Source organism: Rahnella sp. RFA10(1/100), from assembly GCF_004195115.1.
Taxonomy (GTDB): domain Bacteria; phylum Pseudomonadota; class Gammaproteobacteria; order Enterobacterales; family Enterobacteriaceae; genus Rahnella; species Rahnella perminowiae.
In genome coordinates, this window is sequence record NZ_SEWR01000001.1 from 57,672 (window position 1) to 173,014 (window position 115,343).

Here is a 115,343-nt window from a genome sequence, read left to right on the forward strand (position 1 = left end):
GAGGCTTTCTTTAGCGAAGGTCTGGTGTTCGAGCCACATCTGCAAAATGTGTTGCTGGCGATGGAAAACCATCTGCCAACAGCTGTCTGGGTACGGGATCTGGAAGGCACTAAGCTGACAAGTGAACACTGGGCGGCCAGCGATCTGGCGATGATGTCAGAACGGGCACGCCAGTCGGTCTGGTACAGCCGTGAACAGGGCTGGCGGCGTGTGGCGTATTGCCTGTTGATCAACCATCTTTCCGAAGTCTTATTCCGTCTGGCTGACGGTGATCGTCAGTTGGAGCAGGTGCTGTGGGATCTGTTGGCCGGGCAACTGGCACGCTGGCAACTGCAGCCGGAGATCGCCGACATCCTGTCGGGCGGTGCGATTCCGTCGAAAAACAACCTGAAAACCCGCCTGTTGCAGAAAGCCGATAAGCATGCAGATTACACCATGATGCAACACCCGATGAGGAGCGCCCAGTGACGCCGTTAGTGTTAAAGACGTTGCAGCAATTGCAGCAACAGCGTGCAGAACCCTTCTGTGCCTACGTTTACGATCTTGATGCATTGTCTCAGCACATCAGTGCGATGCGCAGTGCACTCCCTGCGGGCTGCGAGTTATTTTATGCTGCTAAAGCGAATCCGGAAGCCCCCGTGCTACACACGCTGCATGAGTATGTTGATGGTTATGAAGCAGCCTCAGGGGGAGAGCTCAACTGGCTGCGTGAGCAGGTGCCGGACAAACCGCTGATTTTCGGCGGACCAGGCAAGCTGGAGAGCGAATTGCAACAGGCAGTGCAGTTGGGCGTAGAGGTATTGCACGTTGAAAGCCTGACTGAGTTGCATCGACTGCAGGCGATTGCGCTGCGCGAGAATCAAACCGTTTCGGTGCTGCTGCGGATGAATATCGTGCTGGATGGTATCGGCGGCACACGCCTGATGATGGGAGGAAAACCGACGCCATTTGGCCTCGACGAGCAGGAGTTGCCTGCTGCGCTGCACGAGATAGCTGCATCCCCCTTGATTAAACTGCGCGGCTTCCACTTCCATCTGATGTCGCACCAGTCGGATGTCGATAACCATCTGGCGCTGATTCGCCTCTATCTGGAGAAAGTGCGCAACTGGTGTGATGAATGGCAATTAGACGTGGATCTGATTAACGTGGGCGGTGGGATGGGTATCAACTATCTTGATCCTGAACAGCATTTTGACTGGGCGAACTTTTGCCAGCGTCTGCCGGATGTCATGCAGATCAGTCAGGCCCTGGGCTGGACGCTACGTTTTGAATGCGGACGTTACATCGCCGCAGATTGCGGTTATTACGTGATGGAAGTGCTTGATGTGAAGAAAAACCTCGGTGAATGGTTTGCTATCGGGCGCGGCGGCACACATCACTTTCGCACACCTGCGGCACAGAACCATAACCATCCGTTTAGTGTGCTGCGCCGTGAACAGCATGCGGCGTGGATTACGGATCAACACGTGACCGTAGTGGGTCAGCTATGTACGCCAAAAGATGTGCTGGCGCGCCAGCAACCGATTGCCGCCCTGGCTGTAGGTGACTGGCTGGTGTTCAGCCTGGCAGGGGCATATGCCTGGAATATTTCCCACCAAAACTTCCTGATGCACAACCCGCCGGAGGTATTTTGGCTGAGCAAGTAAATTCTTTGAATCTGAATCATATGGCTTATGGTGAAGAAGTCTGAAAAGCAAAAAGCCTGCTTAGCTTCCTATGCAGGTTTTTCTAAAAATGGATCTCTGACTAGGATAACCTTTATCAGTGGCTGGCTCATAAATAAGCTAAATATAAAAATCACCTCCTGTCAAAACCATCACTTGTTGCGGATAACATAAATCTAGTTTGAGCGAGCCTTGCCATATGTGGATTTGCCGACATTCATTGCCGTTGCAGCGGCGGCAACGGTGTAGTGCTGATCGAGTACAAGCTGGGCAGCTTCGAGGCGAAACTCGGGGCTAAAATTGCGTCTGTTACGTCCGGTCATAATGTCACCTGTTTTGACTGTGAGGTGATGATATCACCTCTATTCAGGTGGCCAAATTCAGTGTGCCACTACAAACAGACCTAATCCGTTTCCGTGAATAGTTTTGTATAAGAAGAGGACCTCACACTTTCGATTCACGCAGGTTAATTCGGTTGAAGATGCTCATAAACGGCTTAACAATTTCTCCGAGTTGAAGCCAGAAAAATGCCGTACCAGTACAGACTGATACGGCTATTTCTGTGGTTTATTTTGTCAGAGGGGTTATCCCATTGCGCAACTGATTTCCTTCCCACAAATATAAGGTGGAGCATACGCTTTCCGGCACATATCCAGATAATCCGACCACCATTGCATCATCGCTTTACGGGCATCGAGATATTCTGCTTTATGGATGTAAGCCGCTCGAACGCTGTTACGCTCCTGGTGACTCATCTGCCGTTCAACCGCATCCTGTGCCCATAGGCCAGACTCCATCAGGGCACTACAGGCCATTGCCCGAAATCCGTGGCCGCAGATTTCATCTTTTGTGTCATAGCCCATCAGGCGTAGCGCCTTGTTGACCGTGTTTTCACACATCGGTTTATACGGATTGTGATCGCCGGGGAATACCAGCACCTGATGACCGGATATTTCCCGTATCTGTTTCAGAATAGCGATGGACTGACGGGAGAGTGGAACGATATGTGGAGTACGCATTTTTGCACCACGCCCAGAGTAGCGGACACCGGGGATGGACTCGCGAGTGGCAGGAATGGTCCAGATTCTATTTTGGAAATCGATCTCAGACCAACGGGCGAAGCGCAGCTCGCTGGAGCGGATGAATAGGTGAAGGGTGAGTGATACGGCCAGGCGGGTTAACTCTCGTCCTTGCTTGTAGTCCTCAATGCGTGCCAACAGTTCCGGCAGTCGCTCCAGCGGAAGGGCGGGGTAGTGGCGTTTAACGGGAGGGGCGATGATACCCTCCAGATTTGCCGCCGGATTGTTCTCTATCAACTCCTGATGTACGGCATGACGCATGATGTTGCACATATGCTGCCGGGTACGTGCTGCGACTTCCAGCAGACCTTTTTGCTCAATGCCTTTCAGCACGTCGATAAAATGGCGAGGTTTCAGTTCAGTTACCGGCAGGTGTCCAATCACAGGAAATATATGATTGTTCATGCTGGCAAGCAGACGGGTTGCATGGTTCTCTGACCATGTACGGTTCACTCCAGTGCCACATACTTGAAAGTTTTTTCTGGCGAGGAAGTGGCTCTTTCAGCAGAGCGCTGTTGTGCTGGATTGATATTATGCGCCAGCAATTTACGGATACCATCACGTTGTTGACGGGCATCAGCCAAAGATACATCAGGGTAGGCACCCAAGCCGAGGCGTGATTCTTTTCTATTGATACGATATTTGAGATACCAGAGACGTGAACCGCCGGGATTGATCAAAAGGTACAGGCCGTGAGAATCGGAAACTTTGAAGGGTTTAGCGGATGGCTTTAAGCTGCGGATTTTTGTGTCGTTAAGAGACATTTGGGGGTCACTCCGTCATCGAACCAACATGACCCCAAATCTGACCACCAAATTCTCCCGATGCAGAGGAAAAACTAAAAATGCATCGGGAAGATTTTTCGCGCTAACTTATTGAATCTAAATCACATAAGGATTCGCAAAGAGGCATGAAAACAAGAATTTGGCTCCTCTGACTGGACTCGAACCAGTGACATACGGATTAACAGTCCGCCGTTCTACCGACTGAACTACAGAGGAATCGTGTGAACGGGGCGCATAATATCCAGAGGGCTCCGGAGTGTCAACGCTAAATTCGTTAAAAACATCCGACTGCTCAGCAACTAATCAATATGGATGCAAAAGGGCAGGTTAGTGCGAAAAAATGTCCTTCAAAACGAGATTTAACAATCGCAACGCTGACCGCGCAGCTGCCTTGCCAGCGGGTCTTGTTGGTAAAAACGGGTAAAATGGCCGTATACCAGCGGAAAACGTTCTGAAAGTAATTCTGGTGCACTGAAGAAATATTCGGATAGCACGGCAAAACATTCGGCAGCATCGGTCGCAGCATAGGCGTCCATGCTGGCAGCGTCTTCACCGACTGTATCGATTTCATCCTGCAGGTTTTGCATCGCGGCGTGTAAATCGTGCTCCCACGACACTACTTCACGCAGCGGAATAGGCGGAATACCACTGACTTCACCGCCGTTGCGCATATCCAGTTTATGCGCCGCTTCGTGGATGATCAGGTTAAAACCCGAGTTGTCGAATGAGTCCTCGATGTCCTGCCAGTTGAGGACAATCGGCCCCTGATCCCAGCTTTGTCCGGCGTGAATTTGTGAACCAGCATGTACCAGCCCGTTTTCATCCTGCCAGGGAGCATCAACCACAAAAGGGGAAGGGTAGAGCAGGATCTCGTGAAAACCGTCGAGCCAGGCGGCGCCCAGTTCCATGACAGGCAGCGCAAACAGCAGCGCGATACGCGCCTGCATCAGCTCCGTCAGGTCAACGCCTTGCAAAGGAACCAGCCGTTTTTGTTGCAACAACTGGCTGGCAACCTGAATCAGACGCAATTTTTCATCTTCGTTCAGGCAAGACAAAAGTGGGATATTCAGCGCATCGTTCCATACGTCTGATTTCTCAATTTTCAGTTCATTCGCTTTCCACGGCCACTTAATCATCATCTTGCTCGCAAAGTGATCAATCGGATTGTCAGCAGTGTTCTCCGCCAGAGTACTCCAATACAAGTAACTTCAACAAGTTAGCTTTGTCACAGGACTGAATCTGTATGGATGTTACACACCAGTGGATTTTTAGCAAAAAGCGCACGCATCTTATAAGACGTAGCTCACGTTATTAGTCTAGTCACAGAGTCACGAAAGTGCCCGCTGCCTGAAGAGGATAGCACCTGCCGCAGGCGGTCTGAGAATCAAAGCCATTTCCCGATAAAAATCTCCGGTGGTACGGGCTTGCCGAAAAAGTAGCCTTGCAGGAATTCCAGCTGGTAGGGCGCGAGATAATTCACCTGCGTCTGGGTTTCAATTCCTTCCGCCACGATGATCATTTGCAGGCGTTTAGCCAGATCAATCACATTATCGACGATATGTTCGGCCAGCGCATCGGTGCCAATCCGGCCGATGAAGCTCTGATCGATTTTCAGAATATCGATATGGAATTTTTGCAGGTACGCCAGACTGGAATGCCCGGTGCCAAAGTCATCCATTGCGATCAGTACGCCCATCTGGCGCAGCGTGCGAAACAGGCTGTAGGTGATTTCACCCGGTTCGATTAATTCACGCTCGGTCAGTTCGAGTACCAGATTGATCGGGTTCACCTTAAAAGCATCAATAAAAGCTTTGCAGTCTTCAGCCAGTGAGTGGTCTTTGAAATGACTGGCGCAGATATTGAAACCGAAATGGAAATTTTTAGGCAACTGTGCCGCCAGCGGGCCGAACTGCTCACGCACCTGTGCCATGATGAGGCGAGTCATGGGCACAATCAGGCCGCTCTCTTCAGCCAGCGGAATGAACTGATAAGGCGGGATCAGACCTGACTGCGGATGTTGCCAGCGCATCAGGACTTCAGCCCCCGTCACCTGATGGGTAGTGCCGTCCACGACGGGTTGCAAATACGCGATGAACTGTTTTTTCTCCAGCGCCTCTTTCAGGGCAGCTGTCGGGCCGCCCACGCGACCGAGCAGAATATAAGTCATGAACGCGATAAATAAGCTGAGCAGCGGAAATAGCACCAGACTGACGGTTGCGTAATCGAAGACATAACCCCAGTGATCACTTTGGCGGATCACTAAACGTATAGCGTAAGGATAGTGCTGAGAAGTCAGCTCCATGCGTTCGCCGGCCGGCCAGTCTTCACCGCGGTGAATGATGCCGTTACTGTCCATCCACTGGTCGCCAACCTGTAACGCCAGATAAGCATGGGTACTGAGCAATGACAGAATGTTATGCAGAAAATAGCCATCGACACCGACCAGCACACCGCTGCTGTTAACATTATGACGATAGGCAATAAGGGGGTGATTAGGCGTGACGCTGTTACCGCTCATCAGCATCAGTCTGCCACCCACGAATTTGTCGGTCGAGATAGTGTCAGAGCGCGGGCCAAACAGGGAAGTGCAGTAAATCGTATCCTGGTGATAAAGATTGACCGTACGGACATTGGGCACTTTCGCCACCTGCCAGCGCAGCGCTTGCAGAATCCTGGCATCACAGGGCATGCCAATCAGATTTTCAACGGCACTGGTTGCAATGGCGGCATTATCCAGCGTCATATCCACCAGCCTCACGGATTGTTGCAAATTTGCAGCGGTATCACGTCGTAATCCCTGAGATGTTTGCCATGAGATTGCCCATGTTCCGAGTGCAGCGACAACAACGAAGGCGAGCAGTGAAACGCATATCCGGACAGAGCGTCGGTTTAACCAATTTAAGGTCAAGGGTAACCACCAGTGAGAGCCTGAGAGCGACGATTCGCCCCGTCAATATAACCTATAACGGTGTTATTCACTGCCACAAGGCAAATAACAAGGCCAATCTGAGAGTGCTGATAATCTCATTTTTAATTCATATTATGAATAGTTATGGATTCAACTGTAATAAGTTTAAATCAAAACCGGCCCCCGGCGGCCAGGATGAGTATTTACCGGACATACCGTTACATTTTGCAAACGAAAGACTGAATCAGCCGGTCTTAAGTGGTTTTTCTGAAGGCGTAAATTTTGTAGCATAGTGTTTTACGCCGTCTGTTCAGTGAACGCCACCAGGACAACCCGATGCTTCCCCGTTTTAAAGTGCTCTTTTATGCGGCTGTTTTATCCTTTTCTTTCTCCGGCTCAATAATGGCGGCAGACGCTCCCGCTTACGGCCCGCAATTGCAGGGATTTGATTATCCGTTCCCGCTGAAGCAATTTTCCTTTAGTTCCCAGGGTGCACCGCTGCAAATGGGCTATCTAGACGTTGCCCCTGCCGGGCATAAAAACGGCCAGACTGTGGTGCTGATGCATGGCAAGAATTTCTGTGCCGCAACCTGGGGTGACACTATTTCGGCTCTGGTAAGTCATGGCTATCGGGTTATCGCGCCTGATCAGGTCGGGTTCTGTTCATCGACCAAGCCTTCCCATTACCAGTACAGTTTCCAGCAGTTGGCGACCAACACGCATGAGTTGTTGAAAAACCTTAAAATCAGCAAAGCCGTTATTGTCGGGCATTCGACTGGCGGCATGCTGGCGACACGTTACAGCCTGATGTATGCGCCGGAAGTGACGAAACTGGTGCTGGTGAACCCGATTGGTCTGGAAGACTGGAAAGCCAAAGGCGTTCCCTATCGTACGGTCGATCAGTGGTATGATCGCGAACTGAAAACCTCAGCGGACAGCATTAAACAGTACGAATTAAAAACGTATTACGTGAATAAATGGAAACCGGAATATGACCGCTGGGTCGATATGCTGGCAGGCCTGAATAACGGTCCGGGGCACAAGCTGGTAGCATGGAACTCAGCGCTGATTTACGACATGATTTTCACTCAGCCGGTCTTTTACGAATTCAAAAATCTCCGCGTACCCACCACCCTGATAATTGGCACGGCTGACACCACAGCCATTGGCAGCGATATTGCCCCGCCTGCGGTGAAAGCCAAAATCGGCCATTACAACGTGCTGGGCAAACAGGTTGCGAAGCTTATTCCGCACGCGAAACTGATCGAGTTTAAAGGCCTTGGACACGCACCGCAGATGGAAGAACCGGAAAAATTCAATGCGACGCTGCTGAAAACGCTGGCACGCTGACGGCCTGTATCTCTGACCCCTGTTCATAAAAAACCACAGCCATTACGGACTGTGGTTTTTTATGTCTGTGGTTTAGTGATTAACGCAGATTGTCCGGGAAGTTAGCCGGTAACTCGCTGGCCGGGCAGTCGATCACCGCGTTATTGTCGGCGCCGCAGTCGCGGACGAAAGTTATGGTCGCGAATTCATCAATGACTTCCGTCGGATAAGCCGGGCCGGCATCGCGATATGAATTCATCAGCGGAATATGTTCGTTCTGGAAGCAAACGGTTTTTTCCGGATTGTTCATGATCCAGCGTGGAAAGAAAATCGTGCCGTGGAACACGTTGTCACCCAGGTTGACTATCAGGCTGACATCGGTACCGGTCGGCTCTGTCCAGGAAATTTTGTACACATCAGAAGCCACACGCACGATATAAGCTTGCTGATCTTTCACCCAGCGGTTGCCAACCAGCCCGCTATGAATGCGGTAATCCAGCGTTCCGGCATTTTTCACATAGATTTCATAATTCCAGCCATTGTCATAGGTGTAAACCACGTGTTTGCCGATGAAATTGCTCAGGTCGTGTTTATCAAAGCTGCTCATAATAATTCTCCTTATTAGTGCGCCGTATGTCAGTGCTGTTTCGATAGAGAGTACACGCTAAAAAATTGATAAAAAAACGCTCTTTTCTGATAAAAAGCATCTAAAATTCCGATAAATTTCTCCGAAGGAAAAAGCATGGCACTTCCACGAACCACTCTTGAGCAGTGGGTGGTGTTGCAGACGGTCATTGAACAGGGGAGTTACGCGCAGGCAGCGCGGGTGCTGAACCGCAGCCAGTCTTCCGTCAGTTATGCGCTGAGCGGATTGCAGGAGCGGCTTGGCCTGCCGTTGCTGGAAATTCAGGGTCGTAAAGCGACCCTGACCGGGCAGGGACGGGCGTTGCTGACGCAGGCAATGCCGCTTATTTCAGCCTTTTTGCAGCTTGAGCACCGCGCTGCCGGGCTGAAAGGCGGAACACGCACCGAACTGAGCCTGGTGGTCGACAGCGTCTTTCCGAAATACCGGTTGTTTCGCGCGCTTAAAAGTTTTCAACAACAATTTCCCGATACCCGGGTGCACCTGACGGAAATTTTGCGCGGAGAAAGCCTGGAGCAATTAAACGAACGGTCTGCTGATTTATACATCACCACGCTGGCACCGGAAAATGCCATACAGGGACGCTTTCTGCTGGACGTGGATTTTGTCCCGGTGGCGAAAAACGATCATCCGCTGATGAGCCTCGCCGTTCCGCTGACCGCAGAGGACCTGGCACGCTTCCCGCTGATCAGCGTGGCCGACCGGCACTCGCCGCGTAATGAAAATGCACCATCCGGCACCCGTGCCAGCTGGACCTTCACTACTGTCGGGGCCGCGATGGAAGCGATTATGGTGGGCGTAGGATACGGCTGGCTGCCGCTGGAAAGTGTGGAGAAAACGCTGGAGAGCGGTTTGCTTCGCCGTCTTGAATTAACAACCAGAACGGTGCGGCAAACGGCACTGTATATGGTGATGGATAATCAATCTGAGCAGTTCGATAAAACGGTCAGCGCACTGGCAACAAGCATTCTGACAGAGTGCGGTTTGCTGCCATAACATTCTGGCAGCAAACCCTTTCAGCTGCGGGCGTGACTACTTCTGAGATGGGCGGCAGGCCGCCAGAATATCCAGTTGTGGGTCACGTTCTGAAGTCTGTACGTTCATCGCGCTCAGCACGGTGTGGAACAGGTTATCCTGCGAAACGTCTTTGTTCGCAGCATTGGATTTCAGGCATTGCATATCTATTCCCTGCGCTTTGACATAGCCATCAGACAGCCAGAATAGCATCGGCACATGGGTCTGTTGCGCCGGTGCCACGCTGTAAGGCGTACCGTGCAGATACAGGCCATTTTCACCCAAGGATTCACCATGGTCGGAAAGATAAATGACGGCCACATTGTACTTATCCTGATACTGCTTCGCTTTTTCAATCACCTGCGACACCATGTAATCCGTGTAAAGCAGCGTATTATCGTAGGTATTCACCAGTTGTTCTTGTGAACAGTTTTCAATGTCGCTGCGCGGGCAGTCAGGCATGAACTTGCGGAATTCCTGAGGATAGCGTTTGTAATATGTCGGGCCGTGGCTGCCGATCAGATGTAAGCTAATCAGCGTATTTTTGCCATCAGCCTTGATGTCATCATCAATATTCTGCATCAGTGCCATGTCGTAGCAGGTATCACCATCACAATATTTACCGTCTTTTTGGGTATTAATGGTGACATTCGGCACACGGTCGCAGACCCCTTTACAGCCTTCGTCATTGTCTTTCCAGAATACTGAAACGCCGGCCTTATGCAGAATATCCAGCAAACCTTCACTGTTACGGGCGCGGTTGGCGTCGTAACTGGTGCGTTTCATGTTTGAGAACATGCACGGCACAGAAATTGCCGTTGCCGTACCGCATGACGTCATCTTCGTAAAGTACACCACGTCCGGAATGGCTTGCGTGTACTGATTGGTTGGTTTGGCGTATCCCTCATACGACTGATTTTGCGCCCGTGCTGTTTCCCCGATCACCAGAAACACCAGATTGGGTTTTTGCCCCGGTTGTTGTACCAGTTTTGCATCATTACCAAGAGTCCGGAACGGCATTTTCGGTGTGAAGTAACGGTGATTCATGTACTGGAACGCACTGTAAAGATAGTTGGTCGGTACGATTTCCAGATTCAGAGTGCGGTTGTTACGGCCAACGGAAGCATAATCTTTGTAAAAAACGCCGGCAATGGAAGCAACGACCAGCAATGAAATCACCATTGACACCAGGCGTACTCCCAGACGGCGCAGCGGTGTTTTTTCATAGCTGACCGGTGTCAGGAAAAGCAAAATCGCGGGCAAAACGCCGGTGAAGACAAACCACAGCACCACTTTCAGATTCAGGTATGAAGATGCTTCAGCAGATTGCGTCTCGAGGATATTCTCGATCATGCCGCGATCGAAAACGACCTGGAAGGTCATCATCGCGAAACTGGCGAGGGCACTGACCGGGAGCACGATAATGAAGAATGGCTTAAGCAACGGGCGAAAACTGAAAGGGGTGAACACAAAGTTCAGTGCGGCAAACAGCGCGACCGGAATGCTCAGGGCGAAAGCCAGATTGTATGCGGGCAGTGCATTTAAGATGCGGTAAAAATGCAACAAAATAGGTAAGTTAACCACAAAGGTAAAATACAGGGTCAGCAATAAAGTCAGCGTAAAGTAGCTGATCTTCGGAAATATATAGCGCAATGAAAACTCCCAACAAAATGACGGTAGCAGGGTTAATGTGAGGGAAAGATAACGTACGGAAATGAATATTCATAAGAATATTCATCCAAGCTTAAGAAAGCCTTAATCTACCCGTCATAAATCCTTCATCCTGCAGCGTTTCTGAAAAAGTTCAGAAAATATATAAAATATAAGAGACCGCCTTTTCTTGCATGAAGCCTTATGCTCACCGGCGTAGCGATGTGGATGTTCAATGAAACACCCCTTGTTTAAACCTCTCTGAGCGCGTTTCCCTCCGCTCATTTTGTCTTTCCCTGATTATGCCTGACCGGTTTAATTCATCACTGACTGTCTGCGGGCTGTCAGAAGGATATTCGTGTTGATCTCATCTTCGGCCATCATTGCGGCCAGCAGCATTATTGAACCCGGTGTGATTATTGGGCCGCGAGTGGTTATCGGGCCTTTTTGTGTTATTTCAGCGGGTGTGCAAATTGGCGAAGGAACATGCATTTCTTCGCATGTCATCATCAACGGCAATACCAAAATCGGTAGGGATAATCAGATTGGCAGAGGCTCGTCCATTGGCGAAATCAGTCAGGATTTGAAATACGCCGGAGAACCTACCGGGCTGGAAATCGGCAATGGAAACCAGATTGGCTGCCATGCCACATTACATCGAGGCACTGTACAGGGCGGCGGTATGACCCGGATAGGGCATCTGAATATTTTTGAGCGGGGTGTCCATCTCGGCCATGACTGCCAGGTGGGAAATGCCACGTTCATTGGCGAACATAGTGCTCTGGCAGGGCATGTTTTATTAGGTAATGATGCGCGGATTGATGCCCTGAGCGCAGTGCATCAGTTTTGTATTATTGGTGCGGGAGCCCGTTTGCTTGCCAATACGTGTGTGGTGCAGGATGTGCCGCCGTTTGTGATGGCAGGCGGAAACCGCGCGGTACCTAAAGGGATAAACGAGCAGACAGCAGAATTTTGCCGGGCTGGCAGTACGCAGCAAAATATCATCCGCTATCTGTACGATTTGCTTTATCACCGGCAGGAAACGATTGAACGGGTAAAGTCAGAAATTGAGCGGCTCAGCACGGAATATCCGTTACTGTGCCACTTCAATGCTTTTTTCCTTCATTCAGCGCGCGGGATCATTCGTTAACGGGTTTACGGTAATCCTGCGGCTGAACAGAGGTGACGGGCTGTCAGGCTTCGAGTGCTAACAGGGCAAAGGTTGCCAGCCAGTGCTCGCCCATATAGGTGCTGTCGAGATGGTTCAGCGCGCTGTGCAGATGGGCTTCTGCCGTCTGACGTAGCAAGACCGCACGCGGATCACCCGCTGGCAGCGCAGAGGCCAGCGAACGCTGACACCAGGCACGGCTGAGATTCAGCCCGTCCAGATGGCCAATTTTACCGTCGCTGCGGTCAGTGACCGTGGCGGGTATAAACAGTGTCGCAGGCTGGCTGTGCGCCAGATCCGGTAAAAAACGGCCAAACCAGGTCACAAATGCTTCGGGCGGTAAAACGCGGCGCATCAGTTCAGCTTCCATCAGGGAAGGTGAAAGGAATTCATCACCGCCCGGTTCCCATGCCTGACAATGCACATCTTCAAGATGCCAGCGCAATGCCGTTTCTTCGATCAATTCTGCCAGTTTGTGATGCTTAACACAGCGGGCATAATCCAGTGTTAACGCCAGAGCAAAAGCTGTGTTGAAATGGCTGCCGACCCGCAGGGGATAGGTTGCCTTTGGCAGAAACGTGCTAAAACTCTTTTCGAAGAACCGGCTCATGGGCGCGAGCGTTTTCGCCCATTCCGCAGCCTGTGGCAGGGTCATTTCATGCAATTGCTGGCTCAGCGCCAGACACCACGCCCAGCCATACGGCCGTTCAAATCCGGCATGTTGCGTCTGTTGCAGATAGGCCATTTCACCGGCGACATTTTCTGCCGTGAAATGCCGGCCGGCCACCTCAATGATTTTTTCTGCTTCCGGCAGTTGTGGAAAACGATCCAGCAGTCGCAGCAATAACCAGTATCCGTGCACACAGGAATGCCAGTCATAGCTGCCGTAAAAGATCGGATGCAACTGGCGTGGCGTTTGCGCATCCGCTGCGCTGCTCATGGCATGCATGAGTTTATTCGGGTATTCGCGTGTTAAGTGATTCAGTGCCAGTGAAGCAAAACGGGATGCCATCTCTGCCGTCAGTACACTATGTTGTTGCGTCGTCATCGTCTTTCCTTATCAGAAACGGAACACAAAGAAATACATAAACGCGGTATTGACCAGCAACAGTAATACACCGGTTTTCCACTGCGCTTTAATCACGCCATTCTTATCCTGCAATTCCAGCAGCGCCGCGGGGACGATATTAAAATTGGCTGCCATCGGGGTCATCAGGGTGCCGCAGAAACCGGATAACATGCCGATCGCGCCCATAATCGCCGGATTTCCGCCCAGCTGGTTGACGATAAGTGGCAGCCCGATCCCCGCCGTCATGACCGGGAAGGCGGCAAAACCGTTTCCCATGATCATCGTGAAAAGCGCCATGCCGAAGGTATAGGCAATCACAATCGCCAGCGGTGAACCGAGCGGAATGATATTTTTGACCAGGTCCGACACCACGCCGCCGACTCCCGCCAGTGCAAACAGCGCGCCAAGAGCGGCCAGCATTTGTGGCAAAATAGCTGCCCAGCCAACGGTATCCATTGTCTGTCCCCCCGCTTTCACTGCTTTGACCGGCGAATCACGCAGCATAATCAGCGCCACGATGAAGGCCACCAGCGTGCCGATTACCAGCGAAATCAGCGTGACGTTTTTGGCTTCCACCAGCGGCGTGTATTTCAGCGTCAGGGTGCCAGCCAGGGTCACCAGGGGGATCAACAGGGCAGGAATAAACAGTTTATTGCCAAAACGTTTTGAGCCAGCTTCACGCTTTTCAACCTGATCAGGCTGTCCGCTTTCAGATTTGCCTTTCCCCAGTTTTCCGCTCCCGGCGATGATCGCCAGCAGAATCGCCATACAACCGGTAATGAAGTGTGGCAATTGCGCACCAAACAGGAAAGTTATGCCGTAAATCCCCCAGAACAGCGCATTGACATAACGGCGTGAGTGGCTTTTGTCGCGTACGTTGAAAAATGCATAAGCACAGAACATCAGTCCCGCAAGAATATAAACAGTCTGCAAGGTGATCATTTCGCCGCGCTCCCGTGTTGCACGTCAAAGCGCTTAGCCAGCGAACGGTCAAGTAACCACAGACGAATAAAATGGATAATCAGCGCAGCAATAGCCGTCGGGATCGCCCAGACAGACAGGTGCAACGGTTCAACGTTAATGCCGTACTGTTCCAGAAAGCCTTTAATCAGGAGGATAGATTGCACCGCAATGAAAATGTCCTCGCCGAAGAAAACGGCCACATTATCGGTTGCGGCGGCATGAGCCCGGATCTTCTGACGGATATCATTGGGCAAATCGCCGTATCTGGTGGTGGCTGCGGCTTCAGCCATCGGCGCGATCAGCGGGCGTACCATCTGCGCATGACCACCGAGCGAGTTAAGCCCCAGTGCGGCGGTCATCTGGCGCAGGAAAAAGTACAGCATCAGCACGCGACCGGTGGTGGCAGCATGTACTTTGGAAATTAAATGACGCGCCTGTTCTTTCAGGCCGCTGCGCTCGAGGATGGCAATCACCGGCAGTGTCAGCCATATCAACCCCATATAGCGATTATCGGTGAACGCTTTGCCAAATGCGCTGATGATATCAACGGTATGCATTCCGCCCGCCAGGCCGGTAGAAATACCGGCGACCGTCACCACCAGTAAAGAGTTAAACCGCAGTGCAAAACCCAGCACAACGATCGGAATACCTATTAATACCCACATATTTTGTCCCTCAATAATGACGTGTTTGCTTTATATTTTTAATGAACCTGAATAATGTTGATACACCTGTAATAACCGGGTGTTATTGCTTATGTTAAATACATATATATAAAAATATGAGACGGAAAGTAACAAGCAACAGCGGTGAATACAAGGCACAAAGGCGGGGCAGGTCATAGGAAATTATTCTAGAAAACTCAGGCTTAAGGGGCTGGCAAAATAAATAACTAACGTGTCAATTATGACTGGCGAATCTGACAAGAGGCGGGCGAAATAACAGAATAATTAACCCGGCCTGTTGACCGGATATAACAAAAAGAGAGGGTTCAGGCAGTTTTATTCGTTGTCTTCGTCGCCGTAATATTTGACGCCGAGTTTGATCAGCCCACGGCCTTGTGCTTTGCGGTGTAAGTTACTGTCGCGCAAGGAATAAACACAGCCGCAGTATTCCTGTTGGTAAAAGCGTTCGCGCTTGCTGATTTCAATCATGCGCGCCGATCCGCCTTTTTTACGCCAGTTATAATCCCAGTAAATCATGCCCGGGTAAGGTGCCGCGGCACGTTCGCCGCTGCCGGTGATTTGCTTCATGTCTTTCCAGCGGGAGATACCCAGACAACTGGTGATGGCGCTGAAACCATGTTCAAAGGCATATAATGCCGTGCGTTCAAAACGCATATCAAAACACATGGTGCAGCGCACACCACGCTCAGGTTCATTTTCCATTCCCTTTGCCCGCGCAAACCAGTTATCGGTGTCATAATCGGCATCGATAAAAGGAATGCCATGCAGTTCGGCAAAACGCATATTTTCTTCTTTACGTAGCAGATATTCTTTCTGCGGGTGAATATTAGGATTGTAGAAGAAAATCGTATAGTCGATCCCCGATGCCTGAATGGCTTCCATCACTTCGCCTGAGCAGGGCGCACAGCAGGAATGCAGTAATAATTTATCGTGTCCGGCAGGCAGGGCCAGTTTCTCGCGAATTACTTCAGACATATTATTCTCCAGACTCTCGGATTTTCTTTACGATCTTTTCAGGGGGAGATGATAGAAGAACCTCTCTGTCTGTCAAAATTTTCTTAACGGGTTAAGTTGTCAGAGGATTGTGCGCCGGACTTCAGTGCTATGATATGACCCGATCCGGGGGAAGCCCGGTACACAGAGATCTAAGGATACAGGCAATGCAAATTATGAGATCGAATCAAATTCGCTGGCTCAGTGTGGTGATTGTGACGGGCGGGTTGTTACTGATTCTTCCTCTTCATTTACTGGCATGTTTTATTGCCGGTTTTTTAGTGTTTGAACTCATCAATGCGCTTACTCCGTACTTTCAAAAAATTATCAGTGGCGAACGTGCACGTTGGCTAGTGGTGGCCATTATTGCGACCCTGGTTATCAGTTGTCTGACGCTGGCGATTGCGGGCATTGCCGATTTTCTGATGGAAGATATGCGTAATCCCGTGGCATTTAACGCCATGGTATCGCGTCTGCTGACAGACGCGCAAAGCCGCTTATCGCCCGTGTTACTGCATTATTTACCGGCGAATATTGAAGAGTTGCAGCGTAGTTTCCTGCTGTGGTTGCGTGAGCATATTGTGATGATTCAGGCCGTTGGCAAGAACGCCGCCCATGTTTTCCTGACCATGATTATCGGTATGATCCTCGGGGCGATTATCTCGCTTCAGCAGCCGCGTAAGGGGGAACTGCACGCGCCACTGAAAAAAGAGTTATTGCAACGGATGCATTTATTGGGCGAAGCCTTCCGTAACGTAGTCTTTGCGCAGTTCCAGATTTCCCTGATCAATACCGTACTGTCCGGCATTTTCCTGTTCGGTATTTTACCGTTGTTCGGCATTCATCTGCCGCTGGCGAAAACACTGGTTGTCGTGACATTCGTCTGCGGACTGCTGCCGGTTATCGGTAATCTGATTTCGAATACACTGATTTTCATTGTCGGCCTGTCGCTGTCATTGTGGGTCGGTGCGCTGGTGCTGGCATATCTGATTATCATTCATAAAGTGGAATACTTTCTTAATGCCCGTATTGTGGGCAGCCGTATCAAGGCGAAATCCTGGGAAGTTTTACTGGCGATGCTTATCTTCGAGGCGGCGTTCGGTATACCCGGCGTCGTCGCGGCGCCTATCTATTACGCTTACCTGAAAAGCGAACTGAAAGAAGCGGGTCTGATTTAATCCTTTCTGAAAGCATGGCGCTTTGCGGGCAGAGCGCCATTGTTTAGTCTCTGTACAATCCATGCTAAAAATCCTGAAAAAAACAGATTCAGGCAAGTAATGGCGAGGATCGTTATATCAGTGAGTCACCTTAAGCCGTCATAATTTTACGGTGCCTGCCTTTTCTGCGGGTATGCAGTATTCCGTAATCCAATCAGGAGATAAAAATGACGCTTAACGTTCGTGGTTTCGCTGCACTTTCAGCGGATGCGCCTCTTGCGCCTCATAATTTTGTTCGCCGTGACCCGCGTGATACCGACGTTGTGATCGACATTCTGTACTGCGGTGTTTGTCACTCCGACATCCACCAGGCGCGTAATGAATGGCATCAAAGCATTTATCCGATGGTTCCGGGGCATGAAATTATCGGACGCGTGAAACAGATTGGTGCGAAAGTCGCGGGTTTCAAAGTGGGCGATACCGTCGGTGTCGGTTGTATGGTCGATTCTTGTCAGCATTGTGAATCCTGTGCAGAAAGCCTGGAACAGTACTGTGAAGAAGGCGCTACCATGACTTATAACAGCCATGATCGTCATGACAACATGATGACCTATGGTGGTTATTCTGAACAAATTGTGGTTTCAGAAAAATTTGTTCTGCGCGTTTCTGAAAAGCTGGACATCAAATCTGCGGCACCGCTGCTGTGTGCGGGTATTACCACTTACTCTCCGCTGAAACACTGGAAAGTCGGTAAAGGTCACAAAGTGGCTGTGGTGGGGCTGGGCGGTCTGGGCCATATGGGTCTGAAGTTTGCCAAAGCACTGGGCGCAGACGTTACGCTGTTCACCCGTTCCAAAGGTAAAGAGCAGGAAGCTTACCGTCTGGGCGCTGACCACGTCGTGTTGTCAACCGATGAAGCGCAAATGGCGGCAGTTAAAAGCCACTTCGATTTCATTCTGGACACCGTACCTAACCCACATGATCTGAACCCGTACCTGGATACGCTTAAACGTGACGGCACCCATATCTTGGTCGGTCTGATCGAACCAATCGAACCTGCGCTGCACAGCGGCAAACTGATTATGGGGCGTAAAACGGTTGCCGGTTCCCTGATCGGTGGTATCGCTGAAACCCAGGAAATGCTGGATTTCTGTGCCGCCCATGATATTTCCTGTGATGTGGAAATGATCGACATGCAGGATATCAACGGCGCGTATGAACGTATGCTGAAAAGCGACGTGAAATACCGCTTTGTTGTTGATATGGCGTCACTGAAAAACGCCTGAAGGCCGTATTGAATCACATGGATTAAATAGCGACCTGATGCGCCTGCCCGGTTTATCACTCTTTGAGTGAAAGAACACGGCAGGGCGGGCGCATTGTGGCGAAATTTACTCTTTACACGTTTCTGTGACTTCTCGGCTTGAAAGCGCGGTGGTATCCTGCTGCCTTTCGCCGGGCGAAGGAAAACCAGTGGCTAAGAGTTTTGACGAACTCATCAGAGATATGGATCTGATGATTGAACATGTGGACAGGCTGAAAAACTTGCCCCCACGGGCTGCTCAACCAGCGGCCTCTGACAAACCTGCGTACGATTCTTTCGGTGAGATTTTCGCGCTGAAGGCTGTCATGCGGGCTTTCATCTCTTCAGTCGACACCATCGTAAAAGTGCAGATTGCGAAGAAAGTTGAGCAGGATATCGGCCATCTCGAGAATACCGTGCGGTCGATTGGCGGCGGCAGTGCGGACGCAGAAGACGTCGCGCAAATTACGGCGTATGTTCGCCACGCGGTATCTGAATTAATGGATTAATGCGTCGTTCCGCCAGCAGACCCGCCATTAAAAGCCGGTCACACAGTGTATTGCACCAATACTTTGTGTGACCGGCTTTTTTATGGGCTGTTTGTCCGTAGGCGCGGCAATGAAAAGCGTCTATTCTTGCCATAATTCCTTTTTGCCGGTGCCGGTTATGTCTCAGGATTATCGTTTTTTCGCGTCAGCCCGACGCCGTTGTTATGCCCTTTTATTTGAACACCGCACCCGCACTGGACGACGGATGGAAATATTTTGGATCCTGTTGTCACTGCTCAGCGTGCTGGTGTTGTTTATCGAATCCAGTGCACGTGACTTATTTCCGGCGACACCTGAGATCATCCCGTTGTTCGGCCTGGTCGAAATGGGGTTTACCGCGCTTTTTACGCTGGAATACGTTTTACGGGTGATCTGTTCGCCGCGCAAAACCCGCTATCCGGTGAGTTTTTTTGGCATTATTGATCTCTGCACCATTCTGCCCATGTACATCCTGTGGATGCTGCCTTCTTTTGCGGGGGCGGGGAATCTGGAGATCCTGATCCGCCTGCTGAGAATTTTACGTGTGCTGCGGGTGCTGAAGCTGCTGCGCTATATGAGCGACGCCGGGGTTTTATGGCGCAGCGTGATGCGCGCGAAACGTAAGCTCAGCATCTTCTTTGGGTTTGTCGCCATCATTCTTTGTCTTTTCGGCGGGCTGATGTTTGCAGTCGAAGGCGGCGGTGACGGATTCACCTCGCTGGGCGCATCTGTTTACTGGGCCGTGGTGACACTGACGACAGTCGGATACGGTGACATTACGCCGCATACCGCGCTGGGAAGAATGCTTGCGTCGGTGCTGATCCTGCTGGGGTACTCTATCATCGCCGTGCCGACCGGGATTTTAACGGCTTATATGTCACAAGAATTGGAAAAAGGGCGTGCTGCCCGTTCCTGTCAGACTTGTCTGCATTCCGGCCACGAAATTGATGCAAAATTTTGCGCGCACTGTGGAGCGGTTTTGGCAGCAGATAATTCACAACCCGTTGAAAAGTAGCCTGATAATTGTACGCCAATTGTACTGTCTGGTACAAAAAATGACTAATTTCACGCTTTACCGCCCCATTGCATTAAAAAGAGTTGCTATTAAGGGGCAGTCATGAGTAAATACATACCGGCCTGTGGTACAGACCTATTTATGCACGACATCCTGAGTAAAGTTGTTCCAATTTAAAGCGTTATCCATGATAACCCTGCTCTGACGAATTTCCTTCTTAGTGCCTCCATAAGTAACGACTGAAATCCGGCTATAACATGCCCATGGTGGCGAAATTTATTTTTAAAAGGTAATTCCTATGTCAATGATGAAAGGTCAGGTTAAGTGGTTTAACGAGTCTAAAGGCTTTGGCTTCATCACTCCTGCTGACGGCAGCAAAGATGTGTTCGTACACTTCTCCGCTATCCAGGATCAAGGTTTCAAGACCCTGGCTGAAGGCCAGAACGTACAGTTCACTATCGAGAACGGTGCTAAAGGTCCGTCTGCGGCTAACGTTACCGCTATCTAATCTTACTTTACCGCTGTTTCAGCGATAAAAGTACAGATGACAAAAACCCGCATGCGCGGGTTTTTTTACGCCTGTTGTTTGCCCATTCACTCTTTGCTGATAGGTCTTTTGTCATTTTCGCGAGCGTCTGCTGTCTTAACCGGCGGTCACTGGCTAAAAGATAAAAAAAAGCCCGCACAGAGGCGGGCAAAATATTTCTTATGACATTCATTCTGCACTCCCTCGGGGGTGAGCACGCAGCCAGTATAGAAGAAATGAAACTCAGGATTCTTGCCCGAATTCGTTAAGAAAGTGCAAATGATTTCCACCGGGTTATTTTACCGTTTCGCATCATCTTTCCTGTCAGGCATGCCTTTGTGCGATGGTCTGTACTACAATAATCATAATTGAAAACCATGGGATAACCTGATGAAAGTTAATGATCTTGTGACAGTAAAAACTGACGGCGGACCGCGCCGTGAAGGTAAGGTATTAGCCGTAGAAGAGTTTTATGAAGGCGTCATGTATCTGGTTTCGCTGGAAGATTATCCGGCAGGTATCTGGTTCTTCAATGAAGGCGATACTAAAGATGGCACATTCGTTGAACCCCGCGAAGGTTCTGAATAATATTTATGCGATGTCTGTCGTGAATAAAAAAAACCGGGGCAAGATTTTTGCCGCCGGTTTTTTTTACTTATTGCCTGCCGGTAATGACGCTGAGGCCGCTATCAGAACGTTTCCCAGTTCGGTTCATCGTTTCCCCCTTTAGGCGAACGGGAAGCCTGGCCGGGCAGGGAGCGGGATGATGCAGGGGGTTGTGGTTGCGCACTGCGGATGCTGCCATCGAGACGGAACACTGCCACAGCCTGTGTCAGGCGGGCGGCTTGCTCTTCAAGTGACGCGGCGGCGGCAGATGCTTCCTGCACCAGCGAGGCGTTTTGCTGCGTGACACCATCCATTTCTGACACTGCCTGGCTGACCTGACTGATCCCGCGACTTTGTTCATCCGATGCGGAAGCGATTTCGCCCATAATGTCCGTCACATGGCTGACAGCGGTAACAATTTCTGACATTGTGTCTCCCGCGTCACCCACCAGAATGCTGCCTTCACCAACGTAATCGACAGATTCTTCAATCAGTGCTTCAATTTCTTTCGCTGCCTGTGCGCTTCGTTGCGCCAGATTGCGCACTTCGCTGGCCACCACCGCAAATCCACGTCCCTGCTCACCGGCGCGTGCTGCTTCCACAGCAGCATTGAGTGCCAGAATGTTTGTCTGAAAAGCGATACTGTTGATCACATTAGTGATTTCGGCGATTTTGGTCGAACTCCGGGAAATCTTATCCATGGTACTGACCACGTCCGCCACAATATTCCCGCCTTTTTGCGCTTTGTTTGAAGCGTCTGCAGCCAGTTTACTGGCGTGATGGGCATTTTCGGAGTTCTGTTTCACCGTAGCCGTTAGCTGTTCCATACTGGCAGCCGTTTCTTCCAGTGCCGCGGCCTGTTGTTCGGTCCGCGAAGACAAATCGGTATTACCTGAAGCAATTTCCGTCGAGCCCTGATAAATAGACACCGCGCCTTCACGAACAGTCAGAACCGTTGATGCCAGCGAGCGTTGCATTTGATCCACATTATTACTCAGTACGCCGATTTCATTGCGGCCCTGCACTTGTGCGGGTTGCGTCAGGTCTCCCTCAGCAATTTTCTGAATGCGCATCACCAGTCTGTTCAGCGGATGAATAATGACTTTACGCATCACCAGGTAAGTGATGAAGGTCAGCACCAGTGCCAGCAGGAAACCGCCACCCATCAGGGTATAACCGAGCACGGCATTATGCTGCGCTTTATCATTGATGGCATTAGCCGTTTCGGTACGATAAGCAATTGCCGCCAGCAGAGGGATATTATTGGCGAGATCCAGACTACGTACCGTTTCTGCTTCCTGAGAAATGACTTCCTCGAAATGTGCCTGTCTGGCCGATTCTAGCATCGGTGCCATGCCTTTGGTCAGATAATCGTCATAGGCTTTTTTCAGCGGTTCATCAATTTCCCGATCTTTATCGGTTTTATTCGGCCGGTTGATATAAGCCTCAAACGAAGTTTGTGACTGTTTAATTCGGCTGGCAGCGTCTTTCAGGTTTTGGTTAAACACATCCTGGTCACCAATACGCGCCGCTGCGGCGGCCTGAATCAGCAACAAACGTGCGGTACGCAGATGGTTTGAACTGTTGGAAAGAGCCAGACGGATTTGCAGCTCCTGGGTAGCATTTGCCAGCGCGGCATTACTTTGCTTTAGAAAGAAACCGGAGGTGCCGACGGCAACAGCAAAAAGGAAAAGTATCCCGGTAAGAATCAGGCTAATCAGGGTGATAAGGCGAATATTGCTGATAAAAGAGGTTCTGGTCGTTGAAAATGTAGGAGTATCCATTTTATTTTGTTCCGCTCAATTGATCCTGTATACCGCCTGTTCCGGGCGGTCAGTGACAGCGATAAAGGCATTGCCAGCGGGCAAGTCCGGCCGTGACGAAAAAGACGCCATAAGGAGTCATCGGCATTCCGGCGGAGGGATTCAGTTTATATTTGTGGCGGAGATCTCATTTTCAGAGATTAACGAAGATTTCTACAGGCTGCGCCGTTGCGTAACCTGTAGCCGAAAGAGAAGAGAGGTGATTAATTCACATAAATACCATTGGTGAGCTGATCACATAAACGAACGACGTGATAAATAATATGTTTATTCGGTGATTTTATTTTCCTTTTAATATTTCCCTTATAGGAAGACACCGTTTTGGTTTTAATTTGTAACTTGTCGGATATTTCAATGGTGCCGTTACCGGACATCCACATTCTGAGCATCGCTGATTCAGAACGACTGAGCATCACAGGCCGGGTATCGAGCATTCCACTGCCGGCGGGATCCTTCGCCTGAGGTAATAACGGATGATTTATTAATTGCTTCAGTGTGTCGGCTTTAATGGATTTGGAGGTAATAATCACGTTTTTACGAACAAAAATATACTCTTCGAAATGAATACGTGTACGGGACATAAAAATAAAAAACAGCGTATCAGGGGAGCCGGTGATCAGTTCTCCGAGACGTTCTTTATTACCTGAATGAGGTGATATGCAATCCTCGTTAATAAAAACAATCGAAGGATTCAGTTTGTTGCAACCATTAAGAAACTGCTCAAAATGGCTGACGTAACTGACATCTTGTTCACTGGTGAGAAATTGTTGCAATCCGAGACGCGTATACCGGCATGGATCCAAGATTATCGTATGCATAGTAAGTCCTCATAGGACGTCCCTGTTCTGCATAATGATTGGATTTTTTAGTGTCAGCACAGCAGGCACAAACTGCGTGCTGACTCTACTTTTTGCATGAAAATCGGACAGTTGGAAGTGATTTTTTTACCCCTTAAGGGGCAGGGAAGGATTTGATAAATTTGCTTTATGTCACAATTAAATTTGTAACTGTACAAAAAGTGGTCCGCATTAAGACTATTCTTAATGGATGTAATGACATAGAAAAAAAACTAATTGATTAGGATGTTACGGTAACACGCCGGTACCTCTGTCAATACAATGAAGACCCTGCTTATGCTTAAAAACAATTCACGAATGAAAAAGGGCAGAAAAGCAGACGCAGTGCGTAAACACTGCGTCCCGGTCATCACCAGTAGGATTGCCAGCACTGCGTCACACGGGTCAGGGCTTCGACATAAAAGTAGTCACCCCAGCTGCAACACTCATCAACACCTTTACCGCTGGCCATATGATAGACAGAATGCTTAAGTAAACCGTCACAATCTTCGTCCTCACGGGTAAGATAATTCTCGGTCAGTGAATCCATAATGCGCAGCGCCATTTCTTCATAGCACACCCGTTTGTCATCGGTGGCTGGCAGCGTGGTCGCAAGCGTCAGCAGACCGCAGACCCCAATCGCCGCAGCCGAACTGTCGCGAACGGCATCGGTGCCGAGCAACGCCAAATCCCAGTGGCAGACATCGTCTTCCGGTAAGCGGTTAAGGAAATAATGTGCCAGACGCCGTGACAGCTCCACCTGATCTTCATCGCCGGTATAACGATAACTGAGCAAAAAGCCGTAGATACCCCAGGCCTGGCCGCGCGACCAGCATGAGTCATCGGCATATCCCTGATGCGTATTACCAAAACGCGGTTCGCCGGTCACAGTATCCATGTAATACGTGTGATAGGTGGAGGCGTCCGGGCGCACAATATATTTCGCCGCCTGTTCTGCATGCGCGCGGGCAGCATCGGCGAAGCGCGGTTCACCGGTTTGTTCACTCGCCCAGTACAACAAGGGCAAATTCATATTGCAGTCGATAATCATGCGGCCGGCCTGTTCCGGGTCATGCAAATCGCCCCACGCCTGTATGATTTTCGCCCGGCTATTAAAACGTTCCATCAGGGCTTCTGCTGCCAGCAGTGCAAAACCACGAGCCTGCTGGTTGCCGGTCAGTTTGTAGGCGCTGACGCACGAGAGGCTGTAGAGAAAACCGAGGTCATGCGTCGCGGTATCAATGCGGTTGGCGATACGGTTACCAAACGATGTCACTTGTTTTTCTGCTGCCAGACGGTAACGGTCATCGCCGGTCATTTCCCACGCCAGCCAGAGCTGGCCGGTCCAGAAACTGGTGGTCCATTCCACATTCTCTGTCAGCGGGTAATGGCCGTTTTCGCAGGTTTCTGCCGGGAATTTATCGCCGAACTTTTCCAGATTACGGGAAATTTTGCTGAGTACCGTCTGGCGCGCCCGTTGCATCTTTTGTGCAAAAGCGATTTTATCCAGCTGATTCAGTTCCACGGGTAGCAACTTCTCTTTCGCGATGGTGATCGTCATACTTTCTCCCTTTCCATTCCAATTGTTTCAACTTCAACCTGCACCGCAGGCACGGGGGTGCCTGAGCGCAGGCTGTGACAGGCGGATAATGTGAAGGCGGAAATCAACGTAAAGCACAGCGCGATACCGCCCATAATCAGATAAGTGTGTTCAAAACCAATACGGTCGTAGAAGTAACCGGCAGGCGGGGCGACCACAATGGAGCCGACGTATATCATGGCCTGATAACCCAACAGATACATGGTGGCGTTGACGCGTTTGCTGAAATGCTCGGCGATGTACTTGAACACTGACACCAGCAGCAACGCGATTTCCAGCCCGTAGAACGGTTTGATAATTGAAATCAGCAGCGGGTCGTGGGTCAGCCCGGAGGCAATCAGGCGTAATCCCACCAGTGCGCCGACCAGCAGCAGGCTCTTCTTGGCACCGAAGTAGTTCACCAGGAAAGGGATAACCATCATCATCAGAAATTCGAGACCGGACTGCACCGTGCTCAGATAGCCGTACCAGGCGTTGCCTTGCTCTTTGGTATCGAAGAAGGTGACGAAATAGCGTGAGAATTGTTGTTCGGCGACAAACATCATCCACGCGACACCAGCGACATACAGCGAGAACATCCAGAACTTGCGGTTTTTGAGCAGTAAAATCACATCGCTGAACACGATCTTTTGCTGTGAAATGACGTCGTTATTTTTAAGTTCTTCATCACCAATTTTCAGTGAAAGCAGCACCATCAGCATGACCAGCGAGGTCGCGCTGCTCAGGCCAAAGTTCCAGGCAGGGGAGAGGTTAAACAGCACGCCGGAAAACGACGCGGCCAGCGCCCAGCCCAGTGACCCCCACATGCGAACCTGGCCAAATTCCATATGATACAAGCGACTGAAACGGTCAGCATACGATTCGGATGCTGCCACACCGGCGTACCAGCCGAGGCTCAGATACAGCGCACCGACGATAATCCCGACCATCAGGTGGCTGTTCAGCAGTGGCTGGTAAACGAAAATAAAGAACGGTGCCATCAGGGCGGAAACCAGCACCACAAAATACAGCAGAGATTTGCTCATGCCGATTTTGTCCATGATATAGCCGTAAACCGGCTTCATGACCACCGCGAAAACGCCGTTAATGGCAAACACGGTGCCGATACTGACACTGTCGAGCCCGGCTTTTTGCCCCAGCCATAAGGCATATAGCCCGAAGCTCGAAGACCAGGTGAAGAAATACAGGAATATAAAGCTGCTCATTTTGTAATAAGCCGTTTTACTGGCTGTTTTTATGGCTTTCATCGTGACTCCTGAAACGGCTATTGCGGTTAAGCTAAAATGATTTGTCCGTTATGACCCGGATATTGCCAACGTAGCTGCTGCCCTTCGCGGGAGACTTCAGGTAAAGGGAGGCTGCGGATATCCGTGCTGGCCGAGGCCGACACGGCAGTGATCAGCCAGTGAGATCCCACCGGCAGGGCATTTTTCAATACGGGTATGGCGGCGGTTTCGGCGAACATAATGCTGCTATTGGGCGGGGTGATAACGGTGGACGCTTCGCGCGACGTATTATCTTCCAGCGCGACAATCCGGCTGATGCCGTTACCGGCTGTGACTGTCACCGCCTGTTTTTCTGCCGGATGCAGTATTTGCGTTGAAGGTGTCTGCATCACTGCAAAACCGCCTTCGGCCGTCTCCAGCGGACGCTGATTCTCAATGTGATGGACCCGCAAATGCCAGTCACCGCAGGGGATCAGCCAGGTGCGTACTGCTACGTCGTGCCACGGCAGCCAGCGGGAATAAATCATCCCGACGGTGATGCGGGTGTCGGCACAGTCGCGGCGTCCGCGATAATAGCCGTCGCCCTCAGAGAACATCAGCATCGAATCGCAACCGGCATGATTCAGACCGTACCGGCCGCGGTCCAGGGTGAATCCGAACTGACTGGAATAGGCGAATTTGGTGTATTTGGCTTCGGTATTCACAAAATTATTCAGCTCAAGCTGACCGGACGTGAGCATCACAACATGCTGACCTCCGGCATCGCGGGTCAGGATCTGACTGGCATGAGGAATGCAATGAGTGTCGGGCAGTGCCGGAAGGGGCGCTTCTTCTGCCGCCCAGAAGGCATCGTCCGGCGGCAGTGCCAGCACCAGGAACAGTTTGCATGCCCAGTAAGGTGAGCCCGGTGCGTTATAGTCTTCCGCCATCACCAGGTTCGGTGTGTGATAACCGATACTGAGCACGCCGTCGCGGTCGAAAATCGGCTCTTTCAGCCAGTGACGCAGATGGCGCAAAATCAGCCCCTTGATGATGCCCGGAGTGAACACGTCCAGTTGGCTGTACGCTGCCGCACTCCAGAACGCTGCTTCGGCAAAACGGTAGGTCAGGCTGCGTCCGAAAGGCACCGCTGCGCCACCCGCGGAAAACATCGTAATGAAATCCTGTGCGAAACGTTGTGCCCGTTCACGCAGCATGGCTGCACGTGATGCATCCACATCAGCCATATTCTGAGCGTACAGCAGGCCGTAATAATGAAACGCCATCGAAATGTAGTAATCACGCGGCCTGCCGGGACCGTCGGAGTACCAGCCATCGCCCAGATAATAATCTTCCATCAGCGCAAAACGGGCTGCCACGGCTTCCTGATCCCAGGGTAATCCGGATGTTTTAAAGCCCATCTGCACCATAACCGGGAAGAAATTCCAGTTGTTATTCGGGATGGTGGCATCACGCCCCTGATTCAGCCAGTCCGCCAGATTTTGTTGTTCCTGAACGCTGAAATGCTGCAACAGTTTTGTGTCAAGCAGCGTCAGCCCGACACCAAACGCCGCCATTTCCACACAGCGCTGATCAAAATCGCGGATATCTCCCCAGTATTGCGGATGCTGCGGATCAGTGCCGAAACGAATGGCATCCAGATAAAAAGATAAATCCTCACATTCACCCCCACCGGCCAGGAGCGGGAAAATGCCCCACAACATGCGCGACAGTGCTTCCATTTCGGCAATTTTTTTTCCGTAATGGGTGGTGGAATTTCCGAGGTTGATTCCGCTTTTGCCTTCTTCCGTATAAGGCGACACCGCCGAGAGCAACTCTTTCAGCAAATGCTGCACATCATCGCGGGTCTGTAACGGATTATTAATGTTCACTTTTTTCAGCGTCATAAAAATTCTCCCGGTGACGTAAGGGAAGCAAAAAATAAGGGTTTATTAATTTGAAATATTATTTCAATTCTCTGTGCTGCGAGTGAAATATAGAGAAATGAAAAACACTGATTGTTACGTGCTTCACAAAATGAGGTGATTTTTGAAATTGTGATTATTAAATCGCGACTAAAAGGGCTTAAATTATAAAAAACTGACTGAAAATTGTGTTTTGTTGTCCTTGTCGTTTTACGGTGCCAAATGAAAATGAGGAAAACAGGTATGCCCGTATCTGATTATCTGGAGCGTATTGCCCTTAATGAACGTCAGGTTTCCTTTAACCGGATGAACCGCGGGAGTGCCAATTATTTTCACTGGCATCAGTGTCTGGAATTACTTTTTGTCAGTCAGGGCTACGGGATTGTCATTGTGGATAATCAGCAATACACACTGCGTCCGGGGCGCTTGTTCGTTTTTCCGCCTTTTAAACTGCACAAAGTGTTTGTCGAATCCGGTGAAAAGAACCTGTATTTACGCACCACCATCCATCTGGATCATCAGTTGCTGGATGGTTGCCTGCAATCATTCCCGCAACGCCGGGCGAGGTTCGCAAATTTGTGGGATGCTGATCGTGCAGCACATATTTATGATCTCAGCGAACATGCCAGCCATATAGAAGTCATTCTCGAGCAGTTCAATCAGTTGTCCGAACCGCAGGCCGATCAGTGGGAAGAAATTACCCTGCTGATCTTGCAACTGATGGCATTTATGCCAGCGGAAGACGTGTTGCCAAAAACTGTCAGCCGGACAACAGCTTCTAAAGTCATGCAATGGATTGAAGAAAATTACGTGCAAAAATTTTCGCTGGCGGAACTCTCTGTGGCCCTCGGATTGTCAGAAAGTTATATCTCGCGGGTATTCGGGCAGGAAACCGGTGGCTCAATTCAGGATTATCTCGCCACCCGGCGGGTTAAACGGGCATGTGAATTGCTGCGTTCCACAGACCGTTCGGTCGAAGCGATCGGGCTGCAATGCGGATTTACTGACGCGCCGTATTTCATTACCCGTTTTAAAAAGATGATCGGCAAAACGCCGTTGCAGTATCGCAAGGCGGCGTTTTCCCTGACGACTTAACGCCAGCTGGCGGGTGCAGAACCGAGCGGGGAAGCGGGGAGGCGCCACCTTAAGGTTGTGTTTTCCAGGTGAACGGGAGGAAGCAGCCGCCGGGCATTGCCCCAGACCGTGCGTTCGGGCTCGGATGAAAAATCGTCCTGTTCTGCAGATTCAATCAGCGGTTCGTGACATGCTGTTGCTGATGCGCCATTTTTCATCAGTTCACAGGCAGTGCGTGCCAGTGAAAGTCTGCATTCACTGCCCTGACCGGTTTGCATACGTTGCGCCAACCCGTGGAGCACAGCGGCAGCCATCAGATAACCGGTCGTGTGATCCAGCCCCTGAACCGGCAACGGCACCGGTTTGTGACTACCGGAAAGCCGCATTCCCTGTGCTGCAATCCCGCAGCTCATTTGTACCAGACTGTCATATCCGCGCCGTTCGCGCCATGGCCCGCTCCAGCCATACGCATTCAGACACACATCCACCAGCCCCGGCGCAATCGCACGACGCTTTTCACTGCCATATCCCAGTCTGTGCAGCGCGCCCGCGCGATAACCATGAACCATCACATCCGCGTCCCGCAGCAATTCTTCGAAACGGTGCCGGTCCTGCGGGTTATGCAGATTCAGCCGTGCGCAATGTTTGCCGAGTGTGATATCCGCTTCCTGACTGGCTTCATCCCAGCCGAAAGGATCAATACGCAATACCTCGGCGCCCAGTCCGGCGAGAAAACGCGTGGCCACCGGACCGGCGAGAATTCTTGTCAGGTCGAGCACTTTCACGCCTGCCAGCGGCTGTAGCGGGGACAATTCCCATTGCGGCAGTGCAGCCTTAGCTGACACCGAATGTTGAAAAAGAGGTTCCGAAATCAGCGACTTTCCCTGTACATGCTGCTGCCATTCTTCCGGGCTGAACATCTGCGCGGCACATCCACCCGCCCGCACAACGGCTTGTTCAAGTTCTGCTTTTTTCCACATCTTCACCCGCAGCGCCAGCGCCTCATGGTTTTCCGCTTTGCCGAGCAGTGTCTCTACGACCTTGCGGTGGACGGGGGCATTAGTATGCAAACGGATCCAGCCGTCCGCAGTGGCGTAATCCCCCGCCAGGCTGTCCCAGGCGGGTGGTATATCCCAGCCTTCAGGCCGGATACTGGTTTTGCACCACAGCGAGGCCAGGCGACGATCCACAGTCACCGTATCGTGTTTATCGTTTTTAAGAGCAACAAGCTGTGAAACGGCAATACCTGCCAGCGCCACAGAGGCGGCAATCAGTGGCGTGACCGGATAATAAGACGGAAGATTGCCGGTACCACTGACATGGAGCGTACAGGGAAGTGAAATTTTGCCGCTTAACTGTGCGTATAGCTCACGCGCTTTCTCCTGAATCTGTTCATCGGACATGCGGGAATCTCCATGCAATAAACAAAAAAATCATCAAACTATAAGCATTCAGCATAGCAGGACGGGCAAAAGGCGCGCTATCTGGCGAGAATGACTCGATGAGGGAGAAATAACAGTAACCTTCCGGTAACAGAATGCTCCTAAAGTCAGCCGTGATTTGCGCGCCAAAACAGGGCAGGAATAGCGGCTCAAATCCGGGTTTCTGAAAACCGGCTCAGCCCCTGTCATACGGGGAACGGGCGCGGTAAGAACTGATGACTTTTACAAGCAAAATATTAGCTGAATGCATTCAATTTCTTGTACGCGGCTTGTGAATTTTACGTTAGCCTTAGGGTCGAAAAATTCTGAATACGCGGGGACGGCGTCACAGCACGATGTCTCCAGATTTTTGCCCAGTACAGGAAACGATTCTGGCATGGAACGAAGAGCATTTATTAAAGCATCTATGGCACTCGCCGCCTGGTGTGGTGTGCCGGCTATGTCCACACTGTTTACCCGTTCCGCTGAGGCGGCAGAGGCGAATGTAGCGGACGGCGGCGAACTGCCATTTGATTTCAATGCGCTGAAAAAGATGGCGAAAGATTTAGCGGATAAGCCTTATGGTGGCGCGCCGCAGCCGTTACCGAAAACGCTGGCTGAACTCACGCCGCAGGCCTACAACGCGATTCAGTATGATCATGCACATTCCCTGTGGAATGGTCTGCCTGACCGCCAGCTTGATGTGGAACTGTTCCACGTTGGTATGGGTTTCAAACGCCGCGTGCGCATGTATTCCGTGGATCCGGTGAAACATCTGGCGCGCGAAATCCATTTCCGCCCTGAATTGTTTAACTATCACGATGCCGGTGTTGATACCAAACAACTGGAAGGTTTCTCCAACCTTGGTTTCGCCGGTTTTAAAGTCAATAAAGCCCCTGAGTTGACGCGCCGCGACGTGGTGTCTTTCCTCGGTGCCAGCTATTTCCGCGCGGTCGATGATACTTATCAGTATGGCCTGTCAGCGCGCGGCGTGGCGGTTGATACCTTTACCGATCAGCCGGAAGAATTCCCTGATTTCACCGCGTTCTGGTTTGATACACCCAAACCTGGTGACACAACGTTTACGGTTTACGCTTTGCTGGACGGCATGAGCATCACCGGCGCGTATAAATTCGTGATCCACTGCGAACCGACCCGCGTGGTGATGGAAATTGAAAACCATCTGCATGCCCGCGAAGACATCAAACAATTGGGCATTTCCCCAATGACCAGTATGTTCAGTTGCGGCAGCAGTGAACGGGGCCGTTGCGACACAATCCATCCGCAAATCCACGACTCAGACCGTCTGGAGATGTGGACCGGCAGCGGCGAATGGATTTGTCGCCCGCTGAACAATCCGCAGCGATTGCAGTTCAACGCTTTCAGCGACAACAGCCCGAAAGGTTTTGGTCTGTTGCAGCTCGACCATGACTTTGACAATTATCAGGATGTGATCGGCTGGTACAACAAGCGTCCGAGCCTGTGGGTGGAACCGGTCGGAGACTGGGGAAAGGGGGCCGTTAATCTGATGGAAATCCCGACCACGGGTGAAACGCTGGATAACGTTGTGTGCTTCTGGCAGCCGGAAAAACCGGTGAAATCCGGCGCGGAATTCAGTTTCAGCTACAAATTGTACTGGAGTTCTGAACCTCCTCACCGCAGCCCGATGGCGAATGTGCTGGCGACCCGTACCGGTATGGGCGGTTTCCCGGAAGGCTGGGCACCGGGTGAGAATTATCCGCAAGTCTGGGCGCGCCGTTTTGCTATCGATTTTATTGGCGGTGAGCTGAAAGCCTTTGCTGATAAAGGCATTGAACCGGTGATCAATGTCTCGGCAGGTAAAATTAAAAACATCGAAATTTTGTATGTGCAGCCGTTCGACGGTTACCGCATCTTATTTGACTGGTATCCTGACAGCGATTCAGTCGCACCGGTCGAGCTGCGTATGTTCCTGCGCAACGGCCAGACTGCGCTGTCTGAAACCTGGCTGTATCAGTATTTCCCGCCAGCGCCGGACAAACGCAAATATATCGATGACCGGCAGATGACCCAATAATCCCGTCATCCCTCAATACAAAAAGCCCCGAATATTCGGGGCTTTTGCTTTTTTACATTATTTTTTGCAGATGAACCGGACACAGGAACATGCAAGATACTTCAAAGGTAACGCAAGGGTAACGCACGGCACTCAACTGATGAAGGCCAAGATGGCAATCAAAACGCCTTCACCAGCATTCCGTTTTGCGGCTGTTGCTGAGGATGTCTCAGCGCCGCGTCGAAAGATTTTTCAACCTCTTTCAACTGTTGTAAAAATTCGTTCGGCGAAAACTCATGTGGTTTGCTGCTCATATAGGCAAGCGCCAGTTCTTTGGCGTTGTAGCGCTGAAAGTTATACATGCTGTTCCTTATTAATCTCAGAAATATTAACGGAATGGCTAACAGCGAGCTGGCTAATGACCACTGCTTACGACGTGCTGCCAATGCAATGAATTCTACGGGTTTCCTTATTAAGCGAAAGTCGCTTTTATTGATGTATTCAATAGCTAAAAGCTAACAATCTGCCTATACGCTATCGGTAATGAATTATGTGGATTTTAATAATCCTTATGGGGTATCAGAACAGGCGAAAGGAATTTCCCCGATTATTTTAAACATCCGCACCTTTTGGAAAAATTCTTTGCGAGTCATGTTGTTAAAGTGAATCAAATCAGTTGGGCTCGCTGTTGCACTGCGGTACGCTCGGGCAGTTATTCACATCCACATTATCCACGAAAAGAGGTTTTTATCATGAGTAAATTTATCTTTTCTTCGCCAAGAAAATACGTCCAGGGCAGCGGTGTGCTGGATGAGTTAGGAGATTATCTGCCCGCACTGGGAGGGAAATCATTCCTGATTGCTGATGATGTTGTTTGGGGAATTATCGGCGAGCGCGTTCAGCATTCATTAAAAAAAGCTGACGTGGCATTTCATTATGAGCGCTTTAACGGCGAAGCCTCTGCCAGCGAAATTACCCGTCTGGCCGGCATTGCCCGTCATGCGGGAACCCAGGTCGTGGTCGGCCTCGGTGGCGGTAAAACACTGGATACCGTGAAAGCGATTGCCGATGAACTGAAACAAAACGTCGTGATCGTGCCGACCGTGGCCTCAACCGATGCACCGTGCAGCGCGTTGTCGGTTATCTACACCGATGAAGGTGTTTTCGAATCTTACCGTTTCTACAATAAAAATCCGGATCTGGTGCTGGTAGATACCCATGTGTGTGCTCAGGCACCGGTACGCCTGTTTGCCTCCGGGATCGCTGACGGCCTGGCCACCTTTGTCGAAGCACAGGCGGTATTGCGTTCGCATTCTCAGTCAATGGTCGGGGGTGACCCGACTATCGCCGGGATGGCGATTGCCGAAGCTTGCGAGAAAACGTTGCTGACCTATGGTTACAGTGCCTATACGGCGGTTGAGCAGAAACTGGTGACGCCAGCCGTTGAAGCCGTAGTGGAAGCCAACACGCTGCTTTCCGGTCTGGGTTTTGAAAATGCCGGTCTGGCAGGTGCGCACGCGATCCACAATGGTTTTACGGCGATTTCAGGTGATATTCATCATCTGACCCACGGTGAAAAAGTGGCCTACGGTACACTGACGCAGATGGTGCTGGAACAGCGCCCGGACGAAGAAATCGCGAAATACGTCCGTTTCTACCGTGCCATTAAAATGCCAACCACGCTGAAAGAAATGCATCTGGAAAACGAATCTTTTGCCAGTCTGGTGAAAATCGGTGCGCTGGCAGGCGGCGAGGGCGATACGCTGGGTAACCTTAACCACAATCTTTCCGCCGAAGACGTGGCGAACGCTATTCTGGCGGTGGATGCATTCAGTAAAACGGTGAAGTAATTGCTGTAACGGCTCCCCCGTGTGCAGGGGGAGCATTAACACTTAACCAAACATCGCATGGTATAAATTGCGCTTTTTCAGATGGCCGAAATAATGCATTGTGCGAATAATTTTCTGTTGTGTATATTAATTATGTATGTGCTTGTCTGTTTTTTAATAATAAATGCCATTTCAAAATGAAGTCTTTGTTTATTGCTGAGGAAAAGATAAAAATATATTTCCCGTGATTCAGGATGAAAGGAAATGAACAAACACTTCCAGAATAAAGATTCATTAAACCGGTATTTGTTATGCTTTCTATTTAACGAAAAAATTAATGCAGATGTCTTATCGTTTACCGCGACCGAACACCTGAGTAAACCCTACAAATACATGATTAAATTCACGTGCCAGGATAAGAGTATCCCTATAGAACAGGTTCTTAACACGAACGCCTCTTTCCTTTTTCGTGCCCCCAATATTCATGCATTTCTTGAATCTGACCAGAAGTGGCTGGAAATGAAGCAGGTAAACGGTGTAATTACATCATTCTCACGTATTGATTCTTCATCAGATGAAGCTCTTTATGAATGTGTTTTAGAAAACGAATTAGCGCTTCTTGATAAAACCCGTAAGTCTGCTGTCTACCTCGGCATCAGCGTTCCTGAGCTGGTAAAAAAAGTGATGCTGGAACACAAGCAGATCCAGAGTTACAAAATTGACTTTGAAACACTCCAGTCAACTTACCCGTCACGCGCAATGGTCATTCAGTGGCAGGAAACAGACTTACAATTTATTCTGCGATTGCTCTGCGAAGTTGGGATTTGGTTTCATTTTGAAAATCATCCCAAAATAACCACTGAAACCCTCATTATATTCAGTGACAGTGGTACGGGTTATCAGTTTTCTGACAAGAAAATTCCCTTTGTCAGGAACTCTGGTATGACCAATGAGAAAGAATACATTACCGATCTCAGGGAGTTCTACAACGTCGTTTCTGATGCCGTTAAAACCCGTAATTATAATTACCGTGACCCGTCTTCCCCTCAGGCTGATAAATCTGTCTACGTACACAATGTTTCAGAAAGCGTCCGTGCAGGTCAGGAATATCGTTATGGCGATAATCAGCTTACTTCCGGCGATTACTATGGGACTGAGGGCGAATCGGCGTCATTTTATGCCCGTGTGCGCCACGAATATTTGCTGAATCACCAAAGTATTTTTACCGCAGTGACCAATGATCCTCAAATTTCACCGGGTGTGATGTTCTACCCCACAGGGAATGTCCCTGAGGGTTTTAAGCGCGGTTTTGTCGTCTGTCAGATTGAAATCAGCGGCAGTCGCGCAGAGCATTTTACTTCGACACTCAGCGGCATCCCTTACAGTGAGGTGTATTGTTTTCGCCCTGAACGTCTTCCCCGTCCGGTCATTTCCGGCACAGTACCCGCGAGGGTATCAGCCAGAACACGTAATGCCCTTTATGCAGAGACGGATGTGCAAGGCCGTTACATCGTTAAATTCGATTTTGATGTCGATGAGAAAAAGAAAGGTTACGAAAGTGCTTTTGTCAGGCTTGGCAGACCTTACGCTGGCGATACCTTCGGTTTTCACTTCCCCTTACTGGATAATACCGAGGTCGCGGTTGCCTTTGAGCTGGGCGACCCTGACAGACCGTTTATTTCCCATGTGCTCCATGATGGCGCAAATCCTGATCTGGTCACCATCAAAAACGACACACGCAACATTATCCGCACGGCCTCTTTCAACAAGATAAGACTCGAAGATAAGCGCGGGCAAGAGCATATCAAGCTGTCCACCGAGTACGGCAAAACACAACTCAATACCGGTCATCTGGTCGATGCCGAACGCCAAAAGCGCGGAGAAGGTTTTGAGCTACGCACTGATAAGTGGGGGACGATACGTTCCGCTAAAGGGCTGATGCTCACCACGGAGCCACAGCCAGGCGCACAGGGAAAACAGCTTGATATGACGGCTGCCATCAGTGCATTGCAAAGCGCCTTAGCACTCGCCCGGACATTACAGCAAACCGCCACCACAGCCGGTGCCGGTGCGGTTGATACAGGCGCACAGCAGCAGTTGAGTAAGGCGCTTAACCAGCTCACGTCATCCTCACTTTTAGCCTATTCAGGCCAGGGACAGGCATTCATCACTCCCTCGGCGCTTCAGCTTTCAGCGGGTGAAGATCTGATTGCCACCGCAGGCAGCAATGCCAGCCTGAACATTGTTAAAAAATTCTCATTAGCCGTCGGCGAAAAGTTGTCTTTATTTGCTCAGAGACTGGGGATCCAGCTGATTGCCGCAGCGGGCAATGTCGAAGCCCAGGCACAGCGTGGCGAAATGCATTTACTGTCACAGCAGGATTTCACGCTGTCATCCACAGACGGCAAGATGACCGCCAGTGCCAAAAAAGGCATCCAATTTTCCTGTGGCGGCGGTGGTATCCGCATTAACGCCGACGGCTCTGTTGAAATATTCTCTCCGACCGGTATTGAACTGAAAGGACCGAATCTGGCTTTTATGGGGCCGGAACGTGTTACGACGACAGCCCCCGTTTTTGAAAAAGGCACCTTTAAGCGGCGATTCAAACTCCATTCTTCTGATGATCCTGATCAGCCTGTCTCTCATCAAAAATTCCGCTTAACCGGCACAGACGGAACGGTTACCGAGGGGATGACGGATGGTGAAGGACATTCATCCCTGCTTGATGCTGATGATATTCACATGTTCAAAATGGAGATTTTACATGACTGATCAGAAGGGTAGCCCTTATCAACCCCGCGTCATTGCCACCCATGAAATTGGTGTACATCACTCACTGGGTTTAGCGGCACAGACCTGTAACATCGGGATTAAACGGCCTATGCCGTGCATTGTCATTCTGGTACACGGTGTGAATGACGTCGGCGAGGCGTACCAGAATCAGGAAAAAGGCATCATTGCCGGTTTGAATAAGCGTCTTGACCGCGCCGATTTATACGCGCACGAATGGCGGGATTTTATGCTGATGCATAATGAAAGTGCGCAGCAAAAAATCAAAGCTCCCGGCCGCTCACCGGTAATTCCTTTCTACTGGGGCTATAAGCCCGTTACCCATGACGACTACATTCAAGATCAACAAAAGTATCGTGATGAACTGAAGACTTTACACGACGACGCCAGACTCCCCTATGACGCTTACCAGGAAGATGATCCTAAAAAAATGGCGGCTCAGGGGAATGACGGCGGCAATTCTGTCAAATTTCAGAACGACAGTTTTAAAAATGCGCTGGATGCCAATTTTGCAAAAAATGGTGGTACGTTTGCCAACGCGACCACCAGCATACCGGATATGTTAGGGCCGGGTTCAGGGGGCGCGGTACTGGCGCCGGTAGGCTTCGCCACGCTGTATATGAACGGCGGCGATTACACTCACCCGATTTACCCAAACCCGCACCGCATCTATCAGTTTTTTGCCGCACAAAGGCTGGCGGATTTAATTATGCAGATCCGAAGCAACCAGGCCACAAGAAATGATGTGATAAACGTCGTCGCCCACAGCCAGGGAACCATTATTACCATGCTGGCGAACATGCTGGTTAAACAGGCAGGCGGAGAACCGGCAAACTGCGTGATCATGAACCACTCTCCGTATTCTCTGGAAAGCCGGATAAGTGAAAACATTCAGGAAGGAAATCAGCAAACCACCGAGGCCAGACAGAAGACTTTTAGAAACTTCTGCAACCTGATGGCGACGCAATACCAGGGAACACAACACACGGAGGAGGAAATAACGGCCATTGAGACATTATGTGCGCTGCCGTCGGCCAGGAAAAACCAGTGGCACACTGACCCGCGCTACAGCCGGAATAATAACGGCAGAGTGTTTAATTATTTCTGTGTCGATGATGACATTGTGTCATTACAAAACGTTCAGGGGATCGGCTGGCGGGGAGTGCCACAGGCGATTGCTCAGGATATCCCTAATCTTTATCAGCGCGTCTTTGTCCAGCATGGTGAGGTAGGCAAAGCTCCGGACGGACAACCTTTTGTTTATCCCATCAAGAAATCCGGCGATTTCAGCACCGCATCAGGCATCAATGCCGCTTATTATTTCCGCGACGTGATACCCAATGCTGAGGAGTTGCCGGAACCCTTTAAATTTGTATTGCAGGGACAGAACACAAATTACGAACACGCCGTTGATCCGGACAGCCCCGATCAGACGATTTCCTATTCTGCCAAAGCGGGCGCGATAAGCCGGACAGGCAAGGCCATCTATCAGCTGGATAAATATGATTACCGCGACCTTATGCCGGGTTCGGTGCTCAGTGAACAACAACTGATTATCGAAAGTATCTACCGTGAAAAGAAAATCATCAAAGGGGTGATCACAGGAACGCCTGAATATCGCGGTATTCAGTTTACCTGGCTGAAATCACGCGAGGAACTGGAAAAGGAATGGCTGAAAACGGATCCGGTGGGTTACAGCCAGCATTCCTCCATCGTGATGAGTGAATTTGCGCCCTCACATGCCATGGCATTTGATCTGGCCATTGGTCAGTGCAAGTCATTCGATTATCAGGAAGGCAAATTCTGGGAAAGTTTGCTCCATAGGGCCGACTGGCGGGATCCGTTGAATCCATTCTTTGATGCAAAGGAATACTACAGGAGTGGAAAGCTTCCCTATGACAATACGAAGATACATATGAGTAAACCCGAGCAGGTGCTTCCGAAAGGTGATTTTGGTGTGGACAATGGTTATGGCCCACGTGAAAAACCTTATGTGCGCAGCCGTATTGAAATCGAAATGGAGCTTTTCCTGGCGGGAAGTTCAGGAATGGTAGCAATCAAACAATGGGAAATGCCGCAACCATTAAGTGACAGCCAGTTGAAGTCATGAAGTCATAAAGGAGACGTGATGAACGGAATGAAATTATTAACAGGCTTACTACTGATTGCTGCAGCCAACACCGTACAGGCCAAAAAAGTGCCGACGCAGGTGGTTTATCGCTTTGACGATCACCGGTATCTGGAACTTAAAGGCTGGAATTGCGAAGGGGAACTTTGGTACATCGATACCAAATTAGGGATACGCTCGGAAGTGGCCAGCCAGTTTTATCGTATTTTTACCCATAAATATGTCCATCCCTCTGAACGTTATATTGCTATCCCCTGGTGGGGAGCAGGGATAAGTGGCTTTACAGTGTCGAAAGACTATGGGCAAACCTGGGAGAGCGGCGGTGGACGGATGTCTCCTGGCCCAAATGAGCCTAATGGGGATAACGCCCCCCCTTATGGCGATGCAATTTCTTTCACCGTCGTTAACGATCAGGGTTTTTTACTGACTAAAAAAAGCCTCTATATGTCGTCCAGAGGATTTGATGATCCGCGCATCCTCCCTGGCGGGCCAGGTATCACTTTTACAGCACCAGATGGCACCCTCGATACAATAAAACCAAGGTCCCCGGGATGGTCCTGGGGAATGGTTTATATGACCAAAAGAGGGCTGGCAGATGCAACTAATCAATATAGAACTGAATGGATGAACTTGCCGGATAACGTCCCGGAAGTGAAGAACTATCAGGGATGGGATCATATGCGCTGCGATATGGATGCAGGGAAATAAAAGGGAGCAAGTAATGAAAGGGCTAAAAGTTTTAGGCGGATTATTGATGACGCTGGTGGTGGTCGCAGCGCAGGCAAAAGAGCCTCCGACGCAGGTGGTTTATCGCTTTGACGATCACCGGTATCTGGAACTTAAAGGCTGGAATTGCGAAGGCGAACTTTGGTACATCGATACTAAAAGGGGGGTTCGTTCAAATCCTGTGGGTCAGTTTTATCGCATATTCACCCGAAAACTTGTACATCCCTCTGAGCGATATATTGCCCTAACAGGATGGAGTGCAGGAGGTTTTAGAGTGTCTAAAGATTATGGGCAAACATGGAGTACAGCTATGTTTTCTCCAGGTCCTAATGAACCTGACGAAATGAATCAACCCCCGTCAGAAGATGTCATTTCTTTCACCGTCGTTAACGATCAGGGTTTTTTACTGACTAAAAAAAGCCTCTATATGTCGTCCAGAGGATTTGACGATCCGCGCATCCTTCCTGGCGGGCCAGGTATTCCTTATACGGCGTCTGATGGCACATTTCACAAAATCGAACCGCGTGCTCCAGGATGGGCATGGGGCATGGTGTATATGACCAAAAGAGGGCTGGAGGAATCAAAAAGTCAATTCAGGTCTGAATGGATGAACTTGCCGGATAACGTCCCGGAAGTGAAGAACTATCAGGGATGGGATCATATGCGCTGCGATATGGATACAGGGAAATAAAAGGGAGCAAGTAATGAAAGGGCTAAAAGTTTTAGGCGGATTATTGATGACGCTGGTGGTGGTCGCAGCGCAGGCAAAAGAGCCTCCGGCGCAGGTGGTTTATCGCTTTGACGATCACCGGTATCTGGAATTAAAAGGGTGGGATTGTGTCGGAGCGCTTTGGTATACCGATACTCAAAAAACGATTCATACTGAAGTTGTTAAGCAATTTTACCAGATTTTTACCCAACCATTTATTCATCCATCAGAAAAATACATCGCCATTCCCGGATTGAATGTTTCTGAATTTGTTGTATCGAAAGACTATGGAAAAACCTGGCAAATAGCGGTATTTGCGCCTGAGAATTTAGAGTGGCGCCTTAAGCAATGGTCAAATCAACCCGTGCATCCTGACAGGGAAAATACGATATCTTTTACCGTCGTTAATCAACGGGGTTATTTACTGACCAGACCCTATAACAATCCTCGCGAGAAGCAAAAGAAGTGGATATTTATGTCGTCACAACCTTTTGACGCACCAGAAATGAATACAGATAAGCCAATCAATATTGACGTAGGTCCTGATTATAAACCCGTCGCGATGCCGGGTGGTTTTCGTGGCTGGTCCTGGGGGACATTATATATTACCGCAGATGAGCTGCGGCAAACGTCACTCAGGGGGCAAACCAACTGGCAGGACTTACCCGATAAGGTCCCTGAAGTGAAGAACTACCTGGGATGGGAACACATGCGCTGCGATATGGATGCGGGGAAATAATATGAAAGGCGTTATTCGTTTGAACGATCCTCTGGTCAACGGGGGATATGTTAATCAGGCCTCCGGATCGCAGTTTATGGGCATCGCCGTTGCTCTCAAAGGTGATACGGTCATTTGTCTGGCACACAAAGGGACATTTCCCATTACAGAGTGTTGCGAAACCTGGACGATGAACGGGCGTGGCGTTGTTGTCGATGATTGCAGGGCAGCCTGTGGTTGCGCAATTAAAACCACGCTGCAAATTGCCGGAGCCTGTCAATGAGTCAGTGGAAACTATACCCACCCCTTAAAAAGAGAGAAAAGTTTCGTTTCCCCTGGCTCCCTATCTTACTGATATATATTGTGGTCATTGTTGTAGCGGTATTGATAAGGGCTTTGTCCTGGCCTGACAATAAACCCGTTGAGGACATATTTTTTCTCCAGTCTGTGGTGGTGCCTTTTGTCATTATTACAACATGCTTATGCTATGCGGGTATGTTTCTCTCTGTTGAGGGATACTATTATGATGTTAAAAGGCAGTGCGTGGAGTGGGATTTATATTATCTGAAAAAGTTTTCTCAGAGACGCCTGGTGATTGTTGGATCCACTTCCGTCGCTCCTGTAGATAACCTTGCGGTGCAATTGCTTAAATTAGAGGGGCAATTCCCCCTTGCGCCGAAAACCCCGCTAAGGATAAAAATGGCGGAAAGATTTGAGGTGACGAAATCACAGTATATTTTTAATCAGCTTATTGAGACTCTGGCGGATAAAATAATTAAATATCCTGAGGTAGAGGTATTCTATTGGTTGCGTGAAGGTGATAATACAACAACCGAAGAATTACGCAGAGTATTAGATGAACATGGTCTCAAATTTAAAAATGAAATAACGCAGCTCTGTGAATGTCCGGATTACAGCGTGCTGGCAGCAATGATCGAAGAGTCAGGTAATCAATGGCAATATAGCCGTTTAATTATTATTGCCGATCTCTACAATGATGAAACGGTGAACAGCATGGAAAGTGCCACAGCCTTATTTATTTGCAAAGAATATCCGGTGAATGAAAAGCCCAAACCTGTTTATCTTTACCAGCCTTTAACCGGCGACGCTGATCTTGCTGATTCGGTACCTGTGTATCTGGCAGGTGAACAAACAACTGCCCCCAAAATACTTTGGCATACCGGATTAGCACAGACAGAAAAATATCCACTTCTGAATGCATTGAACGAATGCAAAGTGGCAGCGGAAAGAATCGATCTTGAACTGGCTTTTGGTGAATATACCGCAGGTTACAGGTGGCTTGCACTGGCAGTGGCTTCTGATGCTGCGAGGTATGGGCAAGGAGCACAGCTTATTGCTGCATCAGAAAAGGGTAAAGCTGCTTTAACGGTATTATCGGCGACACAGCCTTCAGCGTTAAAACTCCCCGAAGGGGATTATGTTGCTATGCCGCTTTTGTGGTCTTTTCCGGCCCTTGTGATGTCAATAGTCGCTTTTGTTTTTAGCTGGGGGGTTTATTTCGGCGTGCCAGAGGGATGGTCAGTCATCATATTTATCGCGATAATGTTTTTAATTACCCCGGTATTGGGCGTTTTACTTACCCGATTTGCAGTGAGATCTGCTGAAAATGATGTGCAATATCCGCAAGAATAATATAAACGGGTCTGAAAAAAGGACCCGTTTGCTCTCCGGAGGGTAAATTTTTAAATCCGCGCCATCACCCAGGGAATAGCCACCGGCAGTTGTGACAACAGATACAGCATAAGCCCGATAAATGCGCCGACCAGCGTGCCGTTGATGCGAATAAACTGTAAATCCTTGCCGATGTTTAACTCAATCTGGCGCGACATATCACGCGCATCCCAGCCTTTAACCGTGTCACTGATATGGCGTGTCAGGAATTGCGCGAACTCCGGCGCGACTTTCTCTGCAATACTTTCCATCTGCTGATTCAGCGAGAGGCGCAGCTTTTCATCCTGCGCCAGCGCATTGCCCAGCCATTGCCCGGATTCGGTGACTTTAGCGAATACCCGCGAATCCTCGCTTTCCAGATCTTCTTTCAGCCAGTTGCGCATATCGCCCCATAACTGCAATACGTAGATATTCAGTTTCTCGTCATCTTTCAGATATTGCTTGATCTCTTCCGCTTTCTGCGCGGTGGCCGGGTCATTTTGTAACTTCCAGATAAAGCGCTGAACGGACTGATCAAAGCCTTTGCGGAAGGCATGGGTTTTGTCGTTGCCCATATCATCGAGCACCGAATTTACCGCATTGGACACCATATCCGCGCCGTTGCGTCCCAGCCAGCCGGTGGGCAGCAATTTGGCGGTCAGCGGATGTTCGCGTTTCATCCAGCCAACAATCTGCGCGGAAATAAACTGTCGCGTACTGTCTTTGGCCAGCAGAATTTCCAGCTGATCCATCGCCTGATCCAGCAGTTCCTGATGGCGGCCATTTTTGGTCAGACTTTCCAGCAAGGTGGCAACCGAGGCTGACAAGTCAATTTTGTCGATCACACGGTACAGCGCACGGCGGATAAGTTGTGCGATGAGCTGATCGTCCGTGACATCGAGAAATCCGCGGATCATCTTCACGGCATATTTCGCAAACCGCTGCGCGTTGTCCGGCGCGTTCAGCCAGTCGGTCAGCATGCGTGCCGGGTCATGCTGGCGAATGAGCGTAATAAGCGTGGCGGGCGCAAGGAATTTCTCCTGCACGAACACTGCCAGATTATCGGCAATTTTGTCTTTGTTTTTAGGGATGATCGCCGTATGCGAGGCGACGAAGGGCACCGGTACGCGACGAAACAGCGCCACGACGGCAAACCAGTCGGCCATGGCACCGACCATCGCAGCCTCAGAAATGGCTTTCAGCCCGGACACCCAAAAGTTGGGCGGCAGGAAAAGGGTGATGATAAACAGGGCAGCGGCCACCAGCAGCAGCCCCAGCGCGTTACGTTTACTTCGGTGAAGTTCTTGTTCTTTATCCATTACCTCAGTTTAGGAAGCGTGCGTCGGACTGTCAGCTTTTTTCTTGCGCCGGTGAGTAACGGAAACGGCGTTCTAAAATTTCGTAAAGGGTCAGCCCGTTCTCCAATGCAGATCACAAAATGAACGATAACACTTTGCGGAGACCTGAATGTTTCTATAAAAGAAACACTGAAAGATAAGTGAACGTCATCCTGCCGCAGCCTGGCGGGTCGTGAGAATAAATATGAGAGAACATTCTTATGTCAGAACAACCACTTACCCGCGTTAAGGCAAAAAGCACCGGGCGCGTACGCTTTATGGTGCTCGGTCTGGTGTTTATCAACATCATTATCAATTACATGGACAGAACCAATCTGTCGGTGGCGGCCACGCAAATGGCCGGTGAATTACAATTTACACCATTGCAGATGGGGCTGATATTTTCAGCATTTGGCTGGATTTATGCCGCATTGCAAATCCCCGGCGGCTTTATCATTGACCGCTTTGGCGCCCGCGTAGTGTATGGCGTGGGATTGTTTCTCTGGTCACTGATCACCGCGCTGCATGCCGTGGCCAGCAGTTTTGGCGCACTGATTGGTCTGCGTCTCGGCGTCGGGGCATTTGAGGCACCGGTGATGCCTTCCAATAACCGGGTGATTTCCAGCTGGTTTCCTGAAGAAGAAAGGGCCAGCGCCATCGGCATCTATTCTTCCGCGCAATTTGTCGGACTGGCCTGCATGACGCCGGTGTTATTTCATGTGCAGGATCTTTACGGCTGGCGAGGGTTGTTTCTGATCACCGGTGTGGCGGGCATGGTCTGGGCGCTGGTGTGGTATTGCCTTTACCGTGAACCGCTGGAGCATAAAGGCGTTTCTCAGGCAGAGCTTGACCATATTCGTGACGGCGGCGCGATCCTTGAAAGCCGGCAGGAAGCGGCGAAGCGCAAATTTGTCTGGAGTGACCTCGCGCTGATGTTCCGCAGCCGCAAGCTGGCCGGCATTTATTTCGGTCAGTTCACCATTTCAGCCACCTTCTGGTTTTTCCTCACCTGGTTCCCCACCTATCTGGTGCAGTACCGGCATATGGATTTCATCAAATCAGGCTATATCGCCTCGGTACCTTATCTGGCCGCTTTTGTGGGCGTGTTGCTGGCGGGATTTGTCTCTGACCGGTTAATCAAACGTGGCGTCAGCGCCAGTTTTGCCCGTAAAGCACCGGTGATTTTGGGTATGGCGCTGACCCTGTTCATTCTGGGTGCGAATTACACCAATGATCCGACGCTTATTATCGTCTTTATGTCGGTGGCGTTTTTTGGCAACGGCCTGGCGACCATCACCTGGGTATTCGTCACGGCACTCGCGCCGCGTCACCTGATCGGGCTGGCGGGTGGGGTGTTTAATTTTACCGGCGCGTTGTCATCGATTGTGGTGCCGATTGCCATCGGTGCGTTGATAAGCGGAGACAACTTCGCCCCGGCGCTGGCGTTTATTGCTGTACTGGCGGGGCTTGGGATCTGTTCTTACCTGTTTGTGGTGGGGCGGATCAGTCTTGACCCCCCGGAACACCCTACACAGGATGAGGAACGAGCTGCGCGGTGAGCTGGCGTAAGCCGGTCAGGCGCGTTGCGATGTCAGCTTCACCGGTATTCCACATGCCGGCGAAGGCCAGCGCGGCGTTATGTGCACCCAGCGGTTGTGCCATCGACACCTCGCCGTCGTCATGCTGCCAGACGACATAACCCTGCTCACGCTGCTGCGCCAGATAAGGGGCCATCGTCTGCCACTGTTCCTGTGTGAACCGTGCCTGCAATGCGTCATCACTTTCAGCCGCAAGCAGAGACATGCCAATCACAGATTGCCATGCGGGCAGCATATGAAAACCGGCCAGTGCCTGACTGACCTGAAGACCCGGTTCAGAGTGATAAATATAAGTGACCTGATCCTCCCACAGCACGCCCATTGCCACCACGATGTCTTTAGGGGCGTGGCGCTCAAGCAGTGGCAGAGCCTGCGAAAACAGTGCGGAGCCGCGGATAGATTGCGCGGCAAGGGCGTGGATGCCCGGACCGGGAAGATAGCGCCGCTGATCATCCTGCTGGGTCAGCCCCATGGCCGCCATGGTCATCAGCAGCCGGTTCACCCGGGTCGCGTTGATATCCATCAGGCGTGCCAGTTCGCGACAGCCAATGGCACGGTCACTGGAAACCAGATATTGCAGACAGCGTATGCCGTCGATAAGGCTTTGATTCGGTTGTGATGACATGGCGCGCTTCAAATGAAAATACGTAAAACGATTTTATCGTCAGTTTTAGAGGAAACAAACTTTATGCAAATTTTTCCGCAAACCGGTGCCCGTGAATTTCCGCAACAACAGATGCACACTGATTTTCTGGTCGCCGGTGGCGGTCTGGCCGGGCTGTGTGCTGCACTGGCCGCTGCACGTGACGGGCTGAAAGTCGTGCTGGTTCAGGACCGGCCGGTGCTGGGCGGCAATGCCTCGAGCGAAGTCCGCTTATGGGCGAATGGCGCCACCTCGCATATGGGCAACAACAACCGCTGGGCACGCGAGGGCGGTATCATGGGCGAAATCATGGAGGAAAACCTTTACCGCAACAAAGAAGGCAATCCGGTGATGTTTGATCTGGTGTTACTGGATATGGCCAGAAGCGAGCCGAACCTGACATTGTTGCTCAATACCGCCCTGTTTGAGGTGGAAACCGAAGGGAGAAAAATCATACGGGTGAAAGGTTTTAACGCCATCAACGAAACCTTCTACAACATCAGCGCCACACAGTTTTGCGATGCGACCGGTGACGGCGTACTCGGGCATCTGGCCGGAGCGGAATACCGTGTTGGTGCGGAAGATCCTGGCGAATTCGGTGAAAAAATGGCACCGGGTGATAACTTCGGTCATAAGCTCGGGCACTCGATCTATTTCTACACCAAAAAAGGCGGGGCGCCGGTGGATTTCGTTCCGCCGTCTTTTGCCCTGCAAAATATTGAAGAGATCCCGCGCTATACCCGTCTGACCTCCACGCTCAACGGTTGTGATTTGTGGTGGCTGGAATGGGGCGGGCGGCTGGATACCGTCCACGACAGCGAAGAGATCAAATGGGAGCTGTGGAAAATAGTTTGGGGCGTGTGGGATCACATTAAAAACTCCGGCCAGTTTCCGGAAGCCGCCTGCATGACCATCGAATGGGTCGGCGCCATTCCCGGCAAACGCGAAAGCCGCCGGTTTGTCGGCGACCATATCCTTTGCCAGCAGGACATTATTGAACAGCGCGACCACTATGACGCGGTGGCTTACGGTGGCTGGTCGATCGATTTGCATCCCGCTGATGGCGTTTACAGCAAACATGACGGCTGTCGCCAGTTTCACAGCAAAGGCACTTACACCATCCCTTACCGCAGCCTGTACAGCCGCTCGCTGGAAAACCTGTTTCTCACCGGACGGCTGATCTCGGCTTCCCATGTGGCGTTTGGCAGTGCGCGGGTGATGTGTACCTGCGGTTTACTGGGCGAAGTGGCCGGTCGCGCCGCTGCACTGTGCCATCGCGGGCAGTTGAATGCGCCGCAACTGGCGGAGAAAAACCGCATCGGCGTGCTGCAACAGCATCTGCAACAGACCGGTTGTTATATTCCGCGCCAGTGGCTGGAAGACCCGGCACAGGGCGCGCATGTCTCGGTCAGCAGCGAACTGTTACTGCGTGAACTTGCCGCCAGCGGGGAATGGACGTCCCTTGACGCGCGGATGGCACTGCTTCTGCCGCTGAAAGCCGGGGAAACGCTGCCGGTAATGCATTTTACGTTGCGTTCCACATCGCCGCAGCCGCTGAAAGTCAGCCTGCTGGGATCAGCGCGTGTGGGGAATTTCACGGCGGATACCCCGCTGGATGCGTGCGAAATTCAGGTCAGCGGTCAGGGGGAATATACGGTGAAATTTACTCATCAGAGCCTGCGCGACGAATACCTGTTTATCGCTTTTGAAAGCAATAAACAGGTGGATATCGCCCTGAGCGGGAAACTTCTGCCCGGCATCATGACCGTTTTCAACAGCCTGAATGCACGCGTGGCAAAACACACGCGGCAGATTGCAGACGGCGATTATGGTGTGGATGAGTTTGATTTCTGGCTGCCGCGCCGCCACCCGAATCAGATCCTCCCGGCACTGCGCTGCCAGCCTGCGCTGCGTTGTTACGCTGCCGGTAATCTGCTAAATGGCCGTCTGCGTCCGGAGCAGCAAACAAACGCCTGGGTGCCTGACCTGAATGATCCTGCGCCTTCCGTATGCTGGCACTGGGAAACGCCGCAGAAGATACAGGCGCTGACGCTGATATTTGATAACGATTTTGATAATGCGATGGAAAGCGTGCAGATGGGGCATGCGCTGGCGGTGACGCCGCATTGCGTGACGCATTACCGCCTGTGGGCAGACGATGAGTTGCTGGCGGAAGTGACGGGTAACCGGCACTCAGTCTGTGAGCATAGTGTCCCGTCCGGCCGGTCTGTCCGCCGGATCCGTCTTGACATCGTCAGCACCGCAGGCGGTGTGCCGGCGCTGTATTCGCTTAATTTACGCTGATTTTTGAGCACGGGGCTTACGCCGCGGCGCAGGTATATTCTGCGCCGCGCTATGTGCTGTCACCATTTGTCTGAACGCCAGCAGCGCGGGGGTTTCACCATCCTGACGCCACGCCATATGGATTTCAGCGAAGGCGTCCGGGTGGCTGAGCGGGCGGAATTCGATGCCGGGAAAGGCCAGCTGGCGGGCACTTTCCGGCACAATCGCCAGCCCGACACCGGCGCGCACCAGCCCGAGAATGGTATGGGTCTGGCTGCAATGTTGAACGTAATGTGGCACGACATTAGCCTGCGCAAACAGCCCGGCGATACAGTCGTAAAAATATTTACCTTCGCTGGCGGAGTACATAATGAATGGCTGTCCGGCGAAGTCACGCAGACGGATGCGCGGTTTTGCGGTCAGTGCGGATGAGGCAGGCAGCGCAACGCATAACGGCTCGCGCAGCACGCAGTGATAGGCCAGCGGAAATAACGCCACAGGCTGGCGCACAAAGCCGATATCCAGCGTGCGTGCCGCCAGTGCCTGAAGCTGCGCTGACGACACCATTTCCTTCATCACCAGCGTGATTTCAGGTAATTCCTTTGCAGCCAGCGCAATAATCTGCGGGATCTGCCAGTAACCACTGACCGCTGTGAATCCCAACGTCAGCCGGCCAATTTCTCCTTTTTCAACCCGTTTTACCGTCTCCTGTGCCTGCCCGGTAAATTCGAGGATCAGTTTTGCATCGCGCAAAAATGTCTTGCCCGAGGCCGTCAGGCTGACGTGCCGGTTGGTCCGTTCGAGCAAACGCGCACCCAGCGCATGCTCGAGTAACTGGATCTGACGGCTCAGCGGTGGCTGCGTCATGAACAATCTTTTTGCCGCCCGGCCGAAATGTAATTCCTCCGCGACCGCTACAAAACAGCGCAACTGGTTTAATTCAATCATTCAATTTTTGACTTGTTCCATTGTCTTTTTAACTTAGACCGTATCGTTAAATGTTTCTACTCTGTTAATTAATTTGGATTTTTTAGATCTAAATGGCGTGGCCGAAACGCCAAAAACTGTGCATCCGGTCACAAAAAGCAGGGAATGCAATCATAAGTCTGGAGAGAAAACATGACGTCCCCTACAGATGTGTCAGATAACGCAAAGCCGGTCATCCGTGAGTCAGCGGCTGAAGCGGCAAAACCGGGTCATTTCCGTTACGTGGTTCTCGGGATGATTTTTGCCATCACGGTGATTAACTACGCCGACCGTGCCACGCTGTCGATTGCCGGTACCGAAGTCTCGCGGGTGCTGAATCTGGATCCGGTCATGCTCGGCATGGTTTTTTCGGCGTTCGCCTGGGCGTATATGATCGGGCAAATTCCCGGCGGCTGGCTGCTGGATAAATACGGCGCACGGCGGGTGTATGGTTGCAGTCTGGTGTTCTGGTCCGTGTTTACTTTGTTGCAGGGCACGGTGGGCTGGTTCGGGGTCAGCGGGATTTCGGCGGCAATCATGCTGTTTTTCCTGCGCTTCATGCTCGGGCTGGTGGAGTCGCCGGCGTTTCCTGCCAATGCGCGCATCGTCGCCTGCTGGTTCCCGACCAACGAACGCGGCACCGCCACTTCACTGTTTAATTCCGCACAATACATGGCGATCGGCGTGTTTACGCCGATCATGGCGTGGCTGACCCACGCGCTGGGCTGGGAACATGTGTTCCTGTGGATGGGCTGCGTCGGGCTGATTGCCGGGATCCTCTGGTTCGCATTGTACAAAGAGCCGCACAGCAGTCCGCACATTAAACCAGCCGAACTCGAACACATCCGCGCCAATGGTGCGCTGGTTGATCTGGAACTGAACCGCCGAGCCTCACGTCAGCGATTCACCTTGCGTGAAGTGATGCAACTCTTCCAGAGCCGGACGCTGTGGGGCATTTATATCGGCCAGTACTGCATCACCTCGATGAGTTACTTCTTTATGACCTGGTTCCCGATTTACCTGATCAAAGGGCGGGGGATGACGGTCATGGAAGCCGGATGGGTGGTGGCGTTACCGGCCATCTGTGGTTTTACAGGCGGTGTACTCGGTGGCGTAATGTCAGATTATATGATCCGCCGCGGTGTCAGCCCGTCGAAAGCGCGTAAAACGCCGTTTGTGCTCGGGATGTTTTTCGCGGCGATGCTGGCCATGGCCAATTTTGTCACCACTGATGCGGCGGTGATTGCGCTGATGACGCTGGCATTTTTCGGCAAAGGCTTATCGGCCATCGGCTGGGCGGTGATGTCGGATACCGCACCGGAGAAAATGATCGGCCTGAGCGGCGGGGTGTTTAACTGTCTGGGCAACGTTGCCGGGATTATTACCCCTGTCGTGATCGGTTATATCGTCGCGGTAACCGGCTCCTTTAACCTCGCGCTGTGGTTTGTCGGTGCGCACGGTTTGCTGGGCATGTTTGGCTATCTGGTGGTTGCCGGCAAGTTCGAGCGCATGGTGATCCGTCAGGATACGCGGGTAAAATGAGAATTGTTCTTGATATGGCAATGCGTGTCATTAAACTGCGTGCAGCATTATTTCCCTGCATTCAGAATGAGAAAAATTCATGGAGTTGTTACGTGTTGTCTTTAAGCAATATCGCTGGCCGTTTTTAGGCGTTATGGCGCTGAGCCTGCTCAGCGCCGTTCTGGGTATCGGGCTGATCGCGTTTATCAATCTCAAGCTGATTGAAACCACACAAGGCTCCCTGAGTGTTCTTCCGCAATTCCTCGGATTACTGCTGCTGCTGATGGCCGTCACGCTGGGCTCACAGCTGGCACTGACTGTGCTGGGTCATCATTTCATTTACCGTCTGCGCGGCCAGTTCATTAAACGTATCCTTGATACTGATATCGAACGCATTGAGCAAATCGGCAATGCGCAACTGCTTGCCAGCCTCGGCAGCGACATCCGTAATATCACGCTGGCGTTTGTGCGCTTACCGGAGCTGGTGCAGGGGATTATTCTGACCCTTGGCTGCGCCGGTTATCTGGCGTGGTTATCGCCGGAAATGCTGCTGGTGACGGTGATCTGGCTGCTGATCACCATTTTCGGGGGTTTCAAACTGGTATCACATGTTTACCGCCATCTGGCGAAAGTGCGCGATGCTGAAGACAAGCTGCAAAGCGATTATCAGAAAGTGATTGAAGGGCGCAGGGAACTGGCGCTGAACCGCGAGCGCGCCCGTCATTTGTTTGATGATGTGTACCGTAAAGATGCGCAGGAGTACCGGTATCACATTATCCGCGCTGATACCTTCCACCTCAGCGCCGTGAACTGGTCCAATATTATGATGCTTGGCGCGATTGGCCTGGTGTTCTTCATGGCGAACACGCTGGGCTGGTCGGATACCGACGTTGCCGCGACCTATTCCCTGACGCTGTTGTTCCTGCGTACGCCGATGTTACAGGCAGTAGGCGCATTGCCGACGCTGCTCAGCGCGCAGGTGGCTTTCGATAAACTGAAAGCGCTTAAACTGGCAGAGTATAAAGAAGCCTTTACACCTGCCCTGGCCAGCGGAAAATGGCACACCCTTGAACTGCGCGACCTGACGTTCAGTTACGCCGGCAAAGAAGAAGGCGAAGGTTTTGGCGTAGGTCCGCTGAACCTGACACTCACCCGTGGCGAACTGGTGTTCCTGATTGGCGGCAACGGCAGCGGTAAATCGACGATGGCGATGCTGCTGACCGGTTTGTATCAGCCGCGTTCCGGGCAAATCCTGCTTGACGGCGTGCCGGTCACGGCTGAAAACGCCGAACAATACCGGCAGATTTTCTCGGCGGTGTTCACTGATTTCCACCTCTTCGGTCAGTTGCTGGGCCCGCAGGGGCAGAAGCCTGATCCGCTGCTGGTGGAAGACTGGCTGCAACGCCTGAAAATGAAAGAAAAACTTCAGTTCAGCGGCCATGAGGTGACTAACCTGCAATTGTCTGCCGGACAGCGTAAGCGTGTGGCGCTGTTGCTGGCGGCAGCCGAAGGGCGAGATTTCCTGTTGCTCGACGAGTGGGCTGCCGATCAGGATCCGCAGTTCCGCCGTACGTTCTACCGTGAGCTGTTGCCACAATTGCGTGACATGGGTAAAACCGTGCTGGCAATCAGCCATGATGATCACTATTTTGAACACGCCGATCGACTCCTGGAGATGCGACAGGGCAAATTACACGAGCTGCACGGACAGGCACGGATTGATGCCAGTCGTGATGCGGTCGCACAGATTGGAAGTCACTAAATTTTTTTACTGAAGGCAATGGAAAATGAACTGGAATGAAGTGATGGTGTGGGGCATCAGTGGCGCGGTGATGGGATCGCTGATTGGCGCATTACACAAAAAAGGCAAAATTGGCCGGGTACCTGCGGTGACCTTATTTCTGGTGCTGATCATCGGTGGCAATCTGTTGTGGGGCAGTGTGATCAAGCCGCGTCTGGCAGGCAACAGCGAAGAGCAGAAAATTGATCAGGCGCTGGCTGCATTGCCGTTGTACAACACCATCAGAATGCAGGAACCGGCCCTGTATGCGCAGATCCGCAGTCATATTCTGACGATGAAGAAAGAAGGAAAACCGCAGCAGGAAGCCATTGATACCGTTAAACCGATGGTGTCAGCGCTGCTCTCGCAGCGTATCAGCCATGCACCGGACGCCAATGTGAACCAGGCGATGCAGGTGAATCTGGAAGAAATGCAGACCCTACAGGCGCGCAAAGACGGCAGCTGTTTTAAATTTCTTTATCCACAAGTCAGCGGCGGTGTGAACACCGCGCAGGTGCTGCCGCCGGAACTGTTCCGCAAAGATCTCGACACCATGAATGATTTACTGCTGGCGACCGGCAGCGGGCAAACTGCTATGCCAGCCCCTGTAAGCACGGAGAAAGTGGTGCAGATGATGGCACCGGTGCGTGAGGCGCTGGCCAGTATGTACGGCGAGCAGTTACAGATGTTCAATGATCTGACTCAGCCGGATGTCGATCGCGAAAAAGTGTGTGAAATCTCTGTCAGCCTCTATTCCGGTATCCTGGCGCTCAGGCCTGCAGAGTCTGCGGCTATACTCAGAATGATGTTAGGTAAAAACAACTAAATCCCAGGCTCTTTTCAGAGAGTTAAACGCTATTTTTCCGGCTGAGAAAGCGTATTCTTAGCCGGATTTTTCAAACAATAATTTCCTGAACTCCCGGAATCATCCTTATATGCAAAAAATGTTAAGAGTGCCGTTATTGCTGGCATTGTTGTCATGTCTGCTGATAACGCCGGTGCTGAGCCAGGCCGACGAAAGTACAGGCCAGCCCGCCACGGCGGAACAACCGGTTAAAGTGAACGCCACGATTGCGCTGCCGGCATTACAAAAGCGTCTGGATCAGCTTAAACAGCAGGTCTCTTCGGCAAAAACCGATAAGAAATTTACCGGACTGACTGATGCAGCGCAGAAACTGGCCGAAGATGCCGACAAGCTGACGGCCGCGCTGACACCGGAACTGGCGCAGGTACAGGCGCAGCTCGACGTGCTGGGTCCGGCACCTGCGCCGGGTACCATCACTGAAACGCCGCAGGTGATCAGCCAGCGTAATAAGCTCAACAACAGCAAAACGCTGCTGACTACGCAAATTGAGCAGACCAAAGCCATCTCCGTTGGCGCGCAAAACCTGTCTTCGCAAATCGCCGGATTACGTCGCGATGCGCTGAAAACGCAGATTGCGCTCAATACCGGTAGCATTCTCGGTGGCAATTTCTGGACACCGCTCATTACGCCAAACGCTGACGATGCGGCGCGTTTTGATGATTTCGGTTCGCAGGTTAAGGACGCCTGGGCGCAGGCGTGGAGTGATGACTGGCGCATCGGCACCGCGATTTACCTGTTACTGGCGCTGGCGATTGGTCTGGCGGGGCGTCGCGTACTCGACAGACCGATAAACTGGATCCTGCCGCGCTGGTTACCGCAAGGGCGTTTTCGTCGCAGTTTCCTGGCTTGTTTCACTACGCTGAGCACCACGCTGACGCTCGGCATCAGTGTTCAGTTGCTCGGGTATATTTTCACACGTCTGCCGGATACCTCACCGTGGGTGACAGAGTTCGCTGAACAACTGGTCGAGCTGACCTATTTCTCCGCCGTGATCGCAGGCCTGGGCATTGCGTTACTTTCCAACAATCATCCGTCATGGCGTTTGCCGGGCATTGCTGATCCGCTGGCCAAAACACTGGCGTCGTTCCCGATCCTGCTGGCGACCTTTATCTTCCTGTTCGGCATTATTGAACAGCTAAACAATCTGGTCGGTGCCAGCGTTTCGGCAACGTTATTTGGCAACGGGCTGGCGGCGTTACTTGTGGCGCTCAACTGCCTGATCGCGCCGGTGCGTATCAACCGTATGCGTCGCAAGATGAAGGCCGAAGGCGAGCAGACCGAAGCACGCTCCACGCTGGCCGGGCTTATCCACCTGGTAATAAGCCTGACGGCATTTGTCATTCTGATGGCGCTGCTGATTGGCTATATTCCGCTGGCCCGTTTTGTGACCTTTGAACTGTTGTGGATAGGTCTGGTGGTCAGTTGCCTGTATCTGCTGATCCATTTTGTGGTTGACCTGTGCGAAAGCCTGTTTTCTCCGACAACACACAGCGGCAAAATCCTGAAAGGCACGCTGAGCGTTAATGACCGTCATCTGTCCCTGGCCGCAACCTTATTCTCGGCAATCGGCAAAACCGCACTGCTGCTGATGGCCGCCGTCGCGCTGCTTAACGGGACTTTCGGGACGACAACCCCGCTGGAACTGCTGGCCAAAATCGTCGATATCTGGGGCGGAAAAGGTCTCGAAAGCATGAACATCATTCCGGCGCATGCGGTCAACGCGGTGCTGTGTCTGGTGATCGGCTGGTATATTTTGCGCTCGGCACGCCGCTGGCTGGATAACGATTTTTTGCCCAAAACCATGATGGATCGTGGTATGCGTGCGTCGCTGGTGACACTGTTCACCAACGTCGGCTACGTGCTGATCATCCTGCTGACGCTGTCGTCGCTGGGCATTGAATGGAATAAACTGGCGTGGATCGTCAGCGCCTTGTCGGTCGGTATCGGTTTTGGTTTACAGGAGATTGTGAAGAACTTTATCTCCGGTCTGATCCTGCTGACCGAGCGTCCGGTAAAAGTCGGGGATTTGATCAGCATCAGCGGTGTGGAAGGGGATATCCGTCGCATCAATGTGCGTGCTACGGAAATTCAGCTCGGTGATAAATCAACGGTGATTGTGCCGAACTCACAGCTGATTTCACAGAACGTACGCAACGCCACCATGGGTAATGCGCAGGGCGTGGCGACCATCACGCTGACGTTCCCGCTGGATATCGACCCTGAACAGGTACGCACCTTATTACTGGAAGCGTACAATCTGCATGAATCCATCCTGGAAGCGCCTGCGCCATCGGTCAGTTTTAAAGAACTCGGCCCGACCGGGATCGTGCTGAGTGTGACCGGCTACGTGAACAGTCCGCGCATGGTCAGCGCTACGCGCAGTGATTTGCTGTACGAAATCCTCAAAATGCTGCGAGCAGCGGGGATCAGTCTGAGTCAGACGCAGACGATGATCCTTGAGAAAACGAATGATCGGGTCGTTCCGGCAGAAGAATGATATGTGTGGGATTACGGTCCCACACGCCGTTTTAACTTCAACTTCAAGGTCGTGGGCGTCGGCCCACACCGACAAAACCTTGGGTTGCCACCCAAACTGGCCTTAAGAGGCGCCTATCGCCGCGCCTCTTAAGAATCTCCGGCTCTTTCACTGCGCGCTCCGCTTGCTGGCTATGTTTCAGGCATCACAGCGATAGCCGCAAAATCCCGCCGCTGCGCGGTTCCCTCCCTTCGGGTTACAACCCGCGTAATAAAGACACGCGGTTTTCCACCTCTCGTCCGGCGTGATTTTGGAACCGGCCTCAGGCTTCTACTTCACAACCTCACTGATTTTGATATGAAAAGCGGATTGGTTTTGAATTTAAGATCGTGCGGGCGATTCAGAAATCTTGCTGAGCGGAGCGGCCTGGAGACCAGAGGCTCCAGGACCGAGAGAAGGCACCGCGTAGCGGCAAGATTTCCAGCCGGTCACTGATGTACCTGAAACATGGCCGACTGCGATAGCGCGCAGTAAAAAAGCGGAGGGAGATCCAAGAGGGAGAAAGCACTTCTCCCTCTTGGGCGGTTTCGGCGCAGCGCGTCAGGTAAGCACCGCACGTGAGAAACCGAAATTTTCTCGATCAGGCCCGCACTGCAAGTGCTAAACCCGTGACCCGGTCACGCCCCTCCGATGCATCAGCAAATAAACCGCCGGGATCACCAGCATCGACAGCAGCGGGGCACTCACCATGCCGCCGATCATCGGCGCGGCGATGCGCTGCATCACTTCTGAACCGGTGCCGCTTCCCCACATGATCGGCAGTAAACCCGCCATAATTGTGGCGACGGTCATGGCTTTTGGCCGGACACGCAACACCGCGCCATGATGAATGGCGTCGCACAGTTCTGCCTCACTCATCTCCTCACCGGCTTTCTGCTGGCGCTGCACCGCCTGATTCAGATACAACACCATGATTACCCCGAATTCGGCAGCGACACCGGCCAGGGCGATAAAGCCGACGGCGGCGGCGACCGACAAATTGAAGCTGAGCAGGAACAACAACCAGACGCCGCCGGTCAGGGCAAACGGCAAGGTCGCCATGATCAGCAGCGCGTCACGGACACTGCTGAATGTGACATATAACAGTATGAAGATAATCAGAAGGGTCACCGGCAGCACTATTTTCAGTTTTGCCGTAGCGCGCTCCAGATACTCAAATTGTCCCGACCAGCTGACCGTCACGCCTTCCGGTAATTTTACCTGCTGGTTCACCGCCCGTTGCATGTCGTCGACCGCAGATTTCAAATCGCGTCCGCGCAAGTCAACATAGATCCAGTCAGAAAGACGGGCGTTCTCACTTTTCAGCATCGGCGGACCGTCGGTGACGCTGACCGATGCCAGCGCCGACAACGGTACCTGTGCACCGGAGGCTGTCAGCACCGGTAAGTCACGCAGTGCCTGCACATTGTCCCGCAGTTCACGCGGATAGCGCAGGTTGATCGGATAACGTTCGCGGCCTTCCAGGGTTTCACCGATATTTTCTCCGCCGACCAGTGTCGAGACCAGCGATTGTAGTTCAGCAACCGTGACACCGTAACGTGCAGCTTCGCGCCGGTTGATTGTAATATCGACATAACGGCCGCCTTCCAGCCTTTCGGCCAGCGCTGAGGTTACACCCGGCACTTTTTTCACGATATGCTCGATCTGCTGAGCAATCTGCTCGATTTGCGCAATATTATTACCGTTCACCTTAATGCCTACCGGGCTTTTGATGCCGGTGGCCAGCATGTCGAGACGGTTGCGGATAGGCGGTACCCAGACATTGGCGATACCCGGTAATTTCACCGCATTGTCGAGCTCCGTCACCAGTTTGTCCGGCGTCATACCCGGCCGCCACTGGTCGCGCGGTTTAAAGCGGATCGTGGTTTCGACCATCGTCAGGGGAGCCGGGTCAGTGGCGCTGTCTGCCCGTCCGGCTTTGCCAAATACACTGGCGACCTCCGGCACTGTTTTGATTAACCGGTCCGTTTGCTGCAACAGCCGCGCCGCTTCCCGGGCTGAAATCCCCGGCAGCGTCGACGGCATATACAGCAGGTCGCCTTCATCGAGCGGCGGCATAAATTCACTGCCCAGTTTTGCCAGCGGATACAGGGACACCAGCAGGAACAGACCGCTGCATAACAGCGTGATTTTCGGGCGTTTCAGCACGGCGGAAAGGACCGGCTGATAGACAGCGACCAGCCAGCGGTTGAGCGGGCTGGCATTCTCATCAGGAATTTTGCCACGGATAAAATAGCCCATCAGCACCGGTACCAGCGTGATGCCCAGCCCGGCAGACACCGCCATCGCATAAGTTTTGGTGAATGCCAGCGGGGAAAACATCCGGCCCTCCTGTGCTTCCAGCGAAAACACCGGAATAAACGACAGGGTGATGATCAGCAAACTGCAAAACAGCGCCGGACCGACTTCCGTGGCAGCCCGCTCAGACACTTTCCAGTAATCTGCCGGTGCCGGTTGCTGACCGGGATGCTCATGCCGCCACTGTTCCAGTACCTTATGCATATTCTCGATCATCACAATCGCGGCATCGACCATCGCACCGATGGCAATCGCGATGCCGCCCAGTGACATGATATTGGCGCTGACGCCCTGATAATGCATGACGATAAATGCACCGAGAATGCCAAGCGGCAGGGTGATAATGGCCACCAGCGCAGAGCGGAAGTGAAACAGAAACAGCGCGCAAACCACCGCAACTACCACAAACTCTTCCAGTAATTTATGGGATAACGTGTCGATGGCATTTTCGATCAGTGGCTGACGATCGTACACCGGTACAATCTCCACGCCCGCCGGCAATGTGCGGGCGAGAGCATGTAACCGCTGTTTGACCGCTTTCAGGGTTTCCAGTGCGTTTTTACCCGAGCGCATAATAATTACGCCGCCCGCCACCTCGCCTTCACCGTTGAGCTCCGCCACACCGCGCCGCAGTTCCGGGCCGGTACGCACGGTGGCAACATCCGCCAGCAGCACCGGGATCCCGCTGTTAACCGTCACCACCACGTTGTTGAAGTCCTCCGGACTTTTGAGATAGCCGGAGGTGCGGACCATATATTCAGCCTCACCCATTTCCAGCAGTGAACCGCTGCTTTCCTGATTGGCGTTTTGCAACGCGGTCACCAGTTGCTGGTGTGTTACGACACGGGCGCGCATTCGTTGCGGATCAGCCACTACCTGATACTGACGCACCATGCCACCGATGCTGGCGACCTCAGAGACATCCGGCACCGTTTTCAGATCGTAACGCAGCGTCCAGTCCTGCAGGGCGCGCAGTTGTTCGAGGCTGTGTTTGCCGGTTTTGTCGGTCAGTACATACTCATAAATCCAGCCGACACCGGTCGCATCCGGCCCCAGCGAGGCTTTTGCACCTGCCGGCAGTGAGGACTGCACCTGGCTCAGATATTCCAGCACGCGGGAGCGCGCCCAGTAAGGATCGGTGCCGTCATCGAACAGCACGTAAACATAGGCATCGCCAAACATTGAAAAACCGCGCACGGTTTTCGCACCGGGCACCGACAGCAGGGTAGTCGTCAGCGGGTAGGTCACCTGATCTTCGATGATTTGCGGTGCCTTACCCGGATAACTCACGCGCACAATCACCTGCACGTCAGAGAGATCCGGCAGGGCATCGAGCGGGGCTTTTTGTAATGACCAGATGCCCCATCCCGCCATCATCAGCGCGGCGAGTAACACCAGCAGCCGGTTTTTCAGCGACCAGCGGATCACGGCGGCAATCATAAATCCCCCCCGTGCTGATGCGTGTCTGACAGCGGAGTTTCTGTCGCCGGCAGCGCGCTGCGCAGGCTGGCTTCGGAGTCGATCAGGAACTGTCCTGATGTCACCACCGCCTGGCCTTCATCGAGGCCGGATAGTATTTGTGTCCAGCCATCACGCGTCGCGCCCGTGGTGACCGCTTGCGGGGTGAAATGCCCGTTACCGTCGTCGAGCAGCACGGTATTGCGGCTACCTGTCTGGATCAGCGCTTCCTGGGGAATGGCCAGAACCGCAGCCCCGTCACCGACATCCGGCGACAAATTCAGGTACATGCCGGGACGCAGGGTCTCCTGCGGATTCTCCATTATTACGCGGGCTTTCAGTGTCCGGCTGACGGCATCGATATCCGGCAGCAATTCACTGACCGTGCCGTGAAAAACTTCGCCCGGCTGACTGTCGGCGCTGGCCGTGACTTTGCTGCCGATCCGGATCTGGCTGGCGGCGGAAGGCGGATAATCCATCACAATCCATACCTGCTTCAGACTGGTCAGTTCGAATAACGGCTGCGAGGCGCTGACCTGCGCACCTTCACGTACGGCAAGCTGACTGAGATAACCGTCTTCCGGCGCCACGACGTCGATGCGGGTTTGCGGCTGACCGGTTTTATCCACGCGGCGCAAAATGTCTTCCGGCATAAACTGTAAGGCCAGCCGCTGACGGGCGGCGGTGGTCAGGCTGCGGTCCCCAAGCTGACGCACGGCCAGGTATTCCTGCTGCGCGGCGGTCCAGTCGGGGATCCACAACGTGGCCATTTTCTGGCCCTTTTTCACCCGCTGCTGACTGGCGGCAACGTAAAGTTTTTCGACTAAACCGTTCGCACGCGCGGCGACGGTGCGCAGGCTGCGTTCATCGGCACTGACCGTGCCGTAGACATTCAGCGTGGCGGATAACACCCGGCGTTGCACTTTCTCACTGCGTAATCCCAGATTCTGTTGCTGGCGGGCACTGACCGTCACACCGTCGTCACCGGTGACTTCATCGGCGTAACGTGGCATCAGTTCCATATCCATAAACGGCGATTTACCCGGCTTATCAAAACGCTGGCCGGGTGTCATCGGATCATACCAGTACAGCACTTTGCGCCCGGCGGGCGCGGCAGCTGTCTGCGTTGGTTCCGGATGACTGTGGCGGCCGGCGACGTAACCGGCGCTCAGCGCGGCCACGATCGTGATGGTCAGCAGGCTATAAGTTTTAGCATCAGTCATTATTGAATCTCCTGTGGGGCCAGATAACGCAGGGCGACCCAATAACGGGCCACTTCCAGCGCGGCATTACGTTCGGCAATCTGGCTGTCGATCAGGTTACGGCGGGCGTCGAGAACCTCATTCAGGCTGCTTTTCCCGGCGCGATATTGCGCCTGAATCACGCTGATACGCTGCTGTTGCAGCGGGATTACGTCATTTTTTTGCCGCTGCCATAATGTCGTGGCCGCCTGATATTGCGTCAGCAAGCTGGTCAGCTGCGCCTGATGATCGCGTACCCGTTGCGCCAGCCGGTCATTGCTTTCCATTGCCATCGACTGATCGGCGGCGTGATCTTTATCCTGACGTGAGGCGGTAAACAGGGGCAGATCAACGGTAAACATCACGCCCGCCAGATCTTCATAGCCGTCAGCGCGGTGGCCGTAATACACTTCCACACCGACGTCGGGCAGTGCCGCAATGGCCGACTGTGAGGATTTCGCCTGCGCCACCTCGGCTTCGCGCCTGGCCTGAATAATTTCAGGATGCTGTTCGACGCTTCCGGCCTGTAACGCCTGCGCCGGAAGTTCGGTGAAAGGTGGAATGGCGCCGTTAATTTCAGGCTGACCGATACCTGTCAGCTGACTTAAACGGGTGCGGGCCAACTGAACATCGCGTCCGGCCTCAGTCAGTTTGTCCTGCATGCTGATAAGTGTCAGGCGTGCGTCCAGCACCGAGGCGGGCAGCGAACTGCCGCCACTGACGCCACCCCGCTGAACACCAATCTGATGCTGACTTTCGTCCACCAGTTTTTGCAATTGCGAGACAGTTTGCCCGCCGATCGCCATCTCCATCCAGGCCAGGGCGGCCTCGCGCTGCAAACGTGCCCGGATACTTTGGCGGGTAGCCGCGACTTCCCGGGACTCCGCCCGCAGCGTGTCCGCTTTGCGCTGACGTTTATCACTGCTGATGTAATCCTGCATGATGCCGATACGTTGCATTGTCATGCCTTCACGGGTAAACCGGTCGGTGTTGCCGCCGCTGACCGGCAGATTTTCGATGCCAAATTTCAGCTTCGGATCCGGCAATTGCATGGCCAAACCGGCGCGGTTATCCAGCGCATCTGCCTGGTGACGGCTGGCAGAAAGCTCGGCGGAATAATCCTGCGCAGCAATCAGTGCCTGCGGCAGGGTAACGGGTGTGGCAAACGCGCTGACGGGCACAAAAGCCAGCAGCCATTGCCACGTCACCCGGTGGTGACGCGGTAAAACAGACATGGTGAATCTCCCGGTCAGCGTTTCAGGGGTGACAGTGTCTGCAACTGATAAGCGGAATCAGTTTTGACAAAGCTAAAGGTGACCGGTGTACCGGCGGGCAGGGAGCGGGCGGCAATTTCTGGCGGCAGACGGAAATTCATGGTCATGGCCGGCCATTTCAGCGCAGGGATGGCGTGATGGGAAATCCCGACACGATCAGATTGCCATTGGGTGATCACGCCTTCGGATTCATATGTCTGCACATTCTGCTGCATCGTCATATGATCATGATCCGTACTCATCGGCATGGACTCTGCGGAGGAATAAAAGGGAATAAAGAAAAGACTAACGAAAATTAAATTAAAAATTGCACGCATGGGGAATACTCCGATACTGTCATCAGATAAAAATAGCCATTGTTCTGGAAAATAAATGGCAAATAAATTTCATTGAATATTGAGTGCTGGAAAACACTCAGGACAGCAGGGGCTATTCTCTGTATCGGCAGAACTGAACTTCGGCAGGAGGGGGAGTGACCGGAGGGGCAACCCAGTCTGCGGTAGTGACCGCTGTGCTGGCGTCGACGGTGATCATGGCTAATGCCGGAAGGACCGGCAGTGCTACCAGCGGCACGGAACCACTGTCAGACGGGGTTCTTTCAGGGACGCAGTGCTTCTCACACAATACGGACTGACTTTGCATATACTCAGGAGAATCAGGCGTTTGCATAGTCATGTTGTGCGCCATGGGGGTATTTTCCACCGGCGGGCGCATATCGCACTGATGGCTGGCAAGCGCCAGCTGGGAATTGAGAATAAGCCAGCATAACGCGAACAGCAAGGCACTGACCCGCTTGCCGGGCAAGCGCAGTGAATGCATAAACTGTGAAATCGCGAAACGGACTGACATGATCAATATTATTTCCGTAAGAAAGATGCGACTGAGTATATAAGGAAATAATGCGAAGAGGAAAGGGCAAACAGAATAAGTCAGGATTAAAATTGTCAGGATAATTAAAGAAGGCGAATAACAACGGGTTCTGTTATTCGCATGTTAATTAACGTGTGGCTTCAGGTAATAATTAACTTACAGCCAGCCTGATTTTTTAAGCTTCCAGTATAGCCACGCACAACCGGCGACAGTGACGCCCAGCGTCAGCGGATATCCCCACCAGTCATCCAGTTCCGGCATGTTTTTGAAGTTCATGCCGTACAGGCTGAAAATCACCGTCGGGATCGCCAGGATCGCGCCCCAGCCCGCCAGCCGTTGCACCACTTCGTTCTGATGCACTGACACCAGTGCCAGATTCACATGCATGGCGTTCGAGAGCATTTCGCGGAGATCATCTGTGGTGCGGATGACCTGATTGGTATGATCCTGCACATCGCGCACATACGCGCGCAGGCTTTTGGGCATCAGCTCCTCAAAGTGATGACTGAGCTGATTACAGATATCTTCCATCGGCACTGCCGCATTGCGCAGCGACAACAGATCCCGCCGCAGGCTATACACCTGCTGCACCGCCTGCTGATTAAAGGTGTTACGGAACATCAGTTTTTCGATGGCAGCAAACTGTTCAGTGTACTGATGCAGAATTTCCAGATAGTTATCAACAATGGAATCGAGCACGCAATACAACGCATAACCCGGTCCTTTATTCATCATTTCAGGGCGTTCTTCCGCATGTTTACGGATCTCTTTGTAACTCGATGATGCGCCATGACGCACGGTGATCAGAAAGTTTTTGCCAAGGAACAGGTGTGTTTCGCCGTACTCAATGGTTTCATTCACTTTCTGCGCGGTGTGCGTAACAATAAACAGTGACTCACCGTACTGCTCGATTTTTGGGCGCTGATGCGCCGTCAGCGCGTCTTCAATCGCCAGATCATGCAGGCCGAATTCTTCCTGAATGCTGCGCATGTAGGCATCTTCAGGCTGCCATAATCCAAGCCAGACAAAGGTATCGGGTTCTTTCAGCACTTCGCTGATGTCTTCGACCGTCACATCCTGTAATCGCTTACCGTCACGGTAAGCCACGCTGTTGATCACTGAATCACAGCTGGGTTTTTTCTCTTCGTTGGAAATGGAGTTCATTGTTTTACCCGATTGTTATTCAGACGAAAATCCTGCCCGCAGGCAGGATGAATTCAGTGTCTGAACAGAATAGCGCAGTCTCCGGGAAATGCGCTGTCGGGATATTTAAAAGAATGTTTCAGCCATCGGTGGACTGGCTTAGCGCTTCCCAGGCATCAATATCGGTATTCATTTGTTGCAGTTTTTCCCTGACAAATTTTACCGCGTCACTGCCGAGTAACAGCGAGGCAGGCGGTGCCGGCGAATTAATCAGTTGTAAAATAGCCCGGGCGGCTTTTTGCGGATCACCTGGCTGGTGGCCGCTGCGTTTTGCCCGGGTTTCACGCACGGGGCCGAAACTGGCGTCGTAATCACTGATCGTGCGCGGCGAGCGTACCATTGAACGCCCTGCCCAGTCAGTGCGGAACGATCCGGGCTGAATGGCCGTGACGGAAATATTGAACGGTTTAAGCTCTTTGCTCAGCGTTTCAGAAATCCCCTGTAAGGCGAACTTGCTGCCACAGTAATAACTGATGCCGGGCAGAGTGATAAAGCCACCCATTGATGTGATATTGAGCACCTGCCCGGCGCGGCGTTGACGAAAATAGGGCAGAAAGGCTTTGATGACGGCCACCGCGCCAAAGACATTCACATCAAACTGATGCCGCGCCTCACTTAACGGTGATTCCTCCATAATGCCTTCATGTCCGTAACCGGCATTGTTAACCAGTACGTCAACGGCACCGATTTCCTGTTCTACGGCAGCGGCCAGCGGGGTGATAGCCTCGAAATCCGTGACATCCAGTACGCGGCCAAAACTGCGGCCAGGGGCCAGCGCCTCGAATTTTTCACAAGCCTGCGCATTACGTAATGTGCCGACCACGCGGTGCCCGGCTTGCAGAGCCTCCTCTGCCAGCGCGCGGCCAAATCCGCTGCTTACACCTGTGATGAATAATAATTTTGACCGGCTCATACACACTCCTCAATAAAAAACGGACTTGTAGCATAGGGCGTGCAACCCCGGAGCTGTAGCCCCGATCCTCTCTGATGTTTGCCTGTTCCTCTGAGTCATCTGGACACGGCGGATTCTGGGTGCGACACTTTATTCACTTTTTGCCAGGTATTTTCAGGGTGATATGACGCATCTGACGTTGAGTGTGACTGAGCAAATGATCGCGCTTTTGGACCGGCTTACGCCCCGTGAAGGCTACAACCTCACGGCTCTGGCGGATGTGCGTTTTCTGCGTTCCGATCGTCCGCTTTTGCGTACGCCGGTTTTGTATGAGCCGGGGATTGTGATTGTCGTGCAGGGAAGTAAACGCGGTTTTTTAGGCAATAATGTCTATTTGTATGACGCGCAACATTATCTGGCCGTCTCAGTGCCGGTGCCTTTTACGATGGAAACCGACGCCAGCGTCAGCGAACCGATGCTGGCGATTTATCTTCGGCTGGATTTCACGCTGGCGGCAGAACTGATGTTGCAACTGGATGCGTATGACCCCCCACAGGTAGACGCGCCCAAAAGTATGGTGTCGAGTTTAATGGACGAAGCCATGCGGGCGTCAGTCTTGCGATTTTTACAGGTCATGGCGTCTGCGCAGGATGCTGAAATTCTGGGCAGGCCGATGATGCGGGAGCTGTATTATCGCGTGCTAACAGGCGCTCAGGGCGGTACATTGCGCAGTGCGCTGGCCCTGCAGGGGCAATTTGGCAAGGTGATGAAAGCCCTGCGGAAATTGCACGCAGAATACCCCATGCATCTGGATGTAAATGCGCTGGCAAAAGAGGCGGGGATGAGCGTGCCGACGTTTCACAGTCACTTTAAAAGCATTACTGATACATCGCCGATGCAATACCTCAAGTCCACCCGTTTGCATCAGGCCAGATTACTGATGTTGCGTAATAATCTGACCGCCTCAGCAGCCAGCGCGCAGGTGGGTTATGAAAGTGTGTCGCAGTTCAGCCGCGAATTTAAACGCTTATTCGGGCTGACTCCGGTGAGTGAAGTGGCGCGCATGAGGCAGAATTTTTCATTACCTGCCCCGGCCACGCCTTCTGATTTTATCTCTTCGCATTAAGCCGTGATTACGGCGTTACGCCCGCGGTGGTGTTGACTTTTACATCCGGTGTAGCCGCCGGGCCAAACACGGTGTAAGTCGGTAATTCTACATTCTGATAGGGCTCCCAGCCGCCGCCTAACGCTTTATACAGCGAGACCAGATCGGTGCTGGTTTTCACTTTCGCTTCGGCGGATTGCTGATGCGCCTGTGCCAGCTGACGCTGGGCATCGAGCACGTTGATAAAGGTGGAAAGCCCCTGACGGTAGCTGTCGCTCGCCAGATCAAACGCGGTCTGCAACGCTGCCGTAGTCTGCTCAAGTCCGTTGACCTGATCCTGATCGGTGCGGTAACTGACCAGCGCGTTATCCACATCCTGTAGTGCGGTCAGCACGGTCTGGCGATAACTGAGCGCGGCATTAGCCTGTTGCGCACGGGAAAGATGCACGCCGGAAACCAGACGTCCGCCCTGGAAAATCGGCAGGGAAATCTGCGGGCCAAAGGAGTAGAAATGGCTGCTCCAGTTATCGAGATAGCTGGCGTCGGTATTACGCATGCCAAACTGGCCGGTGAGCGAAATACTTGGGAACAACTGCGCGACGGATACACCGATATTTGCGGTTGCCGCATGGAGATCGGCCTCAGCCTGGCGCACGTCAGGACGACGGCGTGCCAGCTGTGAAGGCACACCGACCGGCACCGCAGCGGGCAGAGCTGGCAACGGTTTCGGCGCGGAGAGTTCAGCATCAAGCGAACCCGGCGTCTGGCCGAGCAGGACGGCCAGACCGTTCATTGCCTGACGTTCCTGCGCCTGATATTGCGGCAACTGAGCACGCAGAGAGCCTAACTGTGCGCGGGCATTTTCAACATCAAGCTGCGGTGACAGACCGTTTTGCTGACGGTTTTGCGTCAGGTCTAAGGTTTGCTGCGCCACGTCGATTTGCGTTTCGATAGCGGCTGTCACGCTTTGCGCACCACGCAACTGGAGATAAGTACGGGCAACTTCGGCTTCCAGCGACACTAATGCATCGTTGCGCTGTTCAACGGACGACTGCGTCTGGGCATTCGCGGCTTCGACCTGACGTCTTGTGCCGCCGAACAAATCCAGTTCCCAGCTGGCATCGAAATTGCCCTGATACAAATTCACCGGTCGCGTGGCCGCGCCGATGGCACCGGAAGCTTCCGGACCGAGCTGATCAATCTGCTGCGATGCACCGCTCGAATCGATAATCCCTTTCAGCCCGAGTTGCTGACGCGTCACTTTAGCGCTGCCCTGAACCGACGGTAACCAGGCACCTTCCGCCTGTTTTACCTGTTCACGGGCACCGGCAATGCGCAGCACCGCCTGTTGCAGGGAGATATTACCGGCAATCGCCCGGGTGATCAGACTGTCGAGCTGCGGGTCATTAAACGCTTTCCACCATAACGGATTGGGTTCCGAAGGCAGGGCAATAGACGCGCCATCTTTATCTTTCGGTTGCGTCATGTCGTTATAGGCCGGTGGCGTTACCGGGTTTGGCTTCTGATAATCAGGGCCAACGGAGCATGCAGCTAATACCAGCGTTAATGTCGAGAGTGTCAGGAAACGGGTGCCTGTATTTAAAACCCTCTCCCGGCCTCTCCCTTCGCAGGAGGAGGAGCAGGGCGGCATCATTGATGGCTGATTTCTCAGAGTAGAGCTTTTCTTGTTCAACTTAATGTGCTCCGGCATTACCTTCGCTCTTAACCGGCGAAAGCAGGAAACAAAATGGGATCAAAATAACGGCGACGATGGCGCAGTAACCGAACACGTCGATATAGGCCAGAATGCGCGATTGTGAAATCATTTCCTGATACATCCGCGCAGTCGCCAGTTGTATCGGGTCGCCGGCGATGTGGGCAAAATCACGGATCGCCGCCGCGCTTTTACTGACTGCCTGATTAAACTGCTCATCGAGCGGTGACATGTTGTGCACCATGTGCGCACTGTGCGCCTGAGTACGTTCGGTGACACCGGCTGTTGCCAGCGAGATGCCGATCGAGCCGGCGACGTTACGAAACATGGTAAACAGCGCGGCAGCATCAGCGTTCATCTTTTGCGGGATCGTAATAAACGCAATGGTGGTCAGCGGCACAAACAGGAAACCGAGCCCTATCGACTGCGCACTGCGGAAAAGCACCAGTGTTTCAAAATCCACATCCGGGGTCAGCGAGGCCGAATAAATAAACGAAGCCGCCAGCAGGAAGAAACCGAAGGCAATGATGTAACGCGTCTGCACCACGGGCATCAGCTTGAGCACCAGCGGGATCGACAGCACGATCAGCACCGCGCCGGGCGACATCACCAGCCCCGAGAGCGTGGCAGTGTAACCCAGTTGCTGTTGTGCCAGTTGCGGGATCACCACCGAACTGCCATACAAAATCATCGCCATTCCTGCCATCAGCAAACCGGCGACTGCAAAGTTTTTATCCTTAAGACAACGCAGATCCACCACCGGCTTTTTGGCGTAAAGCAGCCAGTAAACTGCGCCGACAATCCCGGTGACCGCCAGTACGGCAAAGGTGACAATGAAACCGGACTGGAACCAGTCGTCGTCCTCGCCACGGTCCATCATCACCTGTAAGCAACCCAGACCCAGCGCAATCAGCCCGATACCAATGTAATCAATACTGAGTTTCCCCTTGGCTTTACGTTCCCACGGCGGGTCTTCCAGCAGCTGATAAATCGCCAGTAACGCGATGATCCCCACCGGAATGTTGATCAGGAATACCCAGCGCCAGCTGAAGTTATCAGTGATGTAACCGCCGAGCGTCGGGCCAACTACCGGCGCAACAATGATGGCAATCGAGGATAGGCCAAACGCCTTGCCCCGGTCTTCCGGTTTAAAGTAATCGAGCAATACCGATTGCTGAATCGGTTGCAAACCCCCACCGAAAAAGCCCTGCAGGATGCGGAATAAGATCATCTGCCAAAGTTCAGTGGCGACCCCGCACAGGAAGGAGCAGACGGTGAACATGCCGATACATATCAGGAAGTACGTTTTGCGGCCCATCACACGGCTGAGAAACGCTGAAATCGGCAGCACGATACCGTTCGCGACCAGATAGGACGTCAGGACCCAGGTCGATTCGTCATAACTGGAAGACAGCGAACCGGCGACGTGCGGCAGCGCCACGTTAACGATGGTGGTGTCCAGGATTTCCATGAACACCGCGATGGTCACGACGGCGGCGACTGCCCATGGATTAGCCTTGGGTTTCCAGTAGCTGCGATCTTCATTCATTCGACGGTCACCGTCGGTTCAACAGACAGCCCCAGTGGCAGGTGGTGATTTTCATCCAGTCCGCTGTCGATGATGATTTTCACCGGCACGCGCTGAACGATTTTCACGTAGTTTCCGGTAGCGTTTTCAGCCGGGAAGGCCGAGAAGCGTGAGCCGGTGCCTTGCTGAATACTGTCAACGTGACCATGAAGTTTGATGTCCGGGAAGGCATCGACGGTGATTTCCACTTTGTTACCCGGGCGCATGCGTTCGAGCTGCGATTCTTTATAGTTCGCGGCAATCCAGATATCTTTCGACACCACTGAGAACAGCGAGGTTCCGGCCTGCACCAGCGTGCCAAGCTGCACATTACGCTTGGTGACGTAACCGTCGAACGGGGCGCGTACCTGCGCATATGACAGATTCAGCGTCGCCGTTTCCAGCTGGGCTTTCGCCTGTTCAACCTGTTGCTGGCGGGCTTCGACGTTGGTTTCTGCCTGACGAATATTCAGCTGGACCTGCGCGGCCACCTGCACCTGCGCTTTGGCATTTTCCAGATCAGCGGTCGCAGACCGTACCTGCGCATTGGACGTATCGATATTTTGTTGGGTGGTGGCACGAGGATCGACGCCGCGCTGACGGCGGAAATCGGCGGTGGCATTAAGCAAATTGGCTTCCGCGCGCGTCTGCTGGGCTTTTGCCTGAGCAAGCTGCGCCGGATATTGCACTTTCGCCAGATCGTACTGCGCCTGTGCCTGATGTAACTGCGCGATGGCCAGACCCAGTTGCGCCTGTGCCTGATCGCGCTGCGCGGTGGCGTCACGCGGATCGATTTCCACCAGCAAATCGCCTTTTTTAACAAACTGGTTATCTTTCACGGCAAGACTGGTGACATAACCGGCAATTTTCGGGGCGATGGTCACGGCATCACCTTCGGTAAAGGCATCATCAGTACTGACCTGATCTTTTGTCATCAGCCACCAGACCAGTGCCACAACCACCATGATGACCACGACAATCCCGAGGATGATTAGCGGCTTCTTGCCGGGGCCTTTACGCTTTTCATCGTTATCCTGCTTGCCGTCATCAGGTTTTTTCTGGTCTTTGGGTGCCTGCGTGTGACCTTCTCCAGATTTTACCTGGCTGGAATCGAGTTCAGTGTTTGCGTCATCGGACGCGGAAGGCTGTGCTTTGTTATCGTTTGTCATAGTGCTCTTCTGATTATTGGCGGCCGCGCGCCTGAACAAAGAAATCTTGTCTTAAGCTAGAACGTATTGATGTAAATGCAAGTAAATCCATGTCAATTAACCTTAGTGAAGGCACAAAGATCCAAACCATAGGGAACGTCTTAAAAGTGGGAAATGGGTTATAATGCCGGGCTGGCATTGGTTTTTTAAAATAAGTAGTTCTCTGCTTCAGGAAATTCGTGTGAAAGATTCCCAACAACAACTGCTCCTGTGGGGCAAACCATGACCCGTCCTGCACGGTCTTATAAAGGGCTGACACGTATTGCCTCGCTGGTGTCGCTGTGTGTCGCATTAATCCTGGTTTGCGTCAAAGTTTGGGCATGGGCCGCCACCGGCTCGATTGCGCTGCTGACTTCTGCGGCTGACGGTCTGGTGGATGTGCTGGCCTCAATGGTGACGCTGATTGGTGTGCGTTATGCCGGACGTCCGGCCGATAAAGGCCATCGTTACGGACACGGCAAAGCCGAAGCTGTGGCGGCGTTTGTGCAGGCGCTGTTACTGGGTGGCGCGGGGCTGGTGCTCGGCGGGGAATCCATCGGGCGGATCATTAATCCCGAACCGCTGGCGCAACTCGGTCTGGGCATCTGGGTGATTATCGGCAGTTCCCTGGCCGCGACCGGCCTGGTGCTGATGCAAACCTATGTGGTGAAACGCACCGGTTCAACGGCCATCGCTGCTGACCGTGCGCACTACATCACAGATGTGGCTGTGAATATCGCTGTATTACTGGCGCTGATTTTCGAACGTTACTTTGGCTGGACGCGTTCCGACTCCATCGGCGCGCTGTTGATTTCCTTCTACATGCTCTGGAACGCGCGTGGCATGGCGGCCGATGCCTTAACTCAGTTGCTGGACAGGGAGCTGAGTGCTGACGATCGTAAACGCGTTAAAGCGGCAGTATTAAGTGTGGAAGGTGTGCGTGGCGTGCATGACATCCGCACCCGCAACGGCGGTGACCGTGTGTTTGTCGAGTTCCACCTTGAGGTGGATGGCAATCTGACGGTGGATATCGGACACGATATTGGTGATGCTGCTGAAATGGCGGTCAGTAAATTATTCAAGTCAGCGGATGTGACAGCGCATCTGGAGCCGGACGGGATTGATGACGACAGACTGGATAATATCCTGAGCTGATTGCTTCAAATTCAAGGTTGTGGGCGTCGGCCCACACCGACCAGAGACCCGGTAACGCGCGGGCCTTTGGACTCCGCGCTTTTTAACTGCGCGCTGCCGCTGGAGGCTATGTTTCAGATAGGTGTGTGATAGCCGCAAAATCCCGCCGCTGCGCGGTGCCCTTCGTTCGGGTTACAACCCGCGCAAACAGATGCGCGGTTTTCCACCTTTCCCTCCGGCGGTATTTTGGAACCGGGTGATACCTGAAACATAGCCAGCGAGTGGAAGCGCTTGTTGAAAAAGCGAAGGGAGATCCAAGAGGGAAAAAGCACTTTTCCCTCTTGGGCGGTTTCGGCGCAGCGCGTTAAGTGAGCATCGCACGTAAGAAACCGAAAGTTTCTCGATCAGGCGTTCAGTGCAACTGAGAAACCAAAACTTACCCAATCCGGTTTCGAAGGGTTCCAAAGGGACATCTCCCTTTGAAAAACTATCACTTAATCGCCATGGCATCCCGCATCGTATAGAACAAATCCGTCTGGTCGGTCAGACCGACCACATTCGCTGCATGCGGCCCGAACGCGGCGATACGCAGTTGTGTCCCGGTGTGCCCCTGTGAATCCTCTTCTGAGTTGCCGTAACTGATAGTCATCGGCGCACCGTCTTTGGTGGTCAGTGTTTGCGTCAGGCCGGGCGCTTTGGCATCGGTTTCGATAATCTGGCTGGAATGGGCATGATCGGCGGTGACGATAACCAGCGTGTTGCCGTCCTGTCGGGCGAACGCCAGCGCTTTTTGCACCGCTTCATCCAGATCCACTGTTTCCCCGAACTGGCCGCATGGATTAGCGGCGTGATCTTGTTTATCAATCGATGCGCCTTCAACCTGCAGGAAGAAACCGTTCTGATTCGTTTTCAGCAAGTCGATGGCTTTTTCAGTCATAACGGCCAGCGTCGGGATGTCTGCGGTGCGCTGCGGATTGGCTTCACAGGTAACAGCCGGTTTATCAATGTTGCCGTGATAAGTGGCCTTCGGACCCTGCCAGCGTACCGGCATGTTGCCCTCGGAGAACAGGCCAAGAACCGGTTTCTTCTGGTCTGCCTGCGTGACAGCACTGAGCTGCTCCGCGTTTTCCACCCACACGTAACCCTGTGCCAGTGCCTGATCTTTCAGGGATTTACCCTGGAACTCACCGGCTTTAGCCAACTGGCTGAAAGATTTTCTGCCGCCGCCCAGCGTGACGTCTGCGCGGGTTTGCAATAACTGTTCGGTGATCGAACCACGCCCGCCGTTTTCCAGCCCGTTGCTGGCACATTTTTCCGCCGTTTCTTCCGGACCGTAGCACTTACGTGAGGTTACGTGGGCGATTTGCGCAGCAGGGGTTGCATCCTGCAATTCGGCAGTGGAGACGTTGCCGGTGGCCTTGCCTGCGGCTTTGGCGATCTCAAGAATAGTCTGGTGATCTTTACCGTTAACATCTACACCAATCGCGCCGTTATAGCTTTTAACACCTGTCGCCCAGGCGGTGGCGGATGCTGCAGAATCGGTCACGTAACTCGGTTTCTGCGTTTTCTTATCCAGAGAATAATGGGTGTACTGACCGGTCAGCGGCAGGGCATCGATACCTTTAAAATAGCCGCCGGCGCCTTCTGCATAGTTGCGGGCGGAGGTGATTTCAGAATCCCCCATACCGTCGCCAATCAGTAAAATCACGTTTTTCACCGTTTTGTCTGAAAGTGACGCTTTCAGCGCGGTGGTCTGGTCACCGCTCAGGCGACGCGCGCCACCCGGTTCTGTCAGCACACCTTTTGCTGCGCGGTCAGTCAGCGAGTCAGTTTCAGTGGCGAGGACAGTGGCAGAGGTGGAAAGCAGCAGGGCGGCAGTCACGGCGCGGGCCACAAGAGATACGGATTGTTGCATTGTCAAAACTCCTTTTCATAAATCATCGGAAATAAAAATACACATATAGATATTTTTTGTTACCGGAAGGTTAAGTCAGAGTTGTGACATTTTAATGACAGTGATGGAGAGGATGTTGCTTTACGCCTCCCCTTCGCAGGGGAGGGAGTTATCCGTAGTTTCCTTTTGCGTTTGCAAAAAAAAAGCCCCGATGAACGGAGCTTTTTCACTAAAACGGCAGGGACGCAATTAATTAACCTGAACCGGCATCCCTGAACGCATCTCAATAGCGCGCTGAACCACAGTCTGGTTGACCGCAGGATCCATCGATACGCTGCTTGCGTTACCGGTCAGAGTGATTGGCAGCGGCTGCTGGGAATCAAACTCTTCCTGGTTAGAGGACAGCGGGTTATGGATCTCAATATAACGTTTACCGTCCGGCTCAACGGTGGCTTTCACCGGCTCGTTGATAAACTGAACGCGGGTGCCTTGCGGAACGTTGTCGAACAGCCATTTGATGTCGGCATCACGCAAGCGTACACAACCGTGGCTCACGCGCAGACCGATACCGAAGTTGGCGTTGGTGCCGTGAACTGCATACAGACGGCCAACATACAGTGCGTACAACCCCATCGGGTTGTCCGGGCCAGCAGGGAAGACGGCGGGCAGGAATTCACCACGGGAAGCATATTCTTCATGCATTTTCGCCGTCGGGGTCCAGGTCGGGCCAGCTTTTTTACGCTGAACCGTAGTCACCCAGTTCATCGGGGTGTCTTTGCCCAGTTCACCGATACCGATTGGCAGCACGACCACAGTATTGGTGCCTTTCGGGTAGTAATACAGACGCATTTCAGCACTGTTGATCACGATGCCTTCATGCGGGGTATCAGGCAGGATCAATTGCTGAGGGATAGTCAGCACGGTGCCCGGGGTTGGCAGATAAGGATCAACGCCAGGGTTAGCTTCGAGCATATTGCTCAAACCCATCTGGTATTGCGCTGCAAAATGTTCCAGCGGCAGGCTGCTGCCCTGCGGAACGGTAACTGTGATGTTTTCACCGACCAGACGGCCATTATTGGCCGGAAGAGGGTAGACCACAGCAAAAGACGCCTGGCTATATGCAGCAACTGCCAAAACCAGGGTAAGGATTGCGCGAATGCTCATTTTCATATTTTCGTTGGTCGTTAATGCCACACTGGCAGTTGTCAGGATGTTAATTCCCCCCGATCCGATCGTAACCGGCCGGAGGAATAGTGTACTTGCACATAGCACTTGAAAGGGACACGGTATGTGTAACGAATCGCATTTCAGGGCCGCTAATTATAAGGATTTATTTCAAACAGGCCAAAGCTTTCTCATCTTGTTCGAAAAGTTCCCTGCCACAACCGCATTTTTTGCGGCAGCCTGCACATTTTCTTCACATTCCTGACTTTATTTACGGCAAAACGGCACCATGACCAGCGCGGCAACAAACATCCACGCCATGACCTGAAAGATGTCGTTGAACGCCAGTGTCAGGGATTGCGCCGCGACTTTCGCGCCAAATATCCCTTTTGCCATCAGCAATGCCTGAGCGGTGTCCGGCGTCAGGTGGACAATTTTTTGCGCCAGCGAATCTATCATCTCCTGCGCATGATCCCCATAGTGTCCCAGCGATTCGCCGAAACGTGCAGCGTGCACGCGGGTCCAGTCCTGCAGCCAGGTATTCACCGTGGCAATACCAATCGCGCCGCCGAGATTACGCATCAGATTAAACAGCCCTGAGGCGTAGCGCAGTTCCGGCCCCTGAAACGCGGTCAGGGCCATGTTCACACTCGGCACGATGCACAACATAATGAACAGGCCGCGCACCACCTGCGGCCAGAAGAACTGTTCTGCTCCCCAGTAGGTTGTGACCGTCGTCGTCAGCCATAAACTCAGTGCGAAACCGGATAAACCCACCGTAATCAGGACCCGCCGGTCGACACGGCTGATTAATCGGGCGGCGATAATCGTACTGAAGAATTGCCCGACGCCGACCACAAACACCGTTGTGCCAATTTCCAGGCTGTTGAAATCTCGGATGCGGCCGAGGAAAACCGGCGTCAGATATGTTGAGGCATACAGACCAAAACCGACCACCAGATTGAACAGACAGGCAAAGGTGAATGTGGGGTCACGGAAGGGGCTCAGGCGTACGATCGGGTTTTTTGAATAAAAGGATCGCTCGAGAAACAGTACAAAGGCCACCAGCGAGAACCACGCCGAAATCTGGATTTGCGGTTCGCTGAACCAGTTTTTTCGCGGGCCTTCTTCCAGCACATACTCCAGACAACCGAGAGCTATCGCCATCGATAACAAATGTACCCAGTCGATACGTTTAAGCATCGGGAAATCGGCTTTATCCACATGAATAAATAACACGGCGCCGGTGGCAACCAGAGCGCCTGGCAGGATATTGATGAAGAAAATCCATCGCCAGTCGAGTAATTGCGTCACCACGCCACCCACCGTCGGTCCCAGTGTGGGGGCCAGCACGCTGACCATGCCGAGGATCGCCGGGATCAGCGCCTGCTGTTTACCCTGAAACATCGCGAATCCGGTCGCGAATACTGTCGGCACCATCGCGCCGCCGGTAAAACCCTGCAATGCGCGAAAGAAGATCATCGACTCAATATTCCACGACAATCCGCAACCGATGCTGCTGAGGGTAAATAACGCCGCCGATGCGCTGAACAGCCAGCGGGTAGAAAGTGCCTGCGCCAGGAATGCGGAGAAGGGGATCATCACCAGTTCGGCGATCAGATACGAGGTTTGCACCCAACTGATTTCATCTGGTCCGGCGGAAAGCCCGGCCTGCACATCGTTTAACGAAGCGGCGACGATCTGGATGTCGATCAGCGCCAGAAACATACCAAACGCCATAATGCTGAAAATCAGAAATTTGCGTGATGTCGGGTATTCCGCAGGCGAGAGCGTCGCGGCTGGCGGCAGGTTGGCAGACATAGTGTGAAATCCCGGAGCTTGTTTGTATGATGGGTATCATATTAATATGATGTTCATCATGCAATGAGTGGAATTAAAAATGAGCGAAGCAACGACAGGAGAAGGGATGCCGGTCCCGGTAGAGAAGGTCAATAAACGATCTAAGCGGATCTTCGTGGTCAGCGGTATTGCGCTGGTGGTAGCCCTTGGCGGTGCGGCATGGTTACTGGCTGCACCCGCGTCAGAATCGACGGATGATGCGTATCTGACAGCGGATGCGACCCTCGTTGCGCCAAAAGTAAAAGGCTTTGTGTCGCAGGTGCTGGTGAATCATAACCAGCGGGTGCATGCCGGCGATAAACTGGTACTGATCGATAGCGAAGAGTTTACGGCGCGTCTGGCCGCTGCGCAGGGGGAACTTGAAGATGCCCGCGCGCAGGTGGCACAACAGGAAGCCGCATTGCTGAGCCAGCAGGCGCAGGAGCAGCTGGCGCTCACTCAAATCGAGGCCGCGCGCACGGCGATCCGTTCCTCGCGTGCAGAACAGCAACATGCAGAGGCTGAGCAGCAGCGTTATCAGTCGCTGGCGGTTAGCGGGGCCACGTCACGTAACGATGCAGACCGGTATAAAACGGTGGCGGTGACGGCAGAGCAAACCTCTGCGCACGCCGCAGCTATGCTGGATGTCGCCCAAAATCAGGCAGCGGTAACACATGCACAGCGGGCAGAAATTCAGGCGGCACTGGCGCTGGCGAAGGCTGCTGTGGTGAAAGCGCAGGCATCAAAAGCGCTGGCGCAGCAGGATCTCAATCACACCACTATTTTTGCCGCTGTTGATGGCGTGGCGGGCAACCGGCAGGTACAGATAGGCGATTACGTCACACCCGGTCAGCGTTTGATGACACTGGTACCGGAGCAGGGCATTTATGTAACGGCCAACTTCAAAGAAACGCAGACCGGCAGAATGCAGCCGGGACAACGCGCGGATGTGCATGTGGATGCGTTGCCGGGCGTGACATTTCACGGTGAAGTCGACAGCCTCGCGCCGGGTTCTGGCTCAACGTTCGCATTGCTGCCGTTTGAGCCGGGCACGGGTAATTTCACCAAAATTGTTCAGCGGGTGCCGGTGCGCATCCGTCTGGACACCGGTCAGCCTGATTTAGCGGCGCTGCGCCCCGGATTATCGGTGGATGCACGCGTTTCGCTAACTGATCCTGTCAGGTAAACTATGACGGCAATTTTCTGATTATCAGGGTGTTACTATGCGCTACGAAAGTGAACATAAACCTAAAATCCGTGAGCGGATCGTGAAGGAAGCGGCGAAAGCCATCCGCGCCAAAGGGCCATTGCAGGTCAGCGTGGCAGGTGTGATGAGCAAAGCCGGCCTGACGCACGGTGGGTTTTATGCGCACTTTGCCTCAAAAGAGGCGTTGATTGAGGCGGCCATCGGGCAGATGTTTAATCAGGTTATGGCCCGCTGGGATAAAGAAAATCAGGGACTGACGGCGCAGAAACAACTGGCAGGGTATATCGATTTTTATTTGTCGCCGTGGCACCGCGATAACCGTGCGCAGGGTTGTCCGGTATCGGCGCTGGCCTCTGAAACCCCCCGTATGTCGGCACCCTGTCAGGCAGAGTTTGCGCGTGGTATCGGACGTATCCGTGAAATGATTATCCGTCAGATAACAGAGATGGGTGTCGATGATCCGCAAACGCTGGCGATTTCGGTGAGTGCGGAACTGATGGGCAGTTTGTCACTGGCACGCTGTGAGCCGGACCGGCAGGTATCGGATGCCTTGCTGGAAAGTGCGAAGAAAGCGCTGAAGGCGCGGTTAAATTTGCCGGGATAATAAACTCTCAGAATCGCTCCCTCCCCTGCGAAGGGGAGGGTTGTGGTGGGGTATTACTTCGCAGGGGGAGGAGCTGAAAAATCTATCAGAAATCGTAACCTACTGTAGCCACCACCGTCCGTTCCTGACCCCAGTAGCAGTAGCTGGTGCCGTAACAGGCTGCGACATATTTTTTGTCGAACAGGTTGTTAGCGTTCAGCTGCACATAGGCGCCTTTGAGTTGCGGATTGAACTGCACCAGATTCATACGCAGTGACGCGTCAACCAGCGTGGCGGAAGGCATGTGGCGGGTGTTTTCGTTATCCGCCCATTGGGTGCCGATGTAACGAACACCTGCACCCATATCCACACCAATCGGCGTGTTGTACTGACCCCAGATGGAAGCCATTTGCTTTGGCGTCACATACGGTGTGTTACCGTTGTTCTCAGCCGCATCACGGATACGCACTTTGTTGTAGGTGTAACCGGCCATCACGTTGAAGCGTTCGGTAACCTGTTTCTTAGCTTCCAGCTCCAGCCCCTGTGAGCGGATTTTACCCGCCGGCTCGTAGTAGCTGCCGACCACCACGCGGTTACCCACGTCTTTCTGAGTCAGATCATACAGCGCCGCGGTGTACATATCAGAAGTACCGACAGGCTGGTATTTGATCCCGGCTTCGTATTGCTCACTCTGCATCGGTTTCAGCAGCGTGCCGTCAGCGCCCGGCAAGGCAGATGGCGTCATCGCCTGGCTGTAGCTGACGTACGGAGAAATCCCGTTGTCGAAGGCGTACAGCAGGGAAGCGCGGCTGTTAAAGTGGCTGTCTTTACGTTCGCTGTTGCTCTGCGTGCCGTAAATGCTTTCGTAGCTGCGGCTGGAGGTTTTCAGCGTGTCGTAACGGCCTGACAGGGTCAGATACCATTTGTTCCAGTTCATCTCATCTTGCAGATAGGTACCCATCTGCTCATAACGGTTTTTACCGCGTTTAAGGCTGTAATAATCCAGTGCATCACCGCCCACGCCGGTGTACGGATTGAGATTTTCAGCGTAAGCAGCGTCAGATTTCACATCATTGATAAAGTGGGAATAGTCAAAGCCCAGCACCACTTTATGCGCCAGTTCGCCGGTGGCGAAATCCGCTTCAAGCTGGTTATCGATCGCGAAGGTATCCAGGGATGATTTTTCACCGGAATAATAACGGCTCATCTCGGTACGATCCGCATTCCAGCCGGCCTGATACACCTGATCCAGTTCGGTATTGGAATGGGTGTAGTTGGCGTTCTGGCGGAATGACCATACATCGTTAAATGCATGCTGGAATTCGTAGCTGTAGATTTGTTCCCAGCGTTTGAACTGATTGCGCGTGCTTTCACCATCAAAGAAACCGCGGCTCAGTTTCTGTCCATAGAGGCTGCCGTCAGCCGGAACGGCGGCATGGTAGCCACCGGACGGATCTTTTTGCAGATACGCGCGAAGTAACAGCGAGGTGTTTTCATCCGGCGTCCACAACAGTTGTGGCGAAATCGCGTAACGCTCTTCACGCTGATGATCATACTGCGTATCGCTGCTGCGGGTCATACCGGTCAGACGGAACGCCAGCTGATCATTGATGGCGTTGGTGTAGTCGAACGCGCCGCCTTTAGTATTTTGCGTGCCACCGGAAAGCTGGAAATGACCCTCTTCAGCAAACTGCGGGCGCTTGGTCGATTCCACCACCACGCCGCCAGGAATGCTCTGACCGTAGAGGGCAGAAGAGGGGCCTTTCACCACATCAATGCGTTCCAGGAACCATGGGTCGACCTGGATGGAGTTGTAGGTCGAGCCATCGCTGAGGATACGCAGGCCATCGAGGAAGGTGTTGTTGACGTCACCGCCATGGAAACCGCGCAGGGAGATGGTGTCATAACGCGTTGCGCCGCCGGCAAAGTTGGTGAATACGCCCGGTGTATAGTTCAGCGCAGCGTTGACGGTGGTGGCATTCTGATCCGTCATTTGCTGACGGGTCACGACAGAAACTGCCTGGCCCGTGGTAATCAGCGGCTGATCCGTTTTGGTCGCGCTTTTACTGGTTTTCGCGCTGTAACCCTGGGTCGGCGCATCGGCGGTATCCGCAGGCGCAGCTTTGACAATGACGGTGTCTTCAGCTGCCATTGAGGCAACCGGCATTGCCAGCGCGCACATGAGCACCGAGCGTTTGAGGGGGAAAGCCAACAACATATTCATAATCCCTATAAATAACTCAATAAATTATTGAGTGATTAATTGATGCATGTGTAATAAACCCAAAAGCCAACATTTGTTCCGCCTAAAAACGGCTATACGTGACAGACGGTAACGTAACCAAACCTGGCAAATGTTAAACTTAATGATAATTGTTATCATTATTATTTTGTAAATTCAAGGGAACTTTCTTCAAAAAGTGTGAGGTGACGCATTTTTAACCTGATGAAAACGAGGGTTTTTTGAGAGGGGCACTAAAAATTCGGGCAAAAATGGCCGCGAGTGATTACGGTTAATAGGGCATTTTTAAATATTTTCATTACCTAAAATTCACTGCCGGGAGGCGAAAATGAGTCAGGGGAGTCAGGAGGAGTACAACGGGAAATGGGCTGCGGTCGATGATTATCTGGTACGTCATCTCGTGGAAAGCGATCCGGTTCTGGAACAGGTGCTGAAAAATAACCATCAGGCCGGTTTACCCGCGCACGATGTGGCACCCAATCAGGGGAAATTACTGGCGCTCCTGGCACAAATTACCGGCGCGCAAAAAGTTTTGGAAATCGGCACGCTCGGCGCGTACAGCACACTCTGGCTGGCGCGGGCATTACCGGCGCTCGGAAAAGTCGTGACACTGGAAGCCGATCCGCATCACGCCCGTGTCGCAAAAACCAATATTGAACTGGCCGGTTTGCAGGACAAAATTACCTTACACGTCGGTCCTGCCGCCCAAACGCTGCCAGGGCTTCAGGCAGAAGCCCCGTTTGATCTGATTTTCATTGATGCAGACAAACCGGGTAATCCGTTGTATCTCGAGTGGGCGCTGAAACTGTCGAAACCGGGTACTTTGATTATTGGCGATAACGTGGTGCGGGAGGGTGCGGTGGTGGATCCGCACAGCGACGACGCCCGGGTACAGGGCGTGCGTCGCTTCATTGAGATGATCGAACAGGAGCCGCGTTTATCTGCGACCGCGCTGCAAACCGTCGGCAGCAAGGGCTGGGACGGTTTTGTGCTGGCACGGGTCACCGGTTAACCGGGCTTAACGCGCCAGCCCGAAGCCAATGTCAAACAGCGGGTTTTCGCTGTCATGCGGCATATCGGATTGTTGTCTGAGCACCGCTTCCTCAGACGATGGCAGTTCAAACGGTAGCTTTCCGGTATAAGCTTCAGGGCTGGTCAGGCGGGTAAACAGTACGGTATCGCTGACACCAAAATTACCGATAACCGCTTTCGCTTTGTCTGTCACATTGGTCAGGATCGCCGGACGGTCGAGATAAACAGTCACGATTGTCGGCACCGCTTTGCTGGCTTTCACGATGGCCTGATAATCCGCATTGTCGCCGGTAAAGGCCAGTGAACCTTCATGATGGCGTTTGCCGAAGAACCAGGCTTTATGCGGTTGTTCATACGGCGCATGGGCGCGGATCAGCGCAATATCGGCTTTCTCCGGCGTATCCACCACGGTAAAACCGGCTGCTTTTGCGGCCTGCGGTCCGATGCCATACAGCCAGATTTTTTTGCCTTTTTTCAGCGGCAGCACGTCGCCGGTGTTTTGCAGCAGTACCAGCGAATGTCCCTGAGCCGCATCGGCTTCTTTTTGCCAGTCAGCCCGCCCGACGGTCCGGGTGGCGTACTCCACATCCACATACGGATTTTCAAACAGACCGGTCCTGAATTTTTGTTCAAGAATACGCACGACAGATTCGTCCAGACGCTGTTCAGTCAGCTGCTTTTCATTCACCGCATTGACCAGCAACTGCGAGTCGGTCACGCCGCCAAACTGATCAACACCCGCCTGCACGGCCTTCACGAAACGCTGCTGCGGCGTCAGGTTTTCAACGCCCCATGACATGCCGCCCGGCACCGGTTCTTTGCCTTGCGGCGAACCGTTCAGGCAATCATTTTCACAATTGCTGGTGATCAGCCAGTCGCTGAGAATGACGCCTTTGAAACCGTATTGTCCGCGCAGAATATCGGTCAGCAACTGATGGCTGAATCCGGCACCGACCTGTTCGAGCGGTTTACCATCCACGGAGACATTTTTCAGGATCGAATACGTCGGCATTACGCTGGCGACATTGGCTTCAAACGCGCCGGTAAAAGGATAAATGTGTTCTTTGAGATTGTTGCCGGGGAAGACGGCGTTTTTGCCGTAAACATTGTGACTGTCGAAACCGTTTTCAGCAGCACCGTACCCGACCCAATGTTTGACCACAGCGATCACGCTGCCCTGATTGAGCCCGTCGGCACCGTTTTGCATCCCTTCGATATAACCGCGCACCATGTTATGCACCCGCGTCGGATCTTCGCCGAAGGTACCGCTGATACGTGCCCAACGCGGCTCTGTTGCCAGATCAGCCTGCGGTGAAAGTGCCTCACGAATGCCGACGGCCAGATATTCCTGGCGGACAATATCGGCGTAACGACGGGTAAGTTTTTCATCCCCAATCGCTGCCAGTCCTAAAGTTTCCGGCCACCGGGTGAATTTACCGGAAGAGGTACTCGCGCCGACCAGATATTCAAATGAGTTACGCGGATCGCTGCTGATGGTGACCGGAATGCCGAGTCGGGTGTTTTCGGCAATCTGTTGCAGTTTATTGTTTTCCCGGGCCATCACGGCCGGATCATCCGCAGAAAGCCGGGTGATCAGACTGTTCACTTTGGCGCCGGCAATCATCTTTTCCGCCGCATCTGTATCATAATACGTCCCGGCCCCAACCGGACTGCTGGCGGTCGGTGCGGAACCGTGCATCATCACACCGGCTTTTTCTTCCAGCGTCATGCGTTTCACCAGATCCGCTGCGCGTGCCTGCGGCGTCAACCGCCAGTCTTCATAAGGTTCCAGTTTCCCGGAATGATTGAGATCCTTGAACTGCAATCCGTCAACGGTCAGCCGTGTTACGTCACGCTGGCTGAGGTCAGGCTGGATAGGGGTGGCGGAGGCAGTGGCAGAAAGCAAAAGGGCAGCACTGGCAAGGCTCAGAGGTTTACTTTTCATTATCATCCTTAACGTTTTTTATATATAAAAACTCAATGAATTATCAATACGCTATTTATCGGACAGATGCTGAGAGCGGCTTCTCAATTAAAAACCACAATAAACCGACTTTTTTCACTCTTTAGCCTACATTTTTTCGTCAATCTTCCGATAACCCCCTTTGGATCTGTTGGTTCGTCCCGTTTCGTTATGGGGCATACCTGCAGACGGCTACTGAGGCTTAATGGCCATTTAAGGTCTTCTATAAGGGATTGTCATGAAAAAGGTGATTTTTGCTGCGGCTGTTGCCGTACTGTTATCCGGCTGTGCACAGCAAACTTTCAACATGGGTCAGGGTATTGCGACCGCGCCTAAGCAAGTGACCACGCATCACTTCTTCGTCAGCGGCATTGGCCAGAAAAAAACCATTGATGCGGCTAAAGTTTGCGGTGGCGCAGATAAAGTGGTTCGTGTTGAATCACAACAAACTTTCGTCAACGGTCTTCTGGGTGTCGTGACGTTTGGTATCTACACCCCGCGTGAAGCCCGCGTGTTCTGTTCTTGATCGCGCCGGATATCACGTCAAGGCTGCCTTATGGCAGCCTTTTTCGTTGTAAGGACGCTTAACCAAAGGCCAGACCCAGCATCGCACCGGTGCTCAGCACCCACAACGGATGGATTCGCTTACTCAGCGACAGCAGCGTGCACAGTGCGATCACCCCAGCCAGGGGCAGTGTGGTCGCTGACGCTTTGGCGATCAGTAATCCGCTTGATACCACCAGCCCGACGGTTACCGGTACCAGCCCGCGCTGCACAATTTGCCGCCAGGGACGGTCTTTGTAACGTTTCCAGCCGCCCATCACAATAAGCGTAATAATCGAGGACGGGCCAAATTTTGCCAGCGAGGACACCAGCAGGCCTGACCATCCGGCAACCTGCCAGCCAATCAGCGGCACGATCATCATATTCGGGCCGGGAGCGGCCTGCGCCAGAGCGAACAGGGCGCTGAATTCCTGCGCGCTCATCCAGTGATGCACCTGTACCACCGCCCGTTGCATCTCAGGCAGAATGGTATTTCCGCCACCAAATGCCAGCACGGAAAGTTCGGTAAATAACAGGGCAAGAGAAAGCAGAACCGGCATCAGAATTTACTCCTCGCGCAGATGAAAATACTGACCGGGGCCAGCACCAGCATGACGGGCAGCATAGGCATGCGGAACGCAGCAATCGCCATCACACCGACAGCGACCAGCGCCAGTTGCAACCATTTACCCCGTAACGGGGCGAGCATTTTGATGCCGGTCGAGAGCAGTAAACCGGCGGCGGCGGCCGCCATCCCGGCGAACAGATGTTCCACCAGTGGTTGGTTCTGATAACGTGCATACACCAGGCCGAGCAGCACCACACAAATCGTCGGTGCGAGGATCAGCCCGAGCAGCGCCGATAATGCGCCACGTAACCCGCGAAACTCCATCCCCAGGGCGACCGACAGATTAATAATATTACCGCCGGGTAAAAACTGGCACAGTCCGAGCAGTTCGGTGAACTGATCTGCAGTCAGCCAGCGGCGTTTTTCCACCAGCATGTGCCGCGCCATGGGCAATACGCCACCGAAACCGGTCAGGCCAAGGATGAAAAAACCCATAAACAGTTGCCGGCAACCGGGCCGCGGCGCGCTCTGAACCTCTGTATCAGTCATTAATTTATCCTGCGTTTGTGCTGACATTTTCACACACCCCCTTAAAGTCATTCAAAGCCACCTGAGACGTAAAATTCTGTTAAGGATCATGCGCGTGGATGTGCCATGATGTCTAATGCATTTATTAATGGCGAAAGATACTCTGTAGGTATGGATATGATTGAACTGAAACGTCTGAATGCGTTTGTCACCGTGGTGGAAGCGGGCAGCATTACCCGCGCCGCAGAACTGCTGTTTATCCAGCAGCCACCGCTGACGCGCCTGTTACAGGGACTTGAACAGGAATTTGGTATCTCTTTATTAGAGCGCCTGCCGCGCGGTGTGGTTCCGACCGAAGCGGGTGAAGTATTATTACAGGAGGCCCGTGCCGTGCTGGCGCGCGCCGCTCAGCTCAGTGCCGCCATGCGCCGCGCTGCGCAGGGCGAACAGGGACGGATCCGCATCGGTTTTACCAGTTCCGCCGCGCTGCATACCTTCGTCCCCGCACTGCTGCGCCGCTATCGGACAATTTATCCGGCGGTCAGTACTCAGCTTGAGGAAAGTGGCAGCGGCGAGTTGCTGTCCGCCGTGGTGGCGGGGGAGCTGGATGTCGCTTTTGTGCGCATGCGGGTCAAAGATATGCCGGAATTAGAGATGGAAAAAGTGCTGGATGAACCGATGTGGGTGGCCGTGCCGGCGGGGCACAAACTGGCGTCGCAAATGGCCGGTCAGCCGCTCAGACTTGAAGATCTGAGTAACGAACCTTTTGTCTTATACCGGCGGCGGGCCGGGCAGGGGTTGTACGATGCCATACTCGGGGCATATGTCCGCGCCGGTTTCAGTCCGCACATTGTGCAGGAAGCGCCGCGTTTAACTTCCTGTCTGAGTCTGGTCGGTGCCGGACTGGGGATTTCTATTGTGCCGGAATCCATGACCCGGCTGGGCGGAGACGGCGTGGTATTTTTGCCGCTGGACACCGCCACACAACTTAGCGCACCGTTGTATCTTGCGCGGCGGGAAGACAGTCATTCATCCGCTATAATCAATATGTTTTGCGATCTCGTGAAAACGCAACTGAAGGCAGATTAAAGATGTTGCCCGGAAATGTGTTTGCGGGTGGATTCCAGCGTAATGCCGTCAGATTCGATGGCATTCAGCAGCGAATCGAGCAGGCCGGGGAAGCGCGCGTCCAGATCGTCGCGGCGCAGTGAAAGCAAATTGGCGCGGCCGTCCGGGCGCTGCCAGATGACACCGCTGTCACGTAATACACGCCAGTGATGGGTCAGCGTCGATTTCGACAAACCCTGCAATAACGTGCCGCAGGGATGCTCGCCACCTTTGGCCAGCGTGCGCACAACGGCCAGGCGTAACGGATTTCCCAGCGCAGTCAGAACATTTTCGAGGCGGATCTGCTCCCGCTCAGGGTGGTTGGCTATCATATTGTTCCTTTACGTTAACGACGCTCATCGGCGGCCGCGCAATATAGCCTATCCCTCTGCTGCTGTACAACGCGACGGCCACTGACCGATTTCATCGATAGAATAAAATAATTGTACGATTATACACGTACAATTGTAGTATACTCTTCGCATTAAGAATTTTAGTACCCATTACTTTGTGACGGGACGTGAAAACCACTCTCCGCCAACTTAGCCATCAACCAGTAAGGACGTTATATGGCTCGCAAAACGCCAATCGAGCGCTACCGCAATATCGGTATCTCAGCACACATCGACGCAGGTAAAACCACCACCACCGAGCGTATACTTTTCTACACCGGCATGAATCATAAGCTGGGAGAAGTGCATGACGGCGGTGCGACCACAGACTGGATGGCTCAGGAACAGGAGCGCGGCATTACGATTACCTCTGCCGCCGTGACCTGTTTCTGGCGCGGGATGGATCACTCGTTCGATGAGCACCGGATTAACATTATCGATACCCCGGGGCACGTGGATTTCACCATTGAGGTGGAACGTTCCATGCGTGTACTCGACGGTGCGGTGATGGTGTACGACGCCGTGGGCGGCGTGCAGCCACAGTCTGAAACCGTCTGGCGTCAGGCCAATAAATACAAAGTGCCGCGTCTGGCGTTCGTTAACAAAATGGACCGTCAGGGTGCAGATTTCTTTCGTGTCCGTCAGATGATGGTGGACCGTCTGAAAGCCAATCCGGTGCCGGTTGTGATCCCCATCGGTAAAGAAGAACATTTCACCGGTGTCGTGGATTTGCGCAAAATGCGCGCCATTTTATGGGACGACGCGACACAGGGTATGACCTTTACCTATGAAGCCATCCCGGCAGAATTGCAGGCACTGGCGGAAGAGTGGCGCGAGAAAATGGTCTCGGCAGCCGCCGAAGCCAATGACGCACTGATGGATAAATATCTTGAGGAAGGCTCGCTGACCGAGGATGAAATTACCGAAGGATTGCGCCTGCGCACCATCGCCGGGGAAATCCAGCCGATGTTGTGTGGCAGTGCATTCAAGAATAAAGGCGTGCAGCGCATGCTCGATGCCGTGATCGAACTGATGCCTTCTCCGCTGGATATTCCACCGGTTGCCGGCACGGATGAAGACGGTAACGAAGCCTTCCGTCATTCCGATGACGGTGAGAAATTCTCGGCCCTGGCGTTCAAACTGATGACGGACCCGTATGTCGGCCAGCTGACGTTTGTTCGCGTTTATTCCGGCGTGCTGAAAAAAGGCGACAGCGTGTATAACCCGGTACGCGGCAAGAAAGAGCGCATTGGCCGTATCGTGCAGATGCATGCCAATGATCGTATCGAGATTGACGAAATCCGTGCCGGTGATATTGCCGCGTGTGTGGGGCTGAAAGATGTCACCACCGGGGAAACGCTGTGTGACCCGTCGGATATCATCACGCTGGTGCGCATGGAATTCCCGGACCCGGTGATTTCGCAGGCCATCGAGCCAAAGACCAAAGCTGACCAGGAAAAAATGGGCATCGCGCTGTCACGGTTGGCGTCGGAAGATCCGTCGTTTCGCATCCGTACGGATGAGGAATCCGGCCAGACGATCATTTCCGGCATGGGCGAACTGCATCTGGAAATCATCGTTGACCGTATGAAGCGTGAGTTTGGTGTGGAAGCCAACATCGGCAAACCTCAGGTAACGTACCGTGAAACGGTGCGCAAAACGGTCACCGACGTCGAAGGGAAGTTTGTGCGTCAGTCCGGCGGTAAAGGTCAGTATGGTCATGTGGTCTTCACCCTCGAACCGCTGCCTGCGGGAACGGGCTTTGAGTTCGTTGACGCCACCAAGGGAGGTGTGGTGCCGCGCGACTATATCCCCGCTGTCGAAAAAGGGGTCACGGAAGCGCTGAACAACGGCATTCTGGCGGGCTATCCGGTGGTGGATGTGAAGGTGACGCTTACCTTTGGTTCTTACCACGAGGTCGATTCCTCAGAAATGGCGTTCAAAATGGCGGCGATCTTTGGTTTCAAAGAAGCCGCGAAACGTGCCGATCCGGTGATTCTGGAACCGATGATGAAAGTGGAAGTGGAAACACCGGAAGAGTATGCCGGTGGCGTGATGGGAGATTTATCATCGCGTCGCGGTACGGTGCAGGGCATGGAAGAGATCGCGGGCGGTGGCGGTAAAATTATCAAAGCCGAAGTGCCGCTGTCTGAAATGTTCGGCTACTCCACCGTTTTGCGGTCGATGTCGCAAGGCCGTGCAACCTACAGCATGGAGTTCAACCACTATGCCGAGGCACCACGCAATGTGGCGGAAAATATCATTGCATCGCGTGGAAAATAAGCATAACAGGCGTACTCTCCGCCAGAGACAAAACGGTCCGCAAGGGCCGTTTTTTTGGTTTTTGAAAAGGATGCGATAGATTATGGCTTCATTGTGTGACACTCTTATGCGCATGTCATGTGCGCATAAAGAGGGTGTTATGTTATCCATAGCAGGAAATAAGAAGCGAACCAATGTCACATTGAGTGCCGATCTGCTTGAACAGGCCAAAGCATTCGGCATTAACCTGTCAGCCACGTTTGATAAAGCATTAGGAGAAGCGGTGAAAGAGAAACAAAGGGCACTGTTTTTAGAAGAAAATCAGCAAGCAATGGATTCATGCAATGCCTTTACTGAAAAGGCAGGACTCTTCTCTCAGGGACGCGGAGTATTGTAATGGCGCAATTTGATGTGTATGAAAACAGGGGGGATGGCAAAAACCTTTATCCCTATTTTATGGATATTCAGAATCCATTATTTGAAAGACTGAACGAACGGGTAGTGATCCCGCTGACTTCACTCAGTAATCTGAGGCCCGTCAGGCATCTTCACCCTCTGGTGCGTATACAAAATCAACAATATGTGCTGATGACAAATCTGCTCACCAGCGTCAGTACAACGCAGTTGCGACATGAGCCCGAGTTTAATGCCGATATTCATCGTGCGGATGTTGTGGCTGCTCTGGATTTACTGGTGACAGGAATTTAAGGCGCAGACATTTGCGCCTTATTTATACACGCCGAATTAGCTGACCAGTTTACTGACGATGTTCGCGACGTGTTTGCCCTGATGTACGGCAATACGCAGTTCTTCTGCGCTCGGCTGTCGTGAACCATCGCCACCGGCAAGCGTGGTTGCACCGTAAGGGGTACCGCCGCGAACCTGTGAAATATCAAACAGTTCCGGCGTAGTGTAACCAATCGGGACGATAATCATGCCGTGGTGGGCGAGGGTGGTCCAGGTCGAGGTGATGGTCGTTTCCTGTCCGCCGCCGGTGCCGGTTGAACTGAATACGCTGGCGACTTTGCCTGCCAGTGCGCCTTTAGCCCATAGCCCGCCGGTTTGATCGAGGAAGGTACGCATTTGTCCTGACATATTACCAAAACGGGTCGGTGTCCCGAAAATGATGGCATCGTAATCAGCGAGCTCAGCGGGCGATGCCACTTCCGCAATCTGGTCAGTTTTACCGCCAGCGGCTTTAAAAGCCTCTTCAGGCATGGTTTCGGGTACGCGTTTTATCGTGACTTCAACCCCGGGTACGCTGCGTGCACCTTCTGCAACACTTTGTGCCATCGTTTCAATATGACCATACATGGAATGATAGAGAACCAGTACTTTTGCCATTTTTAACTCCTCATGAGGTGATGTTTTTTCCGTATCGGATGCGGGCTTCTGTCCGGTAATACGGGCGAAAAATCCGCTTAAAAATCCCACGTTTTCTCCTCCACCAGTCGGTGATTGTAATGAGCGGGAAAGTCCATCGTCCGCGCATCATCGGGGAGTTACAAACGCAAATTTTTGAACAGTCTCTTCAATTAATTAGAGCAATGGGTCGGATAAACCCATTGCCTGATTAATAAGAAACAAGTGGAAGGAACGTTTCACTCATCTACATACTAGAACAGATGTGCGCATTTCGCGGGAGGGGAGATGAAGCCCTGTCAGGGGGCGCTTTCCCAACTGACCAATATGGAGACTTCATCCGGTTTGGCAATAAACTTACTGAGCGTGGCAGTGTGACCGTCTTTCATTATCACCGAGACGGCAACGCCCGTCACACCCTCGGTCAGAGGGGTTTCCTCGACGCGCTGTAACATTTTCAGGCAGACATATTGCTGCTCCGGCGGCAGGTGTTTGAATTTATCGCTATGGCGTTTTTTCATTTGTGACTGGCCTTGAAAGAGATGAAGAGGCTGAAACGGTCAGCCTCTTTTTAATCGTGCGATTACCAGCCAACGCTCATGCCTGCGCCATAACCCACGTTATTCTGTGAGTCGTCGGAGACTGACATTTTTACGATGGTGGCTCTGCCCGCGTGGAAGGAAGCACCGACTGACAGCGCATTCTCTGAATCATAACCGCCCACACCAGCACCCACCGCGAACTGCTGAGATTCCTGCACCTGCGGAATATTGGCCTGAGCCATGGCAGAGGCTGAACCGGCCGCCGCTTCTTTTTTGTTGTCATCAACCCGCGTTTTCAGATCAGAGAATCTTTTATTGGTGTAGTCATTTGCCTGAGCCAGTGTACGGGCATCGCCCGCAGCCCGGCTGTGGGATTCCGCTAAGACTTCGGCGTGAGCTCCTGCGGCTAATTGCTGGATTTGCTGATCGTAGTATATATGTTCGATCTGCTGTTCATGGGCAACTTTAGCCTGAGCGGCGGCGATCTGTTTTTTCGTTTCTGCCTGCGTTTTCTGTGTTGAGTCCTGAGCTGTCTGGGCGAGAGCAACCACATCCACATGTTGCATCGAAGTCCGCTGACGATTCGCTTCTGCCATTTCATCACCCTGGATAGCTTCGCTGTTGGCATTAACTTTAGACATGTCGGCATCTTTTCCGTCAGTACCTGCTAAGCCGGTGTCGCCCTTAGCGCCATCTTTGCCATCTTTGCCATCGATTCCATCTTTACCATCAAGGCCATCATGAGGGGCATTCGCCGCCGCATAACGCAAAGCAACCTGTTCAGCTTGTTTTTTTTGCATCTGTGTCTGAACGTCTACCGGTATACCTGTGGGATCATTTTTTATGGGGGTGAGTAATACCGGCGTTCCTGTTGGATCATTTTTGACAGGTGGTTGCGCAACCGAAATCGTGTGTTCCGCCGGAGTCAGGTTGGTCATGGGAAGAGTGGCTGTCTGTGTCATCGGCGTTTCCATTCTTGCCAGGGGATCAAAACCAGGCATCTGAACATTGCTTGAACCATTCCAGTAGGTGTTGTTTTTGAGATAGTCGGAAACCTGAATAAGGTCGTTTTTCCGCAAGATCTCATTCTGCTTATCTGAAGGAATTTCCGGATTATTGGCAAAGTAGGCTTTGGCAGCCTCCAGGTCATCCCCCGAAAGTTGTGCATGAACAGCCGGAATAACACTTGTTGAGAGCACCACACCAAGGCATATGCGCTGAACGGCTATGCGTAGTGCCCGGAAGTCCGCCGGAGCCTGAAGCCTGTGTTTCTTACCGGCTTTACCAGCGGCGATGATCTGAATGTTGCGTTCTGTAAACTGAGTGTTCATTTGTTTTTTCCGATCTTGAAATAAGTATCTACTAGCGACAAATAAGAGGTGTTATCAGGATGATATTTTTGTCTCTTCAACAAAATCATACATACAATGAATGTGACTTGCTTCACACATCAACCGGTCATTTGACTTATGTCAAGAAACGTAAAGTTATTGCGCTACATGAGTTTGTTTCATCCAGAGCCATCTTTGGTGGCTAACAGACACGAGTTTTTGTTTCTGTAACTATCAAAAGGAGCGTTTTTAGTCGCCAGTAGCGACCAGATGAAATATCTATAAGATTCTTGTACAATATGCGCGGGTTTAAGAAATTGGGGATAAGTGAATGGCAGATAACGCAAAAGAATTCCTGGACTATGTCCGGAGGCTGGATATTGATCAGCCCGCGTTGTGTATTCTGCTGGGACTGCCACGCAGCACGTTAAATAAGTGGATCAATGGTACGGTGACACAGATCCCTCAGGTGGCGGTAACCGCAGTGAGAATGTTGTGGTTTATACGTAACAGTGATGAGGCCCTGTTTGAAAAGTGGGCGATGGTGCAGGACTTTGGTGTGACTGCCGATTATGCCGTCAATGACAAAGCCCAGGAGTTTTTACATACCATTAAGCGCGAACCGAGTGCGCCCATCAAAAAGTTGCTGACCCAATAATTGCGCTGACAGGACGTGGTGTGCGAGATAAAGAACGCGAAAAAAGGCGATTACCCAGAGAGGTTAATCGCCTTTTTTACGATCAGGGCTGGGTGGAAACGTCAGACCACAACGTCGAAAATCATCTTCACCGGTTCGATATTAGTGAAGTTCGCCACGTCGGCGACGAAATCTGCAGCATTGCCTTGCATGCCTTTTTCGAAGTCTTCCATTGAGTTGCAATAAATATGGCAGGCGGCGATGAAGGGCGCCTCCGCCGGTGCATCTGCGGGTATTTTATCGATGGCGTAAGAATGGCAAAACTCCCCCATCCGGCGTTTGATCAAGGGTAAATGTACATCCCGATAATAATCATGATCAAAGGTTCCGTTTTCAATATTTGGATACAGCACACTGTATTTAATCATTTTATGTCTCGTCTTATTCCCGGATAAAAATCAATTTTAGCTTACCGGCTAATGATATGCCTCGCCATTTGTGCCCGATGTTATTTATCTGAAAAATCATTCATCTGCATACATGTACTATGCTTAATGAATTGATATTTAGCATGGGATAGACATGGGATTTTTAGGTTGGACAGCGGCGGTCGGAGGACTGCTATTGATTATGTCGCTCGCATCCGGGTGGATTTCCCGCGGTCCGGTGACAACGTTCGGTTTATATCTGGCTGCGGGGATCGTTTGTGGTCCCTGGGTTCTGAATTTATTGCATATCGATCTGGTGGCGTATTCCACGCTCACCGCGCATTTCACTGAAATCGCCATGGCGGCGTCATTATTTATTACCGGACTGAAACTCCGCTTGCCTTTTCGCGCACAAAGCTGGCGTGTTGGTGTGTTACTCGCTTTTCCTGCCATGTTACTCACCGTCCTGTGCGTCGCCGCTATTGCTCATTACATTACCGGTATTTCCTGGCCGCTGGCCCTTGCATTGGGTGCCATTATCGCGCCGACGGATCCGGTGCTGGCCAGCATGATTGCCGTGAATGATGCCAATGATGACGACGGGCTGCGGGTTGCGCTTTCCAGCGAGGCAGGGATGAACGATGGTTCGGCGCTGCCTGTGCTGATGCTGGCGCTGATGCTGTTCACGGCGCAGGACGGATTATCTTCACACGAATGGTGGCACTGGGCATGGCGCGATGTGGTCTGGGCGTTGCTCGGCGGGTTGGCAATTGGTTTTGCGATGGGGAAACTGGTCGGGCTCAGTGCGACGCGTTTTCACAGCCGTCAGCGTACGGTTGCACCGAGTGATTTTCTGGCGCTGTCGCTGATAGCGCTCAGCTATGCGGCCGCGCAATCTCTCGATGCTTCCGGTTTCCTTGCGGCATTTGCCGCCGGTGTCGGGCTTCGCAGCGCGGAAGTACGCGTCGTTTCCCTGCATCCGCCGGAAGATCTGAGTGAGGGGTCGCGTCCGCCACCCGCTGAAGTCATGGTCAATCCTCACCAGCGTCACTCGATGCAAGCGGAAATGCCGCGCAATTCGATCGGACTGATGGTGGGTGATGCACTGTCGTTCGGCGATACCATTGAGCGGATTTTTGCTGCGGGAATTGTCATGGTGCTTGGAATCACGCTGGCAGAACACTGGGAACCGACGGGACTGCTGATCGCCGCGCTGCTGTTTATTGTCATCCGTCCTCTGGCTGTTTATATCACGACAATCGGCGTACATGTACCGAAGGGGAGACGGCTGATGCTCGGCTGGTTTGGCATTCGCGGTATCGGCAGTATGAATTATATCGCTTATGCCTGGACGCACGGACTGCACGGTGCGGACGCCAACTATATGACCAACATTGCGTTCACGGTGATTGTCGCCAGCGTGGTTATCCACGGCATAACGGTATCACCGGTGTTGCACTGGCGGCAGGCGAGGCAGGAGGCGGCGCAGGAAGAACGGGAGGCACGGGAAAAAAGGCAGCAGGAAGATGCATAAAAAAACGGACGCTCAGGGCGTCCGTTTTTGTCTCTGGCGTTGCGGTCAGGCAATCTGTTTTTTACTGAGGCTGAACATAAATAACACCGCGGCACACAGCACGACAGAAGGGCCGGCAGGTGTATCATAGAATGCCGAGAACGTCAGGCCGCCGGTCACGGCAACAATGCCCGTTATCACCGCCACATACGCCATTTGTTCCGGCGTTTTAGCGAAGCGCCGCGCGGTCGCGGCGGGAATAATCAGCAATGAGGTGATGATCAGCGCACCGACGAATTTCATCGCCAGACCGATGGTCAGCGCCGTTACCAGCATCAGGATGATGCGCGAACGTTGCAGGTTTACGCCATCGACATGCGCCAGTTCCGGACTGATGGTCATGGAAAGCAGCGCCCGCCATTGCCAGCACAGCACTGCAATCACCACCGTTACGCCAACGCCAATCATCCAGATGTCGCTGTATGTCACCGACAACAAATCACCGAACAAATATGCCATCAGATCCACACGCACGCCGGACATCAGGCTGACGACCACCAGCCCGAGTGACAGTGCGCTGTGCGCCATAATCCCGAGCAGGGTATCGACAGCCAGGTGCGGTTTACGTTCGAGCAATACCAGCAATACGGCCAGCAATAAAGTGACGGCGATAACGGTATAAAAAGGATTAATATTAAGCAGTAAACCAAAGGCTACGCCGAGGAGTGACGCATGAGCCAGCGTATCGCCGAAATAGGACATACGACGCCAGACGACGAACGAGCCCAGCGGGCCGGCGGCAATTGCCAGTAAAACACCTGCCAGCCAGCCAGGTAATAACAGCGCGATCATGCGTCACGACCTCCGGTGTTGCGCAAAATTATCTTTCCCTTTAAATCATGACGATGGTTATGGTTATGTCGGTAAATAGCCAGCTGTTCTGCGCCACGATTACCGAACATCGCAATAAATTCAGGGTGCGCAGAGACCACTTCCGGCGAGCCGGAACAGCAGATGTGCTGGTTCAGGCACAACACTTCATCCGTTTTCGCCATCACCAGATGCAAATCATGCGAAACCATCAGCACGGCGCAACCCAATTCGCAGCGCAGGCTGTCGATCAGGTTGTACAGCGCCAGCTGTCCGTTGACGTCAACGCCCTGAGTCGGCTCATCGAGTACCAATAACTGCGGGCTGTTCATTAACGCACGCGCCAGCAGAACACGCTGGTTTTCGCCGCCGGAGAGTTTCTGCATCGGTTGATCCAGCAGATGCGCTGCCTGTACGCGTTTCAGGGCGGGCAAAATATCGCTTTTTTTCACACCGGGCTTCAGTCGCATAAAACGGCTGACGGTCAGCGGCATGGTGGGATCGAGATGAATTTTCTGCGGAACATAGCCGATACGTAAACCGGGTTCGCAGGTCATCTTGCCTTCTGTTGGCGCAATCAGGCCAAGCACAACGCGCACTAATGTGGACTTTCCCGCGCCATTCGGGCCGAGAAGGGTCAGAATTTTCCCCGGTTGCAGACTTAACGAGATGTTGGACAACACCCGTCGTGCACCGAAAGTCACTGAAATATTTTGGAGCGTAGCTAATGTGGACATGTCATAGGGTCTTGCAGAACAAATCGGATGTTATAATATTGCGTTTCGCTAAAAATAACCAGTTTTCCCCCAACCCGAAGATGAGTTCACTCAGCATGATACAGAAAAAAAGCGTTAAACGGATGTTTCTGGCCGCCGCAATATTAAGTTCAGGTGCGGTTTTCAGCACGCAGGCCGCTGTTCTGGCTTCCGTACGCCCGCTGGGTTTTATCGCATCCGCTATTGCCGACGGCGTCATGCCGACGCAAGTGTTGCTGCCGGACGGGGCGTCGCCTCATGATTTTGCATTACGCCCTTCCGATATTCAGCGTATGCGCAGCGCCGATCTGGTGGTATGGGTGGGGCCGGAAATGGAAGCGTTTATGACCAAGTCAGCAGCGCAACTGCCACCAATCCGTCAGGTCGCCATCGCGACGTTACCGGCAGTGAAACCATTGCTGATGAAAGGCAGTGATGACGATGAACATGACGAGGCTCATGAGCATGAGCATGAGCATGAGGCGGATGAACACCGCCATGGCGAATATAATATGCACGTCTGGTTGTCACCGGCAATCGCCCGCGAAGCCGCCATTGAGATCCACAACAAGCTCGCAGAGCTGGTTCCGCAGAAAAAGCAACAATTAGATGTAAATTTGGCACGTTTTGAAGACGGGCTGACAAAAACTGACAAAAATATTGGTACTATGCTGCAGCCTGTGCAGGGTAAGGGATATTTTGTTTTTCACGACGCTTATGGCTACTTTGAAAAACACTTCGGCCTTTCGCCACGTGGTCACTTTACGATCAACCCCGAAATTCAACCTGGTGCACAGCGATTACATCTCATTCGAACACAGTTGGTTGAGCAAAAAGCGACCTGCGTTTTTGCTGAGCCACAATTCAGGCCAGCCGTCATAACGGCTGTTGCCCAGGGAACAAAAGTGCGTATGGGCACATTGGATCCCTTGGGGAGCAGCATTGCACTCGGTGCGGACAGCTACGTGAACTTTTTGTCACAGCTGGCGAACCAGTACCTGAGCTGCCTGAAGTAAGCTAAAAGGACAGAATTTAAGTGCAGCTGATAGCCCGATCTATCGCTCTGGCGTATAGCAACCTTCCGCGGCCCCATCGCATTATGCTGGGGTCACTTACCGTCGTCACACTGGCTGTGGCCGTATGGAAACCGTTAGCCTATCACCCGGACAATGACCTTTCCGATACCAAACCGCTGGTTAAAAATATCACCCTTGATAACCAGCAATTACGTTCACTGCTTCCTGAAGCCAGCGAGCCTATCGACCAGTCTCCCCCCGCCGATGATGACATTCCGCAAGATGATCTTGACGATAAAACAGTCAATGAAGCCGGCGTACATGAATATGTGGTTTCTACCGGCGATACGCTGAGTAGCATTCTGAATCAGTACGGCATTGATATGTCAGAAATCGCTGCACTTTCAGATGCCAACCGTGATTTACGTAATCTGAAAATCGGTCAGCAAATTTCGTGGACGCTCAATGATGCCGGTGATTTGCAACGCCTGACATGGGAAAAATCACGTCGCGAAACTTACACCTTTGACCGTTCGGGCAACACGTTTAAATCCTCTCTGGAAACCCTGAAAGGGGAATGGAAAGATTCAGTATTGAAAGGGACGCTGAACGGCAGTTTTGTCACCAGCGCCAAAGCCGCAGGGCTGAGCAGCGCTGAAGTCAGTGCTGTTATTAAAGCACTGCAGTGGCAACTTGATTTCCGTAAATTGAAGAAAGGCGACGACTTTGCGGTGCTGATGTCCCACGAAGTACTGGACGGTAAGAATGAGCAAAGTGAATTGCAGGCCGTGCATATGCGTACCGGCGGCAAAGACTATTACGCTGTCCGGGCTGAAGACGGCAAATTTTATGACCGCACCGGCAGCGGGCTGGCGAAGGGCTTCCTGCGTTTCCCGACCGGTAAACAATACCGCGTTTCTTCTAATTTCAACCCGCGTCGTCTGAACCCGGTGACCGGGCGCATAGCACCGCACCGTGGCGTCGATTTCGCCGTACCTGTCGGTACGCCGGTGCTGGCGGTGGGCGATGGTGAAGTGGTCGTTGCCAAGAATGGCGGCGCTGCGGGTAACTATGTTGCCATCCGTCACGGTCGTCAGTACATGACCCGTTATATGCATTTGCGTAAGCTGTTGGTGAAACCCGGTCAGAAAGTGAAACGGGGCGATCGCATCGCACTGTCCGGCAATACCGGCCGTTCAACCGGCCCGCATTTGCATTTTGAAATGTGGATTAACCAGCTGGCTGTGAATCCGCTGACGGCAAAACTGCCGAGAACGGAAGGGCTGACAGGTAAAGATCGCAGTACTTATCTGGCCACTGTTCGTGAGGTTGTTCCTCAACTGAAGCTTGACTGATCTCTTCGCGCTTAATTTTCCAAGGCAGTGATTTATTGCAAAATAAATCACTGCACTTATCATTAAGGCAGAATTTGTCATAAGAGCCTGAGCATGCAGCCAGAAAAAGAAAAACGATCGACTATTGAATTTATTCCGCAATTTCAGAAAACCTTCTATCATCCGCGCTACTGGGGCGTCTGGCTGGGCGTCGGAGCGATGGCCGGAATGGCATATCTGCCGGCGAAGGTTCGCGACCCTATTTTAGGCAGCCTTGGCCGTCTGGCCGGAAAATTTGCGAAAGGCGCACGTCGTCGTGCGCAAATTAATCTGCTGTATTGTCTGCCCGAAACACCTGAAGCTGAACGTGAACATATCATCGATGAGATGTTTGCCACCGCTCCGCAATCTATGGTGATGATGGCTGAACTGGCCCTCCGTGATCCTAAAAAAATCATGCAGCGTGTTCACTGGCACGGCAAAGAAATTGTCGACCAGATGCATGCCGAAGGTAAAAATGTGATTTTTCTGGTGCCACACGGATGGGCTGTGGATATCCCGGCGATGCTGATGGCCGCTGACGGACAGCCGATGGCCGCTATGTTCCATAATCAGAAAAACCCGCTGACCGATTATCTGTGGAATACCGTTCGCCGTCGTTTTGGTGGTCGAATGCATGCGCGTAATGACGGCATCAAGCCGTTCATCAGTTCAGTGCGTCAGGGGTACTGGGGTTACTATCTGCCGGATCAGGATCACGGCGCTGAGCACAGTGAGTTCGTCGATTTCTTTGCCACCTACAAGGCGACATTGCCTGCGGTCGGACGTCTGATGAAAGTGTGCCGTGCGTCGATCATCCCGCTGTTCCCTGTCTATAACGGCCACGAACAAAGGCTGGATATTTATGTGCGCCCGCCGATGGATGATCTGGCCACTGCCGATGACAATCGTATCGCACGGCGGATGAACGAGGAGGTGGAAGTGCTGGTCGGACCGAATCCGGAACAGTACACCTGGATCCTCAAGCTGCTTAAAACCCGAAAGCCGGGTGAACCTGAGCCTTATTCGCGCAAAGAACTTTATCCCAAAAAGTAACCGTTAAAAATTTGAAAGGCTGAGGCTCACACCTCAGCTTTTTTGTATGTTTTTTTCAGGGATACGCCTGAGGAACGCGGCAATCAGCAATACGCCGGTCGCGCCGGAAATCATACCCGTCAGCATAAACATGCCGCTGCCGAGTACGAAATACAACTGCTTTGCCACTTCGATGCCCGCCGCAAATACCACAATTGTGATCAGCCCCAGCGTCGCCGCAACGGTGCCTTTGCCGGTCGGGCTGGAAAACAGTGTCAGACGGTAAAGCCCGGCATTTACCAGCCCTGAGCCCAGCGCATACAGGCTGAGCCCGCCAATTATCCAGCCCCAGGCGTGCACCATAAACAGCGCGGCACCGGCGCTGACCGCCAGACCGAGCACTATTGGGGCAATGCCTATCCAGACGGGCGTGCGGATATTCACTTTCCCACTGATTTTGCTGAGTGTGATATTACCGATAATCAGCCCGGCGAATACCGGCACCTGTAACCATCCGTACTGTAGCGGCGTCATACCGGCATCCTGAATCAGTAATACCGGTGACTGCGCCACCCACGCCAGCAGCGGAAGGGTGATCAGCCCGATGGACAGCGACCCGAAAATCACGCCGGTATTGCTGAACACTTCGCGGTAATCGGTCAGTAAGCGGCGTATTGAAAATCTTTCCCCGCGTCCGGTGGCAGTTTCCGGCATGCTGCGCCACAGACCCCAGAATGAAAATGCAGAGACCAGCGAGAACAACACAAACATGGCTTTCCATGGCGCATAATGAATAAATACCGCGCCAGCCAGCGGCCCGAGCAGGGGGGCTATCAGCGTGATGTTAGCCATCAGCGCCATCAGTTTAACGCTCATTGTTTCACTGAATGCTTCCTGAATGGCGGCATAACCCACTGCACCGATAAAGCACAGACTCATGCCCTGTAAAAAGCGCATCAGAATGAATTGTTCAATGTTTTGGGTAAAAACTGTCAGCAGGCACGTGGCGGTGAAGAAGGCCACGCCTGCCAGCAGGACAGGTCTGCGTCCGAGCCTGTCGGAAAGCGGACCCAGCAGCCATTGCAGCAAAATACCGCCGCACAGATACGCGGTCAGTGAGGTGGAAACCCAGTCGGCACTGGCACTGAAATCACTGACCACCCGCAACATACCCGGCTGGATCATATCGTGGGCTATATAGGTGGCAAATTCGAATAACACCAGCGACAGCGGGAACAACCTCTGGCGAAAATTCAACCGCGAAGCGGGTTCGGAAACGGACGACATAACGTTAATACTCCAGGATTTCACATCAAAAAAGCGCGGCCTGTGAAAGCCGCGCTAAAATTCTGCAGATTAGAAAAAGGGGTTTCAGTAACGGTTGGCGTAGGCGGCAATCGGATTTTCCAGCGTGCCGGCGAACTTAAGATTCTGCGCCGGATCTGAAAGATTGATCATTTGCTGATTATTCGCCAGTTGCAGGCGGTTCAGACACGAGTGCGTAAACTCGGCACCGAACATATCATACCGGGCAAATTTCCCGGCCAGTTCCGGATACTGAGTCTGATAATCGCGGACCACTTCTGCCACCATCTGCCAGAACTGCCCGGCAGGATAATCGCCATGCTCTTCCAGAATGCGGGCAATAAACCGGAATACGCCGGCAAAGACGTCAGTGAAAATCGACAAAATTTTCAGATCATCAGGCACATCTACCGCCAGACGTTTGGCTTTTTCAGGCAGACAGGCATCCGGGTTCATCACCGCAATTTCCTCGGCGATATCCTTCATGAAGGCATTGACCGGGATATTGTTTTCGAAACGCAGAATCAGGTTTTCGCCATGCGGCATGAACACCAGATCGTACTGATAGAAACAGTGCAGCAGCGGGCTGAGATAGGCGTGCATGTAACGTTTAAGCCAGTCTCCGGTGGCCAGGCCGGATGATTTGATCATCTCGACAATCAGCGCATCGCCATGTTTGTCGGTATGCAGCAGGGCAGCCATGGTCATCAGGCGCTGGTTGGGTTGCAACAGGGCGACCGGATTTTCACGCCACAGCGCCGCAAACATTTTTTTGTATGCGCTGTCACCTTTTATGGCGTCTTCGAAATAGTGATTGTGATAACCGAGCGACGCCACTTCCTGCAAAATGCTGAAACCGGTGGATTGCAGATACGAATCGTTTTCCACCAGATCCGCCAGCCATTCATTGATGCCCGGCGTCGTCGCCATATAGTACGGCGAAAGCCCGCGCATAAAGCCCATATTCAGGATCGACAACGCTGTTTTAACGTAACGCCCTTGCGGACGGCTGGTATTGTAGAAGGTGCGGATTGACTGCTGCGCCAGATAGTTATCCTCACCTTCACCAAGATAAATCAGAAACTGACGGGCAATATCCGGTGCGAAAACGGTCAGTAATTTGTTCTGCCACTGCCACGGATGCACCGGCATGAAATAGTAATTTTTCGGATCGACACCTTTATCAATCAGCTTCTGCGTGAAAGCACAAATCTGCGCTTCGCCCAACTCTTCTGCGATCAGCTTTTCATAGGGCAAACCTTCGACACTGGCGAAATGTGCTTTGTCATGATGAACCGCAACCCAGACCAGTTGCAGTGGGCTGGCCGCTTCCGGTGCATAGCGAACATAATCACCGGCATCAAAACCGATACGGCCATTGTTAGCGATAAAGCCTGGATGGCCTTCAGTCATGCTGGTTTCGACAGTCTGGAAATCGGCTTCTGACAGTTGCTTTGCTGTCGTGTGATTATTCGCCAGTTTATAAGCGCTGCTGTAAAGCGTGCTGCTGATTTCTTCCAGATAAGTCGGCAGCATGGCTTGTGAGATACCAATATGTTCTGCGAATTCAATGATAAATTTAACGGCATCCAGGGGTTGCACGGTAAAATTATCCAGACGCTTAATGCTCTTGAGATCAATCATCCAGTCATTGAGTGGCAGCAAGCGTGCCCGGAAATGGTATTCAATTTCCGAGGCGGGAACCGTCAGCTGATAATCCGTCCAGGTGCCGGTTGTTTTTAATGCCTGAGGTGTGAGCAGACGTTCATGGGTTAGCTCGGACAGGCATTTACGCAGCAGCAGGGCATTCGCTTTCGCCCAGATTTCAGGTTGCAGGTGCTGCCCGGTTTGCAGATTAGCAGGGGTCATGGTGTGTTTTTCCTTCTGGCTGGCCTGAAAAAAATCTTCGCGCTGGCAAAATGCCAGCCATGCAGTTTTGTGTGTCAGTTGGATTTGTTTCTGATAGCGGAAACCGGCGCGTTTATTCAGCTTATGAATTTTTTCATTGCGAACATCCGGCTCGACTACCACGCGCCGGACATCGGGCTGGCTGAACAGGTACTCCATCACCGCTGAAAACACCTGCCAGCTGAAGCCAGTCACCGGCTTTTCAGCCGGTGACAACAGAATATGCATGCCCATATCACCGGGTTGTACAGCGTAATGCTCATGCAGCGGGTCATCCTCAACCGGATAGCATTCGATGAGAAATTGCGGCTGTCCGTCGATTTCGCCCATCAGCGCTGCCAGCGGTTTATCCTGAGTCAGGTCGCGATAGAAATTGCTGACTTCTGCAATGGTGCTGTTTTGCATCCCCCAGAAATGCGCGTAGGGCTGCGTCATCCAGCCATGTAAAACGGCGGCGTCTTTTTCCGGAGACAGCGGGCGTAAAGACAGTTTCCCTGCATCGCGCAGGCAGGAGAATACGGCGGTAGAAATGGCATCAGACATGAGTAAATCTCCGTTAGTTTGCGTCAGGGCTGCGGGTGCCAAAGGTCTGGAAAGCAATGGTTTTTTCCACCGGATACACTTCATGGCCGAGCATTTCGCGGATAATAGTGCTGTTGCGGTAGCACGCCATGCCCAGATCCGGTGTGACGAAACCGTGCGTATGAAGCTCGGCGTTTTGTACGAAAATCTGGTTGTGCGCATCGATGCTGTAATTGCGGTTGACGGCGTAACGACCGGCTTCATCCCACTGAATGCGGTTATAAATGCCCTCCACAAACTGCGGTGGCTGATAGCCGTACCCGGTCGCGAGGATCACTGATTCCGTGCGGTGCCGGTATTGCTGTTGCTGTTCGTGGTGGAACAAGGTCATTTCAAGTTCGCCGCTGCGGCTGCGGGTCAGCGCTGTCAGTTCCGAATGTGTGTACAAATCGACACTCAGCGGGCCGTCGAGGCGTTTGACGTACATCAGGTCATAAATATCGTTGATCAGACTGATGTTAATGCCCTTATACAGACATTTTTGTTCCCGATTGAGCTGATCGCGCTTGCTTACCGGCAGCGCGTGGAAATAGTCGATATATTCCGGTGAGGTCATTTCCAGCGTCAGTTTGCTGTATTCCAGCGGGTAGAAACGCGGTGCACGGGTTACCCACGTCAGATGATAATTGTGCGTGTCGATGTCGGAGAGCAGGTCATAGTAAATTTCTGCGGCGCTCTGGCCACTGCCGACTACGGTAATGGATTTTGAATTTTGTACCTGCTGTTTATTCGGTAAATAGGCCGAGGAGTGATGCACGTTTCTACCGGCATCCCGCGCACAGGCAGGCATCCACGCTGACGGCCCTGTGCCGAGAACCAGCCTTCGGGTACGGTAAATCTGTTTTTCGCCGCTTTTCGTCGAGCGCGCCTCTATCCGATAGCATTCCTGTGCCGCATCCCAGGTAACGCCCTCCACGCGCGTGGAGAATTGCAGGCTGGTCAGCTGGCTGCATGCCCACTGACAATACTGATTGAACTCTTTACGCATCATGAAGAAATCTTCACGGATGTAGAATGAGTAGAGTTTTCCCTTTAATTTAAGATAATTAAGAAAACTGTAAGGGCTGGTCGGATCGGCAAGCGTCACCAGATCGGCCATAAACGGGGTCTGTAAATGTGCGCTTTCCAGCATCATGCCGGTGTGCCAGTCGAAGCTGTCATTCTGGTCTAAAAACAGGCCGTTCAGCGCTTTCAGTGGTTCAGTCAGACAGGCCAGCCCGAGGTTAAACGGACCGATTCCTACGGCGATAAAATCATACATAGGGTCGTTTGGGTGGGTATTCATGGTGTGGCTCCTTTTACCGGTTTTTCGCGGCGCTCAGCGCACTGGCAGTGAGTTCTTTGCCGTAATGAGTAATCAGGCTAAGCACATCGGCAACGTCTTCCGTGGTGGTGGCTGGGTTGAGTAAGGTAAATTTCAGATACTGGCGCTGATGTACTTTGGTTCCGGCGATAACGGCGCTGCCGTCGCGGAAAATGGCCTTACGGATCCCGGCGTTGATGTCGTCAATCTGTTCATGCGTCATGGATAAACGCGGTACGAACCGAAACACCAGCGTGCTCAGCTCCGGCTTATGCAGCACTTCAATATTCGGATTCTCTTCCATCATCTGATGCGTTTGTGTCGCGCGGGCCAGCAGCACATCAAAGGATTCTCCTAATGCCTGCTGACCCATAATGCGCAACGTCAGCCACATTTTGAGGGCATCAAAACGTTTGGTGGTCTGGATACTTTTATTCACCAGATTCGGCGTGCCTTCCAGTTTCGCACTCAGCGGATTCAGATATTCGGCGTGATGTGTCACGTGCTCCAGATGACGGTGGTCATTAACCAGAAACGCGCTGCAGCTTACCGGCTGGAAGAAGGATTTGTGGTAATCCACGGTGACGGAATCGGCCAGATGGATGCCGTCAATCCGCTGACGATGCTGTGGCGAAACCAGCAAACCACAGCCGTATGCGGCATCTGCATGCATCCAGATTTTTTCCTGGCGGCAGATTTCAGCGATCTCATTCAGCGGGTCGATACTGCCAAAGTCAGTCGTACCGGCGGTTGCCACGACGGCAATCGGAATCAACCCTTCAGCGTGGCAGCGCTCAATTTCCTGACGGAGTGCGGCAATATCCATGCGAAAAGCGCTGTCGCAGGCGACCGGCACCACGGCGTCATAACCCAGGCCGAGCAGGGCAGCGGATTTTTGAATACTGAAGTGGCTGACCTGTGAACTGAAAATACGCCAGCGGTTGGCTTCCGGCGGCAGACCCTGATATTTGATGCTGTGCTGCGGTCGGGTGCGTTTGCAATGGCTGTCGCGCGCCAGCAGCATGGCCATCAGGTTGGACTGGGTCCCGCCGCTGGTGAAAATACCGTCTGACTGTGCGCCAAAACCGATACGGGCGAGTGTCCAGTCAATGACTTTTTGCTCGATGAGCGTGCCGCCTGCGCTCTGATCCCAGGTATCCACCGAGGAGTTGATGGCACTGATAAACAGCTCCGCCAGTTGGGAAGGTAAGACGGTCGGACAGTTGAGATGCGCCAGGTATTTCGGATGATGGAAATAGACCGCGTGCTGAAGATATAAATCATCCAGTTCTTCCAGCGCCAGCCGCGTTCCGTCCAGAGGTTTAGTCAGGTCAATATGGCGAAATTGCTCGGCTAATTCAGCCGGAGAAACACCGGAAAAGGGTTTCTCAGTATGGTTAATATGGGATTTAATTAATTCAACGCCTTGTTCAATCTGCGCCTGCCATTCAGGGGTATTGTGGTGGTTAAAAATATAACCCTTATTTTTGCTTATATTTGCCTGGGCTGGGGTGAGATTTTGGCTACCGGATTGCATTAATTCCCAGTTATTTATCTGGCTCATTCTGTATCCTTTGGGTTAGTCCTTTTCATCCTCAGCAGGCGTGGGGCGGCCGCCCGGATAAAGTCAGGATTTAGCAGTGAACGTAAGCATTAGCAGGCAGGGCTGATGGCCATGCCTGTAAAGTGTATGGTTAAATATTTTTTCTTATGAAAAATAATAAGTGTTATGTCTTGTTTGATTTCCTTAGTACGGATTTATGCAATGTTTTAACGATTGAGAATCATTATAAATGCAAATCATTATCATTCAACAACGAGAGTAAACATTTGTGCATAACAGAACTTTTTGATTGTTTAATGTGATGCTCGTCACATAAATCAGTACGTGAATATTAAGCTCTTAATATTCCTATGGGAAGAATCTGTATTTTTTATACATTATTTTGTCTAAGTGGGGGCGTATTTTACTATCAAAAGTTATATTTAGACGCAGTGTTTGTAAGTGTAATAACTTTTACCGACGGAACGTTTGCACGCCGCACCTGATTATTTCAAAACAATGGCAACAATAATATTCGCATTAAGCATTTGGGCGGATATGCAAAAGGGGAGTAAATTTTCGGGCGGGGGAGTAAATAAGAAGGCCGATCATCATGATCGGCCCTATATTTATATCTTATTACATTTTGCCATTATTCTACACGCAATATACGGCTGGTATTGGTGGTGCCGATGGTACTCATGACATCACCCTGGGTGATGATCACCAGATCGCCGGACAAAAGATAACCTTTATCACGCAGTAAATTCACAGCATCTTGTGCACCCGCTACCCCGTCATTCACGCTGTCGAAGAAGACAGGGGTGACGCCACGGTAAATCGCGGTCAGGTTCAGGGTGTGTTCGTGACGTGACATGGCAAATATCGGCAGACCGGAGCTGATACGGGACAACATCAGCGCAGTACGACCCGATTCAGTCATGGAAATGATGGCTGTCACGCCTTTCAGATGGTTTGCTGCGTACATGGCAGACATCGCAATGGCTTCTTCGATATTATCGAATTCCACGTCCAGGCGGTGCTTGGAGACGTTAATGCTGGGGATTTTTTCTGCACCCAGACAAACGCGTGCCATGGCCGCCACGGTTTCAGCCGGATACTGACCCGCTGCCGTTTCCGCTGACAGCATCACCGCATCGGTGCCATCGAGCACGGCGTTCGCCACGTCCATCACTTCTGCGCGGGTTGGCATCGGGTTGGTGATCATTGATTCCATCATCTGGGTCGCCGTGATCACCGCGCGGTTTAACTGACGTGCACGACGGATCAGTTTTTTCTGGATACCGACCAGCTCAGGGTCACCGATCTCGACACCCAGGTCACCACGGGCCACCATGACAACGTCGGAAGCCAGAATGATGTCATCCATTGCTTCATCTGTCGCTACCGCTTCAGCACGTTCAACTTTAGAAACAATCTGCGCATTACAGCCTGCATCGCGGGCCAGACGGCGCGCATAGTTAAGATCTTCGCCAGTGCGTGGGAATGAAACTGCCAGATAATCTACGTCCATTTTGGCCGCAGTAATAATGTCTGCTTTATCTTTCTCAGTCAGGGCTTCGGCAGAAAGGCCACCGCCCAGCTTGTTGATGCCTTTATTATTAGAGAGCGGGCCGCCCACGGTAACTTCGGTGAACACTTTCATGCCCTGAACTTCCAGTACTTTCAGCTGCACACGGCCGTCATCAAGTAACAGAATGTCACCAGGCACCACATCGGCCGGCAGACCTTTATAATCAATACCTACTTTTTCTTTATCGCCTTCACCTTTACTCATATTGGCATCAAGCAGGAATTTGTCGCCGATATTGAGGAAAACTTTACCTTCCTTAAAGGTTGATACGCGGATTTTTGGGCCTTGCAGATCGCCAAGGATCGCGACGTGGCGGCCGAGACGCGCGGCTATTTCACGGACTTTGTTAGCGCGGAGGATGTGATCTTCAGGGGTTCCGTGGGAGAAATTCATACGCACAACATTTGCACCAGCAGCAATGATCTTCTCTAGATTATTGTCGCGGTCAGTTGCAGGGCCGAGTGTGGTAACGATCTTCGTTCTTCTGAGCCTTCTGGACATGCCTAACTCCGTTAACTGATGAAAAATGGTAATGCAAAAAACAGCGAGCCCACATTAGGTTTAGGTGTAATTGTAATACAAAAGGGTTTCACCTGTGTGACCCGCTGACCTCATGTCTGACATTTACCCTGCGCACTTTGCGCGTAGATTTCCCGCCAGACTCCCTATTAAATCAATGGTGCTGTGTTCATATGTTCTGTGAATGATTTGATGTGCCGACCCGTGGGCGAGCTTATTCTGACAGGTTAGGGACGACTATCCCCTTATCAAAGCGCGATTCTTTCAACGCTTCTTTGACCCGCTTCAGGTTATCTCTGAATTTTGTCCCACGGCGCAACGTAAACCCGGTAGCCAGCACATCAATCAACGTCAGTTGTGCGATACGCGAAACCATCGGCATATAAACGTCGGTATCTTCCGGAACATCCAGTAACAGAGCCAGCGTTGCCTCATGCGCCAGTGGCGTATTAAAGGAGGTGATGGCAATGACCGTGGCGTCATTTTCGCGGGCAAGTTGCGCCAGCTCGACCAGATTTTTAGTGCGGCCCGTGTGGGAAATCAACACCACCACATCGCCTTCGCTGGAATTCATGCAACTCATGCGCTGCATAACAATGTCATCGAAATACACCACGGGAATGTTAAACCGGAAGAATTTGTTCATGGCATCATGCGCCACGGCGGCTGATGCACCCAGTCCGAAGAAGGAAATCTTTTTTGCCTGGGTGAGTAAATCGACCGCGCGGTTGATAGCTGTAATATCGAGGGTGTTTTTCACCTGATCGAGGCTGGCCATGGCTGATTCGAAAATTTTACTGGTGTAAGCGCTGACGCTGTCGCTTTCATCCACGTTACGGTTCACATAAGGTGTACCGTTTGCCAGACTTTGTGCCAGATGTAATTTAAAATCTGGAAACCCTTTTGTGTCGAGGCGACGGCAAAAACGGTTTACAGTAGGTTCACTGACGTCCGCCATGCGGGCGAGAGTGGCAATACTGGAGTGAATGGCAATGTGCGGAGATGCCAGAATAACTTCGGCGACTTTGCGTTCTGACTTACTCAGAATGTCAAGGTGGGTCTGGATTTTTTCCAATGTATTCATAAGCATGACACTCATAGGTTTCAACGATTTCTTTGAAAAGAGGAAATCGTAGTGATTTGATGAAAATATACTACGCGCTTAATGCCGTTGGCAGCGTCAGTCAGACGAAAAAACCGCTTTTTTTGTCAGAGTTTGACCGAGATCTAACTTTCAGTATGGTAAATTCTGTTCAGTTTTGTCATAAAATTACAGAATGTTGTGGGTTTTGACAGCAGCTGAGATACTTATGATAAAAACAAGGTTTTACGCAGAGTTATCCCCTTGTCAGATCATGGTTTACGGCTCACAGGCAATCAGAGTACATTGTTGCTGAAATAAAATTACAATATGTACCCGAGATAATTCGAGTTGCAGCTCACGCACAGCAACCAGAAATATGTTAGGTATTCCTGCATTGAGGAGAAGAACATGGCGGTAACTCAGACAGCCCAGGCGTGTGATCTGGTAATTTTCGGTGCAAAGGGCGATCTTGCGCGCCGTAAGCTGTTGCCTTCCCTGTATCAGTTAGAGAAAGCAGGTCACATTCACCCCGACACCCGCATCATCGGTGTGGGACGTGCGGAATGGGACAAAGCGGCCTATACCGAAGTGGTTAAAGAAGCACTGACCACCTTCATGAAAGAAAAAATTGATCCGGAACTGTGGGATAAACTCAGTGCCCGTCTTGATTTCTGTAACCTTGATGTCAACGATGTTAAGCATTTCAAAGTGTTGGGCAAAATGCTCGACCAGCAAAACCGCGCTACCATTAACTACTTTGCGATTGCGCCAAGTCACTTTGGTGCGATTTGCCGCGGCCTGGGTGAAGCAGGACTGAACAAAGAGCCTGCGCGGGTCGTGATGGAAAAACCACTGGGACACTCTCTGGAGTCTTCTCAGGTCATCAACGATCAGGTGGCTGAATACTTTGCTGAGTCCCAGGTTTACCGTATTGACCACTATCTGGGTAAAGAAACGGTACTGAACCTTCTGGCGCTGCGTTTTGCTAACAATCTGTTTGCCAGCAACTGGGATAACCGCACGATCGATCATGTGCAGATCACGGTCGCTGAAGAGGTCGGTATCGAAGGCCGCTGGGGTTACTTCGATGACGCGGGGCAGATGCGCGACATGATCCAGAACCACCTGCTGCAAATTCTGACCATGATCGCCATGTCGCCTCCGGCTGATCTGAGTACCGACCGTATTCGTGATGAAAAAGTCAAGGTGCTGCGTTCCCTGCGTCGTATCGACCAGTCAAACGTGCGTGAAAACACGGTGCGCGGACAATACACCGCAGGCTTTGTGCAGGGCAAAAAAGTCCCCGGTTATCTGGAAGAAGAAGGGGCGAAAAAAACCAGCAGCACCGAAACCTTCGTGTCTATTCGCGTAGATATCGACAACTGGCAATGGGCAGGAGTGCCGTTCTATCTGCGTACCGGTAAACGTCTGCCGAGCAAGTGTTCCGAGGTCGTGGTGTATTTCAAAAATCCTGCGCTGAACCTGTTCCGTGATTCTTACCAGCAACTGCCGCAGAACAAACTGACCATTCGTCTGCAACCAGACGAAGGTATTGAGATCGAAGTGCTGAACAAAGTGCCAGGTCTTGAACACAAGCATCGTCTGCAAACGACCAAGCTGGATCTGAGCTTTACTGAAACCTTTAATGAACAGCATATTGCCGATGCTTACGAGCGTCTGCTGCTGGAAACCATGCGCGGGATCCAGGCGTTGTTTGTGCGTCGTGATGAAGTGGAAGAGGCCTGGAAGTGGGTTGACTCCATCATGAACGCATGGGCGGCAGAGAGCGAAGCACCAAAACCGTATCAGTCCGGGACCTGGGGACCCGTCGCTTCTGTGGCGATGATCACCCGCGACGGGCGTTCCTGGAACGAATTCGAGTAACGGATAATGTAGGGAGTCATGGCTCCCCCAGATAAATGAAGTCGCCGCAAGGCGGCAAGTAAGTGAGACCCGGTGAGCTGACATGCGTCCTTGATTCGGGTTAACACGCACAGCCGCTGCGGCTTCAGATATGACGGGGAGAGAAGTATCGTCCAATCGGGTGTGGTCGGTTACTGGCGGAGAAAGTCTCTGCCGGTCCCTGTGGCAGGGGCGCGCCATCAATCACAACGGTGCCTGCGGGCATAAATGGAGAAAAAGATGAAAAACTGGAAAACAAGCGCGGAACAAATTCTGACCTCAGGGCCGGTTGTTCCTGTGATTGTTATCAACAAACTGGAGCATGCCGTTCCGCTGGCCAAAGCATTGGTCGCTGGCGGCGTACGTGTGCTGGAAGTAACGTTGCGTACCCCATGCGCAATGGATGCGATCCGCGCCATTGCCAAAGAAGTACCGGACGCTATCATTGGCGCCGGGACTGTGCTCAATCCTGAGCAACTGGCTGAAGTGACCGAAGCGGGTGCCCAGTTTGCGATTAGCCCTGGCCTGACTGATGCTCTGCTGAAAGCAGCCAATGCCGGTTCTATTCCTTTAATTCCGGGGATCTGCACCGTATCCGAACTGATGATGGGGCTGGATGCCGGTCTGCGTGAATTTAAATTCTTCCCGGCTGAAGCCAATGGCGGCGTGAAAGCGTTGCAGGCGATTGCCGGTCCGTTCCCGCAGGTGCGTTTCTGCCCGACCGGCGGGATTTCACCGAAGAACTATCGTGATTACCTGGCGCTGAAAAGTGTGTTGTGTATCGGTGGTTCATGGCTGGTGCCAGCTGATGCGCTGGAAAGTGGTGATTACGCACGTATCACTGAACTGGCAAAAGAAGCGGTTGCTGGTGCTAGGATCTAAAACTGCGACGTACGAAGAATGAAAACCTCCTGCGGGAGGTTTTTTTATATCTGCTGATCAGCAATTAGCGTGCGGCAATGATTTTAATTTCAATTTTATACTTCGGGTTCATCAGGTTGGCCTGCACCGTACAGCGCACCGGTGCATTGCCCGGCGATACCCATGCGTCCCAGGCTTCATTCATTGCCGGGAAATCATCTTTATTGACCAGAAACAAGGTGGCATCAAGAATTTTACTCTTGTCTGAGCCTGCTTCCGCCAGCGCGGCGTCAATAATCGCCAGCGTTTCCGCTGTCTGATCTTTTGCATCCGCGTCCAGATTTTCCGGTACCGCCGTGTAGTAAATGGTGTTGTTATGGATAACGATGTCGGACATCCGTGGCTCAGGGCGGATACGCTCGATGGTCATGTTTATAGCTCCCGTTAGTGACTTTTTTATGATGCCGCTAAGGGTATCACAAAGCATGAATACGTTGGATTGACAGATGGCGGTGGTAGTCGGGCCGGGGGATTGGCATAATCACTGCTGATCCGTACAGGCAGAGAGACGCAGTGACAGACGATTTCGCAACAGACGGCGCACTGGCGCAGAAAATTGAAGGTTTTAAACCCCGTGAACCTCAGCGCCTGATGGCGCAGGCTGTCAGCAAAGCCATCAGCGGTAAACAAGGGCTGGTGGTGGAAGCCGGAACCGGGACTGGTAAAACCTATGCGTATCTGGCACCCGCATTGCGTTCCGGCAAAAAAGTCATTATTTCCACCGGTTCGAAAAACTTACAAGATCAGCTGTATTCCCGCGATTTGCCCAAAGTTGCCAGTGCGCTGAACTTCAAAGGCCGTCTGGCCCTGCTGAAAGGGCGCTCAAACTATTTGTGCCTGGAACGGCTGGAGCAGCAATCGCTTTCCGGCGGCGATCTGGCCAGCCAGGCACTCAGTGAACTGGCGCATCTGCGTCACTGGTCGAGCAGTACGGAAGAGGGTGATATCAGCACCTGCACCGTGGTGCCGGAAGACAGCTTTGTCTGGCCGTTGGTAACCAGTACTAACGATAACTGTCTGGGTAGTGACTGCCCGCTTTACAAAGAATGTTTTGTGGTGAAAGCCCGCCGTAAGGCGATGGACGCCGATGTGGTGGTGGTAAACCATCATCTGTTTATGGCGGACATGGTGGTGAAAGAGAGCGGCTTTGGCGAGCTGATCCCCGAAGCTGACGTGATGATTTTCGACGAAGCCCATCAGATCCCAGATATTGCCAGCCAGTATTTTGGTCAGCAAGTCACCAGCCGCCAACTACTTGATATGGCGAAAGACATCACTATTGCTTACCGGACTGAGGTCCGTGACTCTGTGCAATTGCAGAAAAGCGCTGACCGGTTAAGCCAGAGCACGATGGATTTCCGTCTGGCGCTCGGTGAGCCCGGATTTCGCGGCAATCTTCGTGATGTCCTTAGCCAGCCGGCCATTCAGCGCGCCTTACTATTGCTTGAT

General features: G+C 52.3%; 94 protein-coding genes, 1 tRNA gene and 2 pseudogenes (2 of these 97 cut by a window edge). 45 read left to right on the forward strand and 52 right to left on the reverse strand.

Annotated features, from left to right (window positions below; all coding sequences use genetic code 11):
* Together ETV65_RS00260 and ETV65_RS00265 are read left to right on the forward strand one after the other, a co-directional pair.
* A protein-coding gene (locus ETV65_RS00260) for an IucA/IucC family protein (protein WP_129951021.1) crosses the window boundary here: on the forward strand, positions 1-468 show its end. The gene continues 1,290 nt to the left of window position 1, outside the view; 468 of the gene's 1,758 nt are visible here — the last part of the coding sequence; the start codon falls outside the window, past its left edge; its stop codon occupies positions 466-468.
* On the forward strand, positions 465-1,646 hold the full coding sequence (locus ETV65_RS00265) for a type III PLP-dependent enzyme (RefSeq protein ID WP_129951022.1): 1,182 nt from the start codon (positions 465-467) through the stop codon (positions 1,644-1,646). Before ETV65_RS00260 ends, ETV65_RS00265 begins: the two co-directional genes overlap by 4 nt.
* A 218-nt stretch (positions 1,647-1,864) precedes the next feature.
* Here the strand turns inward: ETV65_RS00265 and ETV65_RS00270 are convergent.
* The 5 genes and pseudogenes from ETV65_RS00270 to ETV65_RS00290 all read right to left on the reverse strand — a co-directional run.
* Positions 1,865-2,024: pseudogene (locus tag ETV65_RS00270) on the reverse strand (transposase); the annotation flags it as partial.
* Positions 2,025-2,248: 224 nt separating this feature from the next.
* Positions 2,249-3,507 (reverse strand): annotated as a pseudogene (locus tag ETV65_RS00275) (integrase arm-type DNA-binding domain-containing protein).
* Between the two features lie 161 nt (positions 3,508-3,668).
* Positions 3,669-3,744: transfer RNA gene (locus ETV65_RS00280), tRNA-Asn, on the reverse strand.
* A gap of 143 nt (positions 3,745-3,887) precedes the next feature.
* On the reverse strand, positions 3,888-4,664 hold the full coding sequence (gene mtfA, locus ETV65_RS00285) for a DgsA anti-repressor MtfA (RefSeq protein ID WP_129952102.1): 777 nt from the start codon (positions 4,662-4,664) through the stop codon (positions 3,888-3,890).
* Between the two features lie 248 nt (positions 4,665-4,912).
* Positions 4,913-6,436, reverse strand: a complete 1,524-nt coding sequence (locus ETV65_RS00290) for an EAL domain-containing protein (RefSeq protein WP_129951023.1) — start codon at positions 6,434-6,436, stop codon at positions 4,913-4,915.
* A 336-nt stretch (positions 6,437-6,772) separates the two neighbouring features.
* Here ETV65_RS00290 and ETV65_RS00295 point away from each other — a divergent pair, with 336 nt between their 5' ends.
* A complete protein-coding gene (locus tag ETV65_RS00295) occupies positions 6,773-7,786 on the forward strand; it encodes an alpha/beta hydrolase (protein WP_129951024.1) in 1,014 nt (337 codons plus the stop codon).
* A 79-nt stretch (positions 7,787-7,865) separates the two neighbouring features.
* On the opposite strand, the gene ETV65_RS00300 is transcribed toward ETV65_RS00295, so the two are convergent.
* A complete protein-coding gene (locus tag ETV65_RS00300) occupies positions 7,866-8,375 on the reverse strand; it encodes a phenolic acid decarboxylase (RefSeq protein WP_165383702.1) in 510 nt (169 codons plus the stop codon).
* Positions 8,376-8,507: 132 nt separating this feature from the next.
* Here ETV65_RS00300 and ETV65_RS00305 point away from each other — a divergent pair, with 132 nt between their 5' ends.
* The gene (locus tag ETV65_RS00305) at positions 8,508-9,404 is read left to right on the forward strand and encodes a LysR family transcriptional regulator (RefSeq protein ID WP_129951026.1); all 897 of its coding nucleotides are present in this window, start codon (positions 8,508-8,510) and stop codon (positions 9,402-9,404) included.
* A gap of 36 nt (positions 9,405-9,440) precedes the next feature.
* Here the strand turns inward: ETV65_RS00305 and ETV65_RS00310 are convergent, their stop codons facing one another.
* Positions 9,441-11,075, reverse strand: coding sequence for a phosphoethanolamine--lipid A transferase (locus ETV65_RS00310; RefSeq protein WP_129951027.1), 1,635 nt, complete (start codon positions 11,073-11,075; stop codon positions 9,441-9,443).
* Between the two features lie 358 nt (positions 11,076-11,433).
* Between ETV65_RS00310 and lpxA the strand changes: the two genes are divergently transcribed.
* Entirely contained in the window at positions 11,434-12,222 is a 789-nt protein-coding gene (gene lpxA, locus ETV65_RS00315; protein WP_238485999.1) for an acyl-ACP--UDP-N-acetylglucosamine O-acyltransferase, read from the forward strand.
* 43 nt (positions 12,223-12,265) lie between these two features.
* Here lpxA and ETV65_RS00320 read toward each other — a convergent pair whose 3' ends face one another.
* The 4 genes from ETV65_RS00320 to ETV65_RS00335 form a co-directional block, all read right to left on the reverse strand.
* A complete protein-coding gene (locus tag ETV65_RS00320) occupies positions 12,266-13,288 on the reverse strand; it encodes a DUF2891 domain-containing protein (RefSeq protein ID WP_129951029.1) in 1,023 nt (340 codons plus the stop codon).
* Positions 13,289-13,300: 12 nt separating this feature from the next.
* Complete coding sequence (locus tag ETV65_RS00325; protein ID WP_129951030.1) at positions 13,301-14,251, reverse strand: DUF979 domain-containing protein; 951 nt, start codon at positions 14,249-14,251, stop codon at positions 13,301-13,303.
* Positions 14,248-14,937, reverse strand: a complete 690-nt coding sequence (locus ETV65_RS00330; RefSeq protein WP_129951031.1) for a DUF969 domain-containing protein — start codon at positions 14,935-14,937, stop codon at positions 14,248-14,250. Before ETV65_RS00330 ends, ETV65_RS00325 begins: the two co-directional genes overlap by 4 nt.
* 336 nt (positions 14,938-15,273) lie before the next feature.
* Entirely contained in the window at positions 15,274-15,933 is a 660-nt protein-coding gene (locus ETV65_RS00335) for an epoxyqueuosine reductase QueH (protein ID WP_129951032.1), read from the reverse strand.
* Between the two features lie 185 nt (positions 15,934-16,118).
* On the opposite strand from ETV65_RS00335, the gene ETV65_RS00340 reads away from it, so the two are divergent.
* From ETV65_RS00340 to dsrB, 6 genes are all read left to right on the forward strand, one after another.
* Positions 16,119-17,129 carry an AI-2E family transporter gene (locus ETV65_RS00340; RefSeq protein ID WP_129951033.1) on the forward strand — a complete coding sequence of 337 codons (1,011 nt, stop codon included), beginning with the start codon at positions 16,119-16,121 and terminating at the stop codon, positions 17,127-17,129.
* 206 nt (positions 17,130-17,335) lie between these two features.
* The gene (locus ETV65_RS00345) at positions 17,336-18,394 is read left to right on the forward strand and encodes an NAD(P)-dependent alcohol dehydrogenase (RefSeq protein WP_129951034.1); all 1,059 of its coding nucleotides are present in this window, start codon (positions 17,336-17,338) and stop codon (positions 18,392-18,394) included.
* A gap of 187 nt (positions 18,395-18,581) precedes the next feature.
* A complete protein-coding gene (locus ETV65_RS00350) occupies positions 18,582-18,920 on the forward strand; it encodes a hypothetical protein (protein ID WP_129951035.1) in 339 nt (112 codons plus the stop codon).
* Positions 18,921-19,029: 109 nt separating this feature from the next.
* Positions 19,030-19,953, forward strand: coding sequence for a potassium channel family protein (locus tag ETV65_RS00355; protein ID WP_129951036.1), 924 nt, complete (start codon positions 19,030-19,032; stop codon positions 19,951-19,953).
* 298 nt (positions 19,954-20,251) lie between these two features.
* Entirely contained in the window at positions 20,252-20,461 is a 210-nt protein-coding gene (gene cspE, locus ETV65_RS00360) for a transcription antiterminator/RNA stability regulator CspE (RefSeq protein WP_013575246.1), read from the forward strand.
* 408 nt (positions 20,462-20,869) lie between these two features.
* Positions 20,870-21,067: a protein DsrB gene (gene dsrB / locus ETV65_RS00365; RefSeq protein ID WP_015697634.1), complete on the forward strand. Its 198-nt coding sequence runs from the start codon at positions 20,870-20,872 to the stop codon at positions 21,065-21,067.
* Between the two features lie 101 nt (positions 21,068-21,168).
* On the opposite strand, the gene ETV65_RS00370 is transcribed toward dsrB, so the two are convergent.
* The 5 genes from ETV65_RS00370 to ETV65_RS00390 form a co-directional block, all read right to left on the reverse strand.
* The gene (locus ETV65_RS00370; RefSeq protein WP_129951037.1) at positions 21,169-22,869 is read right to left on the reverse strand and encodes a methyl-accepting chemotaxis protein; all 1,701 of its coding nucleotides are present in this window, start codon (positions 22,867-22,869) and stop codon (positions 21,169-21,171) included.
* Between the two features lie 242 nt (positions 22,870-23,111).
* A complete protein-coding gene (gene rcsA, locus ETV65_RS00375; RefSeq protein WP_129951038.1) occupies positions 23,112-23,726 on the reverse strand; it encodes a transcriptional regulator RcsA in 615 nt (204 codons plus the stop codon).
* A gap of 388 nt (positions 23,727-24,114) precedes the next feature.
* On the reverse strand, positions 24,115-25,305 hold the full coding sequence (locus tag ETV65_RS00380) for a glycoside hydrolase family 88 protein (RefSeq protein ID WP_129951039.1): 1,191 nt from the start codon (positions 25,303-25,305) through the stop codon (positions 24,115-24,117).
* Positions 25,302-26,591, reverse strand: coding sequence for an oligosaccharide MFS transporter (locus tag ETV65_RS00385; RefSeq protein WP_129951040.1), 1,290 nt, complete (start codon positions 26,589-26,591; stop codon positions 25,302-25,304). The genes ETV65_RS00380 and ETV65_RS00385 overlap by 4 nt, the downstream gene beginning before the upstream one ends.
* A gap of 26 nt (positions 26,592-26,617) precedes the next feature.
* On the reverse strand, positions 26,618-28,456 hold the full coding sequence (locus ETV65_RS00390; protein ID WP_129951041.1) for a DUF2264 domain-containing protein: 1,839 nt from the start codon (positions 28,454-28,456) through the stop codon (positions 26,618-26,620).
* 261 nt (positions 28,457-28,717) lie between these two features.
* Here ETV65_RS00390 and ETV65_RS00395 point away from each other — a divergent pair, with 261 nt between their 5' ends.
* Positions 28,718-29,569: a helix-turn-helix domain-containing protein gene (locus ETV65_RS00395; RefSeq protein WP_129951042.1), complete on the forward strand. Its 852-nt coding sequence runs from the start codon at positions 28,718-28,720 to the stop codon at positions 29,567-29,569.
* Here ETV65_RS00395 and ETV65_RS00400 read toward each other — a convergent pair.
* The gene (locus ETV65_RS00400; RefSeq protein WP_129951043.1) at positions 29,566-30,951 is read right to left on the reverse strand and encodes a CoA transferase; all 1,386 of its coding nucleotides are present in this window, start codon (positions 30,949-30,951) and stop codon (positions 29,566-29,568) included. The genes ETV65_RS00395 and ETV65_RS00400 overlap by 4 nt on opposite strands.
* A gap of 415 nt (positions 30,952-31,366) precedes the next feature.
* Here ETV65_RS00400 and ETV65_RS00405 point away from each other — a divergent pair, with 415 nt between their 5' ends.
* Entirely contained in the window at positions 31,367-33,025 is a 1,659-nt protein-coding gene (locus ETV65_RS00405) for a glucan biosynthesis protein (RefSeq protein WP_129951044.1), read from the forward strand.
* Positions 33,026-33,183: 158 nt separating this feature from the next.
* Here ETV65_RS00405 and ETV65_RS00410 read toward each other — a convergent pair whose 3' ends face one another.
* Positions 33,184-33,366, reverse strand: coding sequence for a hypothetical protein (locus tag ETV65_RS00410; protein ID WP_129951045.1), 183 nt, complete (start codon positions 33,364-33,366; stop codon positions 33,184-33,186).
* A 390-nt stretch (positions 33,367-33,756) separates the two neighbouring features.
* On the opposite strand from ETV65_RS00410, the gene ETV65_RS00415 reads away from it, so the two are divergent.
* From ETV65_RS00415 to ETV65_RS00450, 8 genes are all read left to right on the forward strand, one after another.
* Positions 33,757-34,854: a glycerol dehydrogenase gene (locus tag ETV65_RS00415; protein WP_129951046.1), complete on the forward strand. Its 1,098-nt coding sequence runs from the start codon at positions 33,757-33,759 to the stop codon at positions 34,852-34,854.
* Between the two features lie 243 nt (positions 34,855-35,097).
* A complete protein-coding gene (gene vgrG, locus ETV65_RS00420; RefSeq protein ID WP_129951047.1) occupies positions 35,098-37,605 on the forward strand; it encodes a type VI secretion system tip protein VgrG in 2,508 nt (835 codons plus the stop codon).
* On the forward strand, positions 37,598-39,733 hold the full coding sequence (locus ETV65_RS00425; RefSeq protein WP_129951048.1) for a DUF3274 domain-containing protein: 2,136 nt from the start codon (positions 37,598-37,600) through the stop codon (positions 39,731-39,733). Before vgrG ends, ETV65_RS00425 begins: the two co-directional genes overlap by 8 nt.
* 27 nt (positions 39,734-39,760) lie before the next feature.
* On the forward strand, positions 39,761-40,459 hold the full coding sequence (locus ETV65_RS00430; RefSeq protein WP_129952103.1) for a hypothetical protein: 699 nt from the start codon (positions 39,761-39,763) through the stop codon (positions 40,457-40,459).
* Positions 40,460-40,472: 13 nt separating this feature from the next.
* A complete protein-coding gene (locus ETV65_RS00435) occupies positions 40,473-41,168 on the forward strand; it encodes a hypothetical protein (protein WP_129951049.1) in 696 nt (231 codons plus the stop codon).
* A gap of 13 nt (positions 41,169-41,181) precedes the next feature.
* The gene (locus tag ETV65_RS00440; protein ID WP_129951050.1) at positions 41,182-41,925 is read left to right on the forward strand and encodes a hypothetical protein; all 744 of its coding nucleotides are present in this window, start codon (positions 41,182-41,184) and stop codon (positions 41,923-41,925) included.
* 1 nt (position 41,926) lies between these two features.
* Positions 41,927-42,187 (forward strand): PAAR domain-containing protein, encoded by a 261-nt coding sequence (locus ETV65_RS00445; protein WP_129951051.1) that lies wholly within the window; start codon positions 41,927-41,929, stop codon positions 42,185-42,187.
* Entirely contained in the window at positions 42,184-43,557 is a 1,374-nt protein-coding gene (locus tag ETV65_RS00450) for a hypothetical protein (protein WP_129951052.1), read from the forward strand. Before ETV65_RS00445 ends, ETV65_RS00450 begins: the two co-directional genes overlap by 4 nt.
* 50 nt (positions 43,558-43,607) lie before the next feature.
* Here ETV65_RS00450 and ETV65_RS00455 read toward each other — a convergent pair whose 3' ends face one another.
* A complete protein-coding gene (locus tag ETV65_RS00455) occupies positions 43,608-44,894 on the reverse strand; it encodes a DUF445 family protein (protein WP_129951053.1) in 1,287 nt (428 codons plus the stop codon).
* Positions 44,895-45,133: 239 nt separating this feature from the next.
* Between ETV65_RS00455 and ETV65_RS00460 the strand changes: the two genes are divergently transcribed.
* Entirely contained in the window at positions 45,134-46,471 is a 1,338-nt protein-coding gene (locus tag ETV65_RS00460) for an MFS transporter (RefSeq protein ID WP_129951054.1), read from the forward strand.
* Here the strand turns inward: ETV65_RS00460 and ETV65_RS00465 are convergent.
* Complete coding sequence (locus ETV65_RS00465; protein ID WP_129951055.1) at positions 46,440-47,135, reverse strand: IclR family transcriptional regulator; 696 nt, start codon at positions 47,133-47,135, stop codon at positions 46,440-46,442. The two genes, ETV65_RS00460 and ETV65_RS00465, sit on opposite strands and share 32 nt — an antisense overlap.
* 63 nt (positions 47,136-47,198) lie before the next feature.
* Here ETV65_RS00465 and ETV65_RS00470 point away from each other — a divergent pair, with 63 nt between their 5' ends.
* Complete coding sequence (locus tag ETV65_RS00470) at positions 47,199-49,457, forward strand: FAD-dependent oxidoreductase (RefSeq protein WP_129951056.1); 2,259 nt, start codon at positions 47,199-47,201, stop codon at positions 49,455-49,457.
* On the opposite strand, the gene ETV65_RS00475 is transcribed toward ETV65_RS00470, so the two are convergent.
* Positions 49,449-50,384, reverse strand: coding sequence for a LysR family transcriptional regulator (locus ETV65_RS00475; protein WP_129951057.1), 936 nt, complete (start codon positions 50,382-50,384; stop codon positions 49,449-49,451). The two genes, ETV65_RS00470 and ETV65_RS00475, sit on opposite strands and share 9 nt — an antisense overlap.
* 171 nt (positions 50,385-50,555) lie before the next feature.
* On the opposite strand from ETV65_RS00475, the gene ETV65_RS00480 reads away from it, so the two are divergent.
* From ETV65_RS00480 to ETV65_RS00495, 4 genes are all read left to right on the forward strand, one after another.
* The gene (locus ETV65_RS00480; protein WP_129951058.1) at positions 50,556-51,944 is read left to right on the forward strand and encodes an MFS transporter; all 1,389 of its coding nucleotides are present in this window, start codon (positions 50,556-50,558) and stop codon (positions 51,942-51,944) included.
* 79 nt (positions 51,945-52,023) lie between these two features.
* Complete coding sequence (locus tag ETV65_RS00485) at positions 52,024-53,685, forward strand: multidrug ABC transporter permease/ATP-binding protein (RefSeq protein WP_129951059.1); 1,662 nt, start codon at positions 52,024-52,026, stop codon at positions 53,683-53,685.
* A gap of 25 nt (positions 53,686-53,710) precedes the next feature.
* Positions 53,711-54,529 carry a hypothetical protein gene (locus ETV65_RS00490; RefSeq protein ID WP_129951060.1) on the forward strand — a complete coding sequence of 273 codons (819 nt, stop codon included), beginning with the start codon at positions 53,711-53,713 and terminating at the stop codon, positions 54,527-54,529.
* Positions 54,530-54,638: 109 nt separating this feature from the next.
* A complete protein-coding gene (locus tag ETV65_RS00495; RefSeq protein ID WP_129951061.1) occupies positions 54,639-57,065 on the forward strand; it encodes a DUF3772 domain-containing protein in 2,427 nt (808 codons plus the stop codon).
* A gap of 639 nt (positions 57,066-57,704) precedes the next feature.
* On the opposite strand, the gene ETV65_RS00500 is transcribed toward ETV65_RS00495, so the two are convergent.
* The 7 genes from ETV65_RS00500 to ETV65_RS00530 all read right to left on the reverse strand — a co-directional run bounded on the left by ETV65_RS00500 (position 57,705) and on the right by ETV65_RS00530 (position 66,361).
* Positions 57,705-60,842, reverse strand: a complete 3,138-nt coding sequence (locus tag ETV65_RS00500) for an efflux RND transporter permease subunit (RefSeq protein ID WP_129951062.1) — start codon at positions 60,840-60,842, stop codon at positions 57,705-57,707.
* Positions 60,839-62,083 (reverse strand): efflux RND transporter periplasmic adaptor subunit, encoded by a 1,245-nt coding sequence (locus ETV65_RS00505; protein ID WP_129951063.1) that lies wholly within the window; start codon positions 62,081-62,083, stop codon positions 60,839-60,841. Before ETV65_RS00505 ends, ETV65_RS00500 begins: the two co-directional genes overlap by 4 nt.
* On the reverse strand, positions 62,083-63,336 hold the full coding sequence (locus ETV65_RS00510; protein ID WP_129951064.1) for a TolC family protein: 1,254 nt from the start codon (positions 63,334-63,336) through the stop codon (positions 62,083-62,085). The genes ETV65_RS00505 and ETV65_RS00510 overlap by 1 nt, the downstream gene beginning before the upstream one ends.
* Positions 63,337-63,350: 14 nt before the next feature.
* Positions 63,351-63,617, reverse strand: coding sequence for a copper-binding protein (locus ETV65_RS00515; protein ID WP_235174085.1), 267 nt, complete (start codon positions 63,615-63,617; stop codon positions 63,351-63,353).
* Positions 63,618-63,804: 187 nt separating this feature from the next.
* On the reverse strand, positions 63,805-64,224 hold the full coding sequence (locus ETV65_RS00520) for a hypothetical protein (protein WP_129951066.1): 420 nt from the start codon (positions 64,222-64,224) through the stop codon (positions 63,805-63,807).
* Between the two features lie 177 nt (positions 64,225-64,401).
* Entirely contained in the window at positions 64,402-65,409 is a 1,008-nt protein-coding gene (gene corA / locus ETV65_RS00525) for a magnesium/cobalt transporter CorA (protein WP_129951067.1), read from the reverse strand.
* A 118-nt stretch (positions 65,410-65,527) separates the two neighbouring features.
* Positions 65,528-66,361, reverse strand: coding sequence for an oxidoreductase (locus tag ETV65_RS00530; protein ID WP_129951068.1), 834 nt, complete (start codon positions 66,359-66,361; stop codon positions 65,528-65,530).
* 163 nt (positions 66,362-66,524) lie between these two features.
* Between ETV65_RS00530 and ETV65_RS00535 the strand changes: the two genes are divergently transcribed.
* Entirely contained in the window at positions 66,525-67,466 is a 942-nt protein-coding gene (locus ETV65_RS00535) for an AraC family transcriptional regulator (protein ID WP_129951069.1), read from the forward strand.
* Positions 67,467-67,473: 7 nt separating this feature from the next.
* Here the strand turns inward: ETV65_RS00535 and ETV65_RS00540 are convergent, their stop codons facing one another.
* Genes ETV65_RS00540 through ETV65_RS00550 form a run of 3 tightly spaced genes read right to left on the reverse strand, consistent with a single transcriptional unit; the run spans position 67,474 to position 71,895 of the window.
* The gene (locus ETV65_RS00540) at positions 67,474-69,156 is read right to left on the reverse strand and encodes an efflux transporter outer membrane subunit (RefSeq protein WP_129951070.1); all 1,683 of its coding nucleotides are present in this window, start codon (positions 69,154-69,156) and stop codon (positions 67,474-67,476) included.
* Complete coding sequence (locus ETV65_RS00545) at positions 69,140-70,708, reverse strand: DHA2 family efflux MFS transporter permease subunit (RefSeq protein WP_129951071.1); 1,569 nt, start codon at positions 70,706-70,708, stop codon at positions 69,140-69,142. Before ETV65_RS00545 ends, ETV65_RS00540 begins: the two co-directional genes overlap by 17 nt.
* Positions 70,705-71,895, reverse strand: a complete 1,191-nt coding sequence (locus ETV65_RS00550; RefSeq protein WP_129951072.1) for an HlyD family secretion protein — start codon at positions 71,893-71,895, stop codon at positions 70,705-70,707. Before ETV65_RS00550 ends, ETV65_RS00545 begins: the two co-directional genes overlap by 4 nt.
* 261 nt (positions 71,896-72,156) lie before the next feature.
* Between ETV65_RS00550 and ETV65_RS00555 the strand changes: the two genes are divergently transcribed.
* Complete coding sequence (locus ETV65_RS00555; RefSeq protein WP_129951073.1) at positions 72,157-73,068, forward strand: cation diffusion facilitator family transporter; 912 nt, start codon at positions 72,157-72,159, stop codon at positions 73,066-73,068.
* Positions 73,069-73,537: 469 nt separating this feature from the next.
* Here the strand turns inward: ETV65_RS00555 and phoA are convergent, their stop codons facing one another.
* The 3 genes from phoA to ETV65_RS00570 all read right to left on the reverse strand — a co-directional run bounded on the left by phoA (position 73,538) and on the right by ETV65_RS00570 (position 77,926).
* Positions 73,538-74,962, reverse strand: coding sequence for an alkaline phosphatase (gene phoA, locus ETV65_RS00560; protein ID WP_129951074.1), 1,425 nt, complete (start codon positions 74,960-74,962; stop codon positions 73,538-73,540).
* 228 nt (positions 74,963-75,190) lie between these two features.
* On the reverse strand, positions 75,191-76,111 hold the full coding sequence (locus ETV65_RS00565; RefSeq protein WP_129951075.1) for a L,D-transpeptidase family protein: 921 nt from the start codon (positions 76,109-76,111) through the stop codon (positions 75,191-75,193).
* A 261-nt stretch (positions 76,112-76,372) separates the two neighbouring features.
* On the reverse strand, positions 76,373-77,926 hold the full coding sequence (locus ETV65_RS00570) for a DHA2 family efflux MFS transporter permease subunit (protein ID WP_129951076.1): 1,554 nt from the start codon (positions 77,924-77,926) through the stop codon (positions 76,373-76,375).
* Positions 77,927-78,005: 79 nt separating this feature from the next.
* Between ETV65_RS00570 and ETV65_RS00575 the strand changes: the two genes are divergently transcribed.
* Both ETV65_RS00575 and ETV65_RS00580 read left to right on the forward strand, forming a co-directional pair.
* Positions 78,006-79,130: an HlyD family secretion protein gene (locus ETV65_RS00575; RefSeq protein ID WP_129951077.1), complete on the forward strand. Its 1,125-nt coding sequence runs from the start codon at positions 78,006-78,008 to the stop codon at positions 79,128-79,130.
* 37 nt (positions 79,131-79,167) lie between these two features.
* Positions 79,168-79,755: a TetR/AcrR family transcriptional regulator gene (locus ETV65_RS00580; RefSeq protein WP_129951078.1), complete on the forward strand. Its 588-nt coding sequence runs from the start codon at positions 79,168-79,170 to the stop codon at positions 79,753-79,755.
* A gap of 85 nt (positions 79,756-79,840) precedes the next feature.
* Here ETV65_RS00580 and ETV65_RS00585 read toward each other — a convergent pair whose 3' ends face one another.
* A complete protein-coding gene (locus ETV65_RS00585) occupies positions 79,841-81,952 on the reverse strand; it encodes a TonB-dependent siderophore receptor (RefSeq protein WP_129951079.1) in 2,112 nt (703 codons plus the stop codon).
* A 352-nt stretch (positions 81,953-82,304) separates the two neighbouring features.
* Between ETV65_RS00585 and ETV65_RS00590 the strand changes: the two genes are divergently transcribed.
* Positions 82,305-82,988, forward strand: coding sequence for an O-methyltransferase (locus ETV65_RS00590; RefSeq protein WP_129951080.1), 684 nt, complete (start codon positions 82,305-82,307; stop codon positions 82,986-82,988).
* A gap of 6 nt (positions 82,989-82,994) precedes the next feature.
* On the opposite strand, the gene ETV65_RS00595 is transcribed toward ETV65_RS00590, so the two are convergent.
* Entirely contained in the window at positions 82,995-84,953 is a 1,959-nt protein-coding gene (locus tag ETV65_RS00595; protein WP_129951081.1) for a glycoside hydrolase family 3 N-terminal domain-containing protein, read from the reverse strand.
* A gap of 256 nt (positions 84,954-85,209) precedes the next feature.
* Here ETV65_RS00595 and ETV65_RS00600 point away from each other — a divergent pair, with 256 nt between their 5' ends.
* Complete coding sequence (locus tag ETV65_RS00600; protein WP_129951082.1) at positions 85,210-85,497, forward strand: Bor family protein; 288 nt, start codon at positions 85,210-85,212, stop codon at positions 85,495-85,497.
* 58 nt (positions 85,498-85,555) lie between these two features.
* Here ETV65_RS00600 and ETV65_RS00605 read toward each other — a convergent pair whose 3' ends face one another.
* Together ETV65_RS00605 and ETV65_RS00610 are read right to left on the reverse strand one after the other, a co-directional pair.
* On the reverse strand, positions 85,556-86,077 hold the full coding sequence (locus ETV65_RS00605; protein WP_205951553.1) for a chromate transporter: 522 nt from the start codon (positions 86,075-86,077) through the stop codon (positions 85,556-85,558).
* Positions 86,074-86,631, reverse strand: coding sequence for a chromate transporter (locus ETV65_RS00610; RefSeq protein WP_240782797.1), 558 nt, complete (start codon positions 86,629-86,631; stop codon positions 86,074-86,076). The genes ETV65_RS00605 and ETV65_RS00610 overlap by 4 nt, the downstream gene beginning before the upstream one ends.
* 150 nt (positions 86,632-86,781) lie before the next feature.
* Here ETV65_RS00610 and ETV65_RS00615 point away from each other — a divergent pair, with 150 nt between their 5' ends.
* Positions 86,782-87,699 carry a LysR family transcriptional regulator gene (locus ETV65_RS00615; RefSeq protein ID WP_205951554.1) on the forward strand — a complete coding sequence of 306 codons (918 nt, stop codon included), beginning with the start codon at positions 86,782-86,784 and terminating at the stop codon, positions 87,697-87,699.
* On the opposite strand, the gene ETV65_RS00620 is transcribed toward ETV65_RS00615, so the two are convergent.
* Positions 87,696-88,049, reverse strand: coding sequence for a helix-turn-helix transcriptional regulator (locus ETV65_RS00620; protein ID WP_129951085.1), 354 nt, complete (start codon positions 88,047-88,049; stop codon positions 87,696-87,698). The genes ETV65_RS00615 and ETV65_RS00620 overlap by 4 nt on opposite strands.
* Positions 88,050-88,286: 237 nt before the next feature.
* On the opposite strand from ETV65_RS00620, the gene fusA reads away from it, so the two are divergent.
* The 3 genes from fusA (at position 88,287) to ETV65_RS00635 (ending at position 91,079) form a co-directional block, all read left to right on the forward strand.
* On the forward strand, positions 88,287-90,392 hold the full coding sequence (gene fusA / locus ETV65_RS00625) for an elongation factor G (protein WP_129951086.1): 2,106 nt from the start codon (positions 88,287-88,289) through the stop codon (positions 90,390-90,392).
* Positions 90,393-90,531: 139 nt separating this feature from the next.
* Positions 90,532-90,768 (forward strand): type II toxin-antitoxin system CcdA family antitoxin, encoded by a 237-nt coding sequence (locus ETV65_RS00630; RefSeq protein ID WP_129951087.1) that lies wholly within the window; start codon positions 90,532-90,534, stop codon positions 90,766-90,768.
* Complete coding sequence (locus ETV65_RS00635) at positions 90,768-91,079, forward strand: CcdB family protein (protein ID WP_129951088.1); 312 nt, start codon at positions 90,768-90,770, stop codon at positions 91,077-91,079. The genes ETV65_RS00630 and ETV65_RS00635 overlap by 1 nt, the downstream gene beginning before the upstream one ends.
* Before the next feature lie 36 nt (positions 91,080-91,115).
* Here ETV65_RS00635 and wrbA read toward each other — a convergent pair whose 3' ends face one another.
* The 3 genes from wrbA to ETV65_RS25055 form a co-directional block, all read right to left on the reverse strand.
* Positions 91,116-91,715, reverse strand: coding sequence for an NAD(P)H:quinone oxidoreductase (gene wrbA / locus ETV65_RS00640; protein WP_129951089.1), 600 nt, complete (start codon positions 91,713-91,715; stop codon positions 91,116-91,118).
* Between the two features lie 317 nt (positions 91,716-92,032).
* Positions 92,033-92,254, reverse strand: coding sequence for a hypothetical protein (locus ETV65_RS00645; RefSeq protein WP_129951090.1), 222 nt, complete (start codon positions 92,252-92,254; stop codon positions 92,033-92,035).
* Between the two features lie 62 nt (positions 92,255-92,316).
* Positions 92,317-93,606, reverse strand: coding sequence for a YadA C-terminal domain-containing protein (locus ETV65_RS25055; protein ID WP_240782798.1), 1,290 nt, complete (start codon positions 93,604-93,606; stop codon positions 92,317-92,319).
* Positions 93,607-93,937: 331 nt separating this feature from the next.
* Here ETV65_RS25055 and ETV65_RS00655 point away from each other — a divergent pair, with 331 nt between their 5' ends.
* On the forward strand, positions 93,938-94,264 hold the full coding sequence (locus ETV65_RS00655; RefSeq protein WP_129951091.1) for a hypothetical protein: 327 nt from the start codon (positions 93,938-93,940) through the stop codon (positions 94,262-94,264).
* A gap of 101 nt (positions 94,265-94,365) precedes the next feature.
* Here ETV65_RS00655 and ETV65_RS00660 read toward each other — a convergent pair whose 3' ends face one another.
* Entirely contained in the window at positions 94,366-94,671 is a 306-nt protein-coding gene (locus ETV65_RS00660) for an EthD family reductase (protein WP_129951092.1), read from the reverse strand.
* Between the two features lie 154 nt (positions 94,672-94,825).
* Between ETV65_RS00660 and ETV65_RS00665 the strand changes: the two genes are divergently transcribed.
* Entirely contained in the window at positions 94,826-96,205 is a 1,380-nt protein-coding gene (locus tag ETV65_RS00665) for a sodium:proton antiporter (protein ID WP_129951093.1), read from the forward strand.
* Positions 96,206-96,250: 45 nt separating this feature from the next.
* Here ETV65_RS00665 and znuB read toward each other — a convergent pair whose 3' ends face one another.
* Both znuB and znuC read right to left on the reverse strand, forming a co-directional pair.
* Complete coding sequence (znuB, locus tag ETV65_RS00670) at positions 96,251-97,036, reverse strand: zinc ABC transporter permease subunit ZnuB (RefSeq protein WP_129951094.1); 786 nt, start codon at positions 97,034-97,036, stop codon at positions 96,251-96,253.
* On the reverse strand, positions 97,033-97,791 hold the full coding sequence (gene znuC, locus ETV65_RS00675; RefSeq protein ID WP_129951095.1) for a zinc ABC transporter ATP-binding protein ZnuC: 759 nt from the start codon (positions 97,789-97,791) through the stop codon (positions 97,033-97,035). The genes znuB and znuC overlap by 4 nt, the downstream gene beginning before the upstream one ends.
* 95 nt (positions 97,792-97,886) lie before the next feature.
* On the opposite strand from znuC, the gene znuA reads away from it, so the two are divergent.
* From znuA to lpxM, 3 genes are all read left to right on the forward strand, one after another.
* The gene (znuA, locus tag ETV65_RS00680; protein ID WP_129951096.1) at positions 97,887-98,825 is read left to right on the forward strand and encodes a zinc ABC transporter substrate-binding protein ZnuA; all 939 of its coding nucleotides are present in this window, start codon (positions 97,887-97,889) and stop codon (positions 98,823-98,825) included.
* 20 nt (positions 98,826-98,845) lie between these two features.
* Positions 98,846-100,180 carry a murein DD-endopeptidase MepM gene (gene mepM / locus ETV65_RS00685; RefSeq protein ID WP_129951097.1) on the forward strand — a complete coding sequence of 445 codons (1,335 nt, stop codon included), beginning with the start codon at positions 98,846-98,848 and terminating at the stop codon, positions 100,178-100,180.
* Between the two features lie 93 nt (positions 100,181-100,273).
* The gene (gene lpxM / locus ETV65_RS00690; protein WP_129951098.1) at positions 100,274-101,254 is read left to right on the forward strand and encodes a lauroyl-Kdo(2)-lipid IV(A) myristoyltransferase; all 981 of its coding nucleotides are present in this window, start codon (positions 100,274-100,276) and stop codon (positions 101,252-101,254) included.
* 33 nt (positions 101,255-101,287) lie between these two features.
* Here the strand turns inward: lpxM and ETV65_RS00695 are convergent, their stop codons facing one another.
* The 6 genes from ETV65_RS00695 to ETV65_RS00720 form a co-directional block, all read right to left on the reverse strand.
* Positions 101,288-102,520 (reverse strand): MFS transporter, encoded by a 1,233-nt coding sequence (locus ETV65_RS00695; RefSeq protein WP_129951099.1) that lies wholly within the window; start codon positions 102,518-102,520, stop codon positions 101,288-101,290.
* Positions 102,521-102,604: 84 nt separating this feature from the next.
* Positions 102,605-104,989, reverse strand: coding sequence for a GNAT family N-acetyltransferase (locus tag ETV65_RS00700; protein ID WP_129951100.1), 2,385 nt, complete (start codon positions 104,987-104,989; stop codon positions 102,605-102,607).
* A gap of 13 nt (positions 104,990-105,002) precedes the next feature.
* Positions 105,003-106,313, reverse strand: coding sequence for a lysine N(6)-hydroxylase/L-ornithine N(5)-oxygenase family protein (locus tag ETV65_RS00705; protein WP_129951101.1), 1,311 nt, complete (start codon positions 106,311-106,313; stop codon positions 105,003-105,005).
* A 13-nt stretch (positions 106,314-106,326) separates the two neighbouring features.
* Positions 106,327-107,895, reverse strand: coding sequence for an aspartate aminotransferase family protein (locus ETV65_RS00710; RefSeq protein WP_129951102.1), 1,569 nt, complete (start codon positions 107,893-107,895; stop codon positions 106,327-106,329).
* 631 nt (positions 107,896-108,526) lie between these two features.
* Positions 108,527-109,969 carry a pyruvate kinase gene (gene pyk / locus ETV65_RS00715; RefSeq protein ID WP_129951103.1) on the reverse strand — a complete coding sequence of 481 codons (1,443 nt, stop codon included), beginning with the start codon at positions 109,967-109,969 and terminating at the stop codon, positions 108,527-108,529.
* A 232-nt stretch (positions 109,970-110,201) separates the two neighbouring features.
* Entirely contained in the window at positions 110,202-111,071 is an 870-nt protein-coding gene (locus ETV65_RS00720; RefSeq protein ID WP_129951104.1) for a MurR/RpiR family transcriptional regulator, read from the reverse strand.
* Positions 111,072-111,479: 408 nt separating this feature from the next.
* On the opposite strand from ETV65_RS00720, the gene zwf reads away from it, so the two are divergent.
* Together zwf and ETV65_RS00730 are read left to right on the forward strand one after the other, a co-directional pair.
* Positions 111,480-112,955: a glucose-6-phosphate dehydrogenase gene (gene zwf / locus ETV65_RS00725; protein WP_129951105.1), complete on the forward strand. Its 1,476-nt coding sequence runs from the start codon at positions 111,480-111,482 to the stop codon at positions 112,953-112,955.
* Between the two features lie 258 nt (positions 112,956-113,213).
* On the forward strand, positions 113,214-113,855 hold the full coding sequence (locus tag ETV65_RS00730; RefSeq protein WP_129951106.1) for a bifunctional 4-hydroxy-2-oxoglutarate aldolase/2-dehydro-3-deoxy-phosphogluconate aldolase: 642 nt from the start codon (positions 113,214-113,216) through the stop codon (positions 113,853-113,855).
* A gap of 64 nt (positions 113,856-113,919) precedes the next feature.
* On the opposite strand, the gene ETV65_RS00735 is transcribed toward ETV65_RS00730, so the two are convergent.
* Entirely contained in the window at positions 113,920-114,264 is a 345-nt protein-coding gene (locus ETV65_RS00735) for a RidA family protein (protein ID WP_129951107.1), read from the reverse strand.
* A gap of 143 nt (positions 114,265-114,407) precedes the next feature.
* Between ETV65_RS00735 and ETV65_RS00740 the strand changes: the two genes are divergently transcribed.
* Positions 114,408-115,343 carry the 5' end (the start) of an ATP-dependent DNA helicase gene (locus tag ETV65_RS00740; protein ID WP_129951108.1) on the forward strand. 978 nt of this gene lie beyond the right edge of the window, so only the first 936 of its 1,914 coding nucleotides appear in the window; it begins with the start codon at positions 114,408-114,410; its stop codon lies off the right edge, out of view.

Excerpts from the sequence above, each read along its gene's own strand:
- mtfA (WP_129952102.1), bottom strand. The coding sequence starts at position 4,664 with ATGATTAAGTGGCCGTGGAAAGCGAATGAACTGAAAATTGAGAAATCA.
- ETV65_RS00295 (WP_129951024.1), top strand. The coding sequence starts at position 6,773 with ATGCTTCCCCGTTTTAAAGTGCTCTTTTATGCGGCTGTTTTATCCTTT.
- ETV65_RS00305 (WP_129951026.1), top strand. The coding sequence starts at position 8,508 with ATGGCACTTCCACGAACCACTCTTGAGCAGTGGGTGGTGTTGCAGACG.
- ETV65_RS00320 (WP_129951029.1), bottom strand. The coding sequence starts at position 13,288 with ATGACGACGCAACAACATAGTGTACTGACGGCAGAGATGGCATCCCGT.
- ETV65_RS00325 (WP_129951030.1), bottom strand. The coding sequence starts at position 14,251 with ATGATCACCTTGCAGACTGTTTATATTCTTGCGGGACTGATGTTCTGT.
- ETV65_RS00330 (WP_129951031.1), bottom strand. The coding sequence starts at position 14,937 with ATGTGGGTATTAATAGGTATTCCGATCGTTGTGCTGGGTTTTGCACTG.
- ETV65_RS00335 (WP_129951032.1), bottom strand. The coding sequence starts at position 15,933 with ATGTCTGAAGTAATTCGCGAGAAACTGGCCCTGCCTGCCGGACACGAT.
- ETV65_RS00340 (WP_129951033.1), top strand. The coding sequence starts at position 16,119 with ATGCAAATTATGAGATCGAATCAAATTCGCTGGCTCAGTGTGGTGATT.
- ETV65_RS00345 (WP_129951034.1), top strand. The coding sequence starts at position 17,336 with ATGACGCTTAACGTTCGTGGTTTCGCTGCACTTTCAGCGGATGCGCCT.
- ETV65_RS00355 (WP_129951036.1), top strand. The coding sequence starts at position 19,030 with ATGAAAAGCGTCTATTCTTGCCATAATTCCTTTTTGCCGGTGCCGGTT.
- cspE (WP_013575246.1), top strand. The coding sequence starts at position 20,252 with ATGTCAATGATGAAAGGTCAGGTTAAGTGGTTTAACGAGTCTAAAGGC.
- dsrB (WP_015697634.1), top strand. The coding sequence starts at position 20,870 with ATGAAAGTTAATGATCTTGTGACAGTAAAAACTGACGGCGGACCGCGC.
- ETV65_RS00370 (WP_129951037.1), bottom strand. The coding sequence starts at position 22,869 with ATGGATACTCCTACATTTTCAACGACCAGAACCTCTTTTATCAGCAAT.
- rcsA (WP_129951038.1), bottom strand. The coding sequence starts at position 23,726 with ATGCATACGATAATCTTGGATCCATGCCGGTATACGCGTCTCGGATTG.
- ETV65_RS00380 (WP_129951039.1), bottom strand. The coding sequence starts at position 25,305 with ATGACGATCACCATCGCGAAAGAGAAGTTGCTACCCGTGGAACTGAAT.
- ETV65_RS00385 (WP_129951040.1), bottom strand. The coding sequence starts at position 26,591 with ATGAAAGCCATAAAAACAGCCAGTAAAACGGCTTATTACAAAATGAGC.
- ETV65_RS00390 (WP_129951041.1), bottom strand. The coding sequence starts at position 28,456 with ATGACGCTGAAAAAAGTGAACATTAATAATCCGTTACAGACCCGCGAT.
- ETV65_RS00395 (WP_129951042.1), top strand. The coding sequence starts at position 28,718 with ATGCCCGTATCTGATTATCTGGAGCGTATTGCCCTTAATGAACGTCAG.
- ETV65_RS00400 (WP_129951043.1), bottom strand. The coding sequence starts at position 30,951 with ATGTCCGATGAACAGATTCAGGAGAAAGCGCGTGAGCTATACGCACAG.
- ETV65_RS00405 (WP_129951044.1), top strand. The coding sequence starts at position 31,367 with ATGGAACGAAGAGCATTTATTAAAGCATCTATGGCACTCGCCGCCTGG.
- ETV65_RS00410 (WP_129951045.1), bottom strand. The coding sequence starts at position 33,366 with ATGTATAACTTTCAGCGCTACAACGCCAAAGAACTGGCGCTTGCCTAT.
- ETV65_RS00415 (WP_129951046.1), top strand. The coding sequence starts at position 33,757 with ATGAGTAAATTTATCTTTTCTTCGCCAAGAAAATACGTCCAGGGCAGC.
- vgrG (WP_129951047.1), top strand. The coding sequence starts at position 35,098 with ATGAACAAACACTTCCAGAATAAAGATTCATTAAACCGGTATTTGTTA.
- ETV65_RS00425 (WP_129951048.1), top strand. The coding sequence starts at position 37,598 with ATGACTGATCAGAAGGGTAGCCCTTATCAACCCCGCGTCATTGCCACC.
- ETV65_RS00430 (WP_129952103.1), top strand. The coding sequence starts at position 39,761 with ATGAAATTATTAACAGGCTTACTACTGATTGCTGCAGCCAACACCGTA.
- ETV65_RS00435 (WP_129951049.1), top strand. The coding sequence starts at position 40,473 with ATGAAAGGGCTAAAAGTTTTAGGCGGATTATTGATGACGCTGGTGGTG.
- ETV65_RS00440 (WP_129951050.1), top strand. The coding sequence starts at position 41,182 with ATGAAAGGGCTAAAAGTTTTAGGCGGATTATTGATGACGCTGGTGGTG.
- ETV65_RS00445 (WP_129951051.1), top strand. The coding sequence starts at position 41,927 with ATGAAAGGCGTTATTCGTTTGAACGATCCTCTGGTCAACGGGGGATAT.
- ETV65_RS00450 (WP_129951052.1), top strand. The coding sequence starts at position 42,184 with ATGAGTCAGTGGAAACTATACCCACCCCTTAAAAAGAGAGAAAAGTTT.
- ETV65_RS00455 (WP_129951053.1), bottom strand. The coding sequence starts at position 44,894 with ATGGATAAAGAACAAGAACTTCACCGAAGTAAACGTAACGCGCTGGGG.
- ETV65_RS00460 (WP_129951054.1), top strand. The coding sequence starts at position 45,134 with ATGTCAGAACAACCACTTACCCGCGTTAAGGCAAAAAGCACCGGGCGC.
- ETV65_RS00465 (WP_129951055.1), bottom strand. The coding sequence starts at position 47,135 with ATGTCATCACAACCGAATCAAAGCCTTATCGACGGCATACGCTGTCTG.
- ETV65_RS00470 (WP_129951056.1), top strand. The coding sequence starts at position 47,199 with ATGCAAATTTTTCCGCAAACCGGTGCCCGTGAATTTCCGCAACAACAG.
- ETV65_RS00475 (WP_129951057.1), bottom strand. The coding sequence starts at position 50,384 with ATGATTGAATTAAACCAGTTGCGCTGTTTTGTAGCGGTCGCGGAGGAA.
- ETV65_RS00480 (WP_129951058.1), top strand. The coding sequence starts at position 50,556 with ATGACGTCCCCTACAGATGTGTCAGATAACGCAAAGCCGGTCATCCGT.
- ETV65_RS00485 (WP_129951059.1), top strand. The coding sequence starts at position 52,024 with ATGGAGTTGTTACGTGTTGTCTTTAAGCAATATCGCTGGCCGTTTTTA.
- ETV65_RS00490 (WP_129951060.1), top strand. The coding sequence starts at position 53,711 with ATGAACTGGAATGAAGTGATGGTGTGGGGCATCAGTGGCGCGGTGATG.
- ETV65_RS00495 (WP_129951061.1), top strand. The coding sequence starts at position 54,639 with ATGCAAAAAATGTTAAGAGTGCCGTTATTGCTGGCATTGTTGTCATGT.
- ETV65_RS00500 (WP_129951062.1), bottom strand. The coding sequence starts at position 60,842 with ATGATTGCCGCCGTGATCCGCTGGTCGCTGAAAAACCGGCTGCTGGTG.
- ETV65_RS00505 (WP_129951063.1), bottom strand. The coding sequence starts at position 62,083 with ATGACTGATGCTAAAACTTATAGCCTGCTGACCATCACGATCGTGGCC.
- ETV65_RS00510 (WP_129951064.1), bottom strand. The coding sequence starts at position 63,336 with ATGTCTGTTTTACCGCGTCACCACCGGGTGACGTGGCAATGGCTGCTG.
- ETV65_RS00515 (WP_235174085.1), bottom strand. The coding sequence starts at position 63,617 with ATGAGTACGGATCATGATCATATGACGATGCAGCAGAATGTGCAGACA.
- ETV65_RS00520 (WP_129951066.1), bottom strand. The coding sequence starts at position 64,224 with ATGTCAGTCCGTTTCGCGATTTCACAGTTTATGCATTCACTGCGCTTG.
- corA (WP_129951067.1), bottom strand. The coding sequence starts at position 65,409 with ATGAACTCCATTTCCAACGAAGAGAAAAAACCCAGCTGTGATTCAGTG.
- ETV65_RS00530 (WP_129951068.1), bottom strand. The coding sequence starts at position 66,361 with ATGAGCCGGTCAAAATTATTATTCATCACAGGTGTAAGCAGCGGATTT.
- ETV65_RS00535 (WP_129951069.1), top strand. The coding sequence starts at position 66,525 with ATGACGCATCTGACGTTGAGTGTGACTGAGCAAATGATCGCGCTTTTG.
- ETV65_RS00540 (WP_129951070.1), bottom strand. The coding sequence starts at position 69,156 with ATGCCGGAGCACATTAAGTTGAACAAGAAAAGCTCTACTCTGAGAAAT.
- ETV65_RS00545 (WP_129951071.1), bottom strand. The coding sequence starts at position 70,708 with ATGAATGAAGATCGCAGCTACTGGAAACCCAAGGCTAATCCATGGGCA.
- ETV65_RS00550 (WP_129951072.1), bottom strand. The coding sequence starts at position 71,895 with ATGACAAACGATAACAAAGCACAGCCTTCCGCGTCCGATGACGCAAAC.
- ETV65_RS00555 (WP_129951073.1), top strand. The coding sequence starts at position 72,157 with ATGACCCGTCCTGCACGGTCTTATAAAGGGCTGACACGTATTGCCTCG.
- phoA (WP_129951074.1), bottom strand. The coding sequence starts at position 74,962 with ATGCAACAATCCGTATCTCTTGTGGCCCGCGCCGTGACTGCCGCCCTG.
- ETV65_RS00565 (WP_129951075.1), bottom strand. The coding sequence starts at position 76,111 with ATGAAAATGAGCATTCGCGCAATCCTTACCCTGGTTTTGGCAGTTGCT.
- ETV65_RS00570 (WP_129951076.1), bottom strand. The coding sequence starts at position 77,926 with ATGTCTGCCAACCTGCCGCCAGCCGCGACGCTCTCGCCTGCGGAATAC.
- ETV65_RS00575 (WP_129951077.1), top strand. The coding sequence starts at position 78,006 with ATGAGCGAAGCAACGACAGGAGAAGGGATGCCGGTCCCGGTAGAGAAG.
- ETV65_RS00580 (WP_129951078.1), top strand. The coding sequence starts at position 79,168 with ATGCGCTACGAAAGTGAACATAAACCTAAAATCCGTGAGCGGATCGTG.
- ETV65_RS00585 (WP_129951079.1), bottom strand. The coding sequence starts at position 81,952 with ATGTTGTTGGCTTTCCCCCTCAAACGCTCGGTGCTCATGTGCGCGCTG.
- ETV65_RS00590 (WP_129951080.1), top strand. The coding sequence starts at position 82,305 with ATGAGTCAGGGGAGTCAGGAGGAGTACAACGGGAAATGGGCTGCGGTC.
- ETV65_RS00595 (WP_129951081.1), bottom strand. The coding sequence starts at position 84,953 with ATGAAAAGTAAACCTCTGAGCCTTGCCAGTGCTGCCCTTTTGCTTTCT.
- ETV65_RS00600 (WP_129951082.1), top strand. The coding sequence starts at position 85,210 with ATGAAAAAGGTGATTTTTGCTGCGGCTGTTGCCGTACTGTTATCCGGC.
- ETV65_RS00610 (WP_240782797.1), bottom strand. The coding sequence starts at position 86,631 with ATGACTGATACAGAGGTTCAGAGCGCGCCGCGGCCCGGTTGCCGGCAA.
- ETV65_RS00615 (WP_205951554.1), top strand. The coding sequence starts at position 86,782 with ATGGATATGATTGAACTGAAACGTCTGAATGCGTTTGTCACCGTGGTG.
- ETV65_RS00620 (WP_129951085.1), bottom strand. The coding sequence starts at position 88,049 with ATGATAGCCAACCACCCTGAGCGGGAGCAGATCCGCCTCGAAAATGTT.
- fusA (WP_129951086.1), top strand. The coding sequence starts at position 88,287 with ATGGCTCGCAAAACGCCAATCGAGCGCTACCGCAATATCGGTATCTCA.
- ETV65_RS00630 (WP_129951087.1), top strand. The coding sequence starts at position 90,532 with ATGTTATCCATAGCAGGAAATAAGAAGCGAACCAATGTCACATTGAGT.
- ETV65_RS00635 (WP_129951088.1), top strand. The coding sequence starts at position 90,768 with ATGGCGCAATTTGATGTGTATGAAAACAGGGGGGATGGCAAAAACCTT.
- wrbA (WP_129951089.1), bottom strand. The coding sequence starts at position 91,715 with ATGGCAAAAGTACTGGTTCTCTATCATTCCATGTATGGTCATATTGAA.
- ETV65_RS00645 (WP_129951090.1), bottom strand. The coding sequence starts at position 92,254 with ATGAAAAAACGCCATAGCGATAAATTCAAACACCTGCCGCCGGAGCAG.
- ETV65_RS25055 (WP_240782798.1), bottom strand. The coding sequence starts at position 93,606 with ATGAACACTCAGTTTACAGAACGCAACATTCAGATCATCGCCGCTGGT.
- ETV65_RS00655 (WP_129951091.1), top strand. The coding sequence starts at position 93,938 with ATGGCAGATAACGCAAAAGAATTCCTGGACTATGTCCGGAGGCTGGAT.
- ETV65_RS00660 (WP_129951092.1), bottom strand. The coding sequence starts at position 94,671 with ATGATTAAATACAGTGTGCTGTATCCAAATATTGAAAACGGAACCTTT.
- ETV65_RS00665 (WP_129951093.1), top strand. The coding sequence starts at position 94,826 with ATGGGATTTTTAGGTTGGACAGCGGCGGTCGGAGGACTGCTATTGATT.
- znuB (WP_129951094.1), bottom strand. The coding sequence starts at position 97,036 with ATGATCGCGCTGTTATTACCTGGCTGGCTGGCAGGTGTTTTACTGGCA.
- znuC (WP_129951095.1), bottom strand. The coding sequence starts at position 97,791 with ATGTCCACATTAGCTACGCTCCAAAATATTTCAGTGACTTTCGGTGCA.
- znuA (WP_129951096.1), top strand. The coding sequence starts at position 97,887 with ATGATACAGAAAAAAAGCGTTAAACGGATGTTTCTGGCCGCCGCAATA.
- lpxM (WP_129951098.1), top strand. The coding sequence starts at position 100,274 with ATGCAGCCAGAAAAAGAAAAACGATCGACTATTGAATTTATTCCGCAA.
- ETV65_RS00695 (WP_129951099.1), bottom strand. The coding sequence starts at position 102,520 with ATGTCGTCCGTTTCCGAACCCGCTTCGCGGTTGAATTTTCGCCAGAGG.
- ETV65_RS00700 (WP_129951100.1), bottom strand. The coding sequence starts at position 104,989 with ATGTCTGATGCCATTTCTACCGCCGTATTCTCCTGCCTGCGCGATGCA.
- ETV65_RS00705 (WP_129951101.1), bottom strand. The coding sequence starts at position 106,313 with ATGAATACCCACCCAAACGACCCTATGTATGATTTTATCGCCGTAGGA.
- ETV65_RS00710 (WP_129951102.1), bottom strand. The coding sequence starts at position 107,895 with ATGAGCCAGATAAATAACTGGGAATTAATGCAATCCGGTAGCCAAAAT.
- pyk (WP_129951103.1), bottom strand. The coding sequence starts at position 109,969 with ATGTCCAGAAGGCTCAGAAGAACGAAGATCGTTACCACACTCGGCCCT.
- ETV65_RS00720 (WP_129951104.1), bottom strand. The coding sequence starts at position 111,071 with ATGAATACATTGGAAAAAATCCAGACCCACCTTGACATTCTGAGTAAG.
- zwf (WP_129951105.1), top strand. The coding sequence starts at position 111,480 with ATGGCGGTAACTCAGACAGCCCAGGCGTGTGATCTGGTAATTTTCGGT.
- ETV65_RS00730 (WP_129951106.1), top strand. The coding sequence starts at position 113,214 with ATGAAAAACTGGAAAACAAGCGCGGAACAAATTCTGACCTCAGGGCCG.
- ETV65_RS00735 (WP_129951107.1), bottom strand. The coding sequence starts at position 114,264 with ATGACCATCGAGCGTATCCGCCCTGAGCCACGGATGTCCGACATCGTT.